Below are 111,116 nucleotides of genomic sequence, written 5' to 3' on the forward strand. Positions count from 1 at the left end.
AGGGCCCGAAACCCCGCCGCCACGTCGCCCTGACGAATCACGGCGGATCCGGTTGCGTTGTTCAGCGCCGCATTCTCGGTCGCCAGCGCCGCCATCGCCGGATCGCGCTCCACGCCCGTCAGGGTCACGCCCGGTCGTCGCGCCGCGATCTGCATCAGGACCGCGCCGGCCCCGCAGCCCGCCTCGATCACGCTCCGGCCCGCCTCGGCCGGGACCGCCGCCGCCAGCAAAGCCGCATCCATCCCGGCGCGATAGCCGCGCGCGGGTTGACGCAAGCGCACCCGGCCGTTCAACAGGCCGTTCTCGACGATCGTCGTCGGCAGGGTTTCGACCGGCTCCAAGCCTCAATCTCCTTGACCCCCAAGGGGTCGAACATCATTGTGCGCCGCAACTCGCGGGGGCAAGCCGGCCCGGCCGCAAAAAGCCATTCCCGCGGCCCGCCGCGCCAGTGAAAGAGTATTCGTTTGGACGTCGCCATCGCCGCCGCTCACCGCCCGAAGGGGGACGTCAACGCCCTTGTCCGGCTGGCTGAGGTCGATATGGCGGCCGTGGACGCCCTGATCCTGGATCGGATGCAGTCGGACGTGCCGATCATTCCGAAACTGGCCGAACATCTGGTGTCGGCGGGCGGAAAGCGTCTGCGCCCCCTGATGACCGTCGCCGCGGCGCGCGCCGTGGGTGCGACGGACGACATCGTCGCGCCTCGCAAGCTGGCCGCTGCGGTCGAGTTCATCCACACCGCCACACTCCTGCATGACGACATCGTCGACGCATCCGAACTGCGTCGCGGCAAGGTCGCGGCCCACCTGATCTGGGGCGCGCCCACCAGCGTCCTGGTCGGCGACTTCCTGTTCGCCCGCGCCTTCGAACTGATGGTCGAGACGGATTCGATGCGCGCCCTGGGCATTCTGGCCGAGGCTTCGCGGGTGATCTCCGAGGGCGAGGTGCTGCAGCTGACGCGCGCCCACGACCTGAATCTGGACCAGGCCACCTATCTGCAGATCATCTCGGCCAAGACCGCCGAACTGTTCGCCGCCGCCGCCGAGGCGGGCGCGGTGGGCGCCGGCACCGATCCGGCTGCGATCAAGGCTCTGCGCGACTACGGCATGGCGTTGGGCATCGCCTTCCAACTGGCCGACGACGCCCTGGACTACGGCGCGACGGCCGAGGCCCTGGGCAAAAATGCCGGCGACGATTTCAACGAGGGCAAGGCGACCCTGCCGCTGCTGCTGGCCGTCTCCCGTACGCGCGGCCGCGAGGAAGCCTTCTGGGAGCGCACCGTGACCAAGGGCGAGCGGACGCCCGAAGACTTCACCCGTGCGCGCGAACTCATCATTGGCTCGGGCGCCATCAGCGCGACCCTTGATCTGGCCGGCGACTATGCCGATCAGGCCAAGGCAGCCCTGTCGATCCTGCCGGCCAGCGACTGGCGCGCCGCGCTGGAAGATCTGGCCGATTTCGCGGTGTCGCGCGCCGCTTGACCGAGACTGCGGATACGCTCGACCAACAGGTCCGCACCGCCGACCTCGACCGCTGGCTGTCCAGCCGCCTGGTCGCGGATGACCGCGCCCGCGTCGACCTCATCACGCTCTACGCCTTCGAAGCCGAGCTGATGACCATCCCCACGCGCGTGACCCAGCCGCTGCTGGCCGAGATGCGCTACACCTGGTGGGCGGAACAGATGGACGGCGTCTTCGCCGGCGTGCCGCGCAAGGGCCATCCGGTGCTGGAGGCCCTGACCGATCTCGTCGCGCGTCACGGCCTGGACCGTGCGCCGTTCGACGCCCTGATCGACGCCCACATCGGCCGCGTGCGCGAAGAACCGCACGATCTCGACGCCTTCTACGTCGGCCCAATGCAGGTCGCGACGCGCGTGCTGGCAGGGCAGGGGCATGACGCCGACGTTTCAGATGCGGCCCGCGTCTGGGGGCTGACCCAGACCGGCCGCCGCCAAGAGGCGGCGTCCCTGAAATCCGCCGCCAATGGGGCGTTGAAACGCCTGCCGCCTGCCGGCTTCCCGGCCGTGGCTCACGCCGCCCTGACCGATCCGGACCGGCCGGAGCCGCTGAAGCGGCTGCGCCTGCTCTGGGCCGTGCTGCGCGGCCGGATCTGACCTAGCCGGTCAGGCCGGCGATCAAGCGGGTCAGCAGGGCGTTCAGCGTTTTCTGATCCTCTCGCGACAGGCCGCTCAAAGCCTCTTTGGCCGTCTCCTGGTGGCTGGGCATGATCGTCTCGATCAGGTCGAAACCCTTGTCCGTCAGACGCACCAGCGTCGCCCGTCGGTCGCTTGGATGCGGACGCCGCTCGACCCAGCCCGCCTTTTCCAACCGGTCGATCCGCGCGGTCATGCCGCCAGACGACATCATCGCCGCCTCGAACAGCGCGGTCGGCGTCAGGCCCTCGCGTTCGCCCGATCGGCGCAGCGTCGCCAGCACGTCGAACTCGCCGTGCTGCAAACCATAGCGCGCGAACAGCGGCGTCTGGCGCTCGCGGATCACCAGTTGCGAAGCCTCGTTCAGGCGTCCCAGCACCTCCATCGGCAACATGTCCAGATCGGGGCGTTGCACGGCCCATTGGGCGGCGGCGCGAGAAGCTCTATCGGGCATGGCTATCTTGACATCGAGATACTTGAAGTCGAGAGACTAGCGCGATTTTCAGTCGGAGTCCCCATCATGACCGCACGATCTGACGCCACGCCCGCGCGCGGCGCTTCGCTGCTGTTGCTGGCGGCCATCGTCGCTCTGGCGCTGAATCTGCGGCCGGCGATGGCGGCGGTGGGGCCGCTGCTGGATTTGATCGAGGGCGCGACGGGCATGGGTTCGACCGCCGCCAGCCTGCTGACCACCTTGCCCGTGCTGATGATCGGTCTGGGCGCCCTGTCGATCAGGCCGTTGCGTCGGCGACTGGGCGAGCGGCGCGGCATCTTGCTGGGCGCGCTGCTGATCGGCGGGGCCTGCCTGGTGCGGGTGGTGCTGACCGGCGCGACCGGCCTGATCGCCAGCGCCGTAGTCGTCGGAGTGGGCGTCGCCTTGATCCAGGCCTTGGCGCCGGTCGTCATCAAACGGGCCTTTCCGGCGCAGTTCGGCACGGTCATGGCGCTCTACACCACCGGCATCATGGGCGGCGCCGCCGTCGCGGCGGCCACGGCGGCCGGTCTGGCCGAGACGATCGGCTGGGCCGGGACGCTGGCCTTGTGGAGCGCGCCGGCCTTCGTCGCCGCTGTGATCTGGCTGGCGGCGTCACGCGATCCCGCGTCCGAAGAGCCGAACCGCAGCGCGGTTGTCGAGGCGACGGACCCGATGCTGCCCTTCTGGCGTCAGGGGCGGGCGTGGCGACTGATTCTGATCATGGGCCTGGGGACCTCGGCCTATACATTGATGCTGGCCTGGCTGCCGCCCTTCTACATCGACCTGGGCGAGCCGAGGGCCACGGCCGGCTATCTGCTCAGCGGTATGACGGCGGCGGAGGTGACGGCCGGCCTGCTGGTGTCGCTGACCATCGGGCGCTTCCCGGATCGACGCGGACCGATCCTGACGGCGCTTGTGCTCGCCCTGGCGGGTCTGGTCGGTCTCGTGGTCGCGCCCCTCAGCATGGCGGTGCCGATCGTGATCCTCTTGGGTCTCGGTATCGGCGCGATCTTCCCGCTCAGCCTGATCCTGGCGATGGACCAGATCGACGACCCCGCGCGCTCGGGCGATCTGCTCGCCTTCGTGCAGGGCGGCGGCTACATCATCGCGAGCCTGTCGCCGCTCGGCGCCGGCCTGTTGCGCGACCACATGGCCGACTTGACACAGGCCTGGGTGCTGATGGGCGTCGGCGTCATCCTGCTGGGCGCAATGACGCTGGGCTTCCGGCCGGGCCTGCCCAAGCTGAGGTGAAATGATTGTCTTCGATAAGCGGTTGTGAATATTGGAAAGCGCTAGCGATCATCACAAAGGCAATGATCTTGGCGACGGTGCGATCTTCTGAAAAGGCATGGCGCGGGCCGGCGGTTATTGTGATCTTCGTGGCGACGCTGTTTGGGATAATCGGCATGTATGTGGCTTCGCTTGCCGTGCTGTTCGCTCTCGATGATGTCGAAACAGCCAGCCAGCGAAACTCGGCCCTCGCCTTCGTGGCCTTTTACGGCTCTTTGTTAGCCTGTCCGCTGATGGCCTCGATAATCTTTGGGTTCAGGCGCTACCGTGTCGCCATGATGATCGCGAGTGCGCCGCTATCGCTAGTGGCCCTGTCAGCGGTGGTCACAATCTTCAGCTAGCGGAAGCCGCGTCGCGCCAGGCCTTCAGGCTTTCCATCGCCCGGAGGCTCATCAGGCGCTTTTTGGCCCGGCCGCGTTCCTTCAGCGGGATCTTGACGCCGGCCTCGTCGACCTTGGGCGCATCCAGTGGTGGCAGCAGGCCGTAGTTGATGTTCATCGGCTGGAACTTCGATCCCGCCAGATGCCCGCCCGTGATGTGCTCGACCAGGGCGCCCATGGCGGTCTCGGGCGGCGGCGGGGCCAGGTCGCGACCCAAGGCCTGGGCGGCGGCGAGGCGGCCGGTCAGCAGGCCCATGGCCGCGCTCTCGACATAGCCTTCGACGCCCGTCACCTGACCCGCGAAACGCAGGCGCGGCATGGCCTTCAGCCGCAGCTGTTTGTCCAGCAGTTGGGGACTGTTCAGATAAGTGTTGCGGTGCAGACCGCCCAGGCGCGCGAACTGGGCGTTCTGAAGCCCCGGTATCATGCGGAAGATCTCAGCCTGCGCCCCGTGCTTTAGCTTGGTCTGGAAGCCGACCATGTTGAACAGGGTGCCCAGCGCATTGTCCTGGCGCAGTTGGACGATGGCGTAGGCCTTGACCAGCGGGTCGCGCGGATTGGTCAGGCCGACCGGCTTCATCGGGCCGTGCCGCAGGGTCTCGCGGCCGCGTTCGGCCATGACCTCGATGGGCAGGCAGCCGTCGAAATAGGGGACGTGCTCCCACTCCTTGAACTCGGCCTTGGGACCGCTCAGCAGGGCGTCGATGAAGGCCTCGTACTGCACCTTGTCCATCGGGCAGTTGACGTAGGCGGCGGCGTCGCCGCCTGGACCTTCCTTGTCATAGCGCGACTGACGCCAGGCGATGTCGAAGTCGATCGAATCGGCGTGAACGATGGGGGCGATGGCGTCGAAGAAGCTCAGGGACTCTTCGCCCGTCGCCTTCAGGATCGCGTCGGCCAGGGCAGGGGAGGTCAGGGGGCCGGTGGCGACGATGACATTGTCCCACTCTTGCGGCGGCAGGCCGGCGATCTCTTCGCGCACGATCGTGACCAAGGGGTGGGCGGTCAGTTTGGCGGTCACCGCCTGGGAGAAGGCATCGCGGTCCACGGCCAGGGCGCCGCCGGCCGGCACCTGGTTGATGTCGCCACAGGACATGATGATCGAATCCAGCGCCCGCATCTCGGCGTGCAGCAGGCCGACCGCATTGAACTGCCAGTCGTCCGAGCGGAAGGAGTTGGAGCAGACCAACTCGGCCAAGCCATCGGTGTGGTGGGCGTCAGTCTTGACGCCGGGCACGCCGCGCATCTCGTGCAGGACGACGGGCACGCCGGCCTGGGCGATCTGCCAGGCGGCCTCGGAGCCGGCCAGGCCGCCGCCGATGACGTGGATGGGGGAAGGAGAGGGGGAAGCGCTCATCGCGGCCTTCTAGCGGGCGGGTGGCGCGGTGTCATGGCCCCCTGCTATATCCGCCGCCGGTCATTGGGGGCGTCGATTGAGCCAGCATCGGATTTTGCGACTGGGCGAGACGCTGTCGGCGGCGGCCCGCGCCCTGCCTCGCCTGTGGCGCGGGGCTTGCGGCGCGATCGTGCTGGCGGCCGTGGTCTGGAGCCTCAAGCCGCTGGCGACGGGCCCGGCGGGCCTGATCTGGGCGGCGTGCGCTCTGGCCTCGACGCTGGTGCTGGCGGGCGCGCTGGCGCGGATCGCCATCACCGACGATCTGGCCGGGGCGCGACGGCTGGGCCTGGGGCCGGTCGGGTTGCAGTTCGGACGACCGGAGGTGCGGCTGCTGGGCGCGGGCCTGCTTTGCGCGATCTTTCTCGCCATGATCCTGTCGGTCGTGGCCCTGGTCCTGTTGGCCGTGTTCGGCATGGCTGAGTTGAACGCCCGGGCCATCGAGATGCGCCAGTGGAGCGCGGTGGGGCCGGCATGGAAGTTGACCCTGCTGGCGGTCGTCACAGCCTTCGCCCTGTTCGCTGTCATCGCCTTCGCGGTGCGCCTGTCCCTGTTCGCGCCGGCGACGATCGGGCGCGGGCAGATGGTGTCGTTGCAGAGCATGAGCATCGCGCGCGGCGGCTTCTGGCCCCTGCTGGTCGGGCTTGTCGTGACGGCAGCGCCGAAAATCGCGCTGGTGTTGCTGTGGGGCGCGGGGCTGCTGTCGGGGACGGTGGGCTGGGTGGTCTTCGCCGTCGTGCTGACGGGCTTACAGGCGCCGCTGACGACGGCCTTCGTCGGCGCGGCCTATCGCCGGCTGGAGCCAGCGCCGCCCCGGTAAACCGAGGCGGCGACAGGCCGGTCAGGCGGCTTGCAGGCCCGGTGCGACGGTATAGGCCGCCTCGGTCTTGGCGGCGACCTCGTCCAGGGTGACGCCGTCGGCGAGTTCGATCAGTTCGAGGCCCGCGCCGTCCGGCTTGACGTCGAAGGTGGCCAAGTCGGTGATGATGCGGCTGACGACGCCGGTGCCGGTCAGGGGCAGGGTGCAGGCTTTCAGCACCTTGGACTGGCCGTGCTTGTTGGCGTGTTCCATGACCACGACGACGCGCTTGACGCCCGCGACCAGGTCCATGGCGCCGCCCATGCCCTTCACCAGCTTGCCGGGGATCATCCAGTTGGCGATGTCGCCGTTCTCGGCCACTTCCATGGCGCCCAGGATGGACAGGTTGATGTGACCGCCACGGATCATGGCGAAGCTGTCGGCGCTGGAGAAGTAGGATGACTCCGGGATCTCGGTGATCGTCTGCTTGCCGGCGTTGATCAGGTCGGGGTCCTCGTCGCCTTCATAGGGGAAGGGGCCCATGCCCAGCATGCCGTTCTCAGATTGCAGGGTCACGGTCATGCCGGCGGGGATGTAGTTGGCGACCAGGGTCGGGATGCCGATGCCCAGGTTCACATAGAAGCCGTCCTGCAGTTCCTGGGCGGCGCGTTCGGCGAGTTGTTCGCGGGTGCGGGGCATGATCAGACCTCCGATCCGGCGGCGGCGCCGGCGGCACGTTGACGGACGGTGCGCTGTTCGATGCGCTTTTCGGACACGGTCTGGACCAGGCGGTCGACGTAGACGCCCGGCGTGTGGATGTGGTCGGGATCCAGCGAACCGACGGGGACGATCTCTTCGACCTCGACGACCGTGACCTTGCCGGCCGTGGCCATCATGGGGTTGAAGTTGCGGGCGGTCTTGCGGAACACCAGGTTGCCGCGCTCGTCGGCCTTCCAGGCCTTGACGATGGACAGGTCGGCCACGAGGCCCGTTTCCATGACGTAGTCGCGGCCGTTGAAGTTGCGCACCTCCTTGCCCTCGGCGACCAGGGTGCCGACGCCGGTGGCGGTGAAGAAGGCGGGGATGCCCGCGCCGCCGGCGCGGATGCGCTCTGCGAGGGTGCCTTGGGGGTTGAACTCCAGCTCCAACTCGCCGGCGAGATACTGGCGCTCGAACTCCTTGTTCTCGCCGACGTAAGAACTGATCATCTTGGCGATCTGGCGGGTGCCCAGGAGCTGGCCCAGGCCGAAGCCGTCGACGCCGGCGTTGTTGGAGATGACCGTCAGGCCCTTGACGCCGCTGTCGCGCAGGGCGGCGATCAGGTTCTCGGGGATGCCGCACAGGCCAAAGCCGCCGGACATGACCGTCATGCCGTCGAAGGTCAGGCCCTCCAGCGCGGACGTGACGTCAGCGTAGATCTTTCCCATCGCTCTCCCTTTTTTCACTGCCTGATGAATATCGGCTTTTGACCACGCCTAACGCGGGGGCGGGCGGGGGGCAAGACGCGGCGTCGATCCGACGCGGCGATTTCAGACGGTGAAGGCGAAAAACAGAGTCTAATTCGTCTAATTCGTCTGAAATCACGCCGAACTGGGTTCGAAAAAGAGAGTGCAATCGGTGCACTTTCTACGGAATCAGTCGTCGCGGGAGGCGGATGTCGGCATCGCTTGGGTTGTGTTCAAGGGGGGCAGATATCCATCAGGCATCCATCGGGGCCGAGGCGTCGTATTGCAGTCAAGCCTGCAGCAAGATCCGACGATCGAGGACGCCGATGAACCTGACCAATGTCGCCATTCGCCAGCTTCAGGACGCGCCGTTCCCGGACTTCGTGACGCGTCCGGCGATCGACAGCCTGGTGACGGAGGCCAGAAAGCGTCTGGATCGCGACGGGCCGCATGACGAGGCGGCCTTTGCGCGCGAAATGGCCCAGCGCGCCATCGCCGAACATACGGATGCGGCGAACCAGCAGCATTACGAACTGCCGCCCGAGTTCTTCCAGTTGTGCCTGGGCAAGCGGCTGAAATACTCCTGCTGCCTCTATCCCACAGGCCGCGAGACGCTGGATCAGGCGGAGGAGGCGGCGCTGGCCGAGACCTGCGCCCATGCCGATCTGAAGGATGGTCAGACGATTCTGGAGATGGGCTGCGGCTGGGGCTCGCTGTCGCTGTGGATGGCCGAGACCTATCCGAACGCGAAGATCACGGCGGTGTCGAACAGCCACGGCCAGCGCGGCCATATCGAAGCCCAGGCGGCGGCGCGGGGCCTGACCAATCTGACGGTCATCACCCAGGACATGAACGCCTTCGACACCGAGCAGCGGTTCGACCGCATCGTCTCGGTCGAGATGTTCGAGCATATGGCAAACTGGCGTGCCCTGCTGACCAAGGCGAGACGCTGGCTGACGCCGGAGGGGCGGATGTTCATCCACGTCTTCACACACCGCAACGCGCCCTATCGGTTCGATCACACCGACAGCGGCGACTTCATCGCCCAGCACTTCTTCACCGGCGGGGTCATGCCCAGCCACGGCCTGATCCGACAGTTTCCGGACCTTTTCTCGGTCGAGCAGGAATGGACCTGGAACGGGGGGCACTATGCGAAGACCGCCAACGATTGGCTGGCGAACATGGACCGGAACGCCGCGCGGATCGCGGTGTTGATGCGTGAGACCTATGGCGACGACGCCAAACTTTGGACCCGTCGCTGGCGGCGGTTCTATCTGGCGACGGCCGGTCTGTTCAGAAACGACGAGGGCCGCACCTGGGCGGTCAGCCACTATCGACTGAAGCCGGCTTAAGGGAGACGAGGATGATCAAATATGTCGCGGCCTATCTCGGGGCCGGCCTGACCTTTGCAGCCATCGATTTCGTCTGGCTGACCACCATGACGAACCGGCTGTACAAGCCCGTCATCGGGCCGATCATGGCCGACAAGCCGGACATGAAGGCGGCGGTCGCCTTCTATCTCATCTCCATCGCCGGGACCGTGTTCCTGGCGATTGCGCCGGCCCTGAAGGAAGGGAACTGGACGCGGGCGGCGATCAACGGGGCGGTGCTGGGCTTCGTCGCCTACGCCACCTACGACCTGACCAATCAGGCGACGTTGGCGGTGTGGCAGACCAAGCTGACGATCATCGACCTGATCTGGGGCACGACCCTGACGATGCTGTCGGCGACCGGCGGCTATTTCGCTGCGCGTTGGGCCGAGGGCCGTTTCGGCTGAGCCGCCCGACCGCCCCGCGCTTGCGATTGCGACCTTGCGTGTCTAAATCTCGCGCCAGGGTTGATCGCGGGGGCGACAGTTGGGGGATGGCAAGCACCGATTGATGTCGGCGCGGGGCGCGGCCGATGCGGGCTGGGTCTATGGCGCGCACGTCGCCCGCTATGTCTCGCCGCTGCTGCTCTATCCGGTTCTGACGCGACGACTGGGGCTGGAAGGGTTCGGGGTGTTCGCCTCGGCCATCGCCCTGGCCTTGGTCGTGTCGGTAGTCGTGGATTACGGGCAATCGCTGTCGGGGCCGCGCGACATCGCCGGAGCGGTCGAAGGGCGCGGCGTCATAGTCGGTCAGGCCCTGGCGATGCGCGGCGTGCTGATCCTGCCCGCCGCTGCGGTCGGCGTCGGTCTGGCGGCCTTCAATCCGGTTCTGGAAGGAGCGAGCGGCGTCGTGGCCATGGCGGTCGTGCTGGGGATCGGGCAGGGAGCCAGCCTGCTGTGGTTCTTTCAGGGTATTCGCGATCCTGGTCCGGCGGCGATGTTGGAGGTTGGCTTCGCCCTGGCCGCGACAGGCGTCGTTCTGGCGCTGCCCGACTTGAGTATCGGCGGGGCGTTGGCCGTTCAGGCGGGCGGCGTCTGGGCCGGCTTGGTCACGATCGGCGTCCTGCTGCTGCGACGGCAGACGGTTCAGGCGCTGGAGCGGGGCTTTGTGAGGCGCGTCCTGATCCAGGGCGGTCCGCTGTTCGCCGGTCGGGCGGTGATCGTCGCCTATACGGGGGCGGGCGTCCTGGTCGTTGCGGCGCTGGCCGGGCCGGCGCAGGCGGCGCTTTACGGGGCGGCGGACCGGCTGGTCGCGGCGTCCGGGTCGCTGATGCGGCCGCTGGCCGGTCTGATTGCGCCCCGGATCGCCGGACTGCTGGGACAGGATCCGGCGGCGGCGTTTCGCACGGCGCGGTGGACGCTGGCCGCATCGACGGGAGCGTTCGTGCTGCTGGCAGCAGCGCTATCGCTGACGGCGCCGCCGCTGATCCGTCTGTTGTTCGGGCCGGGGTTTGCGGGCGCCGTCGAGGTGCTGCGTATGTTGGTCTGGGTGCTGCCGCTGGTGGCCGTCAGCCAGGTGCTGGGGCTGCATCTGATGAACCCGCTGCGGATGGATGGACGGTTCGCGCTGATCGTGGCGCTGGGTTGTGTCGCGACGTTGGGGTCGTCGGTGATGTTGGCGCCCGGTCTTGGCGCGGCCGGCATGGCGGGCGCGCGGATCGTCGGCGAGGCGGCGGTGGTCGTGGCCTGTCTGATCGGGTTGAGGGCGCATTGGAGCGCGCTGTTCCAGACCGGCGGGAGGCGCGATGTCCCGGCGATATGACTGGCTGATCGTCGGCGCCGGTTTCACCGGGGCGGTGGTCGCCGAACGGCTGGCGCGCGGGCTGGACCAGAGCGTGCTGGTGATCGATCGGCGTGACCACGTCGGCGGCAATGCGCACGACCGGCGCGATGCGGGCGGGCGGCTGATCCATCCCTATGGTCCGCACGTGTTCCACACCAACAGCGCGCGCATCTTCGCCTATCTGAGCCAGTTTACGGCATGGCGGCCATACGCCCATCGGGTCCAGGGGCAGGTGGACGGGCGACGGGTTCCGCTGCCGTTCAATCTGGATTCGATCGAGACGCTGTTTCCCGCCGCGATAGCCGAGCGGATGACGCAGGCCTTGGTCCAGCGGTTCGGTTTCGGGGCGCGGCCCAGCATCCATGACCTGCGACAGGCGGGGGACGATCCGGATCTGAGGCGGCTGGGGGACTATGTCTTCGACAAGGTGTTCGCTGGATACACCGCCAAACAGTGGGACCTGCCGGTCGAGGCGCTGGACGCCTCGGTCACCGCGCGGGTGCCGATCGCGGTCAGCCGGGACGACCGCTATTTCGTCGACCGCTATCAGGCCATGCCGCGCGACGGCTATGGGGCGCTGTTCCAGCGGATGCTGGACCATCCGAACATCACGGTGTCGCTGAATACGCCGATGGAGCAGGTGCAGGCGGGGGCGTGGGACCGGATGGTCTATTGCGGCGCGCTGGACGACTATTTCGGTCGGTCGGTCGGGGCCTTGCCCTATCGCAGCGTGCGGTTCGACCATCAGGTCGTGAACGTCGAGGACGGCCTGCCGGTCGGGACGGTCAACTATCCCAATGACTTCGACTTCACCCGCATCACGGATTTCCGCCACCTGACCGGCGAGCGGGGCCCGACGACGGCGACGGTGACCGAATATCCGATGTCTTGTGAGGCGGGCGTGAACGACCCCTATTATCCGATCCTGACGGAGGCTTCGCGACAGTTGGCGGGGCAATATCGCGCGATGGCGGCGACGCTGGCGGGCAAGGTCTGGTTCGCCGGTCGGCTGGCGGATTTCCAGTATTACAACATGGATCAGGCGGTCGGGCGGGCGCTGAGCCTGGTCGAGAAGTCGCTGGCGCCGGCCATCGCCAGGATAGCCGCGTGAAGCCGTCGGTGTGGGCCGTGGTGGTGACGTGGAACCGGCGCGCGCTGCTGGAGCAATGTCTGGCGCATCTGATCGCCCAGACGCGGCATTGCGACGGGGTTGTGGTGGTCGACAACGCCAGCGACGACGGCACGGCCGAAATGCTGGCCGACGCCTGGGCGGGGCAGGCGATGGTGGTGCGGATGCCGGTCAACACCGGCGGGGCGGGCGGCTTCAACGCCGGAATCCGCGCGGCGATCGAGGCGGGGGCCGACCGGGTCTGGCTGATGGACGACGACGTGCTGGCGGCGCCGGATGCGCTGGAGGCCTTGCTGGCGGCGGAAGCGGGGCTGGCGGATGAGGGCGTCGTGCCGGCCTTCCTGTGTTCCAGCGTGCGGTCGCCTGAGGGGCATCTGACCAATACGCCCGAGATCGACCAGCGCGAGAATGTGCTGGGCTATCCGGCCTGGGGCGAGCGGCTGGAGCAGGGGATGGCGCCTGTGAGGCAGGCGACGTTCGTGTCGGTGCTGGTCAGCCGGACGGCGGTCATGCGGCACGGCCTGCCGCTGGCGCCCATGTTCATCTGGGGCGACGATACGGAATATACGCTGCGGCTGTCGCGCGAGGCGCCGGGCTATCTGGTCGCGGCCAGCCGGGTCGAGCATGTGCGCGCGACGCCGGGACGGCTGACCATCGAGACCGAGCCGGATGCGCGGCGCGAACGGCTGCATCGCTATCTGACGCGCAACGTCATCCTGGCCAAGCGGCGGCACGAGGGGCGGCGCTCGGCGCTGCGCTATGCCGCCTCGCGGCTGAGGCTGGCGGGGCGGCTGGCGCTGGGCGGAAGCTGGCGACAGGCCGGGGTGCTGGTCGCGGGCGTGGTTGACGGGGCGCGGTTCGATCCGGAGGTCGAGCATTGCAGGCCGTCCTGACCGCATCGCGGGGCGGGACGCTGCGGTGGTCGCAGGTGCGCGCGGCCTATGAGCGGGTGGCGCTAAGTCTGCTGGGCCTGGGCGTGACCTTGCCGCTGTTTCTGACGCCGGGGCAGGTCAGCGGGCCGCGGCTGGGCGATCTGGCGCTGGCGGTTGCTGTGCCATTGGCGGCTGTGACGTGGCGAGGCATGGCGCCGGTTCTGAGGGCGGGGGGCGTGGTCGCGGGCGGCTTTTTGGCGATGACGCTGCTGGTGCAGGTCGCGCAGGGCGGCGACCGGCTGAACGTCGGGGATGCGGCCTTCTGGTTTCGGTGGATCGCCTCGGCGCTGGCGGCGCCGGCTGTGGCGAGCCTGATCCTCAGGGACGAGCGACGGCGGCGGCTGTTCCTCTGGGCCGTGCTGGCGGGCGCGGCGTGTCATCTGGCGACCTACGGGCTGGCGATGCTGGTGGGGTTGGAGCCTTTGCAGGCCGTGGGGCTGGCGTCGCCGCGCGCGACGGTGACCACGACGGCCGCTCAGGTGCGGCTGACGACCCTGGCCGAGCATCCGAATGCGGCGATGGCGATGATCGGACTGGCGGTCCCGGCCGGCGTGATGCTGGCGGGACCGCGCTGGACGCGGCGCGCGACGACCTGGGGCGGCGTCGGGGTGGCGGTTCTAGGGTTCGTCAGCACCCTGTCGCGGGGCGGCATGATGGCGGCGATGCTGGCGGGGCTGGCGAGGATAATCGTCGGCTGGCGCTGGCGCGAGCGGGTTCGCCCGCTGAGACTTGTGCTGGCAGTCTGCGTGCTGGCGGCGGGCGTGGCGGCTGTGCAGGCGGGGCGGTTCAATCTCGACGGCGGCCGGTTTGCGGGACGGTTCGAAAGGACGGCGCTGCAGGACAATCTGGCAGGACGGATGCTGACCTGGCGGCGGACGGTCGATCTGGTCGAGGAGCGGCCGATGGGGGCGGGGTGGTCGTCGGCGGACGAGATGGGGGCGTTTCGGGCGCTGTCGGTCAGCCACAACGGCTATCTGTTCACGGCGCGGACGGCGGGCGTGGTGAGCGCGCTGGTGCTGCTGGGGCTGCATCTGGCGTCGGCGGCGCGGCTGGACACGCTGACGCCGCTGTCGGTCTATGTGCTGGCGGCGATGTTCGGCGAGGACCTGACGCAGGGGGCGGGGATGGTCTTCCTGTGCTGTCTGGCGGGCGCCCTGGCGTGGCGAAGGCCGCTGGCGCCGTGAGGGTGCTGATCGTCAACACCCTATATCCGCCGGCGCAGGTCGGCGGGGCGGAACGCAGCGTGGCGCAGTTGGCCCAGGGGCTGAGACGGGCGGGCGTGGAGGCGTCCGTGCTGACGCTGACGCCGGGGCGCGAGGCGGTGAAGGAGCGGATCGACGGCGTGCCCGTGCAGCGCCTGCCTTTGCGAAACCTGTACTGGCCCTATGACGGCGCGCGGCGGTCGGCGGTCCGGCGGGCGGTCTGGCATGGGCTGGAGGCGGCCAATCCGCTGATGGATCAGGCGGTGGATCGGGCGGTCGCGCGGGTGCGGCCGGATTTGATCCATCTGCACCTGACGACGGGGTTTTCACTGTCGGTCTATCGCGCGGCGGCGCAGCGGGACCTGCCGCTGGTGCAGACGCTGAGGGATTGGTCGATGCTGTGCGCGCGGGCGTCGCTGTTTCGGCGCGGACGGCGTTGCGAGCGGCGGTGTGGGTCGTGCGTGTTGCTGACGGCGGGCAAGCGGGCGCGGTCGCAAGGGGTGGATCATGTCATCGGCCTGAGCGGCCCTGTGCTGGAGACGCATCGGGCGGCGGGCTATTTTTGGCGGACGCCGGGGTCGGTGATCGGCAATGCGGCGGGTGCGGCGGCGATCGCGCCGAAGCCATCGCTGGCCGAGACGCCGACGATGCGGTTCGGGTTTCTGGGGCGGATCGAACCGGAAAAGGGCATCGAGATTCTGCTGGCGGCGACGAGGGGGTTGGACGGCGACTGGAGGCTGATGATCGCCGGGCGGGGCGAGGCGGATTACGTGCAGGCGTTGAGGCGGACTTATGAGGATCCGCGCATCGTCTGGCTGGGGCAGGTTGAGGCGGAGGCGTTCTGGCCCAAGGTGGATGTGCTGGTCGCGCCGGCGGTGTGGGCCGAGCCGTTCGGACGCAGCGTCGCGGAGGCGGTTCAGCAAAGACGGGGTGTGATCGCGTCCCGCATCGGCGGCTTGTCGGAGGCGGTGCAGTGGGCGGGCATGTCGGCCCTGATCGAGCCGGGGGATGCGGGTGCGCTGACGGCGGCGATGCAGGGAGCGGTGGACGAGGCGGGACGCTGGCGTTTCGCGGCGGTCGGTGCGCCGGCTTGGACCGAGGCATCGATCGTCGAGGCGCACAGGGCCGTCTATCGTCAGGTGCTGAGCAGAAGGTCTTCGATGATTTCGGCCGAGCGGGACCAGGCGTAACGATCGGCGCGGCGAAGGCCGGCGTCGCGGCGGGCGACATCCGGTCGGCTGAGCAGGTCAGCCATATGGGCGGCTAGGGCTGCGTCGTCGGCAGGGTCGAAATAGAGGGCTGCGTCGGCGCAGACCTCGCGCGTGGCGGGGATGTCGGAGGCGATGACCGGACAGCCGAGGGCCATCGCCTCCAGCGGCGGAATGCCGAAGCCTTCGTAGAGGCTGGGAAAAACGAGCGCCTGCGCGCCGCCGAGCAGGGCGGCGACCTCTGCGTCCGAGCGACGGCCGGCGAAGATCACGCGCGGGTCGGCCGGAAAGGCGGAACGGTCGAAGACGGCGGGTCGGTCGCCGATGAGGAGCAGCCGAACGGCAGGGTCGGCAAGACGGGAGAGGGCGCGGATGGCGACGGCGAGGTTCTTGTTCGGCGTCAGATTGCCCAGGGCCACGAAGTAGGGGCGCATCGTCAGACCGAGGCGTTCGATGACGGCCGGGTCTGGCGCGATGTTGCGAAGATGGTCGGCGCTGTTCGGGGCGACGGCGACGCTGTCAGGCGACAGGTTCAGGACCGAGGCCAACTCGCGCCGGGAAAACGCAGAGACGGTGACCAGCCGCGCCCGGCGCGCGAGCGCCCTGTTCAGGGTGCGGTGAAAGGTGGCGTAGCCGGTTCGGAAATGCTCGGGATGACGAAAGACGGCGGCGTCGTGGATGACGGCGATTTGCCGCCGGTGCAGCACCGGGCCCGAACCGCCTAACGACAGCAGGCGGCCGTGGCGCGCGGTCCAGGCCAGGGCGGTCTGTTCCCAAAGATGGCCGTCAGTGCGCCCGATCGTGCGGGTCGGGATGTTGAGCAGGTTCAGGTTCTCGGCGCCGGGGGGCGTCAATATGACGTAGCGGTCGGCGGCGCCGGGACGCTGATCCAGGGCGCGGACGATCTGACGCGCATAGCGCTGAACCCCGCTCATCGGCTGGGTCAGGAATCGGCCGTTGATGAAGACGGGCTCAGCCACCCAGGCGTCGACGGGCGAAGGCGTCGCGGTAGATTCGGACCGTCTGTTCGGCCATGCGTGAGGCGGACAGCAGGCCCGGCGCGATCGGCAGGGGAACGACGCGGCTGACCAGCGCGGCGCGCATCGCCTCGGCCAGATGATCGGGCGAGGCGTCGACGGGCAGGCGGTCGATGCGCGCGCCGGCCTGGATCAGACGCCCGATCCCGCCGACGTCGGTGCAGACGATCGGCAGGCCCAGGGCGGCCGCGTGGATCATGGCGTAGGAATCGGCCTCGTAACGGCTGGTCATGGCGAACAGATCGAAGCCCGCCATCAACGGCCCGGCGTCGCGTACGCCCAGCAGACGAAGGGCGTCGCCGCCGGCGGTCCTGATCGACGGGGCCAGATCGCCGTCGCCGATCATGACGCCGGTGATGCGCGGATCGATGGCGTTCGCCCGGCGGACGGCCTGGGCGAACCGGACGGGGTCTTTCTGAGCGCAAAGCCGGCCGACGAAGCCGACGACCAGAGCGTCGTCGGGAACGCCGAGGGCTTGCCGGGCGGCGAGACGATCGTTGGCGGGCGGCGCGGCCAAGCCGTTGGGGACGACGTGCAGGCGGTGTCCGCCGAGCCCCCAGCGACGGGCGACGGCGGCCTCCTCCTCAGAGACGGCGATGACGGCGTCGCCGGACCGGGCCAACAAGGCCTCGGTTGCGCCGGCGATGATCGTCGCCAGGCTAGCCGGGCCCATCATCGGCAGGGCGTGAGGGGTGTAGATCCTGGCGGCGCCGGGCGCGTGGGCCAGCCGGACCAGCGCGCCGGCCTTGGCGCTGTGGCCGTGAACGATCTCGAACGGGCCGAGGCGGGCGATCAGGTGGTTCAGGGCGTGAAGAGTGGCGACGTCCCACGGTCCGACGCTGCGCCTCGTCGGCAAGGGTTCATTGGCGTGGAGGGGAAGGGCGGCGACCGCGGCCTCGAACCAAGGCTCGGCGCGGCGTGGCGACCAGATCAGGGATACCTGATGGCCGCTTCCGATCAGGGCGCGGGCCAGATCGACCACATGACGCCCCGAGCCGCCGCCGGACGGCTCGATGACCAGAAGAATGCGCAATGTCGTCCCCCGACGATGGCCCAGCGTTGCAACTGAAAGCCATCATCGAGAAACGTCAAGATTGCGTGCTTAGTTGACTGTCGCCTTGACGATCTTGCCGGGGCTGCGCGGCGGCTCGCCCTTGGGCAGGGCGTCGACGTGTTCCATGCCCGATTCGACCTGGCCCCAGACGGTGTACTGGCGGTCCAGGAAGGTGGCGTCGTCGAAGACGATGAAGAACTGCGAGTTGGCGCTGTTGGGGTCCGAGGTGCGGGCCATCGAGCAGACGCCGCGCACGTGCGGCTCGGCCGAGAACTCGGCCTTCAGGTTCGGCTTCTTGGAGCCCGAGGTGCCGGTGCCGGTCGGATCGCCGCCCTGGGCCATGAAGCCCGGGATCACGCGGTGGAAGACCACGCCGTCGTAGAAGCCTTCCTTGGCCAGTTCGGTGATGCGTTCGACGTGGCCGGGAGCCAGGTCGGGGCGCAGCTTGATGACCACGTCGCGGGCTTCGCCGTCGCCGGTGTCCAGGGTGAAGGTCAGGGTGTCGGCCATGTCGGTCGTCCTCTTTGGGTTGATTTGAGGCGGGACATAGCCCGCAACGCCGGTCGGGGCTATGTGGGAACGATGAGCGAAGACGAAAAGCCCCAAGAGCGCCGCCGGATGGTGAAACCGCCCACCGGCGGGACCGCCGCCGGACGCGGCATGGGCACCAAGATGAAGACGGCCGACACCAAGTCGATGTCGAGCCAGCAATGGATCAAGCGCCAGCTGTCGGACAAATGGTCTGAAAAGGCGCGGGCCGAGGGCTGGCGCTCTCGCGCGGCGTTCAAGCTGATCGAGATCGACGACAAGTTCCGGCTGATCAAGCGCGGGTCAAAGGTCATCGACCTGGGCGCGGCGCCGGGCGGCTGGGTTCAGGTGGCGTTGAACCGGGGGGCGGGTGCGGTGGCGGGCGTGGACCTGCTGATGATCGCGCCGATCCCGGGCGCAACACTGCTTCAGGCCGACTTCACCCATCCGGGCGTGGACCAGCAGCTGATCGACGCCATCGGCGGGGCGCCGGACCTAGTGCTGTCGGACATGGCGCACAACACGGTCGGGCATCGCCAGACGGACCATTTGAAGATCATCGCCCTGATCGAGATCGCCGCCGACTTCGCCATCCGCACGCTGCGGCCCGGCGGAAACTTCGTCTCCAAGAACTTCCAGGGCGGAGACGCCGGCGGGGTTCTGGCGCGGCTGCGCGAGGAGTTCGAGACGGTGAAATACGTCAAGCCGGCGTCGAGCCGCAAGGACAGCGCCGAGGTGTTTCTGGTGGCGCTGAACAAGCGCTGAGGCGTCAGGCGGCGGCGGCGCTCGCGCGGGCCCGACGGTCCTCCATGCGGGTCCAGATGCGGTCGTGCAGGGTGAAGAAGAGCGTCTGCACCAGAGGCTCGACCATTCCGATGGTCAGCGCGGTGCGGATGTCGTTGGTCAGGGCGTAGGCGACGGCGACCGCCACGGCGAAGTGCATGACGCCATAGGTAACGGTCTTCAGCGCGATCTGTTTGAACGACCGGGGCAGGGCGTGGCTGTGGCCGTGATGGGCGTCGTGCGAGCGGCGCTGTTCCTCGGGCGACATGATGTCGAGGCGGGCGGTGAAGGCCTCGGTCGCCTCCTCGATATTGGAGGCCATGCGACGCCGCTCGACCTTGTGCCAGACGCGGTCGTGAACGGTGTAGGCGATGGTCTGAAAGATCGGCTCGACCATGCCGACGGCCAGGGCGATGCGCCAGTCGCGGGTGATGGCGAAGGCGACCAGGATGGCGACGATCAGGTGCATGACGCCATAGCTGGCGATCTTCAGAGCCAGTTTGCGCGCGGTGCTGAGGATGACGCCGACCATGCGGAGAGAATGGTGAGCGGCCCTGCGGGTTGCAAAGCAATAAAATCTATCGGGCCTATAACCGCAATCGGCCTTGCCCCCGACCCCCGCATCCCGTTATACGCGGCCCGCAAAACGGAGACTCCCTATGGAGATACGCGAAGGACTGACCTTCGACGATGTTTTGCTGGAACCCGGCGCATCCGAGTTCATGCCGGCGATGGTCGATGTCTCGACCCAGCTGACGCGCGACATCAAACTGAACATACCGCTGCTGTCGTCCGCCATGGACACGGTGACGGAAAGCCGCCTGGCCATCGCCATGGCGCAGTCCGGCGGTCTGGGCGTGCTGCACCGCAATATGACCATAGAGGAGCAGGCCGACGAGGTCCGCGCCGTCAAACGCTATGAGAGCGGGATGGTGGTCAATCCGGTGACGGTCGGCCCGCAGACGACGCTGGGCGAAGTGCGCGAGATCGTTGCGCGCAAGAAGATCACCGGCTTCCCCGTCGTGGATCCGGCGACGGGCAAGCTGGTCGGCATGCTGACCCACCGCGACATGCGCTTCGAGAGCGACCTGAACGTCACCGCCGCCTCGCTGATGACCACCGGCGACCTGATCACGGTGCGCGAAGGCGCCAGCCGCGACGAGGCGCGCGAGCTGCTGAAGACCCGCAAGATCGAACGCGTCATCGTGGTGGACGAGGATTATCGGGCCGTCGGCCTGATCACCATGAAGGACATCGAGAAGGCCCAGGCCTTCCCCAACGCCGCCAAGGACGAGCAGGGCCGCCTGCTGGTCGGCGCAGCCTCCACCGTCGGGGACGCCGGTTACGAGCGGGCGATGGCTCTGGCCGAAGCGGGTTGCGACGTGGTGGTGATCGACACCGCCCACGGTCACTCGGCCTCGGTCGCCCAGGTGGTCGAGCGGATCAAGCGCGAGAACAACCGGCTGCAGATCATCGCCGGCAATGTCGCCACCTATGATGCGACGCGGGCTCTGATCGACGCAGGCGCGGATGCGGTGAAGGTGGGCATCGGTCCCGGCTCCATCTGCACCACGCGCATTGTCGCCGGCGTGGGCGTGCCGCAGCTGACGGCGGTGATGGACTCCGCGCGGGCGGCCAAGGGCACGGGCGCCTCGGTCATCGCGGACGGGGGCATCAAATATTCGGGCGACCTGGCGAAGGCCATCGCGGCGGGCGCCAACGTGGCCATGATGGGCTCGATGTTCGCCGGCACGGATGAAAGCCCCGGCGAGGTCTTCCTGTATCAGGGCCGCAGCTACAAGTCGTATCGCGGCATGGGCTCGGTCGGGGCCATGGCGCGCGGCTCGGCGGATCGGTATTTCCAAAAGGAAGTCTCGTCCGAGAAGCTGGTGCCCGAGGGCATCGAGGGTCAGACCCCCTACAAGGGGCCGATCAGCCCGGTCCTGCACCAGATGGTCGGCGGCCTTCGCGCCTCCATGGGCTATGTCGGCGCCGGCACGATCCCGGAGTTCCAGGAACGCGCCCGCTTCGTGCGCATCACCGGCGCGGGTCTGCGTGAAAGCCACGTCCACGACGTGATGATCACGCGTGAAGCGCCCAACTATCGGCAAGGGTAGGCGACCATGACGACCGAACTCACCTATCTGGCCCTGACGCTGATCCTGGCCCTGGTTCAGATCTTCCTGCCCGCCGGGGCGCGGACGGCCGAGTTCGGGTCGAAATGGAATGCGGGTCCGCGCGACGAGACGCCGGAGGCGAAAAAGCCGCTGACCGGCCGTCTCGAACGCGCCGAGGCCAATCTGTACGAGACTTTGCCGCTATTCATCGGCGCGGTGCTGATCGCCCATGTCATCGGCGCGTCCAGCGCCCTGACGGTGTGGGGCGCAGCGCTCTATTTCTGGGGGCGGGTGGTCTATGTGCCGCTTTACGCCTTCGGCGTTCCCTATATCCGGTCGCTGGTCTGGGTGGTCTCGCTTGCGGGGCTGGTCATGGTCCTGGCGTCCCTGTTCTTCGTTTGAAAGCCTGAATTGACCCCAGCCGCTCGCCTCGCCGCCGCCGCCTCCGTCCTGGACTCCATCGCCCAGGGCCGCCAACCGGCCGAGGCCGTCATGAAGGCCTGGGGCACGGCCAACCGCTATGCCGGGTCCAAGGACCGGCGCGCCATCGCCGACCGGGTCTATAAGGTGCTGCGCGCGCGCGGCCGCCTGTCATGGATCATGGGCGGGCGCGAGGACGGCCGGGCCCTGGTCATCGGTTCGCTACACGCCATCGACGGCCTGTCGCTGGAAGAGATCGAGGCCCTGCATTCGGGCGACGGCTATGGCCCTCGGCCCCTGTCGAAACAGGAGCGCAGCCGCATCATGGCGGGGCAGGGCGAACTGCCGGGCTGGGTCGCCGCCGGCCTGCCCGAATTCGTGGTCGAGGATTTCAAGGCCACCTTCGGCGACCGCTGGGCCGAGGAAGCCCACGCCCTGATGGCGCCGCGCGCGCCCATCGACCTGCGCGTCAATGATGCGGCCGCCACGATCGATGCGGTCGAGGCCGAGCTGAAGGCCGCTGGTCTGGACGTTTCGCGCACGCCCTGGTCGGCCGTCGGCCTGCGCGTGCCGTCGGAACCGCCGCCCAACATCCAGGCCCTGGAAGGCTTCAAGGCCGGCCGGTTCGAAATCCAGGACGAGGGCAGCCAGGTCGTCTGCTGGCTGGCGGGCGCCGCACCCGGCATGACGGTGGTGGATTACTGCGCCGGCGGCGGCGGCAAGACGCTGGGTCTGGCCCAGGCAATGCAAAAGCAGGGCAAGCTGGTCGCCTCCGACGTCGTCAACAAGCGGCTGGAGAACATCCGTCCTCGCCTGCAGCGTGCGGGCGTCGAGGCGGATCTGGTCCTGATCGGTCAGAATGGCGGCGGTCTGGAAGACCTGAACGGCCAGGCGGATCTGGTCTTCGTCGATGCGCCCTGTTCGGGCTCTGGCACCTGGCGTCGTCGGCCCGAGGACGCCTGGCGTCTGACGGCCGAGGAGGTCGAAAAACTGCACGGCCTGCAGGTGCGTATTCTCAGCCAGGCGACCAAGCTGGTGAAGCCGGGCGGCCGTCTGGTCTATGTCACCTGTTCGATGCTGGCGCGCGAGAACGAGGCCAGCGTGGACGCCTTCGAGGCTTCACATCCTGAGTTCCGCCCGGTCGCCGTCACCGATGTCCTGTCGGCGCCGCAACTGAGCCAGGCGGCGCAGGCGAAGTTCGCCGAGCTGTCGTCCGAGGCGCGCCTGCGCCTGTCGCCGGCCTCGGCCGACACCGACGGCTTCTTCGCCGCCGTCTACGAGCGCGCGGCATGAAGCTGGCGCGGCATGGCGGGGTCTCGCTGCTCTACGTCATGGCCGCGCCTGCTGAATACGGCCCGCACCTTCAGGCCCGGATCGCGCCGCTGATGACCGGCGTCGGTCCGGTTGAGGCCGCCGTGAGCCTGGGCGCCGCCCTGGCGCGGCTGGAGGTGGCGGGCGATCTGCCGGATCTGATCGTATCGCTGGGCTCGTGCGGGTCGCGGGTGCTGGAACATGCGGCGGTCTATCAGGCCGCGTCCGTCGCCTATCGCGACATGGACGCCAGCCCGCTGGGTTTTCCGAAGGGCGTGACCCCCTTGCTGGACCAGCCCGCCGTCCTGCCTTTGCCGTGCCCGATCCCCGGCGTGCCGACGGCGACCCTGTCGACGGGGGCCAACGTCGTGTCCGGCGCCGCCTATGACGCCATCGACGCCGAGATGGTGGACATGGAGACCTGGGCCCTGGTCCGCGCCGCCCAGACCTTCGGTGTGCCTCTGATCGCCTTACGCGGCGTGTCGGACGGTCGCGCCGAGTTGAAGGCTTTGGAGGACTGGACCTCGACCCTGCATCATGTGGACGAGAACCTGGCCGCCGCCCTGGATCGCTTGATCGCCGTGCTGGAGGCCGACGGACCCGCCGCTCTTGAGCTTCCCGCCCTTGAAATATCGGCCCCGCCCGGCCAAGACCCCGCCCAACTTCCTGCCCCGGATTCGATCACGCCATGACCACGCCGCAAGACCACCAAAAGGTCCTCATCGTCGACTTCGGAAGCCAGGTGACGCAGCTGATCGCGAGGCGCCTGCGCGAGGCCAGCGTCTATTGCGAGATCCATCCGTTCCAGAAGGCGGAAGCGGCTCTTGCGGCCATGAATCCGGCGGCCATCATCCTGTCGGGCGGTCCCGAGAGCGTGCATGAAGAGGGCAGTCCCCGCGCGCCGCAGGGCGTGTTCGAGGCGGGCGTGCCGGTTCTGGGCATCTGCTACGGCGAGATGACGATGTGCGAGCAGCTGGGCGGCAAGGTCGAGGGCGGGCACACGCGCGAGTTCGGCCGCGCCGAGATCACGATTCAGAAGACCTCGCCCCTGCTGGCCGACCTGGCCCCTGTCGGCGAGAACGAAGAGGTCTGGATGAGCCACGGCGACAAGATCGTCGCCATTCCGCAAGGCTTCGACGTGGTGGCCTCATCCGAGGGGTCACCCTATGCGGTGATCGCCGACGAGGCCCGTCGCTTCTACGGTGTGCAGTTCCACCCCGAGGTGATGCACACCCCGCGCGGCCATCAGATGCTGAAGAACTTCACCCACGGCATCGCCGGGCTGAAGGGCGACTGGACCATGGCCGCCTATCGCGACGAAAAGATCGCCCAGATCCGCGAACAGGTCGGCGACGCCAAGGTTATCTGCGGCCTGTCGGGCGGCGTCGACAGCTCGGTCGCCGCCGTCCTGATCCATGAGGCCATCGGCGATCAGCTGACCTGCGTCTTCGTCGACACCGGATTGCTTCGCAAGGACGAGGCGACCCAGGTCACGACCCTGTTCCGAGAACACTACAACATCCCGCTGGTGCATGTTGATGCGTCGAAGGAATTTCTGGGCGAACTGGCCGGGATTTCCGACCCAGAGACTAAGCGCAAGACCATCGGCCGGTTGTTCATCGAGGTGTTCGATCGCGAGTCCGCCAAGATCGAGGGTGCCGAATTCCTGGCGCAGGGCACCCTCTATCCGGACGTGATCGAGAGCGTCTCCTCGTCCAGCGGCAAGGCCCACGTCATCAAGAGCCACCACAACGTCGGCGGCCTGCCGGACTATATGAAGCTGAAACTGGTCGAGCCTCTGCGCGAGCTGTTCAAGGACGAGGTCCGTGCGCTGGGCCGCGAACTGGGGCTCAGCGACGCCTTCGTGGGTCGCCATCCGTTCCCCGGACCGGGCCTGGCCATCCGTATCCCCGGCGAGATCACGCCGGACGCCGTCGAGACCCTGCAACAGGCCGACGCCATCTATCTGGACGAGATCCGCAAGGCCGGCCTCTACGACAAGATCTGGCAGGCCTTCGCCGTGCTGCTGCCGGTCAAGACCGTCGGCGTCATGGGGGACGCCCGCACCTATGAAAAGGTCCTGGCCCTGCGCGCCGTCTCCTCCACCGACGGCATGACCGCCGACTTCTACCAGTTCCCGTGGGACGTCCTGTCCAAGACCGCCACCCGCATCATCAACGAGGTCCGCGGCGTCAACCGCGTCGTCTACGACGTGACGTCCAAGCCGCCCGGGACGATCGAGTGGGAGTGATTCAGGGCTTTCGAAGTCTTTCGGCGGCGCTTTGAAATATAGCGCTAAATCACTGACTTGCAAGATAAATGCTTTCGCAGCCTCTCGATACCTTTCGAGGGGCTGCTTTCGTTTTTGTCGGTCGCTCCGACGGTCCCGCCGCCATTGCTCGCGGAGACTCCGCTCCATACCGTCATAGGGCCGAGGGCGTCCTGACGGTCTTTTTTCTGAGCCAAGCTGCGGATTTGGCTGAGGAAAAAGATCCCGAAAGGTCCCGAAAACGCCTGACGGTCTTTTGGAGTGAAAACGGCATGCTCACCGACGCTGAATTGCGAAATACACGTGGAAAAACGAAGCCTTACAAAAAGACCGACAGGGACGGTTTGTACGTCCTCGTAACACCGACAGGCGGCATCGCTTTCAAGTACGACTACCGCTTCAACGGGCGGCGCGAGACGGTCACGTTCGGCGCCTACGGCCCGACCGGGCTCTCGCTCGCCAGGGCGCGGGAGAAGCTGGTCGAGGCGAAGCGCCAGATCGCCGAAGGCGTTTCGCCGGCGCTGGACAAGCAGCGGGTCAAGCGCCGGCTGAAGGAGGCCCAGAGGTTCGAGCAGGTGGCGATCCGATGGATGGATCATGCTCCGATGGCGGACAGCACCCGCAACATGCGGCGGTCCATCTTCAACCGGGAAATCCTGCCTCAATGGCGCACCCGCCTGCTGAACGAGATCACCCCCAACGATCTTCGCGCCCACTGCAAGACGATCGTCGAGCGGGGCGCGCCGGCGACGGCCGTGCACGTGCGCGACATCGTCAAACAGATATACGCCTACGCCATCCTGCACGGGGAGAAGATCGACAATCCCGCCGACGGGGTGGGGCCGGCCTCGATCGCCACCTTCCGGCCACGTGACCGGTCGCTGTCGCCAACGGAGATCCGGATCGCGCTGAGCCTGCTGGGGGAGGTGGCGACCCTGCCGACGATCCGCCTCGGCATGAAGTTCATCCTGCTGAGCATGGTTCGCAAGAGTGAGCTGCAGGATGGCGTCTGGGACGAGGTCGACTTCGCCAATGCGGTCTGGTCGATTCCGAAGGAGCGGATGAAGCGGTCGCGGCCGCACAACGTCTATCTCTCGACCCAGATGCTCGACATCCTGATCGCGCTGAAGACCTGCGCCGGAAACTCCCGTTACATCCTGCCCTCGCGCTATGACGCCGACGCGCCGATGTCGCGGGCGACCTTCAACCGGGTGACCTCGGCGATCGCCGAGCGGGCGCGCGAGCGAGACCTGCCGCTGGAGCCCTTCACGGTCCACGACCTGCGGCGCACCGCCTCGACGCTGTTGCACGAGATGGGCTTCAACTCGGACTGGATCGAGAAATGTCTGGCCCACGAGGAGCGGTCGTCCCGCGGCGTCTACAACAAGGCCGAGTTCGAGGCCCAGCGCCGTCACATGGCCCAGGAGTGGTCGAACGCCGTGGACGCCTGGGAGGCCGGGCGGGCGTTCACGCCCGTGCTCGTCATCCCGGAAACGGCCGGACCTCGCTTCGATCCGCGGCTCTGACCGGTCGGCTGACCCGCTTGCGCACGTCGGGCGGCGGAGCCCTGCGGATCGGCTTGGCCCGGCGAAGCGCGAGCCAGGCCTCGACCTCGGCGAGATCCCAGACCACGCAGCGCGGCGTCAGCAGGAACCGTCTCGGAAACTGGCCGCGCTGCTCCATCTCCCAGATGGTGCTGTCGGCCAGGGGCACCATCTGGCGCAACTGGGGCTTCTTGATCGTACGCTTCAGCGGGGGGTCGGCCTGGGCCATCGAATATCTCCACAGTGTCGTGGGAATCGAAGTCGAAAGACCGCGTCAGGCCTAGCCGCCAACCTCTCGACCGTAGGCTTACTGCGTTGTGCGCGGAGAGGGCTTGCACATATCCATATTTCGACTAATTCGGAACTATGGAAACCGAACCCGCGATCCTGGCGCTCGCCGCCCTGGCGCAATCGACGCGGCTGGAGGCGTTCCGCCTGCTCGTGCGTCACGAACCCGGCGGCTTGCCGGCCGGTGAAATCGCAAACCATCTGGCGATCCCGGCCAACACCCTGTCGTCCCATCTGGGCGTCCTGACCCGCGCGGGGCTGATCCGCTCCGAGCGTCGCAGCCGGTCGATCATCTACCGGGTCGATCTGGACCGGCTTCGCGACCTGGTCCTCTTCCTGCTCAAGGACTGCTGCGGGGGCCGGGCGGACCTGTGTGAGCCTCTGCTGGCTGAACTCGCGCCCTGCTGCCCCTGAGGATCCCGTGGACATCGTCATCTATCACAACCCGGCCTGCGGGACGTCGCGCAACGCGCTTGAACTCGTTCGCCACCTCGGCATCGAGCCGCACGTCGTCGAGTATCTGAAGACCCCGCCGTCGCGCGCCATGGTCGCCTGGCTGGCCGAACGCACCGGCGCGCCGCTGCGAGACCTGTTGCGCGAGAAGGACACGCCCTTCGCCGAACTGGCGCTCGGGAATCCCGACCTGACGGACGATCAGCTTCTGGACGCGATCGAGGCCCATCCGATCCTGCTCAACCGGCCGATCGTCGTCAGTCCCTTGGGCGTCAGGCTCTGCCGGCCGTCCGAAGCCGTGCTTGACCTTCTGCCCGCTGAGGGCCTCAAACCCTTCACCAAGGAGGACGGCGAGGTGGTCATCGACGTCGACGGCCGGCGGGTGGGACGATGATCGATACGCCCGTGTCGGAGGCCGCGCCGCCGCGCCGCCTGTCCTTCCTCGACCGCTGGCTGACGGCGTGGATCTTCGCCGCCATGGGTCTGGGCGTCGCCTTGGGAACCCTGGTTCCCGGCCTTCCCGCCTGGGTCGACAGCCTTTCGGTCGGCGCGACCAACATCCCGATCGCCATCGGTCTGATCCTGATGATGTACCCGCCGCTGGCCAGGGTCCGCTATGAGGCGCTGCCGCGCGTGTTCGCCGACAGGCGCGTGCTGGCCCTGTCCCTGTTCCAGAACTGGGTGCTGGGTCCGGTGCTGATGTTCGTCCTTGCGGTCATCTTCCTGCGCGATCAGCCCGAATACATGACCGGCGTCATCCTGATCGGCCTGGCGCGGTGCATCGCCATGGTGCTGGTCTGGAACCAGCTGGCGCGGGGCGACAACCAGTATGTGGCCGGGCTCGTCGCCTTCAACTCGATCTTCCAGATCCTGTTCTTCAGCCTCTACGCCTGGATCTTCCTGACGGTCCTGCCGCCGCTGTTCGGCCTGCAGGGCAGCGTGGTCGACGTCAGCGTCTGGACCATCGCCGGCGCCGTTCTGATCTACCTCGGCCTGCCGTTCCTGGCCGGCTTCCTGACCCGCCGCAGTCTGATCGCCCGCCGGGGCGCCGACTGGTACGAGCGCCGCTTCCTGCCGCGCATCGGGCCGATCACCCTGGTCGCCCTGCTGTTCACCATCGTGGTCATGTTCAGCCTCAAGGGCGGCGAGGTGGTGGCTCTTCCGCTCGACGCCCTGCGCATCGCCATTCCGCTGACCATCTACTTCCTCGTCATGTTCGTGGTCAGCTTCCTCCTGGGCAGGCTGATCGAGGCCGACTATCCGCGCACCACAGCCCTGGCCTTCACAGCGGCCTCGAACAATTTCGAACTGGCCATCGCGGTGGCCATCGCCGCGTTCGGGCTGACCTCGCCGGTGGCCTTCGCGGCGGTCATCGGGCCGCTGGTCGAGGTGCCGGTGCTGATCCTGCTGGTGTCGGTCGCGCTGTGGATGGGCCGGCGCTGGTTCCCGGACACCGCCCCGCCGGCGGACGTCGTCTGATGATCGGGCTTCACCGCGTCGATGCAAACGATTCCGGTCTGATCGCCGCGCTCAGAACCGAGGGCCTGCCGGACCCCGGCGCCGGCCGCTACTTCCGCGCCGACGACGACAGCGCCCTGGCCGGATACGTCGGCTTGGAAGGGCAGGGGCGGGACCTGCTGCTGCCCTCCCTGGTCGTATCCGCCCACAGGAAGGCGCAAGGCCTCGGAAGCCGCATCCTGACCGCCGCCGAAGCCGTGGCGAGCGACATGGGCGGGGAACGTCTTCACCTGCTCACCACGACGGCCGAGCCCTTCTTCATCCGGCGCGGCTTCGTCGCCGCCGATCGGGAGACCGCGCCCGAAGCGATCCGGCGAACCGGCGAGTTCACGGACATCTGCCCGGCCTCGGCCGCCTATCTCACCAAGGATCTCGGATGACCTTCGCGCGTCTGCGGCCGCTGCCGGATCCGGATCATCTGCCGGCCCTGGACGCGGCTTTTCTGTCGAGCGATCCGGCGGGCGGCCTGGGTCCGCACGACCACCCGCCACGCATTCTTCTCCTGTACGGGTCGCTGCGCGAACGCTCCTACTCGCGGCTCTGCGTCGAGGAAGCGGCCCGCCTGCTGCAGCGCATGGGATGCGAGACCCGCATCTTCGACCCGTCCGACCTGCCCCTGCCGGGCGCGCCCGGCGACGACGACCATCCGGCGGTGCGCGAGTTGCGCGAGCACGCCCTGTGGTCGGAAGGCATGGTCTGGTGCAGCCCGGAGCGGCACGGCCAGGTGTCCGGCCTGATGAAGCTGCAGGTCGACCATCTGCCGTTGAGCCTGGGCGGCATGCGCCCGACCCAAGGCCGGACGCTCGCGGTCATGCAGGTGTCGGGCGGCTCCCAGAGCTTCAACGTCGTCAACACCCTGCGCCTGCTGGGCCGCTGGATGCGGATGATCACCATCCCCAACCAGTCCAGCGTGGCCAAGGCCTTCCAGGAGTTCGACGAGGCGGGGCGGATGAAGCCCTCGGCCTACTATGCGCGCATCGTCGATGTGATGGAGGAACTGGTGCGCTTCACCATCCTTGTCCGGCCCCACGCGTCCCAGCTCGTGGACCGCTATTCCGAGCGCAAGGCGGCCGGAATTCCGGTCGACGCCGCCGCCGATCTCCCGGCTATCGCCATCGCGCGTCAGGCTTGAGGCCGCGTCGGCGGCGGCTTGGGGCGTCGCGCGCTTGGCAAAGGTCGTAAGTCGCCACTTCTGGGGAAATAAGCTGGCGTCTTGGCGTAACTCGCCAGAAGTGGCGAATTGCGATTCACCCTGTTGAGACCCGCTTCTTGAGCGGAGCCGCCCCGCCCAGAGTCCCGCCGGCGCCGTAGGAGGCCGCCTATCCTCGATCGACCAGGGAGTAGCTCGTGCTGCGCCCGCCGCCTTCATCCTTCACGAGGATGCCCCGATCCACCAGATCGTTGATGTCGCGCAAGGCCGTGTCGGGCGAGGACTTCGTCAGCGCCGCCCATTTGGTCGAGGTGAGCTTGCCTTCGAAGCCGTCGAGCAGCCGGTTGATGACCGTGCTCTGGCGCCCGCTCAACGTCTGACCGGCGAGCGCCTCCCAGAAGCGCGCCTTGCGCATCACATGGGTCAGGGTGGCTTCCGCGCCGTCGAACGCGCGATCGAGGCAGCCAAGGAACCAGTCCAGCCAGAGGGTCACGTCAAGCGCGCCTTTCTGGGTCGTCTCCAGGGTGGCGTAGTAGTCCTTGCGCTCCAGCCGGATCTGGGCGGACATGCTGTAGAAGCGCTGGGCGCTTTTCTCGGAGCGGGCGAGCGCCATGTCGGCGATCGCGCGTGCGATCCGGCCATTCCCGTCGTCGAACGGGTGGATGGTCACGAACCACAGGTGAGCGATCGCGGCCTTGAGGACCGGATCCGTCCGCGGCTCGTCATTGAACCAGTCGAGGAACACCCGCATCTCGTCCTGCACACGGGCGGCGGGCGGCGCTTCGTAGTGCACGCGCTCTCGTCCGAAAGGGCCCGAGACGACCTGCATCGGGCCGGAGTTCTCGTTGCGCCAGGCGCCGACGACGATCTTCGTCATGCCGCTGCGCCCGGTCGGAAACAGGGCGGCGTGCCAGGCGAACAGGCGGTCCTCGGTGAGCGGAGACGCAAAGTTCTGGGTCGCGTCGAGCATCATCTCGACCACGCCGTCGACGTTGCGGTCCGCAGGGGCGAGGGCTCCGATATCCATGCCGAGGCGGCGGGCGATCGAGGATCGCACCTGATCCTTGTCGAGCAGTTCGCCTTCGATTTCGCTGGACTTGAGGACGTCTTCGGTGAGGGTCTCGAGAACCGCTTCAGCGCGCAGGTCGAAGCCGAGCGTATGCATCCGGCCAAGTAGAAGGCCCTGGCGGTGACGGACCGCCGCGAGGCGATCGGCGAGCGCGTCAGCGCGCCAATCCAGACGCGGCCAGCCTTCGATCTCGTGGATGTACTCCGCCATTCACCGCACTCCTTGCGGAGAATATGGGCGTTATTCGCCGTAAGAGCAAGGCTATTCTCCGCGCATGGTGCGGAGAATAGGGAGCTTAATCTCCGCACACCAAGGCTGGGCTCTCACAGCCATCGGCTGCAGCCCCGCATCTTTGGTATCCGCGGATCGTTCGGGTATCGGCGCCCTCGTGCCCAAGCGGCGCCGATATCCTTGCCGACGGGCCGCAGTCTGAGGGCCGCAGACGGAGACGGCCGCTCAAGAGGCCGGCCGCGCGCCCTTCGGCGTCCCATGCCGAGAGAAGCCGACCACGAGGATGGCGATCGTCAACAGCTGAACGGCGACGCCTTCGACGGTCGGATAGAGGCCGAGGATCTCGATGCGGGGGATCCAGGCCAGGGGGTGGACATCGAGCCAGCCCGCCTCCTGCAGCGCCGCCACCCCCTTGCCGACCAGGACGACCGAGAGGACAGCCATGAGGATCGGGCTCAGGGAGAAGAACCGGCCGATCGGCAGGCGCTTGCTGTAGGCCAGCAGGGCCCAGGCCACCACGGCCAGGATCGCCACCGCCGTCAGGGCGCCGGCCAGCATGCCGACATGGCCGCCCTGGCTCCATATCGCCGCATAAAACAGGATGGTCTCGAACACTTCCCGGTAGACCACCACGAAGGCCAGCAGGAACAGGAACCAGGCCGACCGTTTGGACAGGGCGTGGGAGAGCTTGTCGCGGATATAGGTCTGCCAGGCGTCGGCGTGCGACTTGCCGTGCATCCAGATGCCGACCGAGACGAGCACGACGGCGGCCAGAAGCGAGCCGAAGCCCTCGGTGAGCTCCCGGCTGGCGCCGCTGATGGAGATGAAGAAGGTCGCGGCCGCCCAGGTGGCGCCGCCGGCGACCAGCGCGGCCACCCAGCCGCCGTGGACGTAGCGCAGCACCTCGGGGCGTTCGGCCTTCCTGAGGAAGGCGATCATCGCCACCACGATGAGCAGGGCCTCCAGGCCTTCGCGCAGCAGGATGGTGAAGGCGCCGAGGAAGCTGGCGAGATTGTCCGCCTCCTGGGGCGCGAGGGCCCGCTCGGCCGTGTCCAGCAGGGCGTTCGCACGCGCGACCCGGTCCGCGACCTCCCGGGCGGGCGCGCCCCGGCTGATCGAGACGCGCAGCTCGGTCATAGCGGTCTCGACCCGGCGCATCAGGGCGCTGTCCCGGGCGCCGAGGGCCGGCTCGATCGGCTCGACGCCGTCGAGGTAGGCGGACAGCGCCAGGTCCGTCGCCGCCTTGCGGTTGCCCCGGCGATAGGCCGCCTCGCTCTCCGCCAGGCGCGTCCGCGCCAGGGTCAGCGTCGATCCGGCCGGGCGCGCCGCCGCCTCGGGATGACGCCGCAGATAGGCGGTCAGGGCTCGCGCCCGGGGTTCGCCGAGGCGGGTGGCCAGGTCGGCCGGCGTGGTCTGGGTGAGGGCGGCCAGGTCGGGGAAGGCCGCACGGACCGCGGGATCGCCGTCCCACAGGCGCTTGCCATCGGCGGCTTCGGCGTCGGTGAAGGCGAAGCGGCCGACATAGAAGGCCAGCGCCCAGCGGTCCTCGGCCGGAAGGTGCGAGAAGCTGGCCATCGCCGTGCCCTCCAGCCCCTGGTCGATCACCTGGTAGAGGCCGAAGACGCTGCGCTGGCGGGCGCGCTCCAGGTCGGCGAAGGCGATCGCCGGCGGGTCGAGCCCCTCGGCGCCCGGGCCGTCGGCGCGACCGGTCGCGCCGTGGCAGACAGCGCACTGCTCGGCATAGAGGGCGGCGCCGCGAGCCAGGTCGGGCGGGAACGAAGGCGCCAGCGGGCTCGGATAGGCCGTCAGCACCGCGCCGGCCAGGGCCTTCGCCCGGGCGCCGACGACGGCCGGATCGGCCTTGTCCCGGATGGCCGCCTGCAGGCCCGCGGCGTCGCGCGCCAGAGCGGCCTTGGCCGGGTTGGCCGGCAGGGCGTCCAAACGCGTCCGGATCTGGGTGCTGAACTCGATCATCTCGCCGTATTCGGCCGGGTTGACGATCTCGCCATCGGCCACAGCGCCGGCGTAGTCGACCGCCACATAGTCGAGCAGCCGCCAGGCCACCTGGGCCTCCGAGGCGGACGGGGCCTGGGCGAGGGCGGGGCCAGCCAGCGCCATGGCGAACAGCAGGGCGAGCAGGTGGAACAGAGGACGCATGGGAAACCTAGTTGTGAGCGGCTCGCATTAGCATTCGCGCCGCGAGACTGTCGCGCTCAAAGCGACGCCGGGTGATCGTGCAGGGCTTCGATCACCTTGCAGGCCGAGACCCGGCCACCGGCGCATTCCGCCGTCATCCGCGAGAGCTCGCCTTGCAGCGCCCTGAGCTGGGCGATCTTCTGCTTCACCTCGGCCAGGTGGCGTTCGGCGATGACGTTCGCCTCGGCGCAGGGCCGGTCCGGGTGATCGGACAGGTCCAGCAGGGAGCGGATCGAGTCCAGGTCGAAGCCCAGCTGGCGTGCATGCCGGATGAAGGACAGGCGGCGCTCCGCCGCGTCGTCATACATGCGCCGGTCGCTGGCGGTGCGCGGCGGCGCGGGAAGCAGGCCGATCTCTTCATAGAAGCGGATTGTCGGAACCTTGACGCCGGTGGCGGCGGCGAGCTTGCCGATCGGGCGCAGGCCCGATGAAGCGGGGGAGGGCTGGGTCATTGTGTCGTCTCGGGTTTGACGGATGGCCGGAGGGCGACCCGGCGCGGGATCATCGGCCGAGCCCCATGAGGACGAGGGCGACGCCGAAGGCGGCGATGGTGGAGGTGCCGGTGAGGGCCATGCCGAACGCTCGGGCGGCCGCGCCCCTGGCGTAACCCAGGGCGAAGAATACCCGGCCGGCCAGATAGAGGGCGACCAGCACCGGCAGCAGGATCATCTCCTCGCCCCGCAGCACGGTGGCGAGGACCAGATGGGCGCCCACCGCCAGGACCGTCTGTTCGAGGGAGTTCTGAAGTACGGCGGCCGGCACGGCCAGCCGGGCGCTGGGCGACCCGTAGGCTGCGCCCGGCCGGTCGGCGTCCGATCGGAACCGGATGCTGGCCACAGCCCTCAGACAGCCGCCGAGCCACAGAAAGACCGGCAGGTCCGCCTTCAGCGCGTAGGCCAGCCGATCGGCCGTCGCCATATCCGGCGTGGCGCCGAGCAGCGCGGGCGGCAGCCATAGCCAGGCGGCGGCGACCGCCGCGGCGCTCAGCGCGATCGCCGCCGCCGAGCGGGCGGCGATCTCTCTCTGTTCGGCGTTCATCGGCCTCATGGTGGGTTCGCTCCGGCTCGGTCCGCATCCTAACTCCTCCAGTCGCTGGAGGATCAAGACCCGTCGGCGAGTCCGGAGGTTCGGCCGCGGGCGCGAATTTCCGCTTGATCCTCCAGCGACTGGAGGATGCATCCTCATGATGACAGGTGGAGAGCCATGACCGAACGTCCCTTATCCTCTGAACCGGCGGCCTCCGGCTGCGGCTGCGGCGCGACCGTGAAGTTCGACGGCGCCACGCCGGCCTATCGGCGCATCCTCATGGCGGTGATCGCCATCAACGGGGCCGCCTTCCTGGCCATCGCCGGCGGCGCGGCCCTGCAGGGCTCGGCCGCCTTGGGGGCCAACGCCCTCGACTTCCTGGCCGACGCCGCCACCTACGGCATCAGCCTGGCCGTGATCGGGCGCACGGTCGCCGTGCGGTCCGGAGCGGCCTTGGTCAAGGGCGCCAGTCTCGCGGCGCTGGCGCTGTTCATCCTCGGCTACGCGATCTGGCGCGCCACCTCCGGGGCGCCGCCGGAAGGGTTCGTCATCACCGGCCTGGGCGCCCTGGGCTTCTTCGCCAACGCCCTGGCCGCGCTCCTGCTGGTCCGCCACCGCGAGGGCGACGCCAATGTCCGCTCGGTCTGGCTGTGCACGCGCAACGACCTGATCCAGAGCGTGGTGGTCGCCGGCACCGGTCTGGCGGTGTGGCTGACCGCCTCCCGCTGGCCGGACCTGATCGCGGGGGCGATCCTGGCGGTGGTCTTCCTGCAGTCGGCCTGGTCGATCCTGAAACAATCGCGCGCCGAGCTGAAGGCCGCGGCGTGACCGCGAGCTTCACCCCCGCGCTCGGCCACGCCGCCCTGAGCGGCCTCTACAATCCCGCCATCGCCCTGTTGACCCGGGAGCGGGCCTGGCGCGCCCGACTGCTCGACCAGGTGGACCCGGAGGCCGGCGAGACGATCATCGACCTCGGCTGCGGGACCGGATCGTTCGCCGTGTCCCTGGCGCGCCGCGCGCCGGACGCGCGCATCATCGGCCTCGATCCCGACGGCGACATCCTCAGCCGGGCGGCGGTGAAGGCGGAAGCCGCCCGCCGGCCGATCCGTTTCGTCCAGGGCTTCGCGCGCGACGTGGCCTCGCTCGTTGGCGAGGGCGTCGCCGACAAGGTGGCGTCCAGCCTCGTCTTCCATCAACTGCCCATGGAGGAGAAGCGTCTCGGCCTGGCGGCGAGTTGGCGGGCGCTGAAGTCCGGCGGGACGCTGCACATCGCCGACTACGGGCGACAGACGGGCGCGATGCGCACCCTGTTCCGCATCGTCCAGTCGCTCGACGGCTACGAGAACACCCAGCCGAACGCCGACGGCGTCCTGCCCGCCCTGATCGCCGGGGCCGGCTTCGTCGGCGTTCGCGAACTTCATGTGCTGCCGACCCTGACGGGCTCGATCACCTTCTATCGCGCGGCGCGGCCATGACGCGGTTACGAACACGGCGGCGCGTGCTACAGGGCCCCATGCGCAAGGGCCTGGCGAGACGAGGACTGATGGCGACGCTTCTGGCGTCGTTCCTGTCGTTCCTCGTCCTGGCGACAGCGGTCGACGCCGCCGCCTGCATCGCCGAGGAGGCGGGCGCGTCCTTTGTCGAAGTGACGGCGACCCAGGTCGCCGCCCCCGCCGGAGACAGGGACAACGCCGACCGGGGCGCCGCCGATCCGCGCGGCTGCACGCACTGCCAGTGCCACCATGGCGGCCTCACGGCGCCGCCGCCCGCGCCCGAGGTCAGCCGCGCCGTCAGCGCGGACGCGACTCACCCCGTTCTTTTCGTGGATCACCGGCCCTCCCGCACGCCCGCGGGACCAGAACGACCGCCCAGAGCCTGACGTTCGCCCGCGCCCCGGCGCGTTCGCCTTCGTCGAAACTCTGGAACCCCGATCATGTCTCTGTCACCTCCCTGTCGGCCGCCGCGCGCGGTCGGCTGCGCCTTCGCCGTCCTGGCTCTGGCGGCCGGCTTTCCGGCTTGGGCCGACCCCGCGCCGGCCTTTGAACAACTGCTGACCCAGGCATTGACCGCGCCCGCCGCGGCCGAAGCCGACGCCGATCTGGCCGCCGCCGAAGGCCGCCTGGCGCAGGCTGGCGTGCGGCCCAATCCCGAACTGGGGCTCGAGGTCGAGAACATCCTCGGTCGGGGTCCCTTCCAGGGGGTGGATGGAGCCGAGACCACCCTGACGGTCTCGCAGGATCTGGAGCTTTGGGGACGTCGCGGCGCCCGTGTCGGTGTGGCTCAATCGGAACGTGAAGCCGCTCGCTGGCGCCGCGACGCCAGCCGGCTGCAAGTCGCCGCCGCGCTCGCGGTCGCCTACGCCGAGGCGGAGGCCGCGCAGCGGCGATACGCCCTGGCTGAAGAGGCGCTCGAACTCGCGGTCGCCGACGCGCGCGCGGCCTTGATCCTCGTCGAGGAGGGCCGGGAGCCGCTGCTGCGCGGCATCCAGGGCGAGAGCGAAGCGGCGGCGGCGCGCGCCGCGCTCGACGAGGCGCGGGCCGAGCGCGACGCGGCCTTCGCCGAGCTGACCGCCCTGGCCGGCGGACAGACGCCGCTCACCTCCGTGGAGAGCTCCCTGCTCGATCGATCGCCCACGGCCTCAGTAGGTCAGGGCCGTCAACCCGCCGGGCCGCTGTGAGGTCTACGTCGTCGAGCTCGGGATTGAGGCTCCGGATCGTCTGCGTCGACGTTCCGCGTGTCACGGCGAGGCGGTTGACAGCCCGACCCTCGCCGCCGCGCGCGACGGCCACACCTTGAGACCAACTCACTGCCGCGCCGGAAGGACCCGTGACGCAGACGATGGGGCCCGGGTCAGCCCGGATCCGGCACAGCTGTCCTGTCGGCTCCGACACCACTGCGCTGTCTTGTTTCATTGGCCCCGCCAGGGCCCGCTGGCCAAGCGGGCCATCCGGCCGAACGACCGAGGCGAACGCACCGAGGTCATCGGACGACCCGTCGGTGGTCAGGCGAACGACATGTCCGCGACTGGAGAACAGAGCCCCGCGGCCTCCTTGTGCGATGAGGCGGGCGTCCGGCGCCAAGGCCGGGAGCCTCTCGCCGCTCAAGAACCAACCCTCTTCATCCCGATCACGGCCGTGCAGGACGATCGTTTCACCGATCCAACCGGCCTCGGCCGTCGGCAATCCGTGGAAATCGAGCGGGATGAGCGGGGTGACGCCCGGCGGGGTGACGTCCCGCGCCGCGCCAGCCGGGCTGACGGCGAGAAGGCGGGGAGAGTCGCCATCGATCGCGGCTACCATGAGGGTGTCGGACGCCGGCGACCAAGTCAGGAGACTTGTCGAGACGTCCCGGGCCTCGGGCGGGTCCCGAGTTTCGCCGGAGCGACTGTCGACCAGCCGCAGGGCGCGGGTACGCCGAAACTCCGTTGCGGCGCCCGGAGAGGGGAGGAGCTGGAGGGCGCCGTCGACAATCAGGGCGACGTGGCGGCCGTCCGGGGACGCCTCCAGGTCAAGGAACGGCCCTCGGGCGAGACGGGTCTCGTCCGCCGCTGACATAGTTGGCGATCAGGCCGAGCGTCAGAGGGCCGCTTACCCATTGGCCGCCGAGCCTGCCGCGCCACCGGGCGGGGAAATGAGGGTCTCCGAGCAGGTCCTCATTGGGGGACGCGTCGGTGATCTGGCGATCGTTGGCCAGGAGATGCGTCATCGACGCATCGATCGACATCTGACCAGCGCCCAGGTCGAAGCGATATCGCGCTGACAGGTCCAGCCCCTCGACCTCGACGGCGGCCGCGTTGACGAAGCGATTGTCGACGATCACGCCATAGGCGGTGACGGGCATGACGGTCGGGTTGAAATTGCCGGGGTGGTCCAGCAGCGATTGGACGAGGGCGCGATCCTCGGCGTTGGTGGCCGGGTTCACGAAGCGGACGAAAGGGGCCAGGGCGGGATCGTTGAGAACATTCGTCAGATTCTCGAGGACCGGATTGCCGATGCGGTCCTCGAACCGGGTGCGGAACCAGCCGCCCTCCAGTCGGAACCCGCTAAGGGCCGCCGGCGTCCAGATAAAGCCCGCCGTCGTCGAAGTGGCCGTTTCCGGCCGCAGGTCGGGATTTCCGCCGTACTGGACGACAGCGAGCACATTGACGCCGCCCCGGTTGAGAAAGGTCGGGCCGAGGGCATAGGCCGTGAACAGCTCGCGGAGCGCCGGCGCGCGGAACGATGTGCCATGGCTCGCCCGCAGCAGCAGGTCGGAAGCCGGGCTGTAGAGCAGACCGACCTTGGGGTTGGTGGATTGCCCGACCCCCTCATGGTCTTCGATCCGCGCCGCCAGGGAGAACTCAAGGCGCTCCAGGCCCGGGCGGGCGTTTGCGGCGCTCACGAAGGGCGCCCGGAACTCCACAAAGGCCGCCGAGACATCCCGCTCATAGACGAGAGGGGCGACGATGCGCGGCGCTATGCCGGAAAGGAAGTTCTCGCCCTCGGTTTCGAACCGTTCGCCGCGAAGATCGACGCCCACGGCCACCCGCAGCGGACCGCCTACGAGCTCAAGAAGCGACCCGTCAGCCTTGAGGTTTGCCGAGGTCACGGTGGTCGTGTGGTCAGTCCAGGAATAGCCCGAGCCGATATGCGCCCGCATCGCCGGGCTGGTGTTGGCGGGATCGCCGTAGGGATTGAAGAAGCCGTCGACCGCCGTTCTGAACGTCGTCGTCGGTATATCCGCCCGGGACCCCATGGCCTCCTGCAGGAAGGTCGTCTGAACCCGGTTGGAGAGTGTCCGGCTGCTGAACTCCCGACCGCCGCTGAGGTAGGCCGACAGGTTCCAGTCCCGTATCGCGCCGTTGAGCCCAAGGGCGCCGCTGACGCTTCGCGTGCGGCCTTCTGAGAGCGCCGGCCCAAGCTCGTCGATCCAGGAATAGGCGATGTCGTGGCGTGTCGCGCCCACCGGAGACACGAAGTGAGGATTGGCGGAGGTGATCACGACGATGCCGGTGTCGGCGGGCGTCTGGAGGGTGTGGTCCCGCTCTGTGTAGCGGATGTCGCCGTCGATGCTGAAGCCGAATGGAAGACTCTGCCGCGCCGCGGCGAAGAGGCTGTGCCGACGCTGATGCGGCAGGAACCACTGGCCCAGGTTCTGGTTCGTGAGGTTGACCTCATTGGCCCGAAAGTCGCCCGGCGTCAGCCCTGCGCCGTCCTGATCGCGAGGAATGGCGAAGATGGGCTGATAGGAGCCCGAGATGGGGTTCTGCGCCATGATGTTGCCGGGCGCGCTGTAAACAAGCCGCCAGTCCGAACCGCCCAGCGGGCGCAGGTCGGCGCTGGAGATCACGCGTCGGTCCTCCGAACGGAGCTCGCCGCGATCATGAAACTCGTAGGCCGCGACGAGGCTTCCGCTCGACCAGTTGAACCCGCCGACATGGGACAGCAGGACTTCCTCGGCGCCGCCGTCGCTCGTGCCGCCCACTCGCACGCGGGTTTCCGCCTGCTCGAACCGGGATTTCAGGATGATGTTGACGACGCCGCTGACCGCGTCCGCGCCGTAGAGGGCTGAAGCCCCGTCCAGCAGCACATCCACCCTCGCGATTGCGCTGGAGGGAATGTTGGAGACGTCCGCGAAGTCGCCGGAGATGCCCGTGCCGGCGATCCGCCGGCCATTGACGAGGACGAGGGTTGCGTCTGCGCCGAGTCCGCGCAGGTTGAGCCCGGTCGCCGCGCCGCTGTTCCGGGCCGAACGATCCGCGCCGGTGTTCGCGGAGCCCTCATAGGCGGCGCCGGTGAAATTCTGGGGGAGGGCGGCCAAGGTCTCGGCCACCGTCGCGCGCCCCTGCCGCGCTACATCGTCCTGGGTCAGGACTGTGACCGGCGAGGGACTGTCCACGCCGCGGAAGTAGCTGCCCGTAACCACGACCTCTTCGAGCTGGGTGGCTTCAGCGTCCGTCTCCGCCCGGGCCGACGGATCGATCAGCACGAAGACGTTCGGGCGGCTCTGACGATAGGTGAGGCCCGTTCCGCGCAATAGTTGGGCGAGCGCGGCCTCGGCCGTGAGATTGCCGGTGACGGCCTGGGACTGACGTCCGGCGACGAGCGCGCTGGGATAGAGGATCTGCAGGCCGCTTTGCTGGGCGAAGACCGGCAGGCTCCGCTCGAGCGGCCCCGCTCCGATGCTGAACGCGCGCACGGCCTCGACCGTCTGCGCCGCCACCGGCGTGGCGACCCCCAGCATCAGTGCGGCGAGCGCGGTAGAAGTGAACCTGTGACCCATGATCTCCCCCGATTCTCTACCCGCAGTTTTGCGGGTCGGGGAGGAGACGTCGGGTCGCGGCCCATCCCCTAAGTCCGGGATCAGATTATTTTCAGGCGGGTCCCGTCAGAACAAGGTGGCCGTCCGGCGCCCGCTCCGCTTCGAGGGCGTAGAGGTCCCTGAGCGCGGCGACGAAGCCGTCGACATCGCCTGCATCGAAGACCCCGCTGACCCGGATGGCCGAAATCCGGTCGTCCCGCAGTTCCACCGGCGAGGGGCTGTAGCGGTTGACCTCCGCGACGGCGACGGCGATCGGGGTGTTCTCGAACGTCAGGCGGCCGGTCGTCCAGCTCGTCGCCGCCGGCACGTTCACCGCCACAACCGCCGGGCGTTGAACCGAAGTCGTGACCTGTTGTCCCGGCGCCAGGGTCCATGCCGGCCGCGACGACGCCTCTTGCCGCACGGCAACCTGCCCCTCGACCAGAACAATCCGGGCGCCCGCGCCGGTCCGCCGGACGTCGAAGCGGGTGCCGATCGCGGTCACCTCCGTATCGCCGGCCTTCACCAGGAAGGGGCGGGTGGCGTCTCCCTGCACCTCGAACATGGCGCGTCCGGAGGTGAGCGTGACCAGACGCTCGGACCCGCTGAACCGGACCGTCACGTGAGACGCCGTGTCGAGGATGATGCGTGAACCGTCTTCCAGCCGGACCGTGCGCTGCTCACCGATGGCGGTGTCGTAGACGTCGGAACGTTGGGCGGACCACCAGGACCAGCTTCCCACAACGAGCGCCAATGCGATGGCCCCGGCCGCCCCGAGAGGGACCAGGCGGCCGGAGGTGCGTCTTCCCCCCTTTGTCGAAGCCTGGCGAGCCCGGTTCGCCGCGTCTTCCGTCAGCGCCGCCATCCCGGGGGTGTTTGCCAGCGTTCCGGCCGCGTCCCACATGGCCTCCAGGCGGCTGAAGGCGCGGGCGTTCTCAGGATCCCGCCGCCACACGCTGAAGGCCTTGATATCGGCAGTGGTGACCTTGCGCTGGCTCAACGTGGTGAACCATTCCGCTGCTTCCTTGCGCCTGATGTCGGCTTCAGCCTCGATCGTCATCCGTCTTGCCTACAGGTCCAGCCGAGACGCGCAGTACTCAAGCGCCCTGGACATTCGCCATTCCACCGTTTTTACGCTGATCCCGAACGACTGGGCGATCTCCGGATAGGTCATACCGCCAAAGCGGCTCAAGACGAAGACGTCGCGGTAGAGTTGCGGCATGGATCCGATCACCTGCTCGAGCAGAACCTGATCGAACTGCGGCGCGGCCTCGGCTCCGGCCGGTATCTGAAAGTCCCGATCCCGCCGCCGCCGTCCTTCCCGCCGGCTCTCGTCGCGTACCAGGTTCAGGGCGATCTTGAGCAGAAAAGCCTTCGGATGACGGATGTCGTCCAGCGCATAGGGCGCGGCACGGATGTAGGTCTCCTGAACGACGTCCGCCGCCGCCTCGGCGTCGACATGGGCTCGCAGGCGACGATCCAGCCAGGCGGCATAGCGCCGATAGAGACGGTTGATACCGTCCTGCGCCTCCGTGCCCAGCTGCTTCGTATCGGTCACCACGGTTCTCCGGCCTCTCGACGAGAGGGTCCGGAACCCAGACGCGTCCACACGGCCTGGGACAGGCGCGCAGGCGCGCGCCGTCAGGCGTTGGGAACGGGCATGCGCGCTGTGCGCGCCGCCGTCGATGATCTGATATCGCACAGGGGATTCCAGGCCCCGCCAACGCAAGCGTCGGCGACGTCAGCATGAATCAAACGGAATCCCGGCGCAAGCCGGAGGGGTCGGGCGTTGGAATCCTCTGCGATCGCGAGGCCCGCTGCTTCGGTTCACAGCGGCGCCTCTGTCTCGCGGACAGACCCCGGCTCAAGCTGTGGGCCTATCTCACGGCGCCCGACCGGGGCGGTCTAGAAGCCGCCCCCGGCGGAGGCAAGCGCTGGCGTGGTCTGGCGCGCGGATCGGGTTATCCCGCAAGAAAATGGCGGAGAGCCCGCAATTCACTGTCGTTGCCCGGTCGTTGATTCCCGCCGAACGTGAATCGCGTACTTTGGAAGGAGCGAGCCATGCAGCGTAGTCCCCATGCGGAACGCCAATCATCCCTGCTTCTCAGCGGTCGCGAAACCGAGTGTCTTCTTTGGGTCAGTCGCGGCAAGAGTTCGGCGGACATCGGTCAGATCGTCGGCCTGTCGCCCCGGACGGTCGACAGCTACATCGAGAAAGCCTGCGCCAAGCTTCGTGTCCGGACGCGCATCGAAGCTGTCGCGGCTGCGGTCCGCGCCGGCATCATCGATCCTGACGAAGACGGGTCAAGGCGCGAAGGGTGAGGGGGCGGGCCAGGAACTTCTGTGAGGAAGCCCGGCGTTTCGCCGCCGATCGCCGCCGACGCTCACGCGTCCCCTGGCTCTCGATCGGCGCCTATCGTTCCCGGAACCCGCCATCAATGACCCTACACCGCTTGCGGCTGGTCGCGCGAGTCGGGTTGACCGGAGGCCATCAGAGAAAGGAAAACACGCCGATGCCCAAATACGCCCCGCTCGCAGCCTTCCTCCGACGCCAGAAGCGCGCCGAGGTGGACCTGACCTTCCGGGACATCGAACGGATCGTGGGCGGCATCCTGCCGAAGGCCGCGGCCGTGGAAGGATGGTGGAGCGCGGATCCGGCCGGGCCGGTCATGCCCCAGCACATCGCCTTTGCCGAAGCCGGCTTCGTCGCCGAACCCAGGATTCGGGCCGAGACGGTGCGCTTCGTTCGTGTGGAAACGGCGAGCTCACCGCTGGCGTCAGCCGCTCTGGCGCACGGTGTGACGCTCTGACATCCGATCACTTCCGGCGGCTCCCCTGGAGGCGGCCGCCGGAAGCGCCGATGCGGAGGATCAGTTGTGGTCGGCGTGGCCCTGGGGCGCGGGCGCGTCCGACGGAGCCGGCGCGGGCGGCGCCGGTTCGGCCGGGGCGGCCGGCTCAGTCTTCATGTCGTCGCAGCAGGTCATGGCGGCGTCCGCAGCCATGTCCTTGCAGCAGGCGCAGCCTTCTGCGGCCAGGGCCGCGCCGGCGCTCAGCGTCAGGATCGCGCCGGCCGCGGCCAGCAGGTTGGAAACCTTCATCGTCGTTCTCCTAGTGGACCATGAAGCGGATGGAGCCGGACATCTTGTGACCGTCCGGACCTTCGGCGGTCCAGGCGGCAGTGTAGGTCCCCGGCGAGAGACGCGGCAAGGCCACGCTGACAGCCGCGGCGGCCGGTGCGGCGGGCGCGGTCACGACGATCGGTTCCTGACCTTCTGCGCTGAGGGTGACGGTCTTGAGGACCATCGGGTGCGGGAAGGTCGCGCTGAACCGTTCGGGTGAACCGGATGTCATGGCGCCATCGGCGGGGGTGGTGACGATGCCCGAGGCGGCCGGGGTCGGGTGCTGCATCCCGGCATGGCCGGCGTGCGGGTCCTGGGCGGCGGCGGCTCCGGCGAAAGCCAGGGCGGCGGTGAAGGCCAGGGTGCGGATCATGGGGTGGTCTCCTCTCATTGTTTCGGGGGCGCGGGCATGGCGGACATGTCGTGCCCGGAATGGTCGGTCATCGGCTCCGGGGCCGGCGCGGTCGACGGCGGCGGCGCCGGAGCCGGAGATTCGGCGGCTTTCGCCGCGGGTCTCGCGGGAGCCGCCCGCGAGGGAGCCGCAGCGGCCGGCGCGGGCGAGGCCGCAGGCTCCGCCGGTCCGGTTACGGCTCGCGGCGTCGGGACGGGCGCAGGGGCCGTCACTTCGACTCCGACCGGGTCGGCCGGCTTTTGCGCCGGCTCGCAGGCGACCAGACCGAACGCGGCGATCAGGGGCAGCATAGTGTTCTTCATGGATGCGGTCCTCAGAACCAGGCCTTGAGGCCGATGACGAAGCGGGTGTCGTCAGCCTCGCCGCCTCGGGCCTCGATGTAGTCGGCGGTGTCTCCGAACGCGCGGCTCCACTCGACGCCGACATAGGGGGCGAACTCCTTGCGGAATTCATAGCGCAGCCGCAGGCCCGCCTCGACTGAGGACAGGCCCGAGCCGATCTCCAGCTCCGGAATGTCGCTCGCCGAGACGTCGATTTCGAGGCGCGGCTGGAGGATCAGGCGCTGGGTGATGCGCTGATCGTATTCGGCCTCGACGCGGGCGGTCAGGTCGCCCTCGGTCGACAGGAAGGCGGCGGCGTCGATCTCCCACCAGTGGGGCGCCAAGCCCTGCAGGCCGAGAACCAGATGCGTGGTGTCCTCGCCGTCGGGACGAAAGTCCTGACGCACGCCGGCCTGAACGTCCCAGAAGGGCGTCACCGCGCGGCTGTAGAGCGCCTGGACCTCAGCCTCCTCGAGCTCGCCGCCGAAGTCGCCTTCGCCCTCGGACTTCCACCAGAAGCGGTTGATGTCGCCGCCCGTCCAGCCCTGGACGTCCCAGAGATATGATTCGCCGTCGTCGCCGAAACCGGCTTCGAGACGGTCGACGATGACGGCGGTGGTGCGGACGTCGCCGTTCTCGCGGACCAGGGTCCGGCGAGAGGCGGCCATGGCCTCGGTGCCAAAGACGAGATCGGCCGCGTGAGCCGGGCCGCCCAGGGCGGCGGCGGGGAGCGGGTCTTCGGGCGGCCGGCCGGGATTGTCGGCGCTGGTGGGGACGTCCGGCGGCCCCATGCTCATGGCCGACATGTCATGCCCGGCGTGGGGATCGGCCTGGGCGGGGGCCATGGCGGACATGTCGTGGCCCGCATGGGGATCAGGCTGCGCCGGGGCCGGGGCCGCCATGTCGTGCCCCGCATGGGGATCGACGGGCGCGGGCTGAGCCGGCATCCGGTGGCCAGCGTGAGGATCGGGTGCGGGCGGGGTCGGCGCCGCCGGCATGACATGACCCGCGTGGGGGTCCTGCGCCGCCGGCCGGGCGGGCGCCTGCGGCGTCGGGGCCGGAGCGGGGCGGGCCGGCGCCGGCATCGTATGGCCGGCGTGCGGGTCCTGGGCCTGGGCGCTGAAGGCGCTGGCGGCGAGGACCAGGGGGGCGAGGGCGACGGCGAGGCGGATCATCAGTTGGCTCCGTCCATGGGCCGCACCGTCACGACGTTGAACATGCCGGCGTGCATGTGCATCAGCATATGGCAGTGGAACGCCCAGTCGCCGGGCGCGTCGGCGGTCAGGTCGAAGGTCACCTTGCCGCCGGGCGCGACGTTGACCGTATGCTTGAGCGGCTGATGTCCGGCCGGCCCGCCCGTCACCAGTTCAAAGAAGTGGCCGTGCAGGTGGATGGGATGGGCCATCATGGTGTCGTTGACCAGCGTCACCCGCACCCGCTCGTTGCGTTCGAAGCGGATCGGCTCGACCAGTTCGCTGAACTTGCGGCCGTCGAACCCCCACATGAACCGCTCCATGTTGCCGGTAAGGTGGATTTCCATCGTTCGCGACGGCGGGCGCTGGTCCTTGTTGGGCTGGAGCGACACCAGGTCGGTGTAGACAAGGACGCGGTGATCGACGTCTGTGAGACCGATCGGACGCTCGCCGAGGCGGTTGGCCGGGGCCATGGCGATCGCATCGACGCCGACGCCGACCGCCATGTCCGGCGGGGCGTTCTCGGGGTCACGCATGTTCATGCCGGCCATGGACATCCCGGCCATTTCGCCCGCCGGCGCCGCGCCCTGGGCCGGGGCTCCGTGGTCCATGCCGGCCATCACGCCGTGATCCATCCCGGACATGCCGCCCATTGAGCCGTGATCCATTCCGCCCATGCCCATGTCGCGCATGGTCAGATTGGGAACCTCGCGCAGCGGCGGAACCTCGGCGGTCATGCCCAGGCGGGGAGCCAGGGTCGCCCGTCCCATGCCGGAGCGGTCGATGGCTTCGGAGACGATGGTGTAGGCTCGGTCATCGGTCGGCCGGACGATGACGTCATAGGTCTCGGCCACCGAAATCTGGAACTCATCGGTCTCGACCGGGCGGACGTTCTCGCCGTCGGCCTGGACCACGGTCATCGGCAGGCCGGGAATGCGGATGTTGAAGATCGACATGGCCGAAGCGTTGATGATGCGCAGCCGCACCCGCTCGCCGGGCCGGAACAGGCCGGTCCAATTCTCCTGCGGACCGTGGCCGTTGATGAGATAGGTGTAGGTCGAGCCGTTGACGTCGAGGATGTCGCGAGGGTCCATCCGCATCTGGCCCCACATCCGCCGCTCCTCCAGGCTCATGCGGTCGCTGCCATCCAGGAGGCCCGCCAAGGTGGTGCGCTGCTGGTTGAAGTAGCCGGGGCTCTTCTTCAGTTTGTCGAGGATTTCGTGCGGATGCATGAAACTCCAGTCCGACAGGACCAGCACATGCTCGCGGTCGTAGGCGATGGGATCGGCGCCCGCCGGATCGATGACGATCGGACCGTAGTGCCCCATCGCCTCCTGAAGACCAGAGTGGCTGTGATACCAGAAGGTGCCCGACTGCTTGATCGGGAACTCATAGACGAAGGTCTCGCGGGCCTTGATGCCGGGAAAGCTGATGCCCGGCACGCCGTCCATCTGGAACGGCAGGAGCAAGCCGTGCCAGTGGATCGAGGTGTCCTCGTCCAGACCGTTGGTGACCGCTAGCCGGACATTCTGGCCCTCCCGCAGGCGCAGCAGCGGCGCCGGCAGAACGCCGTTGATGGTCACCGCATGGCCCGTGCGCCCCCCCACCGTGAAGGGCGAGTGGCCGACGGTCAGGTCGACGTTCGGTCCGGTCAGCGTCGGCAGGTCCGACCGCAGCCCCGCCGAACCCGTCTGCGCCCAGGCCGGAAGCAAGCCTTGCAGTCCCAGCAATCCACCGCCGATGGCGGCGCCCCGGAGAAGCGTTCGGCGATCAAGGCGAGCGGTCGACATCAGAGAAGTTTTCCTTGGTCGGCAAGTGAGCCGTTCGTTCAGATACGCATCTGAGCGGCGCATCCCTTGCGTCAGGTCGCCACAGTCTTCGAGATAACGCTCTTGCGCGCGCGCTCGGCACCGCGACGCCGAACCGGCGCTCAAGCCAAGGCGTCGACCAGCTTTTTTCGCGCGCGGGCGATCCGCGTTTCCACGGCCTTCGGCGTGATGCCCAATATGGATGCGACCTCCGCATGAGAGCGCCCTTCAAGCGTGGCCAACAGGAGTGGGGCCTTCAGGGCGTCGGGAAGCTCAGACAGCGCGTGTTGCAGGTCCTGGGCCCTGCGCTGATCGTCCAGCCTAGCTTCAGGCATGGGTGCGTCTTCCCCCACCGCCGTCGCCTCGGGAGCATCGAGCCCCATCACGCCGCGCACGACACGGCGAACGGAGCGCCGCCGGCTCCAGTCCCGACACTTGTTCAAGGCGACGGAACGCAGCCAGACATCGAAAGGCCGCGCCGGATCATATCGCCGCATGGCGAGCCACGCTGAGGCATAGGCTTCCTGAAGCACGTCATGCGCTTCAGCCTCGTCGCCGACGTAGCGGCGAATGAACCGGTAGAGGTCGGCCTTGGTGGCGGTCATCAAGGCAGTGAAAGCGGCCCGGTCTCCACCCGCCGCTCGGACCTCGATGCTGGCTTCAACCCCCACGCGCCGCGCTTAGCCGGCTTCGTAGCGTACGGCGTCGACGACGGCCGCGTCGAACACCTCGGCCTGTGCCGGGGTCAGAACGGATCGCATCTCGAACACATGGGTAATCGTCGCCTTTTGCAGATCGCCCATGGCGGTATGGAAGTGATCGACAGCCGCCTGGACCTGCGGCGTGTCCCCGTCGCTTGCGGCGATGGCGGCCGCGAGTTCGCGATTGGCGGCACGAACCTCCGCCTCCAGTGCCGGGCGACGCGCGGCGAAGCGGGCTTCAATGACGTCTAGACGGCGGTCCTGCTCCGCGCTGAGGTCGAGTTTTTCATGGACGACGCTGTGCAGGCTCGGCGGCTGGCGCTCGCGCATGATCCAGGTCGCGCTCGCCCAGGTCGCTGCCCCGCTGGCGAGCGCCGCCAAGATCGCCGTGGCGACGATCGACTTCCACGTCGCCCTCATCCCCAAACATCCAGGCTGGCCATAGGTGACAGGCCGGCTGACACCGTGAAGATACGCAGCTCTGAAGGCTCTGGCCGTGGGGTCATGAGCATCAGACCGCCGTTCGCACCGCCGACGACAAGGGCGATCGCCACGGCGGCGATCCGCACCTGACCCATTCGGGCGCGATCCCGGCGCTCGCCAATCCGGGACCAGACGGCGTCCTCCACGACCGCAAGCCGTGAAGCGTCGCCGGGCGCAGCCGCTCCGATCAGTCTTTCGATGTCGTCAGTCATTGCGCACCTGCCTCACGCCCCCCCTCCATACGCGCCGGTTTGAGCTTCCCCTCATGAGGGGAAAGGTCCGGCCCCGCGTAGATACCAGAGAACGACCGGAATAGCCGTGTCGTCCAGGGGGATCGATGTGAGCGACAGGTCAGGCCCCGCCCGGGCTCCCTTCCCGGACGTGCTCGATCCCCTCACCAGCGTGAGGTTTTTCCTCGCGCTCGGCGTCGTGCTCTTCCATTTCCAGCTTTACTGGACCTTGCCTGCGGAGAGCGCGGGCCTGCTGAACCGCGCCCGGCTCGGCGTGGATGTCTTCTTCATCCTGTCGGGCTTCATCCTCGCGCACGTCTATCTGCAAGGGAACGGCGCGCCCGACTACAAGCGGTTTCTGGCAGCTCGGTTCGCCCGAATCTATCCGGCTCACCTGTTCATCCTCCTGGCCATGCTCGGGCTTGTATTGATCGCCCCGATGGTCGGCGTCGGTCTGGAGCCAGGCCGATTCAATCCCGCCGATTTCGCGGGCACTCTGCTGCTCGTTCAGGCCTGGTTTCCGCGCGAAACCATGGCGCTCTGGAACGGACCAGCCTGGTCGCTGTCTGCCGAATGGTTCGCCTATCTGTTCTTCCCGGCCTACGCTGCTGTCGCCCTCCGCCTGCGGTCGAGGCCGTGGGCTCTGATCGCACTCTCCGCGCTGCTGTTCGTCGCGCTTGACGCCTTTTACCGGACGCAGTTCGGGCGGGTCCTGCCACGGGCGGAGGACAGCCTGGGCATCCTGCGCATCATTCCCGAATTCCTCTACGGCATTGGCCTCTACTATCTCGGTCAGCGCTGGACGCCTTCGCCGCGAATGTCCCTCATGGGCGCCCTGGTCGCCACGACCCTGCTGCTGACGCTCATGCAGATCGGCGCCGACGACCGGGTCATCGTGGCGGCGGCCGGTCTCTTCATCCTGTCGCTCGCCCTGTTGGCCAAGGCTCCGGTCCGGACCTTCCTGTCTCACCCCGTCCTTCTGTTCGCCGGCGAAGCGTCGTTCGCCCTCTATCTCGTCCACATCCCCATCCTGATGGTGTGGCGCAATGCGGCGCAGGCGTTCTCCGGCTGGGGTGCGGACTATCGAATGGGCCTGGTCGAACTGGCCGCCATGCTTGTGTTGACGCTCGCCGCCGCGGCCGCCATCCATGTCTTCGTCGAGCAGCCTGGCCGACGGTGGTTGCGGGCGCGGCTGGCGCCGCAGCGCGCCGACCCTGTCGAGGCGCAGCGATCCGTCCACAGCGATCAGGGAGAACCCTTTTGAATCCCGCCAATCTGAACCGTCGTCTACTCATGGGCGCGGCCGTCTTCATCGGCATGGGCGGGTCCGCCTGCGCCCAGACCCGTCCGTCCAGAAACCTCACGGTCTTCAAGACGCCCACCTGCGCCTGCTGCGACGCCTGGATCGCGCACATGCGCCAGGCGGGCTTCACCACCACCATCACCGTCCTTCCAAGCCTTCAATCGGTCCGGAGCAGCCGGGGCATGCCGGACGCGCTCGCCTCCTGTCATACCGGTCTGATCGATGGCTATCTGGTCGAGGGTCATGTGCCGGCCCCGGACGTCATTCGACTGCTGACCGAGCGACCGGCGGCGGTGGGCGTCGCGGTCCCGGGCATGCCGCTCGGTTCGCCCGGCATGGAGACGCCGCAGGGGCGCAAGGAGCCCTACGACACTCTGCTGGTGCTTCGCTCGGGCGCGACCCGCGTGTTCGCCCGCCACAACCCGCCGGCCTGACGCAGATCGCGCTCAGCCCGTTCAGATCACCCACAATCCGGAGTTCGCCATGTCCCGCACCTCTCTCGCCCTCGTCCTGTCGCTCGCCGTGCTTTCGGCGACACCCGCCTTCGCCCAGGACCACGCCCACGTGCATGCCCAAGCCGCCGGCTCGGTCGCCGCGGAAGCTGCGGACGCGGCGGCGGCCGTCGACGCCTTTCACGTCGCCCTGAAGGCCGGCGACACGGCCGTCGCCCTGGCCCTGATGGCGCCGGATGTGATGATCTTCGAGGAGGGTGGCGCGGAGCGATCGCGCGACGAGTATGCGTCCCATCACCTGGGCTCGGACGCCGCCTTCGCCGCCGCCTCTGAAGCGACGGTGACGCGCAGATCGGGATGGGCCGACGGGGACATCGCCTGGATCACCAGCGAAGGCCGCACCACGGGCCAATTCAACGGCCGCGCCATAGACCGCCTGACGACCGAAACCATGGTCCTCAAACGCCATGCCGACGGCTGGCGCATCCACCACATTCACTGGTCGTCGCGCGCGCCCGGCTGACGCTCAGGCCCGCGCCAGCGGGTCGCCGGCCCTGCGACGTCGGTGAGGAACATCGAGAAGACGCCCGCCCTCGCGGGCGGGCGTCCCCGATCATACGATCAGCAGCAGGTGCAGGCTTCCGCGCAGGCTGCGATAGCGTCGCAGCAAGCGCATACGGCCTGCGCCACGGCGTGCGGCGCGGCCGCGAAGGCGGCTGAACCGGAAGCCAGCAGCACCAGGGCTGCGAGGGTGAGCGTGCGTTTCATGGTTTTGATCTCTGTTTGATTGAATGAGTTCGGTCTTCTTCAACAGGATCAGCGTCGCGGGGGCGGGTCGTCCGCCTCCGCGGTGAAATCGGCATGCCGCGCATCAAGGGATGGATAGAGGACAGACGCATAGGCCCGTGCGGGGGTGGGTTCACCGCCCTGAGGGACCAGGCCCTGGCAGATGGCCAGACACGCCTTATGGCACGAGATCCTGACGGTCTTCGGCTCGCAAGGGACGCCGTCGCCGCTCATCGACATGGACGCCATATCCTGATCGACCGGAGCTTCGCAGGCGATCGAAGCGGTGGACACGAACAGCACGGCAAACGCCGCTAGCAGCGCGGTCGTCAGTCGGACGAGGTCATGACGCAGGAACGGCATCGTCTGATCATACTTCAATGGCCGGCGGAGCGACGACCTCATTCAGATCATCGCGATCGCGGCTACAGAGACGCCGGGGGCGGTAGGGTTCCCATGACCGCCACGACGCCGATCAGGGCGAGTCCCAGACCCGTTTCGACCAACAGGCTGCGCCGGAGCGCGCTCATGGCGGCGAGGGAGGGTTGGCCCGTCTCCAGCGCAGAGCCCAGTGTCGGCGTCAGCCGGAACCGGTTGCTCGCCGCCAGCGCCAGCATCAAACCGAAGAGGACGAGCTTGGCGACCAGAAGCTGGCCGTAGAGGTTGCCCGCGATCGACGCCACGCGCTCGGGACCGATCAGGAACCAGCTGTTCACGAGACCGGTCAGCACCAGCAACAGGACCGCCAGCGTTCCCAGACCGGCGAAGCCATGCAGGGCGCGATGGATTGCACGATCGTCCGGACCGGCTCGGCGCAAAAGCAGGGCCGTCAACGCCGCCAGGGCGCCCAGCCACAAGGCCGCTGCCACCGCGTGAATGATGTTGGCGACGAGATGTATGGGCCCGCCAGGGCCCTCGGTGGCCGCGCCATGACCCGTCCACGCGAAGCTGGCGGCCACGATCAGACCCAAGGCGGCCGTCACGCTCCAGAGCGCGCGACCGGGTTTCAGGGCGACCAAGGCGACAAGCCCAAGCAAGGCGGCGGCGGCCCGCACGACCATCGCCATGCCCAGGGCCGTGCCGGTGACCATGAAGGACAGGGACGCGGGTTTGACGGCTTCGCTCAGCGACCCCGCCATGACGGCCGTCTGGGCCACCAGGGCGGCGAGCGAGCCGAGCGCGACGATGATCGCCGCGAGGCGCAATGTCGGTCGCGACCATTCCAGGTTCGGCGCGTCGGGGTCTTTGAAGCTGTAGAGAAGGAACAGCGGCGCGCCGAGAAGGACGACGCCGCCGGCGTATTGAAGCCAGCGAAGCGCGATGACCGCGACTTCCAGCACGGCGTCAGCGCACCGTGAAGGTGTAGGATCCCGTCATGCGGTGGCCGTCGCTCGACGCGATACGCCAGTCGACACGGTAGGCGCCGGCGGCCAGCGGGCGAGCCAGCGCGCCCGTGAGGGTCCTGCCGTCCTCGGCGACCGAGGTGCGGATCGCGATCTTCTCCCCCGCCGCATTGACGACGTCGAAGCCGGAAAAGGCGGGAACGCTGCGTTCGCTGAAGGTCAGGGTCAGCGTCCGGGTCGCGGCCACGGTGGAGTCGGGCGCCGGGGTGGCGCTGACCAGGCGAGCGTGGGCCGCCGCCGGTCCGGCGGCGAAGGCCACGACCGCCGCGACGGCGATGAAGGGCGCGGGGTTGAAGTAACGCATACTCAGTCTCCAGACGTTTGGCCGGTCCCGGCCTTCTGCTTCTCTACGCGCCACACGACCGCGTCCCTCATGAAGAGGAAGCGGGCGGCGGCTGAGGCCTTCCCCCGCACGCCGGGGTCAGCGGCGACGCTTCTCGAGGAGCGCCTGCATCTGGGCGATCTCCTCCTGTTGACCACGCACGATGCCGTCGCACAGGGCGATGATCTCCGGATCGGTCAGGGAGGCTTGCTCGCACATCAACACAGCCCCGGAATGGTGCGGGATCATCGATCGCAGGAATTCGTCGTCGCCAACGAACGCCTGGGTGCGCATGCCGACGAAGCTGCCGACGAAGATCACGACGGCGACCGCTCCAATGACCAGGTTCGTTTTGCGCGACGGGTACATGGACCGCATGAAGACGAGCATGAGGACCGCCATCGGCGCGACCATCATCAGGGTCATGTAGACGTTGTTCAGGTTGAGATAGAAGTGACCGAGCGTGGCGATCATCGTGTACATGACCAGGTACATGATGACGAAATCGAGCGCCAACTCGAGGTACAGGCTCCGATAAGGGCCGAGTCCACGAGCGTTGCCTTGCCCGCCGTGGTCCATCTGTTGATGAGACATCGTCCGTATCCTCTTCAGAAATTTCAGTTCGTCTTCGCCTGCCGCTGCGAATGCCTGGAGACTGCGGTCAGCGTCTAAATCAATCCGGCCCGTCACAGCCGGTTCCTCCCTTGGGTGGGTGGGCGGACTGGTGATTGCCTATCCTGGCTAAAGCCTCACCGCGCGCAGTCTCAGCGCATTGCCGATGACGCTGACCGAGGAGAGCGCCATTGCGAGCGCCGCAAGGGCAGGCGAGAGAAGCCAGCCGAAGACGGGATAAAGCAGGCCAGCCGCCACGGGGATGCCAAGGGCGTTGTAGCCGAAGGCGAAAACGAGGTTTTGGCGGATGTTGCCCATCACCGCGCGGGACAGACGCCGTGCGCGCACGATGCCTTGCAGATCTCCGCCCAGAAGGGTGACGCCGGCGCTTTCGATGGCGACGTCCGAACCCGCCCCCATAGCGACGCCGACATCGGCGGCGGCGAGGGCAGGGGCATCGTTGACGCCATCTCCCGCCATGGCGACGATCCGACCCTGCGAACGAAGCTGTTGTACTACAGACGCCTTGTCCTGCGGCAGAACCTCCGCCTGGACTTCGTCGATGCCGAGGCGACGCGCGACCGCTTCGGCCGTCGTCCGGTTGTCCCCGGTCATCATCACCAGCCGCAGACCGGCCGCTTTCAGCGCGAGGATCGCAGCCGGCGTGGTGGCCTTGATGGGATCGGCGATGCCGATGACCCCGGCCGCCTTTCCGTCGATAGCCACGAATATGGCGGTGGCGCCGTCGTGGCGAAGGGCCTCCGCCTTCGGCTCCAGCGCGGAGACGTCGATTGAAAGCTCGCCGAGAAAACGGGTGTTGCCCAGGGCGACCTGGCGGCCCTCAATCGTCCCGCGGACGCCGCGACCGACCGGGCTGTCGAAGTCCACGGCCTCGGTAAGGGGGATGTCCCGATCCTTGGCTGCCCGGACAATCGCGTCGGCCAACGGATGTTCGCTGCCCCGCTCGAGGCTGGCCGACAGACGCAGGATGTCCGCTTCCACGAAGCCCTGGGCTGGCAGGATCGCCGTCACCGACGGACGGCCCTCCGTCAGGGTGCCGGTCTTGTCCAGAACGAGGGTGTCGACTTTCTCGAAGCGTTCGAGCGCCTCGGCGTTCTTGATCAGGACGCCGGCGTGGGCGCCACGTCCCACCCCGACCATGATCGAGATCGGCGTGGCCAAACCCAACGCACAGGGACAGGCGATGATGAGCACCGAAACGGCGGCGACCAGGGCGTAGGACAAACGGGGCTCGGGACCGACCAGGCCCCAGACGACGGCGGCGAGCAGGGCGATCGCGATCACTGTGGGAACGAACCATCCGGAGACCGTATCGGCCAGCCGCTGGATCGGGGCGCGACTGCGCTGGGCCTGGGCCACCATCTGGACGATCTGCGCCAGCAGGGTGTCGGCGCCCACCTTGTCGGCGCGCATGATGAAGGATCCGGTCTTGTTGAGCGCGCCGGCCACGACGCGGTCGCCGACGTCCTTGGTCACCGGCATGGACTCGCCGGTCACCATGGATTCATCGACAGCGACCCGCCCCTCCAGGAGTTCGCCATCGACCGGGATCTTCTCTCCGGGCCGGACCCGCAGGCGGTCGCCGACGGCGATCTGGTCAAGCGAGACATCTTCATCGACGCCGTCCGCCCGGATTCGGCGGGCGGTCTTGGGCGTGAGGTCCAGCAGGGCGCGGATCGCGCCCGAGGTCTGTTCGCGGGCGCGCAGCTCCAGAATCTGGCCGACGAGGACCAGCACGGTGATAACCGCCGCCGCCTCGAAATACACCGGCGCGCTGCCGTCGGCCTTCAGGAAGGCGGGCGGGAACAGGGTTGGCGCGACGACGGCCACGACGCTGTAAAGCCATGCCACGCCGACCCCCATGGCGATCAGGGTGAACATATTCAGCCGACGGGTGCGCAGCGATGTCCAGCCGCGCTCGAAGAAGGGCCAGCCGCACCAGAGAACCACGGGGGTCGCCAAAGCGAACTGGATCCAGTTCGACATCTGGCCCGGGATGAACATGTGGAGATTGGCCAGATGTCCGCCCATTTCCAGGGCGAAGACCGGCAGGGTCAGGACCAGACCGACCCAAAAGCGTCTGGTGAAGTCGATCAGCTCGTGGTTGGGCGGGGCTTCCGCCGTGACCGTCTCCGGCTCAAGCGCCATGCCGCAGATCGGGCAGGAGCCTGGGCCTTCCTGCCGGATCTCGGGGTGCATCGGGCAGGTGTAGATGGCGCCGGGAACGGCCGGCTCGGCCTCCACGCGAGGGTTCAGGTAACGCATCGGATCGCCGATGAATTTGGTCCGGCACCCCGCCGAGCAGAAGAAATAGTCCTGACCGCCATGACTGGCTCGGTGAGCGGTAGTCGTCGGATCGACCGACATGCCGCAGACGGGATCCTTGACCGTAGCCGCGCCATCCGAGGCCTTCGCCCCGCAGCAGGCGTGACCCGAGGCATGATTGTGAGGATGCGTGGACATGTCGCTCTCTCCGGCTGACCGAAGGGCTCACATATACCCATGGGGGGGTATATCGCAAGATACCCGTCTGGGGTATATGGGGGTGCTTAGGAGGACAGGCCGCATGCAAACCGACACGAAACCCAAAGTCCTCAACAGGCTCAGTCGGATCGAAGGCCAGGTGCGGGGAATCTCCCGCATGGTTGAAGATGACCGGTATTGCGTCGACTTGCTGACGCAACTTCAGGCCGTTCGAGCCGCGCTCCATCGCGTGGAGACCGAAGTGCTACGGGATCACCTCGACCACTGCGTCATGGGCGCCATGACCGGCGACGATCCCGAGGATCGCAAGGCCAAGGCCGGCGAGCTGATCGAGCTCTTGGCGCGGGCCGGACGGTAGGGTCGGCGGAACGAATGGGCCCTCCTGGTCGCTAACGTCGGGACCCCAAGGAGCCGTCATGAAACGCATCAGCCTCGTCCTCGCCGCCTGCGCCTTGGCTACGGCCTGTTCCCCGCAAGCCGAAGAGCCCGCCGTAGCCACGCCTGAGGCCGCCGCAGCGGCAGACGCCCATGGCGGAATGGAGGGCGGCATGGCTGCGCCTGCGCCCGGCGACTCCGTCGCCACCCAAGGCTACAAGGCCTCGATGAACACGATGATGGAGGCGATGCCCGCCTTCACCGGGGACGCCGACATCGACTTCATGAAGCAGATGCGAGGTCACCACGTCGCCGCCGTCTCGGTGGCCCGTGTGGAGCTCGCGCAAGGCAAGGACGCCCAAGCGCGGGACCTGGCCCAGGAGGTGATCACGGCGCAGGAGCGCGAAATCACCCTGATCGACGCCTGGCTCGCCCAGAAGGGAGCGTCGGCGGCTCCCGCCGCCTGATCGCGAGATCAGCGCACCGCGTCCGACGACCAACGATGTGCGTAATCCGCCATCTGTCGTCCTCGTGGCGAAAGACCGATCGGCCAGTCCCGCCGTCCTCGAAAATCAGGACGCCGTCGGCCGCAAAGCCAGTGCGGCGTTTGCATCCCGGTCGTCGCGCGCGGCATGACACGCGTCGACGACGCTTGTCGCTATCGCCATACGATCGAGCCGGTAAGCTCGACGACGACCGTGCGGATGAGATACAGTGTACGTCCAAGTGATGGTGCACAGTGGCAAGGCGAACCGAACTCGTTGCATTGCAGCTCAGTGCTCAGAGAGTCCGATAGACCGCAAAAGATGACGAATTCACGCAGATGTTATTGCTTAGAATTTTCTGAATGTTTTCAGAATACTTCCCGTCTGTCGGTTGTTCAATCGGTCCGCCGGTTGATAAGCGAGAAAAAACCCCAAGCCGATCAGCGGCTTGGGGTAATTTGTGTAATCGAGTGGGAATAGAGCAGGGCGTCCGTCGGTTCTTTCAAGTGGCGGGTAGTCTTCGAGACCCCACAATGCGCCGGCGTGCAGGTTGCAACTGCTTTGCCGCTTAACCCGCGCGCTTCGACGAGATTACAAATCCGCCATCAGGATCGTCGCCTGCTTGCGAGTCGCGGCCGAATGTGACTAAACATGAATGACACCGGTAGCAGTCAGGCGGCCAACTCGCTTTGACACCGGTGTCTCCCGTCAGCAGCGGGACGCGTGAACGAGGGCGTTCGATCCTTGAAGCGCAACACTTGGGAGGAGAAACTAGAATGATCCAACGCCACAAATTTGCGCGCCACGCCCTGGTCGCCACCGCGTCGCTGGGAGCCCTAGCTCTCGCCATGATGGCGCATGACGCCGCCGCCCAAACGGCCGAGGTAGCTGCGCCTCAGACAGATGACGCTGCCGAAGTCGATGACATCGTCGTCACGGGATTCCGGGCCAGCCTGCAGAATTCATTGAACATCAAACGCCGCGAAGCCGGCGTCGTCGACGCCATTTCGGCGGAAGACATCGCGGATTTCCCCGACACCAATCTGGCCGAGTCGATCCAGCGCATTCCCGGCGTCTCGATCGACCGCGATGCGGGCGAGGGCCGCTCGATCACCGTCCGCGGGCTCAGCTCGGAATTTACCCGCACGCGGATCAACGGCATCGAGGCCCAGGCATCGACCGGCGCCACCGACTCGTCGGGCGGGGTGAATCGCGGTCGTGGCTTCGACTTCAACGTCTTCGCCTCAGAGCTCTTCAACAATATCACGGTGCGCAAGACCGCCTCGGCCGAGACGGAAGAGGGGTCGCTGGGGGCGACCGTCGATCTGCGCACCAGTCGTCCGTTCGACAAGACCGGCTTCCAAGGCGCGCTGTCGGGCCAGTATGGCTATAACGACCTGTCGCAGGACTGGAGCCCGCGCTTCGCCGGTCTGATTTCGAACACCTGGGCGGATGACCAGATCGGCGCTCTGTTCTCGATCGCCTACAGCGAGCGCGACAGTCTGGAGGAGGGTTTCAGCTCGGTGCGCTGGGGACCTGCCAGCGCCGACGGCGGCTTCCAGAATGGCGCTGTCCTGCCGAACGCCGCGCGCACCTACCATCCTCGCATCCCGCGCTATGGCAGCCTGGAGCACAGCCAGGAACGTCTGGGCGCGACGCTGTCGGTGCAAGCCCGGCCCGGCAACGGTCCGACCCTGTTCACGATGGACATGCTGTACTCGAAGCTGGATTCGACGCGCAGCGAAAACTTCCTGCAAGCCTGGTCGCTCAGCCGTGGCGCCGATCAGGGCGGCAAGCCGCAAGTCGACATCATGAGCTTTGAGATCGATCCCGACACGGGCGAGATGATCTATGCCCAGCTCGACGACATGGACATCCGCAGCGAGCAGCGGTTCGACGAGCTGGAAACCGAATTCAAGCAGATGACCTTTGGGGTCGAGCACGAGTTTTCGGATCGGCTGCGGTTCGACGGCTTGATCGGTCGCGCGGAATCCAGCTTCGCCAACCCGGTCCAGGTCAGCGCCATCATCGATCGCCAGAACGTCGACGGCTATTCCTATGACTTCCGTCAGAATCGCAATCTGCCGGCGATCAACTGGGGCTTCAATGTCGCCGACCCCACACAGTGGAGCGTCGTCGGGCCTACGGGCGCGCAACCCCGATCGGAGCTGCGCATCAGCTCCAACTTCCAGGAAAACGTCTATACGACGGGTGAGGCCAACTTCGCGTTCGACGTAAGCGATTGGCTCACACTGAAAGCGGGCGTCAGCCGCAAGGAATATGAGTCGAGCAGCCGCGCCTTCGCGCGCCCAAACAACGCCAACGGTTCGCCAGCGCTGCCGGCGGGCACGAGCATGGCTTCGGTCACCAATCTGCTGAGCGGGTTCGGTCGCAATCTCGATCTACCGTCAGGCGCTGCGACCAGCTGGGTTCGGCCGGATTTGGCTGCGTTGCAAACAGTCTGGAACTACAACTGCAACTGCGACACGGGCGTAGCAGGCGGTGATTTCAGACTGATCGGCCTGAACGGCAATCCGTCCACCTATGGCAACTGGCGTGACGTGACCGAGACCGACACCGGCGCCTATGTGAAGGCCGACTGGGACACGGAAATCATGGGTGTGCCCTTCCGAGGCAACGTCGGTGTGCGTCAGGTCAAGACCGAGGTCGACGCCTTGGGTTATTCGAACGTCGGTGGTGTTGCGACGCCGGTCCGGGGCGAGAACGAATATGACGACACCCTACCGTCGCTGAACGTGTCGATCGAGCCGATGAAGGATCTGATCGTGCGTTTGGGCGCCGCCAAGGTCATGGCGCGACCGCCTGTCACCAGTCTGGTTCCGGTCTTCACGCTGAGTGCAGCCGGGGCGGCGACGAATACGGCGTCGCTGGGCAATGTCGAGCTGGAACCCTATCGGGCGACGACCTACGACCTGTCGGTTGAATATTACTTCGCGCCTGAAGCTCTGCTGTCCTTCGCCTACTTCTACAAGGACATCTCGACCTATGTGCAGACGACCACCGAACCGCTGTCGTACAGCCAACTGACGGCCTTGAACCCTGTGGCCTTCCCGGCGGGCGGTCGTCCTGCCGGCGACATCTATCAGTTCAGCACGCCTACCAACACGCCGGGCGGCCCGCTGAAAGGCTTCGAGATCAGTTATCAGCAGACGTTCTCGTTCCTGCCCAGCCTGCTGTCGAATATCGGTACGCAGCTGAACTACACGCACGTTGAATCCGAGATTCAGTATTGCGTCACCGCAACCTGCGCGGCTTTCGTGACGGCGGATCTGGTCAACCTGTCGCCAAACGCCTGGAACGCGACGCTGTATTATGACGACGGCAAGTTCAATGCGCGTGTGTCGGCGGCCTATCGCGACACCTATTTCCAGAACGTGCCGGGTTCAAACGGCGCCACGGGCCTGATCCCGTATCAGGGCAAGACCGAAACCACGACGATCGACGCTTCAGCATCCTATAACCTGACCGATAACCTCAGTGTTTCTGTCGAGGGGCTGAATTTGACCGACGAAGCCAACCGTCAGAACCACGGCGACATCGGCCTGCCGCGTGACAGCACCTATGTCTATCACCACACTGGCCGCCAGGTTTACATTGGCGCGCGGTATCGTTTCTGATCCCAACAGATCGGCGAGATAAGAAAGGCGGCGTCGGTATAACCGGCGCCGCCTTTCTTTTGACATCGGCCGAACTGCGCGACGCGGCGAGAGGATTTTCGCTTGCCGGCTAGTTGCCTTGGCGGAAGTCGAACCTTTGGTTTGCGACGAAATCTTCCCAGGCGCTGCGCGTGGCGAAGTCCAGGCCGCGATCCCACGCCGATCCCATGTAGTAGGTGAACGACTGACCCGGCGTGACCCGCACCAGGATCAGATAGTTGTCGGCGTCTTCGGTGAAGCCTTCGACCGTTGCGGGATCAACCGCCAGAGCGATGCCGAGCGAGCCATGCTCGGGGTTTTCAGGCTCCCAGAACATCAGACGCCCGTGTGCGGCGTCGCGCGTGACGAAGCCCCGTCCGTTGTCGTTGCTGCGCTTCGAAATGCCGATCGCGACGATCAGCGGTGCGTCGGAGTTCGAGGTCAGAGTGGAAGTCATTCGCGTAAAGTTGGAGCCTAACGGAAGGCTGAACTCACGCCTTTCTGAAACCGTGCGCACGACGTCGACAGGCCAAGGACGGTAGGTCACGCTGAACCGCGCCTCGTCGCCGCCGGTTTTGTCGATCTGGTAGGTAGAGAAGTTGCGACTGGTCCAGAGCTTGTTGTCGTACCAGATGCCCAGACCCCCGGCGCCTCTGCCGCGTCCCACATCGTAATAATCCAGCCCTTCACCGCGATCGACGTGATAGTTCGGGAACTTCAACTGGCGGTCCATGAAGGGATAGCGGACACGTTTGGCCCACACATCCATGCCCGAGCCAGAGGGCGCCTCGCGCGCTTCAAGCGTGGGACCGTAAATGCGATGAGCGACGCGATCGTTTTCCCATAGCAGATCATCCAAACGATCCGGCGCGAAGCGGGCGACGGCGCGCGGTCGCTGCTGATCCTCCGGCGGCGGCTCCAGCGGTTCGATGGTCGAGGGTCGGTTCAGAGCGGTTGGATCGTAGGAGAGGGCCGAGGTCGCCCGCATCTCGGCGTCTCTACGGCGGATTTCTTCGGCGCCGACGACCGTCACGGGGGCGGGCGGGACAGGCGTGGTCGCAGCGACCACTTCGGCCGTGTCGCGCGTGGGTTCCGCTAATGGCAGAGAGCGAACTGGGTCATTCAGCGACGCGACTTCCAGCCCGGCCAGAATATAGGTTCCTGAAGCATAGAGGCCGACGTCCTCAGGGTCGGTCGATACGGGCTGATCGCCGGTCTTCTGCGCTGCGCCCACCAGACCGTTCGCAAGGACATGGCGGTTCAGGCCGACCCACCCCTTCAACACATGCGGCAGGTAGGTGTCGCGATCTAAAAGGCCGTGATTGATCCCCCAAGCCAGGGCGTAGACATAGAAGACCGAGCCTGAAGTTTCAGCCTCGGGATAGGCCTCGGGCTCCAGAAGGCTGGCGCGCCACAGTCCGTCCTCTTGCTGGAGACCTGCGATCCTGCCGGCCATCTTTTGGAAGAGGTCGACATAGAAGCCGCGCCCGGCGAAATCGGCAGGCACGGACTCCAGCCATCGCACCAGACCGCCCATGACCCAGCCATTGGCCCGCGACCAGTAGATTCGGTCGCCATCAGCGTCACGATGGTTCTCGTCCTTGAACCGTTCGTCTCGCAGAAAGAGTTTTTCGTCCTCGACCCACAGCCGCGCCGCTGTGCGTCGCCATTCCTTATCTGCGGCGTTCAGATATTTCGGATCGCCCGTGATCGCGGTCATCCGGGCGAAGACCGGGGGCGCCATATAGAGGGCGTCGGCCCACCACCAGACCAGCGCCGGTGTGTCTTCCGCCCTGGCCAGATAGGGGACCTGCCAGTCCAGCCGCTGACGCAGCGGCATCAGCACGCCCTCCTGCCCGCGACGCGCGTAGAGTTCTTCGTACAGATCGCCGATCGCGATATCGTCGGCGTTTGACGTGACCCCCATTTCTCATCCAGCCATAACGAGAGTCCTTTGGTGATCTGAGCTGGGGTTGTCGGGGTTGGCAAGAGGCCGGTCAGCGCAGCCCCCAACCAGCGCAGCGGACCGGCCGATCTGTCCGGTGAGCGCTTCTGCATAGGCCTGCGGCGTCAGCCACCCGAGCTTCGAGTGCGGACGCCGTTCGTTGTAATCGCGCCGCCAAGCTTCGAGCACTGCGCGGGCGTGCGGCAGGGATCGGAACAGCGTCTCGTTCAGCAGCTCGTCGCGCAGGCGTCCGTTGAAGCTCTCGTTGAAGCCGTTCTGCTGGGGCTTGCCGGGCGCGATGTAATGCCAGCCGACGCCGGTGCTGTCGGCCCAGGCCAGGACCGCGTTCGAGGTGTATTCCGTCCCGTTGTGGCTGCGCCGACCTTCGGTTCGCTGACGATGGTGTCGGGCCGGCCCCGCTGCCGGATGACGGCGTCCAACTCCCGCACGACCCGCGCGCCCGACAGCGAGGTGTCGGCCACCAGCGCCAGGCATTCACGCGTGCAGTTGTCGATCACCGTCAGGATGCGGAAGCGCCGCCCGTCAGTCATCTGGTCGGCCACGAAGTCCAGCGACCAGCGCTGGTTCGCCACCAGTGGCAACTCCAGCGGTCTTTGGGTGCCGATGGCGCGCTTCCGACCGCCGCGTCGACGGACCGTCAGTCGCTCCTCGCGATAGATCCGCTGGATCCGCTTCCTGTTGACCGCATGGCCTTCGCGCCGCAGCAGCACGTGCAGGCGGCGATAGCCGAACCGGCGACGCTCCTGGGCCAGAGCCTTCAGCCGGTCGCGCAGCGCGCCGTCGTCCGGGCGCGTCGCCTGATAGCGCACGCTCGTCCGATCGACGCCCAGCACACGGCACGCCCGCCGTTCGCTCATCTCGTAGGCGGCCTGCAGATGGCTAGCCGCCTCGCGATAGCCGGCGGGCGTCACCACTTTTTTCCCAGCAGATCCTTCAGCGCGACGTTGTCCAGCATCGCGTCCGCCAGCATCCGCTTCAGCTTGGTGTTCTCGTCCTCCAGCGCCTTCAGCCGCCGGGCCTCCGACACGTCCATGCCTCCGAACTTGGCCTTCCACTTGTAGAAGGTCGCCGAGCTGACACCGTGTCGCCGGCACACCTCTGCCGTCGCCACACCGGCCTCCTGCTCCCGCAAGATCCCGATGATTTGCTCTTCCGTGAACCTTGATCGCTTCATTCTGTCCGTCCTTCGTTGGGCGGACTCTAGCTATTCCTGGAGGAGTTTCAGGGGGTCACGTCACGTTCAGCATCGTCTTGCCCGACCGCGCGCCACGTACACTGTAGTTGTAGTGATCGGCCACGGCGCTCAAGAAACGCAGCGTCCGCGTATCGTCCGACACGCGCGCAAGCCGCGAAGCGCCGACGTAAAAGGTGGCTGCGACCCAGTTCGACGACATCTGCGTCAGGTTGCTGCCCGTCGATAAGGCGAGCGGCTCGGCGGCCATGGCTGCGATTTGTGAGGAGGCGACATATTCGACAGCCGCCATGGTGCTCTCGCGAGACGGCACGCCTGCCACGTCGGTGTATAGGGCGGGGCGGTCGCGTTGAGCCAGCCATTCAGCCTCGACGCCCGGCGGCAAGGCTGCGACCGTTTGCGCTAGAACGGGGCCGGACATGGCGGCCGAGCTCATCAGAACTGCAATCAAGCCAAGGCAGGGTCGGGTTGGCAGGGCCATGTTTTCCTCCGGCGCTGCTCCGGGCGGCGCATGATGGTTGGTGGCCCGCATGGATAGCGAGCCGCAACGTAACCGGTGTCAATTTCTGACGATCAGCTGTCGGTATCTCTTGTCAGTCTTATATCGTCCACTATTGTGAGACGAAAGAACAGAATGTGGGAAATCTAGATGCGCGCCAATCGCCGCACGCTTCTGCAACTGGGTGTCGTCAGCGCCTTGACGCAAGCGACGCCGGCGTTTGCGCAGTCGAGCCGTTCGCGCACCTTCGACGCGTCCGACTATGGCGCGGTGGGCGACGGGATCACCATCAACACGCGTCCTGTCCAGGCCGCCATCGACGCAGCGGCAGGGCAGGGCGGCGGGGTCGTGGTCGTGAAGCCCGGTCTGTATCTGTCAGGTTCGCTATTCGTGAAGTCGGGGGTGACCCTGTCGATCGAACGCGGCGCCACTCTGCGCGGCGTTCAGGATCTGGCCGCTTATCCGATGGTTCGCACACGTGTTGCGGGCGTTGAGATGGACTGGCCCGCCGGCTTGCTGAATGTCTATCAGCAACAGAACGCCAAGATCACGGGCGAGGGTCTGGTCGATGGTGACGGCAAGGTTTTCTGGGACGCCTATTGGGCGCTGCGCCGCGATTATGATCCGCGCGACCTGCGATGGGCGGCTGACTACGACTGCCGCCGTCCGCGGTTGGTCCACGTTTACGACTCACAGCAGGTCGAGGTTTCCGGTCTGAATTTGGCGCGATCGGGCTTCTGGACCGTCCACGTCTGCTATTCGCGGGACGTGAAGGTCGCCGACCTGATCATCAGGAATAACATCGGCGGACGCGGCCCTTCGACGGACGGCATCGACATCGACTCATCGGAGCGGGTGTTGGTCGAGAGATGCGACCTGTCGGTCAACGACGACGCGATCTGCATCAAGGCCGGACGCGACTGGGACGGGCTGCGGGTAGCCCGGCCGTGCCGTCAGGTGAAGATTCGCGACTGCATCGTCCGTGACGCCCTGGCCGGGATGACCTTCGGATCGGAGACATCTGGCGGATTTGACGACATCGAAGTCTCTGGGCTGAGGATCGAGTATCCGGTGCCGCTGGGGATCTTCTTCAAATCAGGCCACACACGCGGCGGCGTGATCTCCAACATCCGCCTGCGCGACATCCATCTGCAGGACGTGCGCACATTGATGCAGGTGAACCTGAACTGGTACCCAAACTACAGCTACGCCCAGATCCCGGACGGCATCGCGGACGTGCCGGATTACTGGCGAGCGCTCGCCACGCCCGTGCCGCGCGAACAGGGCATTCCCCGTATCCACAATGTTCGCCTGTCAAACATCAAGGCCGTCGGCGGCAAAGTCGGATTCGCCGCCGCCGCCTATCCCGAAGCGCCGCTGAAAGACTTCATTTTCGAACGGTTGGACTGGGATGTGCAGGATGCGGGCGCCATCGCCAATGCCGAGAACTGGCGCTTCCGCGACTGCAACATCGACACCCTGGACGGCCAAGGCCCCAAGGTGACCGAGTCGTCGGGCGTCACAGGCCTTCGATCCAGACAAGCATGAAAAACCAGAAAGTTGTGGGAGTTAGCGCGATGAAAATCCTTTCCGCCTGTTCGATGCTGGCATTTGGCGCGGTCGCGCTTGTGGGGGGCGTCTCCGGCGCCGCCCAGGCAGAAGTCCTGCGGCTGAACACGCCGGCGGTGGGCCTGACCAGCGACAGGATCGGCGCCTTGCCCGACGCGGAGCGCGGTCCGTGGGCCGAGTATCTGGCACGCTCCCAGGCCCAGCATCTGGCCGACCGCGCTGCGCTCGCGGCCGAGCGTCCCGCCGGAGTTGCTACGCCGCCGCCGCCCAAGGCCGTCGGACCCGCCCACTACAACATGCCGCTGGACCGGCCTGCCGAATGGTACGCCACAGCCGACGCTCGGGCCGTCGCGGATGCGATCGTCAGTTTCCAGACCCCCGCCGGCGGATGGAGCAAAAACCAGGATCGCAGCATTGCGCGCCTGCCGGGCCAGCGGTTCTCCAACGATGCCGAAACCATGGAGCAGAACCCGGCGAACTTCGATGCGCCGGCGGATCGCTTCTGGACCTTCGTTGGCACCTTGGACAACGAGGCGACGTGGTCGGAAATGCGTTTCCTGGCCAAGGTCGCCGCCTACGCGCCGGGACGCGACGGCGACGCCTGGCGCGCCAGCGTCATGCGAGGCGTGCGGTATCTTCTGAACGCGCAATATCCAAATGGCGGCTGGCCTCAGATCTGGCCGCTCGAAGGCGGCTTCCACGACTCAATCACCTTCAATGACAATGCGGTGGCGAACGCGGCCATGCTGCTTCGTGATGTCGCCCATGGCGCTGAGGGCTTCGACTTCGTGCCGGCTGACTTGGAGACACAGGCGGCCGAGGCGACCCGGAAGGCGATCGACGCGACCCTCGCGGCCCAGGTGCGTCAAGGGGATCGCCTGTTGGGCTGGCCGCAGCAGGTCGAGCCCATGCGGCTGGTGCCAACAAGCGCTCGGAACTACGAGCCGCGATCCATCGCAAGCGGCGAAACAACCGATATCCTGATCTTCCTGATGGGCGAGGAGAACCCGTCGCCGGAGATCAAGGCCGCCGTCCGCGGCGCCGCCGAATGGCTTCAGGCGGTGCGTGTCTATGACAAGTCTTTCGAAATGACCGACGACGGACGCAAGCTGATCGACAAGGCCGGGGCGGGGCCGATCTGGTCTCGCAACTACGATCTGGTGACCGGGCGTCCGATCTTCGGCGACAAGGATCAGACCATCCATGACGATGTGAATGAAATCTCCGTCGGAAGACGCAACGGCTATTCCTGGTGGATATCTTCGCCGCAAAAAGCGTTGGACCTTTACGCCGATTGGTCCAATCGGGTCGGGTAAAGCCGAGACGCTGATCGGCATTGTCGATGGGGTCGGACGGCTCATCCGCGACGCAATTTGTGCGGCGCCAAGCGAGAACGCTTTCTTCGCTCCGGCCCTGCAAGATCGGCGCGGCAAAAGCCGATGTGAACCATTTCTCGTTCAGACGGTTAGCCAAGCCGGACTTTACGGAGAGGGCTGGCATGAGCACCCATGGACTGAAGGATGCGGTCGTTCGACCGTTGCATTGGCTATTGCTGGCGTTTCCGATCGCGCTGTTCACCTTCGCCCTGTTCACCGACATCGCCTATCTGGAGACGGCGGAGGTCCAATGGACGAACTTCTCGGCCTGGCTGATCACCGGGGCGCTGGTGTTCGGCGGGTTCGCTGGTCTGTTTTCGATCTTCGACTTCGTCGTCGGTCTGCGCCACGGACGTTCGCGACGGGCGACGGTGCATCTGGTCGCGCTCGCGCTGGCCTGGGTGCTGGGTCTGGTGAACGCCTTCAAGCACAGTCAGGACGCCTGGAGCTCCGTCGGAGCTTTCGGTCTGATCCTTTCGATTCTCTGCACAATCCTGGTCCTGGTCGCCGGCTGGACCGCCTATGCCGCGCGGGAGAGCGTCCGATGAACAAGAATCTGCTCGCCGCCAGCGCCGCTACCCTGGCCATGGCCCTGACAGTCGCATCGTGCGGCAACGCCAGCGATCCGAAACTGAACCAGACCGGCGCGACGCCCGACCTGCCCAAGGTCAATGAGACGCTGGTGCCGCCGATGAAGATCAGCCCGCCGGCAGGCTGGAACGGCGAGACGCCGACGGTGCCGCAAGGCTTTACGATCAGCGCCTTCGCCACAGATCTCAAGATTCCGCGTCAGATGCTGGTCCTGCCCAATGGCGACGTGCTGATCGCAGAGGGGCGCGGCGGCCATGCGCCCGCCATGCGGCCCAAGGATGTGATCGCCGGCGTCATCAAGAAGCAGGGCAACACCAAGATCAAAGGCGGCAACCGCGTCACCCTGGTGCGCGACGCGAACAATGACGGCACGCCGGAACTGCGGACTGTTCTGGTGGACAACCTCGATGCGCCCTACGGCCTGGCCTATGTCGACGGCTATCTCTATGTCGCCGAACAGGGGGCGCTGGTTCGCTTCGCCTTCCAGCCGGGCCAGACTGGCATTGCGACACCCGCCGAGCGGGTGACGGAGCTGCCGTCGCGCATCAACCACCACTGGACCAAGTCCCTGACCGCCAGCGCGGACGGGTCAAAGCTGTATGTCGGCACCGGCTCGAACTCCAATATCGGTGAGCGCGGCATGGCGGTCGAGGAAGAGCGCGCCACGGTGTGGGAGATCGACCGGGCGACCGGCGCACGGCGCACCATCGCCACCGGCATTCGCAATCCGACGGCCCTGGCCATCGAGCCCACGACCAATCTGTTGTGGTCGGTCGTCAATGAGCGGGACGAACTGGGGCCGCAACTGGTCCCGGACTATCTGACCCAGGTGCGGGACGGGGCCTTCTACGGCTGGCCCTACAGCTATTGGGGCCAGAACCGCGATCCGCGCGTGATGCCGCAGAACCCCGAGATGGTCGCCAAGGCCATTCGCCCGGATTATGCCCTAGGATCGCACGTCGCCGCCCTGGGCTTGGATTTCGCCCGCAATGGCGGTTTTGGCGGGTCGTTCGCCAACGGCGCCTTCATCGGCATGCACGGCAGTTGGAACCGGCAGGATCCGTCCGGTTACAAGGTCGTCTGGGTGCCGTTCAACGCCGGCCGTCCGGCGGGTCAGCCCGTCGATTTCGCCACCGGCTTCCTTAAGGACGGCAAGGCGCGCGGCCGTCCCGTCGGCGTCGCGTTCGATGGCGCCAAGCGCGTGCTGTTCGTCGCCGACGACCTGTCCAACACGGTATGGCGCATCGCGCCTGCGCGATAAGCCGGCTTTTCCCTCGCCCAGCAAGGGCGAGGGAAATCGCTCAGGTCTTCGAGACCTAGCCGAATAAGAAAAGTCCCCGGCTGCAAGCAACCGGGGACTTTGCCTATGGGGAGAGCTGTGACCTACGGCGTGAAGTCGATGGTGCGTTCGAAGGGCGCATCGACCGGACGGCCACGATCCATGATCGGCGTGACCTCGGCGCCGTTCATCAAGGCCAAAGCGGCTTCGCCAAAGCCCATGCCCGGACGGCTTTCTTCCAGCACGACGCAGTCGGTGACGTGACCCGACGCCAAGGCAGTGCAGCGCAGCCGCACGCTGAAGCGATCGGTGCTATCGGCCTTGGGTGCGACGGTGCGTTCGATGGCGGGCTGAGGCGCGCTGAACAGGGCCGCGTCCTTGAGCAGCGGTCCGGTCGGGGCGCCCAGCAGGGCCGTCATCAATGTCAGGCTGAAGGTCAGTGTCATGGCAGGCCTCGTTCGTCCTCTATTAAGATTTGAACGAGACCTCCGTTCCCCGAACTTTCAAAAACGCACGGGTGTGTGCGGCGCACCACACTTCGATTTCTGTGCTGATGTCAGAATGGCCTCAAGCTCGACTGTTGTTGTTGGCACAGGGTCTTCAGCCACGAACGCACGGTGCGCAGACGCGCCGTGTCGTGAACGTCGCGGTGGGTGGCCAGCCAGAAGCGGCGCTCGATCAGGATCGACGGCAGCACGCGCACCAGACCCTCGGCCAAGAAGCACGGCAGGACGCCGACGCCGCCCCCGGCGGCGATGATCTCCCGCTGCGCCCGGATCGAAGATGAGGCGACGTGGGGCGCGAGGCCCGGCTGGACTTCGTCGAGATAGCGGAGTTCGGGCGCATAGATCAGATCGTCGATATAGCCGACGATGTCGAAGCGGCTCAGGTCGTCGACGTTGTCCGGAACGCCGTTGCGGTGCAGGTGATCGGGCGAGGCGTAGAGGGCCAGCTGATACGGCGTCAGCGGCTCGACGATCAGGCGTGCAGCATGTGGCGCGGCCAAGGTGATCGCCATGTCGACCTCGCGGCGCGTCGGCGACAGAAAGCCGGAGGTCGCCGCCAGTTCGATCCTGAGGCCCGGATGGGCCAGGCGCAGCGCGGGCAGGGCGGGGGCCATCAGGGTGACGCCAAACCCCTCGGACGCGCTGACGCGCACGACGCCGGCGGGCGCGTCGGGCTGGGTCACGCGGCCGACAGCCTCCATCGCGCTTTCGGCCTCCAGACCGATATCGAGCAGTTGGGCGCCGGCGGCGGTCAACTGAAGGCCGGTGGTCGAGCGGACAACCAGGGTGGATTTCAGCGCGCTTTCCAGTCGGGCGACCCGACGCCCAACCGTGGCGGCGTCGACGCCCAATCGCTGCGCCGCGCCGCCCAGCGAGCCTGCGCGCGCGGCGGCGATGAAGATGCGCAGATCATCCCAGTCATACATGTGTCTAACAGTACTGCAAAAACGCAGAATGCTGCCTGCAACTTTGCATTATCGACAGGCGCGCAGCGGTGATAGCCATAGCCGCAACAAAAGAACCAACAGGGACACCCAGGCCATGCGCGACATTCGCCACTTCATCGACGGTGCGGCTTTCGACGGCGCTTCCGGACGCTTCAGCGACGTATTCAATCCCAACACCGGGGATGTGCAGGCTCGCGTACAACTGGCGACGACGGGCGAGGTCGATCGTGCGGTCCAGGCGGCGCAGAACGCCTTCGACGGTTGGGCGTCGACCAATCCTCAACGCCGCGCCCGCGTCATGTTCGACTTCAAACGCCTGGTCGAGGCGCGGATGGACGAACTGGCCGAGCTGCTGTCCAGCGAGCACGGCAAGGTCATCGCCGACTCCAAGGGCGATATCCAGCGCGGCCTGGAAGTGATCGAGTTCGCCTGCGGCATCCCGCACGCGCTGAAGGGTGAATACACTCAAGGCGCCGGCCCCGGCATCGACGTCTATTCGATGCGCCAGCCTCTGGGCGTGGTGGCGGGCATCACCCCGTTCAACTTCCCGGCCATGATCCCGATGTGGATGTTCGGCGTGGCCATCGCGGTGGGCAACACCTTCGTGCTGAAGCCGTCCGAGCGCGATCCGTCGGTGCCGGTGCGTCTGGCCGAACTGATGCTGGAAGCCGGAGCGCCGAACGGCGTGCTGAACGTGGTGCATGGCGACAAGACGGCGGTGGACGCCATCCTGACCCATCCACTGGTCCATGCCGTCAGCTTCGTCGGTTCGTCCGACATCGCCCACTATGTCTATCAGACGGGCGCCGCCAACCATAAGCGCGTCCAGGCGATGGGCGGCGCCAAGAACCACGGCATCGTCCTGCCGGACGCCGACATGGATCAGGTGATCAAGGATCTGTCCGGCGCGGCCTACGGCTCGGCGGGCGAACGCTGCATGGCGCTGCCGGTCGTGGTGCCGGTCGGCAAGAAGACCGCCGACGAACTGCGCGAGCGGATGGTCGCCGAAATCCCGTCGATGCGGGTCGGCGTCTCGACCGATGCGGGCGCCCACTATGGCCCCGTCGTCACGGCTCAGCACCGCGAGCGTGTCGCGGGCTGGATCGAGAAGGGCGTTCAGGAAGGCGCCGAACTGGTCGTCGACGGCCGCGACTTCAGCCTGCAAGGTCACGAGAAGGGCTATTTCATCGGCCCGTCGCTGTTCGACCATGTGAAGCCCGAGATGTCGTCCTATCAGGAGGAAATTTTCGGTCCGGTGCTGCAGATCGTGCGCGCCGAGACGTTCGAGGAGGCGCTGGCCCTGCCGTCGAACCACCAATACGGCAACGGCGTCGCCATCTTCACCCAGAACGGCCGCGCGGCGCGCGACTTCGCCGCCCGGGTCAACGTCGGCATGGTCGGGATCAATGTGCCGATCCCGGTTCCGGTCGCCTATCATACCTTTGGCGGCTGGAAGCGTTCGGCCTTCGGCGACATCAACCAGCACGGCATGGAGGGCGTCCGCTTCTGGACCAAGACCAAGACCGTGACGGCCCGCTGGCCGGACTCGGCGCTGGAGCATTCGGACAGCTCGTTCGTCATTCCGACGATGCGCTGAGGCCGCCATGGATTTCGCTCTCAACGACGATCAGCGCGCCATTCAGGACGCCGCCCGCGCCTTCGCCGAGGCTGAACTGGCGCCCCATTCGGCGCGCTGGGACGAGGACAAGCATTTCCCCGTCGACGTGATGAAACAGGCGGCCGAAATGGGCTTCTGCGGCATCTACACGGCTGAGGAGCACGGCGGCATGGCGCTCGGCCGGGTCGAGGCGGCAGTGATTTTCGAGGAGTTGTCGCGCGGCGATGTGGCGACGGCGGCCTTCATCTCGATCCACAATATGGCGACATGGATGATCGATCGCTTTGGGTCGGACGACCTGCGCGGCCGGTTCGTGCCGTCGCTGGTCGGGATGGAGAAGATCGCCTCTTACTGCCTGACCGAGCCGGGCTCGGGCTCCGACGCGGCGGCGCTGCGGACCACGGCCGTGCGCGACGGCGACCACTACGTGCTGAACGGCTCCAAGGCCTTCATCTCCGGCGCAGGCACGTCCGACGTCTATGTCGTCATGGTCCGCACGGGCGGCGAGGGTCCAAAAGGCGTCAGCGCGATCGTGGTCGAGGCCGGGACCCCCGGCCTGTCGTTCGGCGCGCAGGAAAAGAAGATGGGCTGGAACGCCCAACCGACCGCCATCGTCCAGTTCGACGACTGTCGCGTGCCGGTCGCCAACCTGCTGGGCGAAGAGGGGGCGGGCTTCCGCTACGCCATGGCCGGTCTGGACGGTGGGCGCCTGAATATCGCCGCCTGTTCGCTGGGCGGGGCGCGGCTGGCGCTGGAGACGGCTCAGGCGTACGTCGCCACCCGCAAACAGTTCGGCCGTCCGATCGGCGAGTTTCAGGCGCTGCAGTTCCGGCTGGCGGACATGGCCACGGACCTGGAGGCGGCGCGGCTGATGGTGCTGCGCGGCGCCTGGGCCATCGACACCGACCACCCGGAAAAGACCAAATGGTGCGCCATGGCCAAGCGCCTGGCTACGGACGCCTGTTTCCAGATCGCCGACGAGGCCCTGCAACTGCACGGCGGCTATGGCTATCTGAAGGACTATCCGCTGGAACGGATCGTGCGCGACCTGCGGGTTCACCGCATCCTTGAAGGTACGAACGAGATCATGCGGGTGATCATCGCGCGGGAGATGGCCAAGTGAGCGAGGCCGAGGTCGTCACCCGGATCGAAAACGGCGTCGGTCGGATCACCCTGAACCGGCCCAAGGCGATCCATGCCCTGAACCGGGCGATGTGCGAGGCGATGACCGAGGCGCTGCTGGCCTGGCGCGGCGACGCGGCCGTCCAGTCCGTGCTGATCGACCATGCCGGCGAGCGGGGTTTTTGCGCGGGCGGCGACATTCGCATGATCGCCGAAAGCGGGGCGGGCGATGCGTCGGAGGCCAAGGCCTTCTTCCTGGCCGAGTACCGGCTGAACCATCTGATGTTCGACTATCCCAAGCCGATCATCGCCATCGTGGACGGCATCGTCATGGGCGGCGGGGTCGGCATCTCCGAGCCGGCCGACATTCGTGTGGCGACCGAGCGCACCACCTACGCCATGCCCGAGACCGGGATCGGCCTGTTCCCCGACGTGGGCGGCGGCTGGTTCCTGCCGCGCCTGCCGGGACAGACCGGCGTCTGGCTGGCGCTGACAGGGGCGCGGCTGAAGGCGGCGGATACGGTGGCCCTGGGTATCCACACGCACTTCGTGTCCGCAGATCGCATCGATGCGTTGAAGGCCGATCTGATGCGCGAGGCCGCCGATCCGTCGTCGGTCGTGATGCGCCACGCGGGTGACGCCGGGCCTGCACCGCTGTCGGCCGACCGCGAGGCCATCGACCGGCTGTTCGCCTTCGACACAGTCGAGGAGATTTTCAAGGCGCTTGAGGCGGACGGCTCGGACTGGGCGCTGAAGCAGTTCGAAACCTTGAAGACCAAGTCGCCGCAGTCGCTGAAGGTCTCGCTGCGCCAGATCCGCACGGGTGCGACGCTTAACAGCTTCGCCGACAATATGGCGATGGAATACGCCCTGGGCGGCCGCGTTGTGCGCACCCACGACTTCCAGGAAGGCGTGCGGGCAGTGATCGTGGACAAGGACAATGCGCCGAAATGGTCCCCGGCGGACCTGTCGGGCGTTACCAACGAGACGCTGGATGCGCTGTTCGCGCCGTTGCCGGACAATGAAAAATGGACGCCGCTGGCCTGACCACGTCCCCGCTTTCGCGGGGATGAGCGGACGACAAAAAGGGAGAGAGACCATGACCAAGATCGCCTTCATCGGCCTGGGCAATATGGGCGGCGGCATGGCCGCGAACCAGGCCAAGGCGGGCCATGCAGTCGCCGCCTTCGATCTGTCGGCGCAGGCGCTGGAACGGGCCGGAGCGGCAGGTTGCGTCGCGGCCGGATCGGTCGCCGAGGCGGTCAAGGACGCCGAGGTCGTGATCACCATGCTGCCGGCAGGGCCGCATGTGCATAAGGTCTATTCCGAACAGATCATCGGCGCGGCGCCGTCAACCGCCCTGCTGCTGGACTGTTCGACCATCGATGTCGAAACCGCGCGCAAGGTCGCCGGTCTTGCCAAATCGGCCGGCTACGCCTTTGCCGACGCGCCCGTATCAGGCGGCACCGCGGCGGCGGATGCGGGCACGCTGGCCTTCATGGTCGGCTGCGACGAAGGCGACTTCGCCCGCGTCGAGGCGGCGCTGGAGCCTATGAGCCGCATCACCATCCGCGCCGGCGATCATGGGGCGGGGCAGGCGGCCAAGATCTGCAACAACATGCTGCTGGGCATCTCCATGCTGGGCACGTGCGAGGCCATCGCCCTGGCCGAGAAGCTGGGTCTGGATCCCGAACGCTTCTTCGAGATCGCATCCAAGTCGTCGGGTCAGTGCTGGAGCGTGACCAGCTACTATCCCTGGCCGGGTCCGGTGCCGACCGCGCCGTCGAACCGCGACTATCAGGGCGGGTTCGCCACGGCCATGATGTTGAAGGACCTGAAGCTGGCCCAGGACGCAGCGGCGAAATCCGGCGCCTCGACGCCGTTGGGCGCACAGGCCGAGGCGCTTTACGCCCTGTTCGACGGGATCGGGCACGGCGGTCGCGATTTCTCCGCGATGTTGCAGATGCTGCGCGGCAAGCTGGATGAGCTTAATCCGGCATAGATTCGTCGTTCGCATTGCGGTTGCGGCCCGTGCAGCTTCGGCGGCGCGGGCCTTTTCGTATGAGGCCGCAGCCTCGACCCGGATCGCCGACGGCTGGTGCGACCAAGGCGCGCGCCCGGCGCGTTCGCCTTATTCCGTTCGCGGAATGCGCCTGCGAAGAGTGAAGGTAAAGCAGCAGCTTAGCGCTCGTGGCTCGTTGGGATGGCTCGGGCAGAGATCAGAAATCGCCTGAAATGTGGCCGAACGGCGCTTGCGGCGCACATCGCTCCTGTGTCATGTAACCGCTTACATCGCCTATCGACGGATCTTCGAAAAGGGGCCGGGATGATAGGGAGCAGGGAGATTTCGATTGGACATGGCCGCGCCTAGCGCTGCGTCTGCACGGCAGGAGGGCCAGCCCTACGCCAAGGCCGCCACCATGCGCGACGTCGCCGAACGCGCCAATGTGTCGGTGGCTTCCGTGTCTCGTGTGTTGAACGGCTTGGGTGTGACCTCGGATGCGACGCGCCAGCGCGTGCTCGATGCGGTCGAGGACCTTCGCTACGTCCCTCATTTCGGCGCCCGAAGCCTGTCAACGAGCAAGAACGACACGATCGGCGTCATCCTGCCCGACCTTTTCGGCGAGTTCTTCTCCGAGCTGATCCGGGGCATGGACCTGGCTGCCCGTGCTCATGGCAAGCATCTGATCGTCTCCAGTTCGCATGACGGCGCGGAAGACACCCTGGCGGCCGTGCGTTCGATGCGCGGGCGGGTGGACGGCATGATCGTGCTGTCGCCGCATCTGGGCGCGGCGAACCTGTCGTCAGAGTTCGCCGGTCGGATGCCGGTCCTGCTGATGAACGGCGGCGCGGCAGAGCCCGGCCGGGCGTCCATCATGATCGACAACCACGGCGGCGCCGTCGGCGCGGTCCAGCACCTGCTGTCCACCGGCCGCAGGCGGATCGCCCACATTCGCGGCGCCGCCGGCAACATCGAGGCGGATACGCGGGCGGCCGGATATGCAGCGGCGCTGGACGGTCATGACCCGATCATCGTCGAGGGCGACTTCTCTCAGGCCTCGGGCCACCGCGCCGCGACCCAGCTTCTGGCCATGACGGAACGGCCCGACGCCGTCTTCGCCGCCAACGACATGATGGCCGTCGGCGCGCTTCTGGCCTTCCAGGAGGCCGGCGTGCGCTGCCCCGAGGACATCGCCGTCGTCGGCTTCGACGACGTGCCCATCGCCGCCCTGATGCGGCCCGCGCTCACCACCATGCGCGTCAATATCGCGGAAATCGGCCGAAGGGGCGTCGAACGCCTGATCGGCCTTGTTCAGGCTGGCGCGACCGCCGACGCCACGGACACCGCTTGCGAAATCGTTCGGCCGATCCTGGTCGAACGCCAGTCCACCGCGGCGGCCTCGTCCGCCAGGTTCAACAAAGGGTAGGCCAGCCATGTCGCTGAAAACCGATCCCATCAGGAGGGGAGAGCTCAGGATGACCCAGTTCAACACGCGTAAGGCCGCGACCCGTCAGGTCGCCTTGGCCGCCGCATCGGCGCTTGCCATCAGCATGGCGGTGGTGGGCGGCGCGCAGGCGCAGGTCGCGACCTCGACGATCCGAGGCAATGTGACGGACGGCGCGACGGTCGAGGCCGGGGCCACCATCGTCGCCCGCAATGTCGCCTCCGGCTTCACCAGCCGCACCACGGCGAACGCGCAGGGCGGCTATACGCTGTCGGGCCTGCGTCCCGGCACCTATGAGATCACGGCGACGACGGCCGAGAACGAGACGGCGTCAGACACCGTGTCGATTGGTGTGGGCCAAGTGGGCAATCTGGATTTGGCGGTCGCCTCGACCGCTACGGCTGATGCGGACGCAGACGCTGCCAATCTGGGCGAAATCGTCGTTACCGGCCGCCGCTTGGCCGAGGTCCGGACACCTGAAAGCGCCACTAACGTCACGACACAGCAGATTCAGACGCTGCCTCAGATCAATCGCAATTTTCTCAACTTCGCCGCATTGGCGCCGGGCGTGCGCCTGTCGCAGTCAGAGAGCGAGCAGACCATTACGGCTGGCGGTCAGCGAGCCGAGTCGATCAATGCCTTCATTGATGGTGCCAGCCTGAAGTCGAATGTTATAGGCGGCGGCATTGCCGGGCAGGATGACAGCCGAGGCAATCCCTTCCCCCAGGCGGCCATTGAGGAATTCCAGGTTGTCAGCCAGAATTTCAAGGCCGAGTATGAACAGGCATCTTCTGCCATCGTTACCGCCGTTACCCGATCGGGCTCCAACGATTTCCATGGTGAGGTCTTTGGATCTTATCGTGATCAAAGCTTCATCACCCAGGATGTCTTCTCGAAGCGTGCGGGTCGTGAGAAGCCCGATTTAGAAGTTAAGCAATATGGCGCGGCCTTGGGCGGTCCGATCATCCGTGATCGTTTGCATTTCTTCGGGAGTTACGAGCGCAAGGAAGAGGCGCGCGCAACGGCTGTAAACCTAGGCCGTCAGAATCCCGCCTACATTGCCGCTTTCGGCAACTACACGGGGACATTTGCGACGCCGTTCGAGGAAGACCTCTATTTCGGGAAACTGAGCTTCCAGCCTGCCGAGGGGCATTTAATCGACTTGAGCGTCACCTATCGAGACGAATTCGATACACGTGGCATCGGCGGAGCAAATACCGCTGAACGACGTTATCAGCTAAACCAAAAGACAACTAGCAGCAATCTTCGTTATCAGTGGCAGGCCAGTAGCTTCCTTTTGGAAGCGGCCATCGACTACCGTAACTACAACTACAATCAACAGCCGGACGGGTTCGGCGGCATCCGTTCGACCTATGTCATCTTCGAGACGGATGGCAACCCGGCCCTACCTGGATTCCAGCCGAACAACTCAGGCGGCAACGCGACCATCATCAATCTAGGACCATCACAAGACCGGCAAGATATTACGGACGAAGCACTGACGTTCCGCACGGACCTGACCTTTAACGAGATTGAGGCGGCAGGATTCCATACGATCAAGGTCGGGGCGAAATATTCGCGCCAGAGGTATGAGGTTAGCAAGTCGTTCGGTACTGATCCCCTTTTCTACTATGATTTTGATGGGCGGCCAGAAACCAGCGGCAGTTCGACTGTTCCTTACCGAGTCGTAGTCGGGACGCCATTCCCGAACGTGAATCTGGAGAACGACGTCGTCGGCCTGTACGCTCAGGACGACTGGCAGATCACCGACAAGCTAGAGCTCAATCTCGGCCTGCGTTGGGATTACGAGAGCAACGCCAACAACGGTGACTATGTCACACCCCAAGGTATTGTTGACGGATTGCAAGACTGGATCGCCGGGACAGACGGCGGCAAGCCGGCCGGGTATGCGCCAAGCTGGTTCAACGCCGCCGATTACATCAGCGACGGAAGCCAGCGAGGAGCGTTCAAAGACGCGTTCCAGCCGCGGATTGGCTTCTCGTACGATGTCTTCGGTGACCGGAACACGGTGCTGTTCGGTGGCGCTGGCCGCTACTATGACCGCGTACAGTTCAATTTCTCGTTCGATGAAGTCGGCAAGCCATTCGAGTTCCAGAGAGAACTGTTCTTTAATGTCGCGGGTTCTCCGACTGCTACAGGCGGATCCTTCACCGATCCAATTCAGTGGAACTCCAGCTACGGCACTCGGGAAGGCGTGCTGGCCCTAATGGACCAGCGCGGTGTTGCCAGCCGAAGCCAAGCCTTCCTGTTGAAGAACGATTTTGAACCGCCGCGCACGGACCAGTTCAACCTAGGCGTTCGGCAGCGTGTCGGCGACTGGCAGACCGAGTTCACACTCGCCTACGGAAAAACGGAAAACGAATTCACTTGGCTGTTCCTGAATCGTTGCAGAGAGCCCAGCTACGGCAACGAAGGCGGCGGATACGGCGATAACGGCGGAAACTGCGCGCCACCTCCGGCAACCAACGATTATCGTGAATACTGGGTGTCCGATCACAACAAGGAACGGGAATTCACTGCTCTCTATGTCAAACTGGACAAACCTTACACACGCGACTCCGGCTGGGGTGTGAACATCGCCTACACGTTGTCCAAATCTGAACAGAACGGCGGGAACGACAACTTCTGTTACGATTGTTTCTCAGTCGAGACCTCCCCCGTGAGGTCTTCAGCAGATGATGAGCGGCATCGCGTTGTCGCCAGTGGCACCCTTGATCTGCCGCTGGACTTCCAGCTGTCGGGTATTCTGACGCTGGGATCCGGCACTCCGTACAATGTGTTCGACGGTACTGGATCGCAGTTCTACTTCCGTCCCTACGGCGCCTATCCCGAGAAGGAGCAATTCTTCCTGCCGAACGCCTTCGCTTATCGGAACCTCGATCTTCGTCTGACGAAGAACTTCGACGTGCCGGGTGCAGGCGAGCTGTCGGTCTATGTGGACGCGATCAACGTGTTCAACTTCAGCAACTACAGCGGCTTTGATGGTGGCACGGGTTCGGCGACGAATCCGAACCCGAACTTCGGCCGCCCGAGTTCGGTTCTGTTCCCGACGCGATCGTTCCAGATCGGCGCCCGTTACTCCTTCTAAATCCTGAGCCTGGGCCGCCTCGTGCTTGTCGCGAGGCGGCCTTTCTTTTTCGATTGAGACCCAGTGAGCGTGCCCATGAATCGTCGAAACTTCCTGATGCGGACCACCACGGGCGCGGCGGCTCTGGCCGTTGGATTTCCGGTGATGGCGGCGGCGCAGCAGGCGGCTGCGACGGGGGCGGTCAACGGGACGCAGAGACGGCCGATGCGGCTGGATCAGGAGATCGAGGAACTCCAGGAGCGGACCTTCCGCTGGTTCGAGAAGGTCACGGATCGCAAGACCGGTCTGACGCCGGATCGCTGGCCGACGCCGTCCTTCTGTTCGGTGGCGGCGGTCGGGTTCGCCCTGACCTGCTGGCCGGTGGGCGTCGAGCGAGGCTGGATGAGCCGGGCCGAGGCGCGTGAGCGGACCCTGACGACGCTGCGCTTCTTCCACGACCTGCCGCAGGGTCCGGAGGCCAGCGGCACAGCGGGGTACAAGGGCTTCTTCTACCACTTCCTGGATCTGGAGACGGGGCTTCGCTACCGGACCAACGAACTGTCCACGGTCGACACGGCCCTGCTGATCGGCGGCATGTTGTTCGCCGCCCGCTACTTCGACGGCCGTCATGCCGACGAGGCGGAAATCCGGCAGAAGGCTCAGCGTATCTACGAACGGATCGAATGGCCGTGGGCCGTGATCCGCGACAACCGCATCACCATGGGCTGGCACCCCGAGAGCGGCTTCATACCGTCCGACTGGCACGTCTATAACGAGGGCATGCTGGTTCTGCTGCTGGCCATCGGCAGCCCGACGCATCCGGTGTCGGTCAATGTCTGGCACGAATGGGCGGCCAGCTACGACGAGAGCTGGACCGATCGCTGGGGCAGCTGGCACCTGAATTTCGCGCCCATCTTCGGGCACCAGTACAGCCATATGTTCATCGACTTCCGCGGCATTCAGGACGCCTGGATGCGCGGGCAGTCGGCCCAGTTGGGCGAATATCTGGACTATTTCGAAAACAGCCGCCGCGCCGTCTACGCCCAGCAGAAATACGCCCACGACAACCCGGGCGGCTGGGCCGGCTATTCGTCCGAGGTCTGGGGGCTGACGGCGTGCGACGGGCCGGGCGACTTCAAACAGGTCATCGACGGCAAGGAGCGTGAGTTCTTCAGCTATTCCGCGCGCGGTCCGGGCGAGCGTGACGACGGCACCATCGCGCCGACGGCGGCGGCCAGCTCCATCGCCTTCGCGCCCGAGATCGTCGTTCCCTGCGTCAAGGCGATGAAGGCGCGCTATGGTGCGGGCGTCTATACCGAGTGGGGCTTCCTCGACAGCTTCAATCCGACACTGACGGTGCGCGACGGACCGCTGCAGCATGGCAGGATCGTGGACGGCGTGGGTTGGGTGGACGGCGACTATCTGGGTATCGACCAGGGGCCGATCGTCATCATGACCGAGAACCACAGGTCCGAGTTCGTCTGGCGCTACATGCGGGGCGAGCCCAATATCCGTCGGGCGCTCGACATCGCGGGCTTCACCGGCGGCTGGATGAACGGATGAGTTTGACGGCCCCCAGGCCCCATCTTGATAGACGCAGCGCTCTGGCCCTGATGGCCGGAGGGGCGGCTGCGGCCTGCACCCCGCGCCGCGACGGCGAGACCGTGTTGCGCTTCTGGGCCATGGGTAATGAGGGCGGAACGGTGGGCCAGCTGATGCCCGAGTTCGAGCGCCGCAATCCGGGCGTCCGGGTCTCGGTCCAGCCCCTGCCGTGGACGGCGGCGCACGAAAAACTGCTGACCGCCTATGCCGGGGCCTCGCTGCCGGACGTCAGCCAGATCGGCAACACCTGGGTGGCGGAGCTGACCGCCATCGGCGCCCTGTCGCCGACACCGCCCGAGGCCGCCAACCTGCTGACCGACCAGTTTCCGGCGGTGCTGGAGACCAACGAAATCGCCGGCCGCGCCATGACCACGCCCTGGTATGTCGACACACGGCTGCTGTTCTATCGCAAGGATCTGCTGGGGCGGGCCGGCTTCGACGCGCCGCCCGAGGACTGGGCCGAATGGAAGCGGGCCATGCATGCGATCAAGCGTGTGACGGGCGGCGACAACTACGCGATCCTGCTGCCGTTGAACGAGTTCGAGCAGCTTCTGACCTTCGGACTTCAAATCGATGAGCCGCTGCTGCGGGATCGGGATACGCGCGGAAACTTCTCCAACCCCGGCTTCGTCGCGGCCCTGGCCTTCTATCGCAGCCTGTTCGACGAGGGGTTGGCGCCGTTGGCCTCGTCGACGCAGATCTCCAACGTCTGGACCGAGTTCGCCAAGGGCTATTTCAGCTTCTACTTTTCGGGCCCGTGGAGCGTCGGCGATTTCCGCAGCAAGCTGCCCGCGTCGTTCCAGCCGAACTGGACCACGGCGGGAGTGCCGGGACCGAATGGCCTGGGCGCCTCGGCGCCGGGCGGGTCCAGCCTGGCGGTCTTCAAATCCTCCCCGCATCAGGAGGCGGCCTGGGCCCTGGTCCGCTATCTGTCCGAGCCGGCGGTGCAGGCCCGGTTCAACACCATCGTCGGCGACCTGCCCGCGCGCCAGAGCGCCTGGGACATCGCTGGCGTGGAGCGTGATCCGATGCTGGCGCCGTTCCGGGGGCAACTGTCGCGGGCCAAGGCCGTGCCCAAGGTGCCGGAATGGGAGCGGATCGTGACCGAGATGCAGATTGTCGCCGAACGGATGGTGCGCGGCGAATATACGCCTGAGGCCGCCGCCGCCGAGATCGACCGCCGCGCCGACCGCCTGCTGGAGAAGCGTCGCTGGATGATGGAACAGGGCAGGGCCGTATGACCGTCGTCGACCCGACACTGGCCAGAGTGAAGCCGTCACGCGGACGCGGCGCGCGCGAGCGGGCGGCCTGGGCCTTCGTCGCCCCGGCCATGCTCGCCATCGGCCTGTTCTTCGCCATTCCGGTGATCGCGGCCCTGCTGCTCAGCCTGACCGACTTCGACATCTACGCCTTGGCGAACCTGGACAATCTGCGTTTCGTCGGCTTGCAGAACTACGAGCGGCTGCTGACCAATCCCCTGTTCTGGGGGGCGATGAAGAACACCCTGACCTTCGCGGTCCTCGGCGTGCCCCTGTCTATCGCCGCGTCACTGGTGGCGGCGGTGATCCTGAATGCGCGGGTGGTGAAGTGGCGGCCGATCTGGCGGGTGATGTTCTTCGCCCCCTATGTCACCACCCTGGTCGCGACGGCGGTGGTGTGGCGCTATCTGCTGCACACCCGATACGGCGTCATCAACTGGGGTCTGGAGAGCATCGGTCTGCCCGCCGTGGATTGGCTGGGCGACCCCTCGACCTCGATCCCGGCCATCCTGATGTTCGTGGTCTGGAAGATCTTCGGCTACAATATGCTGATCTTCCTGGCGGTGCTTCAGACCGTGCCGGACGACCTGTACGAGGCCGCGCGCATCGACGGCGCCGGCCCATGGAAGCAGTTCCGCCATGTGACCCTGCCGGCCATCGCGCCGACCATGCTGCTGGTCTCGATCATCTCGGTCGCCAGCTTCTTCCAGCTGTTCGCCGAACCCTATGTGATGACCCAAGGCGGGCCGGCCCAGAGCACGGTGACGGTGCTCTACTTCATGTACGAAGAGGGCTTCAAATGGTGGAATCTGGGGTCCGCCAGCGCCGTCGCCTTCGTCCTGTTCCTCTGCATCCTGGCGATCACCCTGGTCCAGCTGGCGGTCGCCAAGCGGGTGGGGGCGTACCAATGAAACTCCGCGCCATTCTGCTCAATCTGGCCGTCGGCCTCATCGCCATCATCGTGCTGTTCCCGCTGGTGTGGATGGTGTCGGTCAGCTTCATGGCGACGGGCGAGGCGGCCGTGTTCCCGCCGCCGCTGCTGCCCTCGCACTGGACGCTGGAGCACTATCGCGACCTCTTTCTGAACCAGGGCATGGGGCGGTATCTGTGGAACAGCTTCGCCCTGGCGACCTTGGCGACCATCCTGGCGCTCAGCTTCACCGTCCCGGCCGGCTACGCCTTCGCCAAGCTGAAGTTCGCCGGGCGCGAGCGGCTGTTCCAGTTTCTGGTCGCCGCCTTGGTGGTGCCGGCCCAGATCGGCACCCTGCCGCTGTTCCTTATGCTGAAATCGATGGGCCTGGTGAACACCTATGCCGGGGCGCTGGTGCCGTGGCTGGCGTCCATCTTCGGCCTGTTCCTGGTTCGCCAATATGCGCTGAGCATTCCCGACGAGATGTTGGAGGCCGCGCGGATCGACGGGGCCAGCGAGGGCCAGATCTTCCGCCGCGTGGTCCTGCCGACCCTGCAGCCGATCATCGTGACCCTGGGCCTGTTCGTCTTCCTGGGCAGTTGGAACGACTTCCTGTGGCCCCTCATCATTCTGACGGACCAGTCGAACTACACCCTGCCGGTCGCCCTGGCGGCCCTGTCGCGAGAGCATGTGCAGGACATCGAACTGATGATGGCCGGCGCCGTCGTCACGGTCGCGCCCGTGCTGATCCTCTTCCTCGCCCTGCAACGCTACTACATCCGCGGCATGCTCGCGGGCAGCGTGAAGGGCTGACCAGAACTGCGAGTTTCGATGCGTAACCTCCTGCTGGCCGCCGCCTCGGTCCTGACCCTCGCTCTGGCCACGCCCGCCGTCGCCCAGGAAACGCGCGTCCTCGACAGCATGGACGATGCGGCGCGGTGGGAGGCCAGCGCCTCGACCGACGTTCACGCCGCCGTCTCCGCTGTCGCCGGCCACGACGGGAAAGCGGTGCGGCTCGATTACGATTTCGACGGCAAGGCCGGTTATGCGGTGCTCAGCCGGCCGCTGCCGTTCGACCTGCCCGACAACTACGAGATCAGCTTCTGGGTGCGCGGCGCCGGGCCGACCAATACCTTCGAGGTCAAGCTGACCGACGCCTCGGCCGACAATGTCTGGTGGAAACAGACGGCCCGATATGACTTTCCCGACGGCTGGACGAGGTTCGTCATCAAACGCCGTCAGGTCTCCAAAGCCTGGGGGCCAAGCCCTGAAACCATCCTGCGGCGCGCGGAGCGGGTCGAGTTCGTCGTGGTCGCGGCCGACGGAGGCAAGGGCTCGGTCGAGATCGACCAACTGACCCTGCGCGCCCTGCCGGTCGATCCGCCGGTTCCGCCCCAGCCGATCGCCAGCGATGGACGAACGGCGTCGACCGCCGCCAACGCCGTCGATCTCGACCCGAAGACAGCCTGGACCCCGCCGGTGGGCGAGGCGTCGGCCTTGACGCTGGACTTGGGCTACGAGCGTGAGTTCGGCGGGCTGACCCTGCGCTGGGGCGAGCGGGGCGCGGCGAGTGACTATCGCGTTTCCGCCTCGATGGACGGGCGCGACTGGCGGCCGCTGACGACGGTTACGGGCGGCAATGGCGGCGTCGACTGGTTGAGGACACCCGAGGCGACGGCGCGCTGGCTGAGACTTGAGCCGCTGAAGCCCGTTCCCGCCTCCGATGTGGTCGGCTCGTCCGGCGCGGGTCAGCGGCTGGGCGCGGCCCAGGCGACGACCTATGCGCTGAACGAGATCGAGGTCGAACCCCTGGCCTTCGGCGCCGACGCCACGGCCTTCGTCGAGGCGGTGGCGAGGGAGAACCGGCGCGGCCTCTATCCGCGCGGCTTCTCGGGCGAGCAATCCTACTGGACCCTGGTCGGTGTCGATGGGGGCGGGGAGAGCGGCCTGATCGGCGAGGACGGCGCCATCGAACTGCGCCGCGCGGGTCCCAGCATCGAGCCCTTCGTGGTCGACAACGGGCGGCTGATCACCTGGGCCGACGTCAATATCGTCCAGAGCCTGAAGGACGGCGACCTGCCCATTCCGTCGGTGACTTGGACCGCTGACGACTGGACGCTGAAGATCACCAGCTTCGCCGACGGTCCGGCCGATCAGGCGCAGCTGTGGGGGCGTTACGACCTGACCAACACCTCCAGCCGGCCGCGCACCCTGACCCTGGCGCTGGCCGCCCGGCCGATGCAGGTGAATGCGCCGCGTCAGTTCCTGGCCATTCCCGGCGGGGTCAGCCCGATCGGGAACCTCGCCTGGGATGGCGCCGAGCTGAAGCTGAACGAGGCGGTGCGGGTGCAGCCGCTGGCGACGCCGGATGATGTGGCGCTAGCGACCTTCGACGCGGGCAGCGATCCCCAATCCCTGATCCTGCCGTCGGTTCAGCGACCGGCGAGCGAGGCGGCGACGACCACGGACGCCACGGGCCTGGCCGCCGGCGCCCTGACCTATCAGGTGACGCTGCGGCCCGGCGAGACGCGCACGGTCGGTTGGGTGTCGCAACTGTCCGGCGACGCCCTGGCGCCCGAGCCGGTGGGGCAGGCGGCGGCTGTGTTGGATACGGTCGAGGCCCGGCTGGCGGGCGAATGGCGGACCAAGCTGGACCGCGTCGAACTGACCCTGCCGCCGGCCGCCCAGCGGATCGAGGACGCGCTGAAATCTTCGCTGGCCCATATGCTGATGTCGCGTCAGGGGCCGATCCTGCAGCCCGGCACCCGCAGCTACAATCGGTCGTGGATCCGTGACGGGGCCATGATGGCCGAGGGGCTGAACCGGCTGGGCATGGCCGAGCATTCGGCCGACTATCTGCGCTGGTACGCCCCCTATGTCTTCGAGAACGGCAAGGTTCCCTGCTGTGTCGATGCGCGCGGCGCCGATCCGGTGCCCGAGAACGATAGCCACGGCGAGTTCGTCTTCCTGGCCGCCGAAACCTATCGTTACACCAGGGACGAAGCCCTGCTGCGCCGGGTCTGGCCGCAGGTGCAAAAGGCCATCGCCTATATGGACGAACTGCGCGCCTCGACCCGCACGACGGCCTTCCAGGCGCCGGACCAGCGTCACCTCTACGGCCTGCTGCCGCCGACGATCAGCCACGAGGGCTATTCGGACAAGGCGGCCTATTCCTACTGGGACGATTTCTGGGGCCTGCTGGGCTACAAGGACGCGGTCTTCATCGCTGAAACGCTGGGCGATGCCGACGCCGCTGCTCGCTATGCGGCGGCGCGGGATCAGTTCGCCGCCGACATCCGCGCGTCGATCACCGCGACGGCCCTGCATCACGACATCGACTGGATCGCCGGGGCGGCCGACCGCGGCGATTTCGACGCCACCTCGACCACCATCGCCCTGTCGCCGGCCGGCGAACAGGATAACCTGCCGCCCGAACTTCTGGCGCGAACCTTCGATCGTTACTGGGAAAACTTCCAGAACCGTCTGACCAATCGCACGGCGTGGAAGGACTACACCCCCTACGAATGGCGGCTGGTCGGCGCCTATGTGCGGCTGGGCCAGAAGGACAGGGCGCTAGAGGTCCTGGACTTCCTGATGGCCGACCGCCGGCCCGAGGCGTGGAACGGCTGGGCCGAGGTCGCGGGACGCGAGAAGCGCGAGCCGCGCTTCATCGGCGACATGCCCCACGCCTGGATCAGTTCGGACTATATCCGTTCGGCGCTGGATCTGTTCGCCTATGAGCGGGACCGCGATCATGCGCTGGTGCTGGCGGCCGGCGTGCCGGAGGCGTGGCTGGACACCGCCGAGGGCGTCGGCGTGCGGGATCTGCGCACCGCCTATGGGCCGCTGACCTACGCTTATCGCAAAGAACGGCAAGGCTATGTGCTTACCCTGGGCGACGGCGCCACACCGCCGGGCGGCTTCGTGCTGCAATGGCCGGCGGGGCAGGGGCGGCCTGAGCGGGTGCGGATCGACGGCCGTGCGGCGGCGTGGGCGGGTGATGAGTTGGTCATTCCCGCAGACGCGCGGCGGGTCGTCTTAAACTGACCCTTCTCCCCCAAGGAGAGCAGGATTTAGATGCGCTTGAAGGCTTTCCCGTCCGCATCAAACAGGTGCGCCTGTTTTGCGGGCACGTGCAGCGTGAGTCGCTCGCCCGCCTTGGCCCGCAGTTCGCCCGTCAATTGAACCGTGAGCGTCTCCTGTGTCGCTGGATGCTTCAGGTGCACCATGGTCGTGGCGCCCAGGGTTTCGACGAACATGACCTCGGCGCTCAGGGCGTCGCCGGCGTCGTTGAGGGTCAGATGCTCGGGGCGAACGCCCAGGGTGACGGCGTCGCCGGGCTTGGCCGAAGCGGCGTTCACGGCGATCCGGATCCTCTCCCCGTCCGTCGTCTTCACCGTCGCGCCGGTCGCCGACGCCTCGACGATTTCGGCGGTCAGCAGGTTCATCTTGGGGCTGCCGATGAAGCCGGCGACGAACAGGTTGGCGGGGTTTTCGTACAGGTCCATGGGCGAGCCGACCTGTTCGATCCGACCGGCGTTCAGCACCACGATCCGGTCGGCCAGGGTCATGGCCTCGACCTGGTCGTGGGTGACATAGATCATCGTGGTCTTCAGCTCGGCGTGCAGCCGCGCGAACTCATAGCGCATCCGCACGCGCAGGGCGGCGTCCAGGTTGGACAGGGGCTCGTCGAACAGGAAGACCTCGGGTTCGCGCACGATGGCGCGGCCGATGGCGACCCGCTGGCGCTGGCCACCCGACATCGCCTTGGGCTTGCGATCCAGATAGTCGGTGATGCTGAGCGCCTCGGCGGCGGCGCGGACGCGGCGGTCGATCTCGCTCTTGTCCGTCTTAGCCAGCTTCAGGCCGAAGGCCATGTTCTCGTAGGCGGTCATGTGCGGGTAGAGCGCATAGGACTGGAACACCATGGCGATGCCCCGGTCCGACGGCGACAGGTCGTTGACCACGCGGTCGCCGATCAGAACCTGGCCCGTCGTCGCCTCTTCCAGACCGGCGATGGTACGCAGCAGGGTGGACTTGCCGCAGCCCGACGGGCCGACGAAGACGACGAACTCGCCGTCGGCGATCTCCAGATCGACGCCCTTCAGCACCTCGACGGCGCCGAACGCCTTCTTCACGTCGACCAGACGGACGTTCGCCATGCTTCCTGCTTTCCTGACCCGCTTTTGTTTTGCTGCACCGTAACCGGTTACATCGCAGGATCAATGGCGCACGATGTCTCGTCGATGATTGAAATTGCAAAACTGCAAAATTGTGCTTTCGCAAAAACGAAGCGCTGGATAGAAGCCCGCTGCCAATCGCGGGGGAGTATCCGAATGACGCAGCGCAACTTCTTGATGACGACAGCCTCGATCGCTTGGCTGGCGACGGCTGCGGCCGTCCAGGCCCAGGAGGCGTCGCGCGTGGACGATGTGGTCGTCACCGGCTCCCGGATCGCAGGCGGCGAGCGGATCGCACCGGTGGAGACCGTGGCCCGCGAGACGGTGGCCGCCGCCGGCATCGCCGATGCCTCTCAGCTGGTCCGGCTGATCACGGCCAACGCGGGCTCCGAGGCCCAAGTCGATCAGCTGAACCAGCCGCAAAGTTCGGGCACAGCCCAGTTCAACCTGCGCAATCTCGGCCTCGGCTCGACCCTGGTTCTGGTGGACGGCCAGCGCTGGACCAACAGCGCCGTGGTGGCGACGGACGGCTCGGGCTTCGTCGACATCAACTCGCTGGTTCCGATGATCGCGCTTCAGCGGGTCGAGGTGGTCAAGGACGGCGCCTCGGCGGTCTATGGCTCGGACGCCGTGGCGGGCGTGGTCAACTTCATCACCCGGCGGGCCGTGGACCGCCCCGAGATCAGCGCCAAATACGCCGTCGCCGACGGGTCGGAAGAGAGCGTGATCGAGGCGCTCAGCGGGTTCGGGCTGCTGGGCGGAGACCTGACGCTGGCGGCCTCGCATTTCCATCGCTCGGCCCTGGGTTCCGACGAGCGAGACTTCACCCAAGCCGAACGCTATGGCCGCGCCGCCTGGACGGCCGTGACCAGCTATGGCCAGCCGGGTTCCTACTTCCGACCCAGCCGCAATGGGTTTTCGCCCGATCCGTCGTGCGGCAACCCGGCGTTCGGCAGCGCCTATCTGAACACGCCGACCGACAGCTTCTGTCGGCTGGACTATTCGGACTTCTTCGATCTGGCCCCGGAGGAAACGCGCACGCAGCTGTTTGCGGACTACCGGCGGCCTGTGGGCGACATGACGCTGTCGTTGCAAGGGGCGTGGTCGGCGACGAACACCATCGCGCGCCAGTCGCCGTCGCTGCCGATCCTGGCGCGGTCGCTGACCGTGCCGGCGTCGCATCCCGACAATCCGTTCGGCGAGGCGGTGCTGTTCCGGGGGCGGCTGCTGGGGGCGGAGGCCGGCGCGTCGCAGGCGGAGTTCGACTATCGCACCTGGCGTCTGGCGGCCGGGCTGGATGGGCGGTTCGGCAATGGCTGGACCTGGAACCTGTCGGCGACCAGCAGCCGCCAGCACGTCGCCTATGACAAGCCGGACACCATCGGCAGCGCCTTGCAGAATGCGCTGAACGGCCTGGGCGGGGCGGGCTGCAATCCCGCGACGGGGACGCCCGGCGTCGGCGCCTGTCAGTATTTCAACCCGTTCGGCAGTGCCTATCTGGGGACCGGGACGGCGAACAGCGCCGCCCTGATCGACAGCCTGATCGGCTCGACCGGCCTGCGAGGCGCGGCGACCCTGACGACGGCGGACGCCTCGACCAGCGGCGAGGCCCTGGCCTGGGCCGGCGGGTCGGTCGATGTCGCCGTCGGCGCCCAGTATCGCCGCAGCGGCTTCCGTCACGACTGGAGCGATCTGGTGAACCGGGGCGATCTGCTGACGGCGGGCGTGTCGCCGGACTTCGAGGGCGATCAGGAAGCCCTGGCCGCCTTCGCCGAAGCCCGCCTCCATCTGGGCGACCGGATCGAGGCGCAGCTGGCGGGGCGCTACGAATCCTACGACGGCAACGAGGGCCGGTTCAGCCCCAAGGCCGCGATGCGGTGGGACGTCACCGACGCCCTAGCCCTGCGCGCGTCGTGGGGGCAGGGGTTCCGGGCGCCGTCGGTCTATGCTCAGGCGGGGGCGCAGGCGTCGCAGCCGTCGGTGTTCGATCGGGGGGCGTTCGTCTTCGTCAACACCCTGACCTCGGGCCGGGCAGATTTGAAGCCCGAGAAGTCCGAGAGCCTGAACCTGGGCGCGGTCTGGACGCCGATCGACGGGCTGGAACTGGGCGTGGACGCCTGGCGGTTCGACTATGCCGATCAGGTGGTCAAGGAGTCGGCGCAAGGCATCATCAACCAGGCGGCGGCCGACACGGCGGCGGGGCGGACCGGCACGGAGGCCCAGAGCCGGATCACCCGCTCGGCCAGCGGCGCCCTGACCTTCGTGCAGCTGTATTTCATCAACGCCTCGTCCATCGAGACCCAAGGGATCGACCTGTCGGCCCGCTATCGGCGCGGCCTGTGGGGAGGGCAGGCGACGGCCTCGGCGACCTGGACCTATGTGGACGCCTATGACATCCGGCTGGACGCGTCGGCCGCAAAGGTGTCGGGCGTCGGTTCGACCAACCTGAACAACATCGGCCGGTCCCTGCCGCGCAATCGCGGGGAGTTCGCCCTGGGCTGGAGCGGCGGGGCGAATGCGGTGACGGCTTTGGTCCACTATACCGACGGATATGCCAACGACCGCAGCGGCATCACCGACGCCAGCATCGCCAGCCAGACGACGGTCGATCTGCTCTACAGCCGCACGATCGGCGCCGACCTTGCTCTGTCGGTCGGGGTGGTCAATGTGGCCGACAAGGCCCCGCCGCTGGCGCAGTTCGCCCTGGGCTATGACCCGGTCGTGGCCGATCCGCGCGGGCGGGTGGTCAGCATCGGCCTGAGCAAGCGGTTCTGAGCAAGCGGTTCTGAGCAAGCGGTTCTGGTTGGCGGTTGCGCGGTCAACCGGGCGGTGTATGCATCCCCCAGGGGAGAATCCGATGACCGACGGCGAGACGACGCGCAAACAGGCGTTCAAGGACCTGTCCGAGGACGCGCTGGGCTTTGGCGGCGCCGAGGTGCGGACCGCGCGCGACCTGCTGGTGCGACCCCGACTGGTGCTGCAGGCCTGGATGATCGAGGGGCCGACAGGGGGAGGGCGTTACGCCAAGCCGTTGAAGCTGTACCTGGCGCTGAATGCGATCCTGATGCTGATCGTCTTTCTGCGCGGGGGACTGAGCCTCTATCTGGAAGGCATGCCGGCCGAAGTTCTGAACCCTTTGCTTCAGGAAGCGGGCAAGTCGCGCGACGCCTTCATGTCGGACGCCGACGGCTGGATGTCGCTGGTCGCCGTGCCGATCATGGCGCCCCTCTATGCCCTGGCGGCCATGCCGCTGTTTCGCCTGTGGGACGCCGAGGACCTGGGTCTGAGATGCGGGTTTCGCGCGGCCTTCGCCTATCTGAACGCCTGGACCGTGCCGTTGCTGCCGCTGGCCTGGTTCATGTTCAGCCCCGGCCCGCTGGCCGCGGTGTGCAGCCTTTTGATGCTGGCGCTCGGCATCGTGGCCTTCATGCGTATGGGGCGGGGACGGTGGTATCGGGGCGTGGTCCCCGGCCTGGCCAAGGGCCTGATCGTGATGACGGCCATCGGTCTGTCCAGCGTCGTTGCGACCTTCATCGTGATGGTCATCGGCGTCTTCGCCGGGTTCGCGGCCTAGACGGTCGCCTGACAAAAACACCGTCTAATTCGTCTAATTCGTCTGAAATCAGCGACCGAGCGAAATTGCACGGCGTCCCGAAAAGGCGTGCAAAGTGCAAGGTGGTGCAATTCGTGAGCGCTGCTGTTTTCAAAGACCCGTCGACATCATAGTCCCGTTCGGGGACACGTAAGGTCGATTGACGAAGGCCGTCTCTAAGCGCTCGACACTAAAGGGGATTTGTCGGCGAACAATGACGGCAAGGCTGCGCCTTTGTGCGTGGATCGGTCGTCGGCCGGCATCTGTCCAGAAACCTCATTTTCGGTAGTTGCCTTGTCGACAGGGGCGCGAGCGAGGGCGACAGTGTTCGTCGAAGCCTCAAACGGTCCGCCAATGTCTCTGCGTTTACAGGCCGCTCAGGTCGCTTGGCTGAATACGAAGCTGACCCTCGATTTCATCGCCGCATCCCGCACCTGGATCGACGAGGATCTGATATCCGCCCTGCTGACCGCGGGCGTCGTGGATGCAAACGTCAGAGGCGCCGACGACGAAGGTGCGGCGCGCGACTCTTCCGTTGGAGCCGGCATTTTGCCGAACGCCCTGCGGCGGCCTGTGAATGCCATCAGCATCGCCATGTCCCTGGGCGTGCCGCGCGAGAGCGCGCGCACCAAACTGGCGGGATTGGTGGAGCGGGGCGTACTGGTGCGGACCGACGGCGGTTTCGTCCTGCGCGCCGAGGTGTCGCAGTCGAAACCGTTCAAGTCCGCGATGGAAGCTTTCCTTCTGGCCACGGTGGAGTTCGTCGATGGGCTGGCGATGCTGAATGCATGCGGCGCCCGCGACGGCGACCGGGTCGTCACGCCAGCCTGGCCTGTCGCAGGCCTGGCGACGCGGCTGATGACGGCGCATGTCTTGAAAGGTATCCAGCACGCCCGATCGCTGAAGCCCGAAATCAGCCTGACGACGCACTACGTCCTGCTTTGGCTGTCGCATCTCACCGGAAGCGCCTTGCGCGTCGTTCAGGACGAGCAGGACGCCGGCCGTCTTGCCCCGCTGAACCCGCCGTTGGGGCCGGTGAGCGTGATCGAGGTCGCCAAGGCCGCCAGAATGGACGACGAAACGGTTCGCAGGCACCTGGGTCAGCTTGAAAAGGCAGGCTTGGTCATCCGGGTCGCGGGCAAGAGAGACATCAATCTGCCGGATCAGACCCTGGTCGCGAACTGGCTCGATTTCCAAAGCCGGACGATCCTCGGCACACAGCATCTGGTGCGCAAACTCTATTTCGCAGGCGTGATCGTCGATCGGCCAAGCGAAACCATTCGATTGTTCTGAACGACGATGATGAGGTTCGCATCACAGATTGATGCTGCGGCTGCTTTCGTCGGTTGCGCGTCGAATGCCGTCGTCAACAGGGGCCGCACTGATGCCAGCCCTTATTGATGCGTTTGACTGGGCGACGACGCCCCTTGGGCCAAAGCGCGATTGGTCGCCCGCGCTGAGCATTACCTATGACATGATGATGGGAATGGGTTTCGCGGCCAGCGTCATGTGGGGCCCGGAGCGCACCTTGCTCTACAACGGCGCCTATATTCCGCTGCTCGGACAAAAGCATCCGAACGCCCTGGGCCGTCCGCTGGACCAAGTCTGGCATGAGGTGTGGGACGATTTGCGCCCGCTGACGGAGCGCGCGCTGGCAGGCGAAACCGTTTTTCTGGAAGACCTGCCGCTGACGATGGTTCGAAACGGCTATTCAGAAGACACCTGCTGGGTGCTGTCCTACAGCCCCGTGCGGGAGGGCGACGCGATCGTCGGCATTCTCAACATCGCCATCGAAACGACCGAGCGGGTGCGAGGCGAACAACACCGTCAGATGCTGGTCGACGAATGCGGCCACCGGGTGAAGAACACGCTGGCCCTGGTTCAAGCGGTCGCCCGCAGCACCTTGTCGGGCGTCGATCGCGATGTGCTGGAGCGTTTCGACGAGCGACTGAACGCCATCGCCAAGACCCAGCAGACGCTGGACGAAAAGGCTTGGAATGGCGGCGACCTCGGTGAGATCGTTCGAGAAGCGGTGGGTAATCTGGTGCGCAGGCCGGTTTCCATCTCGGGGCCCTCGGTGCACCTGTCGCCGCGCGTGGCGCAGACGGTCGCCTTGATCATCCACGAACTGACGACGAACGCGTTCAAGCATGGCGCCCTCGCCAAGCCCGGCGGCCGCGTCTCGGTCGATTGGCGGCTGGACGAGGGTGAACTCGTTCTGACGTGGATCGAAGGCGGGGGCGCGCCGGCCCATCCGCCGCTCAAGACCGGCTTTGGCGTCAAACTGCTCGCGAGAGGCCTGCTGGGGTGCGGCGGCGCGGATCTTCGCTATGGCGTAGAGGGGTTCTCGGCGACGTTCACAGCGCCGGCGTCGCGTCTGACCGACAGTTGACGATGCTCGACGAGGGGGCGAAAGCGGCTGCATCCGCTTGATCCTCAACCTTCGAGAGACCCATGACCTACACCCTGTACGGCATTCCCAACTGCGACACGGTGAAGAAGGCCCGGGTCTGGCTGGAGCAGCAGGGGGTCGACTATGTTTTCCACGACTACAAGAAGGCCGAGGTGGATGCGGGGCGGCTGGGCCAGTGGGTCGACGAGCACGGTTGGGAGACGGTGCTGAACCGGGCCGGGACGACGTTCAAGAAGCTGCCCGAAGCCGACAAGGCGGACATCGACAAGTCGAAGGCGATCGCGCTGATGACGGCCCAGCCGTCGATGATCAAACGGCCGGTGCTGGATCTGGGGGATCGGCGGCTGGTGGGGTTCAAGCCCGAGGCCTACACCTCAGCGCTTACCTGAGACGGACGGTCGCGACGACGCCGAAGTGGTCGGACGGATATTCACCGTTGGTCGGCGTGTCGCCAAAGCGGCGGGCCTCGCCGGGGATGAAGGCGGCCTGTTCGACGAAGATGTGGTCGATGACGCGTTCAGGGTGACCCTTGGCCGGGTTCAGGGTGGTCGTGACCCAGCCGCGAGGCAGGGCGCTGAAGAAGCGGGGGCCGGTCAGGGTCGAGAGGCCGGAATCTTCCTGGGTCGCATTGAAGTCGCCCATGACGATCAGGGGCGTGCCGTCCTGCGGCAGCCAGCCGAGCAGCGACGCGATCTGGCGGGCGCGGACCGGGCCGGCGTCCTGTTGCCAGGCCAGATGGGTGACGACGACATCGACCGGACGACCCTGGACCGCGACGCGAAGCCGAAGCGCGGTGCGGAAATCGTCGAGCGGCTCAAGCCTGGTCGAGGCCTCGGCCAGAACCGGCAGGCGGGTCAGCAGGGCGTTGCCATAGCGACGCGGGGCGCCCTCGGCGTCGGTCGAGACGAAGGCGACATGATAGCCGCCCAGCTCGCGCGCCAGCATCCGGGCCTGGTTCTCCAGCCCGACATTGGCGTCCTGCAGCACCTCCTGAAGGGCGATGACGTCGGCGTCCTGGGCCTTCAGAGCGGCGATCAGCAGCGGACGGCGGGCGGCCCAGTCACCCATGTTGTGCCAGATGTTGAAGGTGACGAGCTTCAGTTCGGCGGGCGTCTTGGCCTTTGGGGCCGTGGTGCAGCCTGCCAGCGGCACCAGCGCGGCGGCGGCCAGCAGGGTGCGACGGTGGATCATCTCGGCCTCAGCCCTCGACGTCCGTCGAGGGGCGGTCGTGGCCGTCGGCGCTTTCGGTGATCCATTCGCCGGCGGCGGTCTCGTATTCTATGGCGGCGGTCTGGTCCGGCACGCGCTGTTCGCGCGCGGCGCGAACAGCGGCGGCCTTGGCGTCGTCATGGCTGGCGAAGGTCTCGGAATAGGTGTCGCCGGACTTGTAGGCCCAGCCGCCGTCATGTTCGACGATGCGATAGGTGACATGGGCCATGGGACGCGCTCCTGAGATTGATGAAACCGGACCCTAGACCGAACCGGCTGCGGCCGAAACGGCGACCTTACGAAGATTTCACGCAACGCCGCGCATCCGTTGAGGCGTCGGCCAGCCTCTTGTGGTCAGAAGGCCGCCGCATCAGGCTGCTGCAACGGTTCAAGGGATACTCGACATGGAAGACTTCATTCCGATCTTCGCCATCTTCGCCGTCTTCGGCACGATTACGGCCATCGTCTTCGGCCCCACCTTCCTGAAGTACCGCGAAAAGCGCGACATGCAGGAGACTGTGCGTCTCGCCGTCGACAAGGGTCAGGAGCTGCCGCCCGAACTGCTCGATGTGATGACCAAGGATGTGCAGAAGGGGCTGCCGTCGCGCAGCAAGGACATTCGCAAGGGCGTGCTCAGCCTGGCGAGCGGCATCGGCATCGCCGGGTTCGGCATCGTCGTTCAGGGCACGACGCACGTCTGGGGCGGCAATGGCCAGGGCGCGTTGCTGGGCATCGCCTGTATTCCCGCAGCCATCGGCGTCGCCTTCATCATCCTGGGCTTCTTCAACCCGAACAAAGACTGACGTCCGCCGGAAGGGGGAAACGTCATGGTCAAATCATTGAGAGACTTCCACGATGTGGAGCTGGCCGCCCAGGCGGCGGCCGGCGGTCGGCGGGAGTATGGCGAGCTGGTGCGTCGGCACGGGTCGGCGGTGCGGGGGCTGCTGCGCCGGATGGGGGCGACGCCGTCCCTGTCCGACGACGTGGCGCAGGACGCCTTCCTGCAAGGGTTCCAGCGGTGCGCGGAGTTTCGCGGGCAGGGGACGTTTGCGGGCTGGATCAAGAAGATCGCGGCGCGGCTCTATCTGAAGCGAGTGGCCAAGGAGGCGCGCTACGTCGCCGAGATCGAGGCCGATCAGGCGGATGTGGTCGTCGACCGCGGGGGTCTGATGGACCTGGACGAGGCGCTGAAGACGCTCAGCGAGACCGAGCGTGTCTGCGTCTCCCTGTGCCACGGCGCGGGGATGTCGCATCCGGAAATCGCGGCAGCCATGAATTTGCCGCTTGGCACGGTGAAATCGCATGTCAAACGTGGTCTGGATAAACTCCGTGCGCGGCTTCACCCGGCGCACGGCTCAGGCGGGAGGTCGGTCCATGTCGGCTGACGAGTTCGATCCGATGATCGAAAGGCTGTTCGCCCAGGCGCCGAGCCTGCCGGACGAGGCCCTGTTCCTGGCGACGGTCAAGGCGCGCATGGAGACGCGGTCGCGCTGGCGCGCCCTGACCCTGACGGCGGCGGGATTGATCGGCGGCGTGCTGGCGGTGCGCGAAGGGGTGAACATCAACTTCACCGCCGACGGCGATACGACCCTGGCGCAAGGCCTGAGGGCCGCGGCCGCCACGGCGCAGGGCGCGGCGCAATCGGGCCTGGACGGATTGGGCCTGCAAGGTCTGGGCGTCGGGTCGCTGGATGTGATGAACGGTTCGGGCATGATGGCCTTCTGGATCGTCGCCGGGGCCCTGGTCGCCCTGATGGCGGCGGGCGTGGCGAAGCTGTCGCAGGACGTGTGAGCGCGGCTGCAAGGGTGACACCGGCGGGGCAGGGGCCTATCTGACCCCTTCACGTCAGGAGGCCCGGCGATGTCCGTCCATACCCAAGAGAGCGTCAAACGCATCACCGTGCCCGATATCGCGGGGCGCAAGGGCGGCGAGCCGATCGTCTGCCTGACGGCCTATGACGCGCCGATGGCGGCCCTGCTGGATCCGCACTGCGACGTGCTGCTGGTCGGCGACAGCCTGGGGATGGCGGTTCACGGCCTGCCCAATACCGTGGGCGTGACGCTGGAGATGATGATCCTGCACGGGCAGGCCGTCATGCGCGGCGCCAAACGGGCGATGGTGGTCGTGGACATGCCGTTCGGCTCTTATGAAGGCGGCAAGGAGGTCGCCTACGCCAACTGCATGCGGGTGATGAAGGAGACGGGCGCCCAGGCGGTGAAGCTGGAAACCAGCATCGAAATGGCCGAGATCGTCGCCTTCCTGGTCAAGCGCGGCATTCCGGTCATGGGCCATGTGGGCTTGCGTCCCCAGGCGATCCTGGCCGAGGGCGGGTTCAAGGCCAAGGGCCGGACCGACAGCGAGCGCGACCGGGTGCTGGCCGAGGCCAGGGCCGTCGCCGAGGCCGGCGCCTTCTGCATCGTCATCGAGGGCGTCGCCGAATCGCTGGCGCGCGAGATCACCGAGACGATCGACGTTCCCACCATCGGCATCGGCGCCTCGGCCGCCTGCGACGGTCAGGTGCTGGTGGTCAACGACATGCTGGGCATGTTCGACTGGACCCCGAAGTTCGTGCGCAAATACGCCGATCTGCGCACCGAGATCGACCGCGCGGCCGCCGCTTTCGCCAGCGATGTGAAAACCCGCCGTTTTCCTGCCGAAGTCGAGACCTACTTCTCGAAAAAGCCGGCTTCGCAGTAACGGACGACGTTGCGGGCGGGGAGCCGACCTTCTAGGGTCCGCGCCGGTTTGCATTTCGCGATTTTGGGGCGACGTTTCAGTGGTTGATGTCTTCGAGCAGGTCGAGGAGGAGCTTCGCTCCGACAAGTTGAAGCGCCTGGCCAAGACCTGGCTGCCCGTTTTCGGCGTGGTGCTGGTCGTCGCCCTGATCGGCGCCTTGGGCTGGTGGGGCTGGGACAGCCTGAACTCCAACAAGGCCGCAAAGGCCGCCGAGGCCTATGATCGCGGCATGGAGGCCCTTCGCGCCGACAAGCCGATGGACGCCCGCGCCGCCTTCGAGGAAGCGATCAAGGAAGGCAACGGCGCCTACAAGGTTCTGGCCCTGCAGCAGCAGGCCGGCCTGGCCGTCAGCGCCAACAAGTTCCCCGAAGCTGTCCGCCTGTTCGACGAAGCCGCCAAGGCGTCCAGCGATCCGATCCTGTCGGACCCGCCCGCCCTGAAGGCCGCCTTCCTGGTCATGGACACCGCGCCGCTGGCCGAGATCGAAAAGCGCCTGACGCCGCTGGCCGAAGACAAGCGCCCGCTGCACGCCTTCGCCCAGGAAGCCCTGGCCCTGGCGCGCCTGCAACACGGCAAGACCAAGGAAGCGCGTGAGGCGTTCGTGCTGCTGCAACTGGGTCAGGACGTGCCGGACTCGATCCGTCAGCGCGCCCAGATCGCCGTGGAATCCATCGACGCCGGCACCGCAGCCGCCATCAAGCCCATCATCGACGCCGCCGCCAAGGCGACGCCGCCGGCCGCCGGCGCCGCGAACGCGATGACGCCCTCGGCCGCGCAGGCTGCTCCGGCTCAGGCTGCCCCGGCTCAGGCTGCACCCGCTCAGGCGGCTCCCGCCGCTGCGCCGGCCGCCCAATAGTGACGACCCCTTACAGGACGCCCCCGATGAACCGAGTTCTGAAAGTCGCGCTGATCTGCGGCGTCGCCGCAACGATGGCGTCCTGCGGCACCGTGCGCCGCAACCTGCCGTTCGGTCTGGGCGGCGGCAAGGAAGACGCCGGCGCGACCGCCTCGGCCGGCCAGCGTATCTCGGTGCTGGAGTTCGAACAGAGCCTGTCGCCGTCGGCCGCCCTGTCGGGCCGCGACTTCTTCCTGCCGGGTCCGCAGGCTGTGACGGCCTGGACGCAGCCGGGCGGCACGTCCGAGAACCTGGTCGAGCATGTCATCGCGGCGCCGAACTTCCAGATCGCCTGGAAGCGGGGCGTAGGCTCGGGATCGGCCCACGTCGGCAACGTCATGGCCCCGATCGTGGCCGCCAACGGCAAGATTTTCGTGCTGGACGGCGAATCGACCGTTTCGGCGGTTTCGGCCGACACCGGCGCGATCCTGTGGAAGGCCAACGTCAAGAACGCCGATCGTGACCGCAACGGCGGCTTCGGCGGCGGCGTCGCCGTGGGCGGCGGCAAGGTCTTCGTCTCGTCCGGCTATCGCTCGATGACGGCGCTGGACGCCAACACCGGCGCGGTGGTCTGGACCCAGCAGGTGGACGCCCCGATCCACGGCGCCCCGACCGTTTCGGGCAACCGGGTCTTCGTCGTGGACGTCGACAGCCAGCTGTTCGCCTTCGACGCCAACACCGGCGCCCAGGACTGGACCTATCGCGGCATCGCCGAGCCGGCGCGCGTCATGCGCGCCTCCAGCCCCGCCGTCAGCGGCACGACCGTCGTCGCCCCGTTCGCCTCGGGCCAGCTGGTCGCGCTGAGCGCCCTGAACGGCCAGGCGGTGTGGGAAGAGACCCTGTCGCGCACCAGCCGCACCAGCGCCCTGTCGGAAGTTCGCGACGTGGCGGGCCGCCCGGTCATCAGCCGCGGCATGGTCTATGGCGTCAGCCATTCGGGCGTGATGTCGGCGCTGGACCTGCGTTCGGGCCAGCCCAAGTGGCAACTGCCGGTGACGGGCGTGAACGCGCCCCTGCCGGTGGGAGACGCCGTCTTCGTGGTGTCCAAGTCGGGTCAGCTGATCACGGCCAACCGCGACACGGGCCAGATCTATTGGACGCGCGAACTGAACGAGGGCCGCGAGCGCCGCGAGGGCGGTTTCCTGACCTTCGGCCGTCGCACCATCCGCCCGCAATGGTCGGGACCGCTGCTGGCCTCCAACCGCCTGGTGATGGTCAACTCGTTCGGCGAGGCCGTCGCCTTCGATCCGAAGACCGGCGTGGCGCAGACGACGCTGAAGCTGGGCGCGCCGGCCTATATCGCGCCCGCCGCCTATAACGGCGCGCTGTATGTGCTGACCGACAACGGCCAACTGATCTGCATCCGCTGATTTTCAGCCCAAACTAAGCTAGAAGGCCGACATGGCTCTGAAGGTCGCCATCGTCGGCCGCCCCAATGTGGGCAAATCGACACTGTTCAACCGCCTCGTCGGCAAGCGCCTGGCGCTCGTCGACGATCGCCCCGGCGTGACCCGCGACCGGCGCTACGCCGACGGCAATATCGGCGACATGGATCTCACGCTGATCGACACGGCGGGATACGAGGACGTCACCGACGACAGCCTGGAAGCCCGGATGCGCGAGCAGACCGAGGCCGCGCTGGACGACGCCGAACTGGTCATGTTCATGATGGACGCCCGCGAGGGCGTGACGTCGCTGGACCGGATCTTCGCCGAGCGCCTGCGCCGGGTGCACAAGCCGATCATCCTGTTGGCCAACAAGTCCGAGAGCCGCGAAAGCGGCGGCGGCGTCGGCGAGGCGCACGCCCTGGGCTTCGGCGAACCCGTCGCCATCTCGGCCGAGCACGGCGAGGGGATGGCCGATCTGTACGCCGCCATCGTCGCGGCCTCGCAGGACATCTTCGTCGAGGAGATCGACGAGCCGGACAAGCCGATCCGCATCGCCGTCATCGGCCGGCCCAATGCGGGCAAGTCCACGCTGATCAACCGCCTGATCGGCGACGACCGGCTGCTGACCGGGCCGGAAGCGGGCATCACCCGCGATTCCATCTCGGTCGACTGGCAGTTCGAGGGCAAGAACATCCGCCTGGTCGATACGGCCGGGATGCGTCGCAAGGCGCGGGTGCAGGAGAAGCTGGAGAAGCTGTCGGTCGCCGACACCATCCGGGCCATCACCTTCGCCGAAGTCGTCATCCTGATGATGGACAAGGACGACGCCTTCGACACCCAGGACCTGCAGCTGGCCGATCTGGTCGAGCGCGAGGGCCGCGCCCTGGTCTATGTCGCGTCGAAGTGGGACCTGGAGGACGAGCCCCAGTCGCGTATGGCCAAGCTGAAGGGCATGGCCGAGGACAAACTGCCGCAACTGAAGGGGTCGCCCTTTGTGGCCCTGTCGTCGCACAGCGGACGCGGCGTCGAGCGGCTGATGCCGGCGGTGCTTCAGGCCTATGACACCTGGTCGGTCAAGGTGAAGACCAAGGACCTGAACACCTGGCTGTCCATGGCCACCCAGCGGCACCCGCCCCCCGCCGTGGACGGCAAGCGGATCAAGCCGAAATATATCGCCCAGACCAAGGCCCGCCCGCCGACCTTCGTACTGATGGCCAATCGCGCCGAGTCGATGCCGGAGCATTACAAGCGCTATCTGGTCAACTCGATCCGCGAGAGCTTCGACCTTCCGGGGACGCCGATCCGCCTGAACGTCAAGTCCAGCGGCGTGAACCCCTATGCTGAGGGCGGCGCCAAGTCGGGGCCGGAACGCTACAAGGGCGACGCCAAGACCGCGCCGCGCCGCGTCAAGAAGGCCGAGAAGGAAGAGGCCCTGTCCAAACTGCCCGGCAAGGCGCTGGAGCAGAAGAAGACCCGCAAGGCCCAGCCCAAGATACTGGGCGGGTTGAAGTCCAGCGCGTCGAAGAAGGCCGGTTCGTCCGTGGCGGTCCAGAAGGGCGCACGCGGCGGCGCCCGTCAGGTGTCGCGTTCGGGCCGGATCCGCACGGGCCAAAAGGGCGGCGCCAAGAAGTGACGGCGTGAGCGAGGCCGAGAGCGCGCTTCCCGCCCGGCCCACCTCGCGTTGGCTGATCCTGGACGGGCAGGGGCGGGTGCTGCTGTTCCACTTCGTGTTTTCCGAAGGACCGCTCGCCGGCACGGCCTTCTGGGCGACGCCCGGCGGCGGGTGCGAGGCCGGCGAAACCTTTGAAGACGCCGCGCGCCGCGAACTGTTCGAAGAGACGGGGCTGGTCGTCAAAGACCCCGGCCCGCAGGTCGCCCAGGTCCGCGTCAGCTTCCGCCTGCCAGACGGCCGAATGGCGGATGTGGATCAGAGGTTCTTCCTGCTGCGCACCGACGACTTCGTCCTGTCGCCCAAGGGTTGGACGGACGAGGAGCAGCGGGTTCTGACCGAACACCGCTGGTGGAGCCTCGACGACATCCGCGATTCCAAAGAGACGATCTGGCCGGCTGAGTTGGCGGAAATCATCCAGGGTTTGCAGCCGCTCGAGCGATGACTGCTTACGGCAGTTTGCGACCCAGTTTTTCCAGCACGGCGTCGCGGTAGGTGCGGCTGACGACCAGTTCGGCGCCGCTGTTCATCGTCAGTCGCCAAGCGCCGTCGGACAGGGGCTGAACCTGTCTGACGCGAGCCAGGTTGATCAGGCTGGAGCGGTGGCTGCGGGTGAACAGGCGGGGATCCAGACGCGCTTCCAGCGCCTGTAGCGTGTCGCGGATCATGCCCTCCTTGCCGTCCCAGTTGACCACCACATAGTTGCCGGCCGAGGAGAGCCATTCGATGTCGCCGACGGAAACGGAGGCGCGCGCGCAGCCCGTCGAGACTAGTAGGCGCTGGGTCTGCTCCGGCTCCAGCATGCGAGCCTTGGACAGGGCGGTGGTCAGGACGGCGATTCGGTCGCGAGCGTCACGCGCGCTGCGCCAATAGGCGGCGGCCAGACCGACAGCGACGACGGCGGTGTAGAGAAGCAGGGCGACCGGCAGCCGATCGATGGTCCGCGCCGACCATTCGCCGCCCTCGCCGGCATGGTCGAGGAAGCTCATGTCGGTGCGGGCGTTTAGGCCAGCGATCAGGGGGACGGCCAGCAGCATGACGGCGGCCAGCAAGCCTATCGCCCGCCACCCTGCGCCGGTTCGGCGGATCACCGCCCACGTCAGGCCTGCGACGGCCAGCCACGGCGTGTAGGACAGGGCTGCCCAGAGAAGCGAGGCTCTCACCGACAGGTCCGCCGATCCCCGCCGGAGATACCAGGCGACGGCGAGCACGGTCGCGACATAGCTATAGGCCGTGAACAGGCCGACGACCGCCGTGACGGACGGATGTCTCAGCCAACGCACAGCGCGCGACGGCGTTTGCGGATCAACAAGATCGCGACCCAGACCACGATCAGGCATTGGAACAGGACGGTCGGCCAGAGCTGGCTCCACGTAGCAGGCAGGGCGGTCAGAAAGTTGCCGGAAAAGGCGCTCAGGACCGCAGAATAGGCGCCCAGCATCTTTGTCAGATGCTCATAGGTCCAGAGCTCAAGTGAAAAGGGCCAGGATTTCGGCGCGCTGAACCGCCACAAGTCCCACGAACCCATCGTCAGGGCGCTGGCAGCCAAAGCGACGGAGACTGTGGCGGGACCGTCCGACTGGCCTTTGGCCAGAAGGACGAGAACCCACAGGCCGATTCCGGTCACGCCCAGGGTCGCGGCCCAATCCAGCGGACGGGCCCGATCGGCTGTGTTCAGGTCGGGCCGTTTGCGTCTCAACACCCTGACGCCCGAGAACAGACCGAGAGTGGCGGTCGCCGACAGGGCCAGGAAATAGGTGTTGAACCGCAGCGCCGTCATCGCCCAGGCGCAGACCAGCAGGACGGTCATCAGGCCTGCGAACAGCCGTCCCCAGAAACGATGGGCTCGGCCGCCCTTGCGGCTGACGATGGGCATGACGCCGACCAGCACGGCGCACAGTCCGGTCGAGACGTGGATGATCAGGAAGGTTGAGAACAGGTTCATGGCCCCTGTCTTGTCGGCGCCCGGCCTCTGTCGCCACGAGCCTGGGACGAATGTCAGCAGGTAGGGACGAAATCCTCAGATCAAGGCGTCGACCGAGGGGCCGGCGATCCAGTCGCGGAACTTGATGGTCAGCGGGGGCGTGGCGGCGGCGTTCGACAGTTCGACGACCAGCGGGCCGATTTCGGAGGGGTGGGGCAGGACGGACGGGTCTTCGCCCGGATAGGCCTGGGCGCGCATGGCGGTGCGCATGCGGCCGGGATCGACGATGCTGACGCGCACGGGCGTGCTCTCGATCTCGTCGGCCCAGGCCTTCACCAGGGCCTCGGCGCCCGCCTTGGTCGCGGCGTACATGCCCCAGAAGGCCTTGGGCGCGCTGGCGACGCTGGTGGTGAAGTGGACGGCGCGACCGGCGTCGGAGGCGCGTAGAAGCGGTTCCAGCGAGCGGATCAGGCGATAGACGGCGGTGAAGTTGGTCTTTTCGACCTTGGCGAACTCGCGCGGGTCGGCGTGCGACACCGGCGTCAGGCCCGAGGGGCCCATGGTGGCGGCGCAATGGACCCAGATGTCCAGCTTCTTGAATCGTTCGAAGATGGCCCCGCCGAGCCGGTCGATGGCCCCGCCGTCCACCAGATCGAACGGGATCAGGGTCGCATGGCGGCCGGTGGCGGCGAAGATGGCGTCGTCCAGCTCTTCCAGACCGCCCTGGGTGCGCGCCGTCGCGATGACGTGGGCGCCGGCCTTGGCCAGGGCCAGGGCGCTCTCATAACCGATGCCGCGCGAGGCGCCGACGACGAGGGCGATACGGTTGTTCAGGGGAAGTTCGGACATGGCCGCTGATAGCGCGGCCTTGACCCTGAAGCCAAGGCCCGCGCAACCAGGTTTCGCCCTAGGCGCTGACCAGCAAGGACAGCTGTTTGGCGCCGAACTCGCGTCCGCCTTCCTCGATCTCGCGATCCAAGAGGCGGGTGGGATAGTCGCCGGTGAAATAGTGGTCGGTGAACTGGGGCGCGGCGCTGTTGCGGCCCGTCTCGCCCATGGCGCGATACAGACCGTCGATGGACAGGAAGCCGAGCGAATCGACCTCCAGCATGTCGCGCATCTCTTCCAGCGTCTTGTTGGCGGCCAGCAGCTGGGCGCGCTCGGGCATGTCGATGCCGTAGAAGTCGGGGAACAGGATTTGCGGGCTGGCCGAGCGCAGGTGGACCTCGGTCGCGCCGGCGGCGCGCACGGCGCGGACCAGCTTCAGCGAGGTGGTGCCGCGCACGATGGAATCGTCGATCAGCACGACGCGCTTGCCGGCCAGGGCCGACTTGTTGGGGCTGTGCTTCATGCGCACGCCCTTTTGACGGGCGCCCTGGCTGGGCTGGATGAAGGTGCGGCCCAGATAGTGGCTGCGGATGATGCCCATTTCGTAGGGAATGCCGCTTTCCTGGGCGTAGCCCAGCGCGGCGGGAACGCCGGAATCGGGCACCGGCACGACGATGTCGGCCTCGACGCCCAGTTCGCGCGCGAGGCCACGACCCATTTCCTTGCGGACCTCATAGACGGAGCGGCCGTTCACAACCGAATCCGGGCGCGAGAAATAGACGTATTCGAACAGGCACGGACGCGCCGCGCGGGCGGGGAAGGGCTTGAGCGAGCGCAGGCCGCTGTCGTCGATGACGACGATCTCGCCGTGTTCGACATCGCGCACGAAGGTGGCGCCCATCATGTCCAGGGCGCAGGTCTCGGAGGCCAGAACCCAGCCGTTGCCCAGCTGGCCCAGGACCAGCGGACGGATGCCCAGCGGGTCGCGCGCGCCGATCATCTTGGTGCGCGTCTGAGCCACCAGGGCGTAGCCGCCCTCGATCCGGGCCAGGGCGTCGGTGAAGCGATCGACGATCTTGGCTTTGCGGCTGCGCGCGATCAGGTGGAGGATGACTTCGGAATCCGAGGTCGACTGGAAGATGGCGCCTTCGCTGACCAGCTGGGCGTGCAGGAATTTGAAGTTGGTCAGGTTGCCGTTGTGGGCAATGGCGATGCCGCCCTGGTCCAGATCGGCGAACATCGGCTGGATGTTGCGCAGGAAGCTGCCGCCGGCGGTGGAGTAGCGGGTGTGGCCCACGGCCGCGCGGCCGGGCATCCGCGTCATGAGGTCGGCGCCGCCGAAGGCCTCGCCCACCAGGCCCTGGTGGCGTTCGGTGTAGAAGCGCTCGTCCTTGACGCTGGCGATGCCGCAGGCTTCCTGGCCGCGATGCTGAAGGGCGTGAAGGCCCAGCGCGACGACGGAAGAGCCCTCGTCCTCGTCCGCGCCCCAGACGCCGCAGACGCCGCATTCCAGACGGAGCTGGTCATCCTCCGGCTCGCGCCAGTGCTCGCGGTGAACGACGGGATCGGCGATATGGTGGCGCATCGTGGGGCTCCGATGACCGGGGGGAACTTAACGGGCGGCTTCGCGCGGCGAGTTAGGCTGTGATTGCGTCGGGGGCAAGGCTTCGTCGTTCGAAAACCCCCGGCGTACGGACGAATCCACGACGGGCGTGATGGCGTCGGCGCCGCGTCCGATGCTGGGCAGGACGATCTGGTTCATCCGCGCGCCCATGGCGCTGACGGGATAGAGGGCTGCATTTGCGAGCCAAAGCGGCGTGCGCTCGCCCGGCAGGGCTGCGACGATGACCAGATGCACCGCGCCGATCAGGACCAGCGCGCGGACGCCGCCGATGAACAGGCCGAAGATGCGGTCGATGACGCCGAGGTGCGGATGGTCCTTGGCGCTCTTGGACATCATCGAACCGACCAGGCGCAGGCCGAAATAGACGACGAAGAAGGTCAGGACGGCGGCGAGGATCGACCCGGCCCATTCGGGATCGACGAAGGCGCGCGTGACGCCGGCGGTCCAGGGCAGGGTGATCAGGGCGACCAGCGCCGCCAGGGTCGCGCTGAGCAGGGTGATGACTTCGCGCACCCCGCCGCGCACCCAGCCGGCGGCGACGGAAAACAGGATCACCACGATGGCGAAGACGTCGTATCCGGTCACGCGTGCGGGATCCTGCGGTTGCTACCAGGGTCTAATAGCGGTTCTGCGAGATTCGTTCGACCACATCCGTCAGGCGCGTCACGGATGTCACCTTCACCCCCTTGGTCTTGGCGGTCAAAGTCGGGCCGAGCACCTGATCGAAGCCCAGTTTCTGCGCTTCGCGCAGGCGGGCCTCGGCGCGGCCGACGCTGCGGACCTCGCCCGACAGACCAATTTCGCCGAAGACGACGCAGCCTTGGGGCAGGGAGACGCCGGTCGCCGAGCTGATCAGGGCCGCCGCCGCCGCGAGGTCGGCCGCTGGTTCGTTGATGCGCAGGCCCCCGGCGACATTCAGATAGACGTCCTGATCGCCGAAGCCGAAGCCGCAGCGGGCCTCCAGCACGGCCAGCACCATGGCCAGACGCCCCGTCTCCCAGCCGATCACGGCGCGACGCGGGGTGCCATAGGCGGACTTGGACACCAGGGCCTGCATCTCGACCAGCACCGGCCGCGAGCCTTCGATCCCGGCGAAGACGGCGGCGCCGGGCGCCCGTTCCTTGCCCTCGCCCAGGAAGAGGGCGGACGGATTGGCGACCTCGCGCAGGCCGCTGTCGCCCATTTCGAACACGCCGATCTCGTCGGTGGCGCCGAAGCGATTCTTGCCGGCGCGCAGAATGCGGAACGGATAGCCGCGCTCGCCCTCGAAGGTCATGACCGCGTCGACCAGGTGTTCGACGACGCGGGGGCCGGCGACCTGGCCGTCCTTGGTGACGTGGCCGACCAGGACGATGGCGGGGCCGTCGCTCTTGGCCAGACGGACCAGTTCGCCCGCGCAAGCCCTGACTTGTGTGATCGAGCCGGGGCCGCTGTCGTGCACGTCGGACCATAGCGTCTGGACCGAGTCGATGATGACGATGTCGAACTTCTCGCGCTTCAGCGTGCCCAAGATGTCGCGCAGCGCCGTCGCGGCCGCCAGATTGACCGGCGCGTCGGCCAGGCCCATTCGTTTGGCGCGGGCGCGGATCTGCTCGACGGCTTCCTCGCCCGAGATATAGGCCACGCGCGAACCGCGCAGCGCCGCCTTGGCCGCGACCTCCAGCAACAGGGTCGACTTGCCGACGCCCGGATCGCCGCTGAGCAGGATGGTCGAGCCGGGAACGACGCCGCCGCCGCAGACCCGGTCGAACTCAGCCACGCCCGTCGTGATGCGCGGCGGCTCTGGCGTGTCGGACTGAAGCGTTTCGAATTGAATGCCGCGCGTGCGGGCTGACGCCGCCGCCGACGGCTTGATCGCGCCCGGCGGAGCCGAGCGGCTTTCCTCGCTCAAGGTGTTCCACTGGCCGCAAGAGCCGCACTGGCCCGACCACTTGCTGTGGACCGAACCGCAGGACTGACAGACATAGAGGGCGGAATCGCGAGCCATGGGCTTCCTTAGCAGATCGAACGGTCGCGCCGGACATGGGGTCGGCTCACGACAGTTTCGGTCGCAGGCGCAACCTTTGCCATATTGAGGGATTGAGAATGTGTCGCACACCCTTGCTTCTTGAAGCGACGCAACGTCAACATCCGCTCATCTTCTCTCGCCGAGGCCTGTCATGACCGATCCGACGACCCACTCCCAACCCGCTGTCGATCCGGCCCTGGTCGCACGGGTCAAGGGCATACTGCTGCAACCCAAGTCCGAATGGCTGAAGATCGACGGCGAGTTCGCCACGACCAAAAGCCTGTTCACCCGCTATGCGATGATCCTGGCGGCGATCGGCCCGGTCTGTTCGCTGCTCGGCGGTCAGTTGATGCCGATCATGGGCATGAAGCTGTCCATCGTCGGCGCAATCGTCGTGGCGCTCGTCAGCTACGGCATGTCCTTGTTGGGGGTCTTCCTGCTGGGACTGATCATCAATGCGCTGGCGCCGAACTTCGGCGGAACGGCCAACAAGGTTCAGGCCATGAAGCTGGCCGTCTATTCCTGGACCGCCGCCTGGCTGGCCGGCGTCTTCGGCCTGATCCCGATGCTGGGCATCCTGGCCATCTTGGGCCTGTACAGCTTCTATCTGCTGTTCGTCGGCCTGCCGATCCTGATGAAGGTGCCGGAGGACAAGAAGGTCGGCTATTTCATCGTGACGGTGATCGCCGGCGTCGTGATGTATTTCATCATCTCGGCGATCGTGGGAGCCATTTCGATGAGCTTCGTCGCCGCGTCGGTCGGCATGGCCGGCCTGGCGGGAATGGGCGCCGGCTACTGAGAATAGACGCGCGGCACGCGGGGGGTGATCGAGGTCAGCAACTCGTAGCTGATGGTCCCCGCCGCGGCCGCGGCGTCGTCCAACAGGCGATTCCGGCCGAACAGTTCGACCGAATCGCCGACCGCGACGTCCAGGCCGGTGATGTCTACCGCGCAGACATCCATCGAGACCCGACCCAGCAGCGGCCGGTTCTCGTTGCCGATCCAGACGGCGCCCTTGGGCGAATAGGATCGCAGCAATCCATCGGCATAGCCGGCCGACACGGTGGCGACCTTGATCGGGCGTTCGGCGATATAGCCGCGCGAATAGCCGACGCTCTCGCCTGCGGGCACGTCGCGAACCTGAAGCACCTCGGCCGTCAGGGTCGCCACGGCTGCGATGCGGGGATCGGGACGCCCCTCCGGTCCGCCGCCGTAAAGACAGATGCCCGGGCGCACGGTGTCGAAGGCGAAGCCCGGGCCCAGGAAACAGCCGCTGGAGTTGGCGAACGAGCGGATCACGCCCGGATAGCGATCCAGCACGCCCGCGAAGGCGTCACGCTGGCGCCGGTTCATCGGATTGGCCGGTTCGTCGGCGCAGGCGAGGTGGGTCAGGACCAAGGCCAGGCCGTCGAAGGCCTCGGGCGCGTCCTCGGGCCGAATACCCAACCGGTTCATGCCGGTGTCGATCTGCAGGCCGCAGGTCCCCCCGCCCGCCGCCCGCCAGGCCTGGATCTGCGCCGGATGGTTCAGCACGGGCCGCAGGTCCGACGCCTTCAGCATCGCCGCATCGTCGCCGTGACAGCCGTCGAGCACATAGATCACCGGACCGTCGGCGCTCAGGGCCGCGCGCAGTCGCACGCCCTCCGCCGCTCGCGCCACGAAGAAGGTCCGCGCCCCCTCGGCCA

110 protein-coding genes and 1 pseudogene (2 of these 111 running past the window's edge) are annotated in these 111,116 nt (G+C 67.0%); 65 read left to right on the forward strand and 46 right to left on the reverse strand.

Translation table 11 applies throughout. The features are described 5' to 3' along the window. Positions 1–341 carry the 5' end (the start) of a tRNA1(Val) (adenine(37)-N6)-methyltransferase gene (locus Q9R14_RS02770; protein WP_306003428.1) on the reverse strand. It extends 418 nt beyond the left edge of the window, so only the first 341 of its 759 coding nucleotides appear in the window; it begins with the start codon at positions 339–341; the stop codon falls past the left edge of the window. A gap of 198 nt (positions 342–539) precedes the next feature. Here Q9R14_RS02770 and Q9R14_RS02775 point away from each other — a divergent pair, with 198 nt between their 5' ends. Together Q9R14_RS02775 and Q9R14_RS02780 are read left to right on the forward strand one after the other, a co-directional pair. Then, positions 540–1,481 carry a polyprenyl synthetase family protein gene (locus Q9R14_RS02775; RefSeq protein ID WP_306004111.1) on the forward strand — a complete coding sequence of 314 codons (942 nt, stop codon included), beginning with the start codon at positions 540–542 and terminating at the stop codon, positions 1,479–1,481. After that, positions 1,478–2,113, forward strand: coding sequence for a squalene/phytoene synthase family protein (locus tag Q9R14_RS02780; protein WP_306003429.1), 636 nt, complete (start codon positions 1,478–1,480; stop codon positions 2,111–2,113). The genes Q9R14_RS02775 and Q9R14_RS02780 overlap by 4 nt, the downstream gene beginning before the upstream one ends. A 1-nt stretch (position 2,114) precedes the next feature. Here the strand turns inward: Q9R14_RS02780 and Q9R14_RS02785 are convergent, their stop codons facing one another. Next, a complete protein-coding gene (locus Q9R14_RS02785) occupies positions 2,115–2,606 on the reverse strand; it encodes a MarR family transcriptional regulator (RefSeq protein ID WP_306003430.1) in 492 nt (163 codons plus the stop codon). Positions 2,607–2,672: 66 nt separating this feature from the next. On the opposite strand from Q9R14_RS02785, the gene Q9R14_RS02790 reads away from it, so the two are divergent. Both Q9R14_RS02790 and Q9R14_RS02795 read left to right on the forward strand, forming a co-directional pair. Beyond that, on the forward strand, positions 2,673–3,878 hold the full coding sequence (locus tag Q9R14_RS02790) for an MFS transporter (protein ID WP_306003431.1): 1,206 nt from the start codon (positions 2,673–2,675) through the stop codon (positions 3,876–3,878). Between the two features lie 5 nt (positions 3,879–3,883). Continuing rightward, positions 3,884–4,258 (forward strand): hypothetical protein, encoded by a 375-nt coding sequence (locus Q9R14_RS02795; RefSeq protein ID WP_242076849.1) that lies wholly within the window; start codon positions 3,884–3,886, stop codon positions 4,256–4,258. Here the strand turns inward: Q9R14_RS02795 and trmFO are convergent. After that, a complete protein-coding gene (gene trmFO / locus Q9R14_RS02800; protein ID WP_306003432.1) occupies positions 4,251–5,654 on the reverse strand; it encodes a methylenetetrahydrofolate--tRNA-(uracil(54)-C(5))-methyltransferase (FADH(2)-oxidizing) TrmFO in 1,404 nt (467 codons plus the stop codon). The genes Q9R14_RS02795 and trmFO overlap by 8 nt on opposite strands. Positions 5,655–5,730: 76 nt before the next feature. On the opposite strand from trmFO, the gene Q9R14_RS02805 reads away from it, so the two are divergent. Then, on the forward strand, positions 5,731–6,510 hold the full coding sequence (locus tag Q9R14_RS02805) for a hypothetical protein (RefSeq protein WP_306003433.1): 780 nt from the start codon (positions 5,731–5,733) through the stop codon (positions 6,508–6,510). Between the two features lie 21 nt (positions 6,511–6,531). On the opposite strand, the gene Q9R14_RS02810 is transcribed toward Q9R14_RS02805, so the two are convergent. Together Q9R14_RS02810 and Q9R14_RS02815 are read right to left on the reverse strand one after the other, a co-directional pair. Continuing rightward, a complete protein-coding gene (locus Q9R14_RS02810; protein WP_306003434.1) occupies positions 6,532–7,188 on the reverse strand; it encodes a 3-oxoacid CoA-transferase subunit B in 657 nt (218 codons plus the stop codon). Between the two features lie 2 nt (positions 7,189–7,190). Continuing rightward, positions 7,191–7,916: a CoA transferase subunit A gene (locus Q9R14_RS02815; protein ID WP_017504088.1), complete on the reverse strand. Its 726-nt coding sequence runs from the start codon at positions 7,914–7,916 to the stop codon at positions 7,191–7,193. Positions 7,917–8,260: 344 nt separating this feature from the next. On the opposite strand from Q9R14_RS02815, the gene Q9R14_RS02820 reads away from it, so the two are divergent. The 7 genes from Q9R14_RS02820 to Q9R14_RS02850 all read left to right on the forward strand — a co-directional run bounded on the left by Q9R14_RS02820 (position 8,261) and on the right by Q9R14_RS02850 (position 15,539). Next, on the forward strand, positions 8,261–9,286 hold the full coding sequence (locus Q9R14_RS02820; protein WP_306003435.1) for a cyclopropane-fatty-acyl-phospholipid synthase family protein: 1,026 nt from the start codon (positions 8,261–8,263) through the stop codon (positions 9,284–9,286). A gap of 11 nt (positions 9,287–9,297) precedes the next feature. Further along, a complete protein-coding gene (locus Q9R14_RS02825; protein WP_039245498.1) occupies positions 9,298–9,711 on the forward strand; it encodes a DUF2177 family protein in 414 nt (137 codons plus the stop codon). A 103-nt stretch (positions 9,712–9,814) separates the two neighbouring features. Beyond that, the gene (locus Q9R14_RS02830) at positions 9,815–11,065 is read left to right on the forward strand and encodes an oligosaccharide flippase family protein (RefSeq protein WP_306003436.1); all 1,251 of its coding nucleotides are present in this window, start codon (positions 9,815–9,817) and stop codon (positions 11,063–11,065) included. Continuing rightward, complete coding sequence (gene glf / locus Q9R14_RS02835; protein ID WP_306003437.1) at positions 11,049–12,197, forward strand: UDP-galactopyranose mutase; 1,149 nt, start codon at positions 11,049–11,051, stop codon at positions 12,195–12,197. Before Q9R14_RS02830 ends, glf begins: the two co-directional genes overlap by 17 nt. Then, entirely contained in the window at positions 12,194–13,108 is a 915-nt protein-coding gene (locus Q9R14_RS02840; protein WP_306003438.1) for a glycosyltransferase, read from the forward strand. The genes glf and Q9R14_RS02840 overlap by 4 nt, the downstream gene beginning before the upstream one ends. Next, on the forward strand, positions 13,093–14,331 hold the full coding sequence (locus Q9R14_RS02845) for an O-antigen ligase family protein (RefSeq protein ID WP_306003439.1): 1,239 nt from the start codon (positions 13,093–13,095) through the stop codon (positions 14,329–14,331). The genes Q9R14_RS02840 and Q9R14_RS02845 overlap by 16 nt, the downstream gene beginning before the upstream one ends. Then, positions 14,307–15,539 (forward strand): glycosyltransferase, encoded by a 1,233-nt coding sequence (locus tag Q9R14_RS02850; RefSeq protein WP_306003440.1) that lies wholly within the window; start codon positions 14,307–14,309, stop codon positions 15,537–15,539. The genes Q9R14_RS02845 and Q9R14_RS02850 overlap by 25 nt, the downstream gene beginning before the upstream one ends. Here Q9R14_RS02850 and Q9R14_RS02855 read toward each other — a convergent pair. The 3 genes from Q9R14_RS02855 to Q9R14_RS02865 all read right to left on the reverse strand — a co-directional run bounded on the left by Q9R14_RS02855 (position 15,485) and on the right by Q9R14_RS02865 (position 18,158). Next, the gene (locus Q9R14_RS02855) at positions 15,485–16,537 is read right to left on the reverse strand and encodes a glycosyltransferase family 1 protein (protein ID WP_306003441.1); all 1,053 of its coding nucleotides are present in this window, start codon (positions 16,535–16,537) and stop codon (positions 15,485–15,487) included. The genes Q9R14_RS02850 and Q9R14_RS02855 overlap by 55 nt on opposite strands. Next, positions 16,530–17,627, reverse strand: coding sequence for a glycosyltransferase family 4 protein (locus Q9R14_RS02860; protein ID WP_306003442.1), 1,098 nt, complete (start codon positions 17,625–17,627; stop codon positions 16,530–16,532). The genes Q9R14_RS02855 and Q9R14_RS02860 overlap by 8 nt, the downstream gene beginning before the upstream one ends. 69 nt (positions 17,628–17,696) lie before the next feature. Continuing rightward, entirely contained in the window at positions 17,697–18,158 is a 462-nt protein-coding gene (locus Q9R14_RS02865) for a peptidylprolyl isomerase (protein ID WP_017504078.1), read from the reverse strand. A gap of 72 nt (positions 18,159–18,230) precedes the next feature. Here Q9R14_RS02865 and Q9R14_RS02870 point away from each other — a divergent pair, with 72 nt between their 5' ends. Then, positions 18,231–18,941 carry an RlmE family RNA methyltransferase gene (locus Q9R14_RS02870; RefSeq protein ID WP_055753232.1) on the forward strand — a complete coding sequence of 237 codons (711 nt, stop codon included), beginning with the start codon at positions 18,231–18,233 and terminating at the stop codon, positions 18,939–18,941. Positions 18,942–18,945: 4 nt separating this feature from the next. Here the strand turns inward: Q9R14_RS02870 and Q9R14_RS02875 are convergent, their stop codons facing one another. Beyond that, a complete protein-coding gene (locus Q9R14_RS02875; protein ID WP_161638682.1) occupies positions 18,946–19,491 on the reverse strand; it encodes a DUF2061 domain-containing protein in 546 nt (181 codons plus the stop codon). Positions 19,492–19,618: 127 nt separating this feature from the next. On the opposite strand from Q9R14_RS02875, the gene guaB reads away from it, so the two are divergent. The 6 genes from guaB (at position 19,619) to Q9R14_RS02905 (ending at position 26,602) form a co-directional block, all read left to right on the forward strand. Continuing rightward, a complete protein-coding gene (gene guaB, locus Q9R14_RS02880) occupies positions 19,619–21,076 on the forward strand; it encodes an IMP dehydrogenase (protein ID WP_066550937.1) in 1,458 nt (485 codons plus the stop codon). 6 nt (positions 21,077–21,082) lie between these two features. Further along, entirely contained in the window at positions 21,083–21,478 is a 396-nt protein-coding gene (locus Q9R14_RS02885) for an MAPEG family protein (protein ID WP_306003443.1), read from the forward strand. A 9-nt stretch (positions 21,479–21,487) separates the two neighbouring features. Beyond that, positions 21,488–22,789: an RsmB/NOP family class I SAM-dependent RNA methyltransferase gene (locus tag Q9R14_RS02890; RefSeq protein WP_306003444.1), complete on the forward strand. Its 1,302-nt coding sequence runs from the start codon at positions 21,488–21,490 to the stop codon at positions 22,787–22,789. Beyond that, the gene (locus Q9R14_RS02895) at positions 22,786–23,499 is read left to right on the forward strand and encodes a 5'-methylthioadenosine/S-adenosylhomocysteine nucleosidase (protein ID WP_306003445.1); all 714 of its coding nucleotides are present in this window, start codon (positions 22,786–22,788) and stop codon (positions 23,497–23,499) included. Before Q9R14_RS02890 ends, Q9R14_RS02895 begins: the two co-directional genes overlap by 4 nt. Beyond that, positions 23,496–25,058, forward strand: a complete 1,563-nt coding sequence (guaA, locus tag Q9R14_RS02900) for a glutamine-hydrolyzing GMP synthase (RefSeq protein ID WP_306003446.1) — start codon at positions 23,496–23,498, stop codon at positions 25,056–25,058. Before Q9R14_RS02895 ends, guaA begins: the two co-directional genes overlap by 4 nt. Positions 25,059–25,348: 290 nt before the next feature. Beyond that, positions 25,349–26,602, forward strand: coding sequence for a site-specific integrase (locus tag Q9R14_RS02905; protein WP_191558081.1), 1,254 nt, complete (start codon positions 25,349–25,351; stop codon positions 26,600–26,602). Here the strand turns inward: Q9R14_RS02905 and Q9R14_RS02910 are convergent. Continuing rightward, complete coding sequence (locus Q9R14_RS02910) at positions 26,559–26,849, reverse strand: AlpA family transcriptional regulator (protein WP_185224666.1); 291 nt, start codon at positions 26,847–26,849, stop codon at positions 26,559–26,561. The two genes, Q9R14_RS02905 and Q9R14_RS02910, sit on opposite strands and share 44 nt — an antisense overlap. Before the next feature lie 137 nt (positions 26,850–26,986). Between Q9R14_RS02910 and Q9R14_RS02915 the strand changes: the two genes are divergently transcribed. The 5 genes from Q9R14_RS02915 to arsH are packed head-to-tail and all read left to right on the forward strand — an operon-like array spanning position 26,987 to position 30,011. Beyond that, entirely contained in the window at positions 26,987–27,322 is a 336-nt protein-coding gene (locus Q9R14_RS02915) for a helix-turn-helix transcriptional regulator (protein WP_184272722.1), read from the forward strand. 7 nt (positions 27,323–27,329) lie between these two features. Continuing rightward, complete coding sequence (gene arsC / locus Q9R14_RS02920) at positions 27,330–27,755, forward strand: arsenate reductase (glutaredoxin) (protein WP_184272725.1); 426 nt, start codon at positions 27,330–27,332, stop codon at positions 27,753–27,755. Next, positions 27,752–28,840: an ACR3 family arsenite efflux transporter gene (arsB, locus tag Q9R14_RS02925; RefSeq protein ID WP_184272728.1), complete on the forward strand. Its 1,089-nt coding sequence runs from the start codon at positions 27,752–27,754 to the stop codon at positions 28,838–28,840. Before arsC ends, arsB begins: the two co-directional genes overlap by 4 nt. Then, entirely contained in the window at positions 28,840–29,259 is a 420-nt protein-coding gene (locus tag Q9R14_RS02930; RefSeq protein ID WP_185224669.1) for a GNAT family N-acetyltransferase, read from the forward strand. Before arsB ends, Q9R14_RS02930 begins: the two co-directional genes overlap by 1 nt. Next, positions 29,256–30,011, forward strand: coding sequence for an arsenical resistance protein ArsH (arsH, locus tag Q9R14_RS02935; RefSeq protein ID WP_306003447.1), 756 nt, complete (start codon positions 29,256–29,258; stop codon positions 30,009–30,011). The genes Q9R14_RS02930 and arsH overlap by 4 nt, the downstream gene beginning before the upstream one ends. A 187-nt stretch (positions 30,012–30,198) precedes the next feature. On the opposite strand, the gene Q9R14_RS02940 is transcribed toward arsH, so the two are convergent. From Q9R14_RS02940 to Q9R14_RS02955, 4 genes are all read right to left on the reverse strand, one after another. Next, entirely contained in the window at positions 30,199–31,308 is a 1,110-nt protein-coding gene (locus tag Q9R14_RS02940) for a Fic family protein (protein ID WP_191558083.1), read from the reverse strand. 246 nt (positions 31,309–31,554) lie between these two features. Further along, positions 31,555–33,486 carry a cytochrome c/FTR1 family iron permease gene (locus tag Q9R14_RS02945; protein ID WP_306003448.1) on the reverse strand — a complete coding sequence of 644 codons (1,932 nt, stop codon included), beginning with the start codon at positions 33,484–33,486 and terminating at the stop codon, positions 31,555–31,557. A 56-nt stretch (positions 33,487–33,542) separates the two neighbouring features. Then, complete coding sequence (locus Q9R14_RS02950) at positions 33,543–33,947, reverse strand: helix-turn-helix domain-containing protein (RefSeq protein ID WP_185224826.1); 405 nt, start codon at positions 33,945–33,947, stop codon at positions 33,543–33,545. Between the two features lie 79 nt (positions 33,948–34,026). Next, the gene (locus Q9R14_RS02955; protein ID WP_184272767.1) at positions 34,027–34,572 is read right to left on the reverse strand and encodes an MAPEG family protein; all 546 of its coding nucleotides are present in this window, start codon (positions 34,570–34,572) and stop codon (positions 34,027–34,029) included. A gap of 156 nt (positions 34,573–34,728) precedes the next feature. Here Q9R14_RS02955 and Q9R14_RS02960 point away from each other — a divergent pair, with 156 nt between their 5' ends. From Q9R14_RS02960 to Q9R14_RS02975, 4 genes are all read left to right on the forward strand, one after another. Further along, entirely contained in the window at positions 34,729–35,379 is a 651-nt protein-coding gene (locus Q9R14_RS02960) for a cation transporter (RefSeq protein ID WP_184272770.1), read from the forward strand. After that, positions 35,376–36,026 (forward strand): class I SAM-dependent methyltransferase, encoded by a 651-nt coding sequence (locus tag Q9R14_RS02965; protein WP_306003449.1) that lies wholly within the window; start codon positions 35,376–35,378, stop codon positions 36,024–36,026. The genes Q9R14_RS02960 and Q9R14_RS02965 overlap by 4 nt, the downstream gene beginning before the upstream one ends. Positions 36,027–36,094: 68 nt before the next feature. After that, on the forward strand, positions 36,095–36,430 hold the full coding sequence (locus Q9R14_RS02970) for a hypothetical protein (protein ID WP_184272777.1): 336 nt from the start codon (positions 36,095–36,097) through the stop codon (positions 36,428–36,430). Positions 36,431–36,484: 54 nt separating this feature from the next. Beyond that, positions 36,485–37,228 carry a TolC family protein gene (locus Q9R14_RS02975; RefSeq protein WP_306003450.1) on the forward strand — a complete coding sequence of 248 codons (744 nt, stop codon included), beginning with the start codon at positions 36,485–36,487 and terminating at the stop codon, positions 37,226–37,228. Between the two features lie 830 nt (positions 37,229–38,058). Here the strand turns inward: Q9R14_RS02975 and Q9R14_RS02980 are convergent. From Q9R14_RS02980 to Q9R14_RS02990, 3 genes are all read right to left on the reverse strand, one after another. Next, a complete protein-coding gene (locus Q9R14_RS02980; RefSeq protein WP_306003451.1) occupies positions 38,059–40,812 on the reverse strand; it encodes a TonB-dependent receptor in 2,754 nt (917 codons plus the stop codon). Between the two features lie 91 nt (positions 40,813–40,903). Continuing rightward, positions 40,904–41,890: a FecR domain-containing protein gene (locus Q9R14_RS02985; protein WP_185224706.1), complete on the reverse strand. Its 987-nt coding sequence runs from the start codon at positions 41,888–41,890 to the stop codon at positions 40,904–40,906. A gap of 9 nt (positions 41,891–41,899) precedes the next feature. Further along, a complete protein-coding gene (locus Q9R14_RS02990; protein WP_185224831.1) occupies positions 41,900–42,388 on the reverse strand; it encodes an RNA polymerase sigma factor in 489 nt (162 codons plus the stop codon). Positions 42,389–42,891: 503 nt separating this feature from the next. On the opposite strand from Q9R14_RS02990, the gene Q9R14_RS02995 reads away from it, so the two are divergent. Both Q9R14_RS02995 and Q9R14_RS03000 read left to right on the forward strand, forming a co-directional pair. Beyond that, the gene (locus Q9R14_RS02995) at positions 42,892–43,152 is read left to right on the forward strand and encodes a response regulator transcription factor (RefSeq protein WP_185224707.1); all 261 of its coding nucleotides are present in this window, start codon (positions 42,892–42,894) and stop codon (positions 43,150–43,152) included. 191 nt (positions 43,153–43,343) lie between these two features. Further along, a complete protein-coding gene (locus Q9R14_RS03000) occupies positions 43,344–43,640 on the forward strand; it encodes a toxin-antitoxin system, antitoxin component (RefSeq protein WP_185224708.1) in 297 nt (98 codons plus the stop codon). Positions 43,641–43,700: 60 nt separating this feature from the next. Here Q9R14_RS03000 and Q9R14_RS03005 read toward each other — a convergent pair whose 3' ends face one another. From Q9R14_RS03005 to Q9R14_RS03040, 8 genes are all read right to left on the reverse strand, one after another. After that, the gene (locus tag Q9R14_RS03005) at positions 43,701–43,928 is read right to left on the reverse strand and encodes an ammonium transporter family protein (RefSeq protein ID WP_185224709.1); all 228 of its coding nucleotides are present in this window, start codon (positions 43,926–43,928) and stop codon (positions 43,701–43,703) included. A 10-nt stretch (positions 43,929–43,938) separates the two neighbouring features. Further along, positions 43,939–44,322, reverse strand: coding sequence for a copper resistance CopC family protein (locus Q9R14_RS03010; RefSeq protein ID WP_185224710.1), 384 nt, complete (start codon positions 44,320–44,322; stop codon positions 43,939–43,941). A gap of 14 nt (positions 44,323–44,336) precedes the next feature. Beyond that, complete coding sequence (locus Q9R14_RS03015; protein WP_185224711.1) at positions 44,337–44,663, reverse strand: hypothetical protein; 327 nt, start codon at positions 44,661–44,663, stop codon at positions 44,337–44,339. A gap of 11 nt (positions 44,664–44,674) precedes the next feature. Continuing rightward, positions 44,675–45,856, reverse strand: coding sequence for a copper resistance protein B (locus tag Q9R14_RS03020; RefSeq protein ID WP_185224712.1), 1,182 nt, complete (start codon positions 45,854–45,856; stop codon positions 44,675–44,677). After that, positions 45,856–47,664, reverse strand: coding sequence for a copper resistance system multicopper oxidase (locus Q9R14_RS03025; RefSeq protein WP_293824830.1), 1,809 nt, complete (start codon positions 47,662–47,664; stop codon positions 45,856–45,858). Before Q9R14_RS03025 ends, Q9R14_RS03020 begins: the two co-directional genes overlap by 1 nt. A 140-nt stretch (positions 47,665–47,804) precedes the next feature. Beyond that, entirely contained in the window at positions 47,805–48,353 is a 549-nt protein-coding gene (locus tag Q9R14_RS03030; RefSeq protein WP_371929753.1) for an RNA polymerase sigma factor, read from the reverse strand. Between the two features lie 9 nt (positions 48,354–48,362). Then, positions 48,363–48,803: a Spy/CpxP family protein refolding chaperone gene (locus tag Q9R14_RS03035; protein WP_185224715.1), complete on the reverse strand. Its 441-nt coding sequence runs from the start codon at positions 48,801–48,803 to the stop codon at positions 48,363–48,365. Then, a complete protein-coding gene (locus tag Q9R14_RS03040) occupies positions 48,800–49,078 on the reverse strand; it encodes a hypothetical protein (RefSeq protein WP_306003453.1) in 279 nt (92 codons plus the stop codon). The genes Q9R14_RS03035 and Q9R14_RS03040 overlap by 4 nt, the downstream gene beginning before the upstream one ends. A 190-nt stretch (positions 49,079–49,268) precedes the next feature. Between Q9R14_RS03040 and Q9R14_RS03045 the strand changes: the two genes are divergently transcribed. The 3 genes from Q9R14_RS03045 to Q9R14_RS03055 are packed head-to-tail and all read left to right on the forward strand — an operon-like array spanning position 49,269 to position 51,374. Beyond that, positions 49,269–50,360 carry an acyltransferase gene (locus Q9R14_RS03045; protein WP_292077787.1) on the forward strand — a complete coding sequence of 364 codons (1,092 nt, stop codon included), beginning with the start codon at positions 49,269–49,271 and terminating at the stop codon, positions 50,358–50,360. Next, positions 50,357–50,833 (forward strand): DUF411 domain-containing protein, encoded by a 477-nt coding sequence (locus tag Q9R14_RS03050; protein WP_084375403.1) that lies wholly within the window; start codon positions 50,357–50,359, stop codon positions 50,831–50,833. The genes Q9R14_RS03045 and Q9R14_RS03050 overlap by 4 nt, the downstream gene beginning before the upstream one ends. A 49-nt stretch (positions 50,834–50,882) precedes the next feature. After that, the gene (locus tag Q9R14_RS03055) at positions 50,883–51,374 is read left to right on the forward strand and encodes a nuclear transport factor 2 family protein (protein ID WP_306003454.1); all 492 of its coding nucleotides are present in this window, start codon (positions 50,883–50,885) and stop codon (positions 51,372–51,374) included. Positions 51,375–51,472: 98 nt separating this feature from the next. Here Q9R14_RS03055 and Q9R14_RS03060 read toward each other — a convergent pair whose 3' ends face one another. From Q9R14_RS03060 to Q9R14_RS03085, 6 genes are all read right to left on the reverse strand, one after another. Then, the gene (locus tag Q9R14_RS03060) at positions 51,473–51,619 is read right to left on the reverse strand and encodes a hypothetical protein (protein ID WP_185224718.1); all 147 of its coding nucleotides are present in this window, start codon (positions 51,617–51,619) and stop codon (positions 51,473–51,475) included. A 48-nt stretch (positions 51,620–51,667) separates the two neighbouring features. Then, a complete protein-coding gene (locus tag Q9R14_RS03065) occupies positions 51,668–52,000 on the reverse strand; it encodes a hypothetical protein (RefSeq protein ID WP_185224719.1) in 333 nt (110 codons plus the stop codon). Between the two features lie 62 nt (positions 52,001–52,062). Next, a complete protein-coding gene (gene copD, locus Q9R14_RS03070) occupies positions 52,063–52,977 on the reverse strand; it encodes a copper homeostasis membrane protein CopD (RefSeq protein WP_185224720.1) in 915 nt (304 codons plus the stop codon). A gap of 4 nt (positions 52,978–52,981) precedes the next feature. Further along, positions 52,982–53,344: a copper homeostasis periplasmic binding protein CopC gene (gene copC, locus Q9R14_RS03075; protein ID WP_165117293.1), complete on the reverse strand. Its 363-nt coding sequence runs from the start codon at positions 53,342–53,344 to the stop codon at positions 52,982–52,984. Positions 53,345–53,461: 117 nt separating this feature from the next. Further along, on the reverse strand, positions 53,462–53,956 hold the full coding sequence (locus Q9R14_RS03080; protein WP_230974793.1) for a DUF305 domain-containing protein: 495 nt from the start codon (positions 53,954–53,956) through the stop codon (positions 53,462–53,464). A 147-nt stretch (positions 53,957–54,103) separates the two neighbouring features. Then, positions 54,104–56,458 carry a heavy metal translocating P-type ATPase gene (locus tag Q9R14_RS03085; protein WP_185224721.1) on the reverse strand — a complete coding sequence of 785 codons (2,355 nt, stop codon included), beginning with the start codon at positions 56,456–56,458 and terminating at the stop codon, positions 54,104–54,106. Between the two features lie 103 nt (positions 56,459–56,561). Here Q9R14_RS03085 and Q9R14_RS03090 point away from each other — a divergent pair, with 103 nt between their 5' ends. The 3 genes from Q9R14_RS03090 (at position 56,562) to Q9R14_RS03100 (ending at position 60,977) form a co-directional block, all read left to right on the forward strand. Continuing rightward, a complete protein-coding gene (locus Q9R14_RS03090; RefSeq protein ID WP_040349360.1) occupies positions 56,562–56,837 on the forward strand; it encodes a metal-sensitive transcriptional regulator in 276 nt (91 codons plus the stop codon). Between the two features lie 58 nt (positions 56,838–56,895). Then, the gene (locus Q9R14_RS03095; RefSeq protein WP_292077770.1) at positions 56,896–57,321 is read left to right on the forward strand and encodes a DUF305 domain-containing protein; all 426 of its coding nucleotides are present in this window, start codon (positions 56,896–56,898) and stop codon (positions 57,319–57,321) included. 794 nt (positions 57,322–58,115) lie between these two features. After that, positions 58,116–60,977: a TonB-dependent receptor gene (locus Q9R14_RS03100; RefSeq protein WP_306003455.1), complete on the forward strand. Its 2,862-nt coding sequence runs from the start codon at positions 58,116–58,118 to the stop codon at positions 60,975–60,977. A 109-nt stretch (positions 60,978–61,086) separates the two neighbouring features. Here Q9R14_RS03100 and Q9R14_RS03105 read toward each other — a convergent pair whose 3' ends face one another. From Q9R14_RS03105 to Q9R14_RS03115, 3 genes and pseudogenes are all read right to left on the reverse strand, one after another. Further along, positions 61,087–62,922, reverse strand: coding sequence for a glycoside hydrolase family 88 protein (locus Q9R14_RS03105; RefSeq protein WP_306003456.1), 1,836 nt, complete (start codon positions 62,920–62,922; stop codon positions 61,087–61,089). 3 nt (positions 62,923–62,925) lie between these two features. After that, positions 62,926–64,135 (reverse strand): annotated as a pseudogene (locus Q9R14_RS03110) (IS3 family transposase). A gap of 55 nt (positions 64,136–64,190) precedes the next feature. Continuing rightward, a complete protein-coding gene (locus Q9R14_RS03115) occupies positions 64,191–64,634 on the reverse strand; it encodes a hypothetical protein (RefSeq protein WP_306003457.1) in 444 nt (147 codons plus the stop codon). Positions 64,635–64,802: 168 nt separating this feature from the next. On the opposite strand from Q9R14_RS03115, the gene Q9R14_RS03120 reads away from it, so the two are divergent. From Q9R14_RS03120 to Q9R14_RS03135, 4 genes are all read left to right on the forward strand, one after another. Beyond that, positions 64,803–66,200 carry a glycoside hydrolase family 28 protein gene (locus Q9R14_RS03120; RefSeq protein WP_306003458.1) on the forward strand — a complete coding sequence of 466 codons (1,398 nt, stop codon included), beginning with the start codon at positions 64,803–64,805 and terminating at the stop codon, positions 66,198–66,200. A 29-nt stretch (positions 66,201–66,229) separates the two neighbouring features. After that, positions 66,230–67,537: a pectate lyase gene (gene pelA, locus Q9R14_RS03125; RefSeq protein WP_306003459.1), complete on the forward strand. Its 1,308-nt coding sequence runs from the start codon at positions 66,230–66,232 to the stop codon at positions 67,535–67,537. 182 nt (positions 67,538–67,719) lie between these two features. Next, on the forward strand, positions 67,720–68,145 hold the full coding sequence (locus Q9R14_RS03130; RefSeq protein WP_306003460.1) for a DUF2231 domain-containing protein: 426 nt from the start codon (positions 67,720–67,722) through the stop codon (positions 68,143–68,145). Beyond that, positions 68,142–69,449 (forward strand): sorbosone dehydrogenase family protein, encoded by a 1,308-nt coding sequence (locus tag Q9R14_RS03135; protein ID WP_306003461.1) that lies wholly within the window; start codon positions 68,142–68,144, stop codon positions 69,447–69,449. Before Q9R14_RS03130 ends, Q9R14_RS03135 begins: the two co-directional genes overlap by 4 nt. Positions 69,450–69,571: 122 nt before the next feature. Here the strand turns inward: Q9R14_RS03135 and Q9R14_RS03140 are convergent, their stop codons facing one another. Both Q9R14_RS03140 and Q9R14_RS03145 read right to left on the reverse strand, forming a co-directional pair. After that, positions 69,572–69,913, reverse strand: coding sequence for a TonB family protein (locus tag Q9R14_RS03140; protein WP_306003462.1), 342 nt, complete (start codon positions 69,911–69,913; stop codon positions 69,572–69,574). A 110-nt stretch (positions 69,914–70,023) separates the two neighbouring features. Further along, entirely contained in the window at positions 70,024–70,899 is an 876-nt protein-coding gene (locus tag Q9R14_RS03145) for a LysR family transcriptional regulator (RefSeq protein ID WP_306003463.1), read from the reverse strand. A gap of 115 nt (positions 70,900–71,014) precedes the next feature. Between Q9R14_RS03145 and Q9R14_RS03150 the strand changes: the two genes are divergently transcribed. The 11 genes from Q9R14_RS03150 (at position 71,015) to Q9R14_RS03200 (ending at position 88,012) form a co-directional block, all read left to right on the forward strand. Next, positions 71,015–72,517, forward strand: coding sequence for a CoA-acylating methylmalonate-semialdehyde dehydrogenase (locus tag Q9R14_RS03150; RefSeq protein WP_039245273.1), 1,503 nt, complete (start codon positions 71,015–71,017; stop codon positions 72,515–72,517). 7 nt (positions 72,518–72,524) lie between these two features. Continuing rightward, a complete protein-coding gene (locus tag Q9R14_RS03155) occupies positions 72,525–73,661 on the forward strand; it encodes an isobutyryl-CoA dehydrogenase (RefSeq protein WP_306003464.1) in 1,137 nt (378 codons plus the stop codon). Beyond that, on the forward strand, positions 73,658–74,707 hold the full coding sequence (locus tag Q9R14_RS03160; protein WP_306003465.1) for an enoyl-CoA hydratase/isomerase family protein: 1,050 nt from the start codon (positions 73,658–73,660) through the stop codon (positions 74,705–74,707). The genes Q9R14_RS03155 and Q9R14_RS03160 overlap by 4 nt, the downstream gene beginning before the upstream one ends. 52 nt (positions 74,708–74,759) lie before the next feature. Further along, positions 74,760–75,662 (forward strand): 3-hydroxyisobutyrate dehydrogenase, encoded by a 903-nt coding sequence (gene mmsB / locus Q9R14_RS03165; RefSeq protein WP_306003466.1) that lies wholly within the window; start codon positions 74,760–74,762, stop codon positions 75,660–75,662. Positions 75,663–76,017: 355 nt separating this feature from the next. Further along, a complete protein-coding gene (locus tag Q9R14_RS03170; protein ID WP_306003467.1) occupies positions 76,018–77,088 on the forward strand; it encodes a LacI family DNA-binding transcriptional regulator in 1,071 nt (356 codons plus the stop codon). A gap of 49 nt (positions 77,089–77,137) precedes the next feature. Then, positions 77,138–80,215: a TonB-dependent receptor gene (locus tag Q9R14_RS03175; RefSeq protein ID WP_306003468.1), complete on the forward strand. Its 3,078-nt coding sequence runs from the start codon at positions 77,138–77,140 to the stop codon at positions 80,213–80,215. A 75-nt stretch (positions 80,216–80,290) separates the two neighbouring features. Next, positions 80,291–81,757 carry a glucoamylase family protein gene (locus tag Q9R14_RS03180; protein ID WP_306003469.1) on the forward strand — a complete coding sequence of 489 codons (1,467 nt, stop codon included), beginning with the start codon at positions 80,291–80,293 and terminating at the stop codon, positions 81,755–81,757. Next, complete coding sequence (locus tag Q9R14_RS03185) at positions 81,754–83,037, forward strand: sugar ABC transporter substrate-binding protein (protein ID WP_306003470.1); 1,284 nt, start codon at positions 81,754–81,756, stop codon at positions 83,035–83,037. Before Q9R14_RS03180 ends, Q9R14_RS03185 begins: the two co-directional genes overlap by 4 nt. Further along, on the forward strand, positions 83,034–83,966 hold the full coding sequence (locus Q9R14_RS03190; RefSeq protein ID WP_306003471.1) for a sugar ABC transporter permease: 933 nt from the start codon (positions 83,034–83,036) through the stop codon (positions 83,964–83,966). The genes Q9R14_RS03185 and Q9R14_RS03190 overlap by 4 nt, the downstream gene beginning before the upstream one ends. Then, a complete protein-coding gene (locus Q9R14_RS03195) occupies positions 83,963–84,778 on the forward strand; it encodes a carbohydrate ABC transporter permease (RefSeq protein WP_306003472.1) in 816 nt (271 codons plus the stop codon). The genes Q9R14_RS03190 and Q9R14_RS03195 overlap by 4 nt, the downstream gene beginning before the upstream one ends. Positions 84,779–84,796: 18 nt before the next feature. Beyond that, positions 84,797–88,012 carry a discoidin domain-containing protein gene (locus tag Q9R14_RS03200; protein WP_306003473.1) on the forward strand — a complete coding sequence of 1,072 codons (3,216 nt, stop codon included), beginning with the start codon at positions 84,797–84,799 and terminating at the stop codon, positions 88,010–88,012. 26 nt (positions 88,013–88,038) lie between these two features. Here the strand turns inward: Q9R14_RS03200 and Q9R14_RS03205 are convergent, their stop codons facing one another. Then, positions 88,039–89,127, reverse strand: coding sequence for a sn-glycerol-3-phosphate ABC transporter ATP-binding protein UgpC (locus Q9R14_RS03205; protein ID WP_306003474.1), 1,089 nt, complete (start codon positions 89,125–89,127; stop codon positions 88,039–88,041). A gap of 174 nt (positions 89,128–89,301) precedes the next feature. On the opposite strand from Q9R14_RS03205, the gene Q9R14_RS03210 reads away from it, so the two are divergent. From Q9R14_RS03210 to Q9R14_RS03230, 5 genes are all read left to right on the forward strand, one after another. Then, entirely contained in the window at positions 89,302–91,920 is a 2,619-nt protein-coding gene (locus Q9R14_RS03210; protein ID WP_306003475.1) for a TonB-dependent receptor, read from the forward strand. An 82-nt stretch (positions 91,921–92,002) separates the two neighbouring features. After that, positions 92,003–92,719, forward strand: coding sequence for a hypothetical protein (locus Q9R14_RS03215; RefSeq protein WP_306003476.1), 717 nt, complete (start codon positions 92,003–92,005; stop codon positions 92,717–92,719). A 372-nt stretch (positions 92,720–93,091) separates the two neighbouring features. Beyond that, positions 93,092–94,030 carry a winged helix-turn-helix domain-containing protein gene (locus tag Q9R14_RS03220; protein WP_306003477.1) on the forward strand — a complete coding sequence of 313 codons (939 nt, stop codon included), beginning with the start codon at positions 93,092–93,094 and terminating at the stop codon, positions 94,028–94,030. A gap of 91 nt (positions 94,031–94,121) precedes the next feature. Then, positions 94,122–95,129 carry a sensor histidine kinase gene (locus tag Q9R14_RS03225; protein ID WP_306003478.1) on the forward strand — a complete coding sequence of 336 codons (1,008 nt, stop codon included), beginning with the start codon at positions 94,122–94,124 and terminating at the stop codon, positions 95,127–95,129. Positions 95,130–95,191: 62 nt separating this feature from the next. Then, the gene (locus tag Q9R14_RS03230; protein ID WP_306003479.1) at positions 95,192–95,539 is read left to right on the forward strand and encodes an ArsC family reductase; all 348 of its coding nucleotides are present in this window, start codon (positions 95,192–95,194) and stop codon (positions 95,537–95,539) included. Here Q9R14_RS03230 and Q9R14_RS03235 read toward each other — a convergent pair. Continuing rightward, positions 95,532–96,341 carry an endonuclease/exonuclease/phosphatase family protein gene (locus Q9R14_RS03235; protein ID WP_306003480.1) on the reverse strand — a complete coding sequence of 270 codons (810 nt, stop codon included), beginning with the start codon at positions 96,339–96,341 and terminating at the stop codon, positions 95,532–95,534. The genes Q9R14_RS03230 and Q9R14_RS03235 overlap by 8 nt on opposite strands. A gap of 7 nt (positions 96,342–96,348) precedes the next feature. Next, entirely contained in the window at positions 96,349–96,588 is a 240-nt protein-coding gene (locus tag Q9R14_RS03240; RefSeq protein WP_306003481.1) for a DUF2188 domain-containing protein, read from the reverse strand. A gap of 175 nt (positions 96,589–96,763) precedes the next feature. Here Q9R14_RS03240 and Q9R14_RS03245 point away from each other — a divergent pair, with 175 nt between their 5' ends. The 8 genes from Q9R14_RS03245 to Q9R14_RS03280 all read left to right on the forward strand — a co-directional run bounded on the left by Q9R14_RS03245 (position 96,764) and on the right by Q9R14_RS03280 (position 103,492). After that, the gene (locus Q9R14_RS03245; protein ID WP_055808381.1) at positions 96,764–97,162 is read left to right on the forward strand and encodes a DUF6249 domain-containing protein; all 399 of its coding nucleotides are present in this window, start codon (positions 96,764–96,766) and stop codon (positions 97,160–97,162) included. Between the two features lie 24 nt (positions 97,163–97,186). Beyond that, the gene (locus tag Q9R14_RS03250) at positions 97,187–97,744 is read left to right on the forward strand and encodes a sigma-70 family RNA polymerase sigma factor (protein ID WP_306003482.1); all 558 of its coding nucleotides are present in this window, start codon (positions 97,187–97,189) and stop codon (positions 97,742–97,744) included. Continuing rightward, complete coding sequence (locus Q9R14_RS03255) at positions 97,734–98,150, forward strand: hypothetical protein (protein ID WP_112862236.1); 417 nt, start codon at positions 97,734–97,736, stop codon at positions 98,148–98,150. The genes Q9R14_RS03250 and Q9R14_RS03255 overlap by 11 nt, the downstream gene beginning before the upstream one ends. A gap of 69 nt (positions 98,151–98,219) precedes the next feature. Then, complete coding sequence (gene panB / locus Q9R14_RS03260; protein ID WP_306003483.1) at positions 98,220–99,056, forward strand: 3-methyl-2-oxobutanoate hydroxymethyltransferase; 837 nt, start codon at positions 98,220–98,222, stop codon at positions 99,054–99,056. Between the two features lie 79 nt (positions 99,057–99,135). Beyond that, positions 99,136–99,951, forward strand: coding sequence for a tetratricopeptide repeat protein (locus Q9R14_RS03265; protein ID WP_306003484.1), 816 nt, complete (start codon positions 99,136–99,138; stop codon positions 99,949–99,951). 26 nt (positions 99,952–99,977) lie between these two features. Continuing rightward, positions 99,978–101,360 (forward strand): PQQ-like beta-propeller repeat protein, encoded by a 1,383-nt coding sequence (locus Q9R14_RS03270; RefSeq protein WP_306003485.1) that lies wholly within the window; start codon positions 99,978–99,980, stop codon positions 101,358–101,360. Positions 101,361–101,391: 31 nt separating this feature from the next. Further along, positions 101,392–103,011 carry a ribosome biogenesis GTPase Der gene (gene der, locus Q9R14_RS03275; RefSeq protein ID WP_055754955.1) on the forward strand — a complete coding sequence of 540 codons (1,620 nt, stop codon included), beginning with the start codon at positions 101,392–101,394 and terminating at the stop codon, positions 103,009–103,011. A 4-nt stretch (positions 103,012–103,015) separates the two neighbouring features. Next, complete coding sequence (locus Q9R14_RS03280; protein ID WP_306003486.1) at positions 103,016–103,492, forward strand: NUDIX hydrolase; 477 nt, start codon at positions 103,016–103,018, stop codon at positions 103,490–103,492. A 4-nt stretch (positions 103,493–103,496) separates the two neighbouring features. On the opposite strand, the gene Q9R14_RS03285 is transcribed toward Q9R14_RS03280, so the two are convergent. From Q9R14_RS03285 to radA, 6 genes are all read right to left on the reverse strand, one after another. Then, positions 103,497–104,387: a LytTR family DNA-binding domain-containing protein gene (locus tag Q9R14_RS03285; RefSeq protein WP_306003487.1), complete on the reverse strand. Its 891-nt coding sequence runs from the start codon at positions 104,385–104,387 to the stop codon at positions 103,497–103,499. Further along, positions 104,318–104,992 (reverse strand): hypothetical protein, encoded by a 675-nt coding sequence (locus Q9R14_RS03290; protein WP_306003488.1) that lies wholly within the window; start codon positions 104,990–104,992, stop codon positions 104,318–104,320. The genes Q9R14_RS03285 and Q9R14_RS03290 overlap by 70 nt, the downstream gene beginning before the upstream one ends. Positions 104,993–105,067: 75 nt before the next feature. Beyond that, positions 105,068–105,820: an SDR family NAD(P)-dependent oxidoreductase gene (locus Q9R14_RS03295; RefSeq protein WP_306003489.1), complete on the reverse strand. Its 753-nt coding sequence runs from the start codon at positions 105,818–105,820 to the stop codon at positions 105,068–105,070. Positions 105,821–105,878: 58 nt separating this feature from the next. Next, the gene (purF, locus tag Q9R14_RS03300) at positions 105,879–107,384 is read right to left on the reverse strand and encodes an amidophosphoribosyltransferase (protein ID WP_306003490.1); all 1,506 of its coding nucleotides are present in this window, start codon (positions 107,382–107,384) and stop codon (positions 105,879–105,881) included. Positions 107,385–107,411: 27 nt separating this feature from the next. Further along, positions 107,412–108,008, reverse strand: a complete 597-nt coding sequence (locus tag Q9R14_RS03305) for a CvpA family protein (protein ID WP_306003491.1) — start codon at positions 108,006–108,008, stop codon at positions 107,412–107,414. A gap of 31 nt (positions 108,009–108,039) precedes the next feature. Then, a complete protein-coding gene (radA, locus tag Q9R14_RS03310; RefSeq protein WP_306003492.1) occupies positions 108,040–109,410 on the reverse strand; it encodes a DNA repair protein RadA in 1,371 nt (456 codons plus the stop codon). Positions 109,411–109,582: 172 nt separating this feature from the next. Between radA and Q9R14_RS03315 the strand changes: the two genes are divergently transcribed. Further along, entirely contained in the window at positions 109,583–110,230 is a 648-nt protein-coding gene (locus tag Q9R14_RS03315) for a Yip1 family protein (protein ID WP_017506575.1), read from the forward strand. On the opposite strand, the gene alr is transcribed toward Q9R14_RS03315, so the two are convergent. Continuing rightward, a protein-coding gene (gene alr / locus Q9R14_RS03320) for an alanine racemase (RefSeq protein ID WP_306003493.1) crosses the window boundary here: on the reverse strand, positions 110,224–111,116 show its 3' portion. It continues 148 nt past the right edge of the window; 893 of the gene's 1,041 nt are visible here — the last part of the coding sequence; its start codon lies off the right edge, out of view; the stop codon is at positions 110,224–110,226. The genes Q9R14_RS03315 and alr overlap by 7 nt on opposite strands.

Source organism: Brevundimonas sp. C43 (assembly GCF_030732185.1).
Classification (GTDB): Bacteria; Pseudomonadota; Alphaproteobacteria; order Caulobacterales; family Caulobacteraceae; genus Brevundimonas; species Brevundimonas diminuta_C.

Excerpts from the sequence above, each read along its gene's own strand:
- Q9R14_RS03255 (WP_112862236.1), top strand. The coding sequence starts at position 97,734 with ATGTCGGCTGACGAGTTCGATCCGATGATCGAAAGGCTGTTCGCCCAG.
- Q9R14_RS03140 (WP_306003462.1), bottom strand. The coding sequence starts at position 69,913 with ATGACACTGACCTTCAGCCTGACATTGATGACGGCCCTGCTGGGCGCC.
- Q9R14_RS03295 (WP_306003489.1), bottom strand. The coding sequence starts at position 105,820 with ATGTCCGAACTTCCCCTGAACAACCGTATCGCCCTCGTCGTCGGCGCC.
- Q9R14_RS03220 (WP_306003477.1), top strand. The coding sequence starts at position 93,092 with ATGTCTCTGCGTTTACAGGCCGCTCAGGTCGCTTGGCTGAATACGAAG.
- Q9R14_RS02945 (WP_306003448.1), bottom strand. The coding sequence starts at position 33,486 with ATGCGTCCTCTGTTCCACCTGCTCGCCCTGCTGTTCGCCATGGCGCTG.
- Q9R14_RS02820 (WP_306003435.1), top strand. The coding sequence starts at position 8,261 with ATGAACCTGACCAATGTCGCCATTCGCCAGCTTCAGGACGCGCCGTTC.
- Q9R14_RS03120 (WP_306003458.1), top strand. The coding sequence starts at position 64,803 with ATGCGCGCCAATCGCCGCACGCTTCTGCAACTGGGTGTCGTCAGCGCC.
- Q9R14_RS03000 (WP_185224708.1), top strand. The coding sequence starts at position 43,344 with ATGCCCAAATACGCCCCGCTCGCAGCCTTCCTCCGACGCCAGAAGCGC.
- Q9R14_RS03270 (WP_306003485.1), top strand. The coding sequence starts at position 99,978 with ATGAACCGAGTTCTGAAAGTCGCGCTGATCTGCGGCGTCGCCGCAACG.
- Q9R14_RS03245 (WP_055808381.1), top strand. The coding sequence starts at position 96,764 with ATGGAAGACTTCATTCCGATCTTCGCCATCTTCGCCGTCTTCGGCACG.
- Q9R14_RS03010 (WP_185224710.1), bottom strand. The coding sequence starts at position 44,322 with ATGATCCGCACCCTGGCCTTCACCGCCGCCCTGGCTTTCGCCGGAGCC.
- trmFO (WP_306003432.1), bottom strand. The coding sequence starts at position 5,654 with ATGAGCGCTTCCCCCTCTCCTTCCCCCATCCACGTCATCGGCGGCGGC.
- Q9R14_RS02775 (WP_306004111.1), top strand. The coding sequence starts at position 540 with ATGGCGGCCGTGGACGCCCTGATCCTGGATCGGATGCAGTCGGACGTG.
- Q9R14_RS02905 (WP_191558081.1), top strand. The coding sequence starts at position 25,349 with ATGCTCACCGACGCTGAATTGCGAAATACACGTGGAAAAACGAAGCCT.
- Q9R14_RS02865 (WP_017504078.1), bottom strand. The coding sequence starts at position 18,158 with ATGGCCGACACCCTGACCTTCACCCTGGACACCGGCGACGGCGAAGCC.
- Q9R14_RS02980 (WP_306003451.1), bottom strand. The coding sequence starts at position 40,812 with ATGGGTCACAGGTTCACTTCTACCGCGCTCGCCGCACTGATGCTGGGG.
- Q9R14_RS02815 (WP_017504088.1), bottom strand. The coding sequence starts at position 7,916 with ATGGGAAAGATCTACGCTGACGTCACGTCCGCGCTGGAGGGCCTGACC.
- panB (WP_306003483.1), top strand. The coding sequence starts at position 98,220 with ATGTCCGTCCATACCCAAGAGAGCGTCAAACGCATCACCGTGCCCGAT.
- Q9R14_RS02995 (WP_185224707.1), top strand. The coding sequence starts at position 42,892 with ATGCAGCGTAGTCCCCATGCGGAACGCCAATCATCCCTGCTTCTCAGC.
- Q9R14_RS03115 (WP_306003457.1), bottom strand. The coding sequence starts at position 64,634 with ATGGCCCTGCCAACCCGACCCTGCCTTGGCTTGATTGCAGTTCTGATG.
- Q9R14_RS03210 (WP_306003475.1), top strand. The coding sequence starts at position 89,302 with ATGACGCAGCGCAACTTCTTGATGACGACAGCCTCGATCGCTTGGCTG.
- Q9R14_RS02910 (WP_185224666.1), bottom strand. The coding sequence starts at position 26,849 with ATGGCCCAGGCCGACCCCCCGCTGAAGCGTACGATCAAGAAGCCCCAG.
- Q9R14_RS03240 (WP_306003481.1), bottom strand. The coding sequence starts at position 96,588 with ATGGCCCATGTCACCTATCGCATCGTCGAACATGACGGCGGCTGGGCC.
- arsB (WP_184272728.1), top strand. The coding sequence starts at position 27,752 with ATGATCGATACGCCCGTGTCGGAGGCCGCGCCGCCGCGCCGCCTGTCC.
- glf (WP_306003437.1), top strand. The coding sequence starts at position 11,049 with ATGTCCCGGCGATATGACTGGCTGATCGTCGGCGCCGGTTTCACCGGG.
- radA (WP_306003492.1), bottom strand. The coding sequence starts at position 109,410 with ATGGCTCGCGATTCCGCCCTCTATGTCTGTCAGTCCTGCGGTTCGGTC.
- Q9R14_RS02830 (WP_306003436.1), top strand. The coding sequence starts at position 9,815 with ATGTCGGCGCGGGGCGCGGCCGATGCGGGCTGGGTCTATGGCGCGCAC.
- Q9R14_RS03065 (WP_185224719.1), bottom strand. The coding sequence starts at position 52,000 with ATGCCGTTCCTGCGTCATGACCTCGTCCGACTGACGACCGCGCTGCTA.
- Q9R14_RS02790 (WP_306003431.1), top strand. The coding sequence starts at position 2,673 with ATGACCGCACGATCTGACGCCACGCCCGCGCGCGGCGCTTCGCTGCTG.
- Q9R14_RS03130 (WP_306003460.1), top strand. The coding sequence starts at position 67,720 with ATGAGCACCCATGGACTGAAGGATGCGGTCGTTCGACCGTTGCATTGG.
- Q9R14_RS03200 (WP_306003473.1), top strand. The coding sequence starts at position 84,797 with ATGCGTAACCTCCTGCTGGCCGCCGCCTCGGTCCTGACCCTCGCTCTG.
- Q9R14_RS03180 (WP_306003469.1), top strand. The coding sequence starts at position 80,291 with ATGAATCGTCGAAACTTCCTGATGCGGACCACCACGGGCGCGGCGGCT.
- Q9R14_RS03060 (WP_185224718.1), bottom strand. The coding sequence starts at position 51,619 with ATGAAACGCACGCTCACCCTCGCAGCCCTGGTGCTGCTGGCTTCCGGT.
- purF (WP_306003490.1), bottom strand. The coding sequence starts at position 107,384 with ATGCGCCACCATATCGCCGATCCCGTCGTTCACCGCGAGCACTGGCGC.
- Q9R14_RS02810 (WP_306003434.1), bottom strand. The coding sequence starts at position 7,188 with ATGCCCCGCACCCGCGAACAACTCGCCGAACGCGCCGCCCAGGAACTG.
- Q9R14_RS03285 (WP_306003487.1), bottom strand. The coding sequence starts at position 104,387 with ATGCCTGATCGTGGTCTGGGTCGCGATCTTGTTGATCCGCAAACGCCG.
- Q9R14_RS03250 (WP_306003482.1), top strand. The coding sequence starts at position 97,187 with ATGGTCAAATCATTGAGAGACTTCCACGATGTGGAGCTGGCCGCCCAG.
- Q9R14_RS02870 (WP_055753232.1), top strand. The coding sequence starts at position 18,231 with ATGAGCGAAGACGAAAAGCCCCAAGAGCGCCGCCGGATGGTGAAACCG.
- mmsB (WP_306003466.1), top strand. The coding sequence starts at position 74,760 with ATGACCAAGATCGCCTTCATCGGCCTGGGCAATATGGGCGGCGGCATG.
- Q9R14_RS03090 (WP_040349360.1), top strand. The coding sequence starts at position 56,562 with ATGCAAACCGACACGAAACCCAAAGTCCTCAACAGGCTCAGTCGGATC.
- Q9R14_RS02960 (WP_184272770.1), top strand. The coding sequence starts at position 34,729 with ATGACCGAACGTCCCTTATCCTCTGAACCGGCGGCCTCCGGCTGCGGC.
- Q9R14_RS03290 (WP_306003488.1), bottom strand. The coding sequence starts at position 104,992 with ATGAACCTGTTCTCAACCTTCCTGATCATCCACGTCTCGACCGGACTG.
- Q9R14_RS03005 (WP_185224709.1), bottom strand. The coding sequence starts at position 43,928 with ATGAAGGTTTCCAACCTGCTGGCCGCGGCCGGCGCGATCCTGACGCTG.
- Q9R14_RS02930 (WP_185224669.1), top strand. The coding sequence starts at position 28,840 with ATGATCGGGCTTCACCGCGTCGATGCAAACGATTCCGGTCTGATCGCC.
- Q9R14_RS03040 (WP_306003453.1), bottom strand. The coding sequence starts at position 49,078 with ATGACTGACGACATCGAAAGACTGATCGGAGCGGCTGCGCCCGGCGAC.
- Q9R14_RS02895 (WP_306003445.1), top strand. The coding sequence starts at position 22,786 with ATGAAGCTGGCGCGGCATGGCGGGGTCTCGCTGCTCTACGTCATGGCC.
- Q9R14_RS03055 (WP_306003454.1), top strand. The coding sequence starts at position 50,883 with ATGTCCCGCACCTCTCTCGCCCTCGTCCTGTCGCTCGCCGTGCTTTCG.
- pelA (WP_306003459.1), top strand. The coding sequence starts at position 66,230 with ATGAAAATCCTTTCCGCCTGTTCGATGCTGGCATTTGGCGCGGTCGCG.
- Q9R14_RS03235 (WP_306003480.1), bottom strand. The coding sequence starts at position 96,341 with ATGATCCACCGTCGCACCCTGCTGGCCGCCGCCGCGCTGGTGCCGCTG.
- Q9R14_RS03145 (WP_306003463.1), bottom strand. The coding sequence starts at position 70,899 with ATGTATGACTGGGATGATCTGCGCATCTTCATCGCCGCCGCGCGCGCA.
- Q9R14_RS02985 (WP_185224706.1), bottom strand. The coding sequence starts at position 41,890 with ATGACGATCGAGGCTGAAGCCGACATCAGGCGCAAGGAAGCAGCGGAA.
- Q9R14_RS02825 (WP_039245498.1), top strand. The coding sequence starts at position 9,298 with ATGATCAAATATGTCGCGGCCTATCTCGGGGCCGGCCTGACCTTTGCA.
- Q9R14_RS02875 (WP_161638682.1), bottom strand. The coding sequence starts at position 19,491 with ATGGTCGGCGTCATCCTCAGCACCGCGCGCAAACTGGCTCTGAAGATC.
- Q9R14_RS03100 (WP_306003455.1), top strand. The coding sequence starts at position 58,116 with ATGATCCAACGCCACAAATTTGCGCGCCACGCCCTGGTCGCCACCGCG.
- Q9R14_RS03190 (WP_306003471.1), top strand. The coding sequence starts at position 83,034 with ATGACCGTCGTCGACCCGACACTGGCCAGAGTGAAGCCGTCACGCGGA.
- Q9R14_RS03085 (WP_185224721.1), bottom strand. The coding sequence starts at position 56,458 with ATGTCCACGCATCCTCACAATCATGCCTCGGGTCACGCCTGCTGCGGG.
- Q9R14_RS03170 (WP_306003467.1), top strand. The coding sequence starts at position 76,018 with ATGGCCGCGCCTAGCGCTGCGTCTGCACGGCAGGAGGGCCAGCCCTAC.
- Q9R14_RS03215 (WP_306003476.1), top strand. The coding sequence starts at position 92,003 with ATGACCGACGGCGAGACGACGCGCAAACAGGCGTTCAAGGACCTGTCC.
- Q9R14_RS02785 (WP_306003430.1), bottom strand. The coding sequence starts at position 2,606 with ATGCCCGATAGAGCTTCTCGCGCCGCCGCCCAATGGGCCGTGCAACGC.
- copC (WP_165117293.1), bottom strand. The coding sequence starts at position 53,344 with ATGCGTTACTTCAACCCCGCGCCCTTCATCGCCGTCGCGGCGGTCGTG.
- arsH (WP_306003447.1), top strand. The coding sequence starts at position 29,256 with ATGACCTTCGCGCGTCTGCGGCCGCTGCCGGATCCGGATCATCTGCCG.
- der (WP_055754955.1), top strand. The coding sequence starts at position 101,392 with ATGGCTCTGAAGGTCGCCATCGTCGGCCGCCCCAATGTGGGCAAATCG.
- Q9R14_RS03230 (WP_306003479.1), top strand. The coding sequence starts at position 95,192 with ATGACCTACACCCTGTACGGCATTCCCAACTGCGACACGGTGAAGAAG.
- Q9R14_RS03175 (WP_306003468.1), top strand. The coding sequence starts at position 77,138 with ATGACCCAGTTCAACACGCGTAAGGCCGCGACCCGTCAGGTCGCCTTG.
- Q9R14_RS03315 (WP_017506575.1), top strand. The coding sequence starts at position 109,583 with ATGACCGATCCGACGACCCACTCCCAACCCGCTGTCGATCCGGCCCTG.
- Q9R14_RS03150 (WP_039245273.1), top strand. The coding sequence starts at position 71,015 with ATGCGCGACATTCGCCACTTCATCGACGGTGCGGCTTTCGACGGCGCT.
- guaA (WP_306003446.1), top strand. The coding sequence starts at position 23,496 with ATGACCACGCCGCAAGACCACCAAAAGGTCCTCATCGTCGACTTCGGA.
- Q9R14_RS03105 (WP_306003456.1), bottom strand. The coding sequence starts at position 62,922 with ATGGGGGTCACGTCAAACGCCGACGATATCGCGATCGGCGATCTGTAC.
- Q9R14_RS03135 (WP_306003461.1), top strand. The coding sequence starts at position 68,142 with ATGAACAAGAATCTGCTCGCCGCCAGCGCCGCTACCCTGGCCATGGCC.
- Q9R14_RS03155 (WP_306003464.1), top strand. The coding sequence starts at position 72,525 with ATGGATTTCGCTCTCAACGACGATCAGCGCGCCATTCAGGACGCCGCC.
- Q9R14_RS03020 (WP_185224712.1), bottom strand. The coding sequence starts at position 45,856 with ATGATCCGCCTCGCCGTCGCCCTCGCCCCCCTGGTCCTCGCCGCCAGC.
- Q9R14_RS03035 (WP_185224715.1), bottom strand. The coding sequence starts at position 48,803 with ATGAGGGCGACGTGGAAGTCGATCGTCGCCACGGCGATCTTGGCGGCG.
- Q9R14_RS02975 (WP_306003450.1), top strand. The coding sequence starts at position 36,485 with ATGTCTCTGTCACCTCCCTGTCGGCCGCCGCGCGCGGTCGGCTGCGCC.
- Q9R14_RS02940 (WP_191558083.1), bottom strand. The coding sequence starts at position 31,308 with ATGGCGGAGTACATCCACGAGATCGAAGGCTGGCCGCGTCTGGATTGG.
- Q9R14_RS02970 (WP_184272777.1), top strand. The coding sequence starts at position 36,095 with ATGGCGACGCTTCTGGCGTCGTTCCTGTCGTTCCTCGTCCTGGCGACA.
- Q9R14_RS03205 (WP_306003474.1), bottom strand. The coding sequence starts at position 89,127 with ATGGCGAACGTCCGTCTGGTCGACGTGAAGAAGGCGTTCGGCGCCGTC.
- Q9R14_RS03185 (WP_306003470.1), top strand. The coding sequence starts at position 81,754 with ATGAGTTTGACGGCCCCCAGGCCCCATCTTGATAGACGCAGCGCTCTG.
- Q9R14_RS03225 (WP_306003478.1), top strand. The coding sequence starts at position 94,122 with ATGCCAGCCCTTATTGATGCGTTTGACTGGGCGACGACGCCCCTTGGG.
- Q9R14_RS02915 (WP_184272722.1), top strand. The coding sequence starts at position 26,987 with ATGGAAACCGAACCCGCGATCCTGGCGCTCGCCGCCCTGGCGCAATCG.
- Q9R14_RS03080 (WP_230974793.1), bottom strand. The coding sequence starts at position 53,956 with ATGTCTCATCAACAGATGGACCACGGCGGGCAAGGCAACGCTCGTGGA.
- Q9R14_RS03015 (WP_185224711.1), bottom strand. The coding sequence starts at position 44,663 with ATGAAGAACACTATGCTGCCCCTGATCGCCGCGTTCGGTCTGGTCGCC.
- Q9R14_RS03025 (WP_293824830.1), bottom strand. The coding sequence starts at position 47,664 with ATGTCGACCGCTCGCCTTGATCGCCGAACGCTTCTCCGGGGCGCCGCC.
- Q9R14_RS03195 (WP_306003472.1), top strand. The coding sequence starts at position 83,963 with ATGAAACTCCGCGCCATTCTGCTCAATCTGGCCGTCGGCCTCATCGCC.
- guaB (WP_066550937.1), top strand. The coding sequence starts at position 19,619 with ATGGAGATACGCGAAGGACTGACCTTCGACGATGTTTTGCTGGAACCC.
- Q9R14_RS02885 (WP_306003443.1), top strand. The coding sequence starts at position 21,083 with ATGACGACCGAACTCACCTATCTGGCCCTGACGCTGATCCTGGCCCTG.
- Q9R14_RS02955 (WP_184272767.1), bottom strand. The coding sequence starts at position 34,572 with ATGAGGCCGATGAACGCCGAACAGAGAGAGATCGCCGCCCGCTCGGCG.
- Q9R14_RS03095 (WP_292077770.1), top strand. The coding sequence starts at position 56,896 with ATGAAACGCATCAGCCTCGTCCTCGCCGCCTGCGCCTTGGCTACGGCC.